Origin of the sequence: Nocardia sp. NPDC050175, assembly GCF_044459885.1 — a bacterium.
Lineage (GTDB): Bacteria > Actinomycetota > Actinomycetes > Mycobacteriales > Mycobacteriaceae > Nocardia.
The window spans coordinates 112,487-207,812 of the sequence record NZ_JBITJI010000017.1 but is presented as its reverse complement, the minus strand read 5'-3'; the positions used below and the strand labels follow the sequence as shown (position 1 = coordinate 207,812).

The 95,326-nt window shown below is 67.6% G+C and carries 93 protein-coding genes and 2 riboswitches (1 of these 95 only partly in view); of the genes, 46 read left to right on the top strand and 47 right to left on the bottom strand.

Translation table 11 applies throughout. From position 1 onward, the window contains the following. Positions 1-468: 468 nt before the first annotated feature. The 3 genes from ACIBK2_RS40695 to ACIBK2_RS40685 all read left to right on the top strand — a co-directional run bounded on the left by ACIBK2_RS40695 (position 469) and on the right by ACIBK2_RS40685 (position 2,796). On the top strand, positions 469-915 hold the full coding sequence (locus ACIBK2_RS40695) for a hypothetical protein (RefSeq protein WP_379284227.1): 447 nt from the start codon (positions 469-471) through the stop codon (positions 913-915). 63 nt (positions 916-978) lie between these two features. Continuing rightward, positions 979-1,095, top strand: a riboswitch (SAM riboswitch). A 14-nt stretch (positions 1,096-1,109) separates the two neighbouring features. Beyond that, a complete protein-coding gene (locus ACIBK2_RS40690) occupies positions 1,110-1,526 on the top strand; it encodes a rhodanese-like domain-containing protein (protein WP_396975677.1) in 417 nt (138 codons plus the stop codon). Positions 1,527-1,581: 55 nt separating this feature from the next. After that, positions 1,582-2,796, top strand: a complete 1,215-nt coding sequence (locus ACIBK2_RS40685) for an O-succinylhomoserine sulfhydrylase (protein ID WP_396975675.1) — start codon at positions 1,582-1,584, stop codon at positions 2,794-2,796. A gap of 24 nt (positions 2,797-2,820) precedes the next feature. On the opposite strand, the gene ACIBK2_RS40680 is transcribed toward ACIBK2_RS40685, so the two are convergent. Together ACIBK2_RS40680 and fgd are read right to left on the bottom strand one after the other, a co-directional pair. Beyond that, positions 2,821-3,792 carry a hypothetical protein gene (locus ACIBK2_RS40680; protein ID WP_396975674.1) on the bottom strand — a complete coding sequence of 324 codons (972 nt, stop codon included), beginning with the start codon at positions 3,790-3,792 and terminating at the stop codon, positions 2,821-2,823. Between the two features lie 149 nt (positions 3,793-3,941). Continuing rightward, on the bottom strand, positions 3,942-4,952 hold the full coding sequence (gene fgd / locus ACIBK2_RS40675) for a glucose-6-phosphate dehydrogenase (coenzyme-F420) (RefSeq protein WP_396975672.1): 1,011 nt from the start codon (positions 4,950-4,952) through the stop codon (positions 3,942-3,944). A 311-nt stretch (positions 4,953-5,263) separates the two neighbouring features. On the opposite strand from fgd, the gene ACIBK2_RS40670 reads away from it, so the two are divergent. Continuing rightward, on the top strand, positions 5,264-6,022 hold the full coding sequence (locus ACIBK2_RS40670; protein ID WP_396975700.1) for an HAD-IIA family hydrolase: 759 nt from the start codon (positions 5,264-5,266) through the stop codon (positions 6,020-6,022). 31 nt (positions 6,023-6,053) lie between these two features. Here the strand turns inward: ACIBK2_RS40670 and ACIBK2_RS40665 are convergent, their stop codons facing one another. Both ACIBK2_RS40665 and ACIBK2_RS40660 read right to left on the bottom strand, forming a co-directional pair. After that, positions 6,054-6,503 (bottom strand): MarR family winged helix-turn-helix transcriptional regulator, encoded by a 450-nt coding sequence (locus tag ACIBK2_RS40665; protein WP_396975670.1) that lies wholly within the window; start codon positions 6,501-6,503, stop codon positions 6,054-6,056. A 55-nt stretch (positions 6,504-6,558) separates the two neighbouring features. Next, a complete protein-coding gene (locus ACIBK2_RS40660; protein ID WP_396975668.1) occupies positions 6,559-7,200 on the bottom strand; it encodes a type 1 glutamine amidotransferase family protein in 642 nt (213 codons plus the stop codon). 67 nt (positions 7,201-7,267) lie between these two features. Here ACIBK2_RS40660 and ACIBK2_RS40655 point away from each other — a divergent pair, with 67 nt between their 5' ends. After that, a complete protein-coding gene (locus tag ACIBK2_RS40655) occupies positions 7,268-7,717 on the top strand; it encodes an RpiB/LacA/LacB family sugar-phosphate isomerase (RefSeq protein ID WP_396975666.1) in 450 nt (149 codons plus the stop codon). A 1-nt stretch (position 7,718) separates the two neighbouring features. Here ACIBK2_RS40655 and ACIBK2_RS40650 read toward each other — a convergent pair whose 3' ends face one another. Next, positions 7,719-8,225 carry a nitroreductase family deazaflavin-dependent oxidoreductase gene (locus ACIBK2_RS40650; protein WP_396975664.1) on the bottom strand — a complete coding sequence of 169 codons (507 nt, stop codon included), beginning with the start codon at positions 8,223-8,225 and terminating at the stop codon, positions 7,719-7,721. 187 nt (positions 8,226-8,412) lie between these two features. Between ACIBK2_RS40650 and pta the strand changes: the two genes are divergently transcribed. Both pta and ACIBK2_RS40640 read left to right on the top strand, forming a co-directional pair. Further along, positions 8,413-10,485 carry a phosphate acetyltransferase gene (gene pta / locus ACIBK2_RS40645; RefSeq protein WP_396975662.1) on the top strand — a complete coding sequence of 691 codons (2,073 nt, stop codon included), beginning with the start codon at positions 8,413-8,415 and terminating at the stop codon, positions 10,483-10,485. A gap of 101 nt (positions 10,486-10,586) precedes the next feature. Further along, the gene (locus ACIBK2_RS40640) at positions 10,587-11,795 is read left to right on the top strand and encodes an acetate kinase (RefSeq protein WP_396975660.1); all 1,209 of its coding nucleotides are present in this window, start codon (positions 10,587-10,589) and stop codon (positions 11,793-11,795) included. Between the two features lie 258 nt (positions 11,796-12,053). Here ACIBK2_RS40640 and ACIBK2_RS40635 read toward each other — a convergent pair whose 3' ends face one another. Genes ACIBK2_RS40635 through ACIBK2_RS40625 form a run of 3 tightly spaced genes read right to left on the bottom strand, consistent with a single transcriptional unit; the run spans position 12,054 to position 16,755 of the window. Beyond that, the gene (locus tag ACIBK2_RS40635) at positions 12,054-14,384 is read right to left on the bottom strand and encodes a serine/threonine-protein kinase PknG (RefSeq protein WP_396975659.1); all 2,331 of its coding nucleotides are present in this window, start codon (positions 14,382-14,384) and stop codon (positions 12,054-12,056) included. A 5-nt stretch (positions 14,385-14,389) separates the two neighbouring features. After that, positions 14,390-15,370: a glutamate ABC transporter substrate-binding protein gene (locus ACIBK2_RS40630; RefSeq protein WP_396975657.1), complete on the bottom strand. Its 981-nt coding sequence runs from the start codon at positions 15,368-15,370 to the stop codon at positions 14,390-14,392. Continuing rightward, positions 15,367-16,755, bottom strand: a complete 1,389-nt coding sequence (locus tag ACIBK2_RS40625) for a hypothetical protein (RefSeq protein WP_396975655.1) — start codon at positions 16,753-16,755, stop codon at positions 15,367-15,369. Before ACIBK2_RS40625 ends, ACIBK2_RS40630 begins: the two co-directional genes overlap by 4 nt. Positions 16,756-16,935: 180 nt before the next feature. Here ACIBK2_RS40625 and ACIBK2_RS40620 point away from each other — a divergent pair, with 180 nt between their 5' ends. Beyond that, positions 16,936-17,643, top strand: a complete 708-nt coding sequence (locus tag ACIBK2_RS40620; protein ID WP_396975653.1) for an NUDIX hydrolase — start codon at positions 16,936-16,938, stop codon at positions 17,641-17,643. 48 nt (positions 17,644-17,691) lie between these two features. Here the strand turns inward: ACIBK2_RS40620 and thiE are convergent, their stop codons facing one another. Then, positions 17,692-18,390, bottom strand: a complete 699-nt coding sequence (gene thiE / locus ACIBK2_RS40615) for a thiamine phosphate synthase (protein ID WP_396975651.1) — start codon at positions 18,388-18,390, stop codon at positions 17,692-17,694. A gap of 204 nt (positions 18,391-18,594) precedes the next feature. On the opposite strand from thiE, the gene thiO reads away from it, so the two are divergent. The 6 genes from thiO (at position 18,595) to ACIBK2_RS40585 (ending at position 23,951) form a co-directional block, all read left to right on the top strand. Then, positions 18,595-19,692: a glycine oxidase ThiO gene (thiO, locus tag ACIBK2_RS40610; protein ID WP_396975649.1), complete on the top strand. Its 1,098-nt coding sequence runs from the start codon at positions 18,595-18,597 to the stop codon at positions 19,690-19,692. Next, positions 19,689-19,907, top strand: a complete 219-nt coding sequence (gene thiS / locus ACIBK2_RS40605; RefSeq protein WP_357385011.1) for a sulfur carrier protein ThiS — start codon at positions 19,689-19,691, stop codon at positions 19,905-19,907. The genes thiO and thiS overlap by 4 nt, the downstream gene beginning before the upstream one ends. Beyond that, the gene (locus tag ACIBK2_RS40600) at positions 19,900-20,664 is read left to right on the top strand and encodes a thiazole synthase (protein ID WP_396975647.1); all 765 of its coding nucleotides are present in this window, start codon (positions 19,900-19,902) and stop codon (positions 20,662-20,664) included. The genes thiS and ACIBK2_RS40600 overlap by 8 nt, the downstream gene beginning before the upstream one ends. Before the next feature lie 245 nt (positions 20,665-20,909). Beyond that, positions 20,910-21,848, top strand: a complete 939-nt coding sequence (locus ACIBK2_RS40595) for an ABC transporter ATP-binding protein (protein ID WP_396975645.1) — start codon at positions 20,910-20,912, stop codon at positions 21,846-21,848. After that, the gene (locus tag ACIBK2_RS40590) at positions 21,848-22,609 is read left to right on the top strand and encodes an ABC transporter permease (protein ID WP_396975643.1); all 762 of its coding nucleotides are present in this window, start codon (positions 21,848-21,850) and stop codon (positions 22,607-22,609) included. The genes ACIBK2_RS40595 and ACIBK2_RS40590 overlap by 1 nt, the downstream gene beginning before the upstream one ends. 418 nt (positions 22,610-23,027) lie before the next feature. Next, on the top strand, positions 23,028-23,951 hold the full coding sequence (locus tag ACIBK2_RS40585; RefSeq protein WP_396975641.1) for an adenylate/guanylate cyclase domain-containing protein: 924 nt from the start codon (positions 23,028-23,030) through the stop codon (positions 23,949-23,951). A 2-nt stretch (positions 23,952-23,953) separates the two neighbouring features. Here ACIBK2_RS40585 and ACIBK2_RS40580 read toward each other — a convergent pair whose 3' ends face one another. After that, positions 23,954-24,115, bottom strand: a complete 162-nt coding sequence (locus ACIBK2_RS40580; protein ID WP_396975639.1) for a hypothetical protein — start codon at positions 24,113-24,115, stop codon at positions 23,954-23,956. Between the two features lie 198 nt (positions 24,116-24,313). On the opposite strand from ACIBK2_RS40580, the gene ACIBK2_RS40575 reads away from it, so the two are divergent. The 9 genes from ACIBK2_RS40575 (at position 24,314) to ACIBK2_RS40535 (ending at position 35,375) form a co-directional block, all read left to right on the top strand. Beyond that, positions 24,314-26,026 (top strand): acyclic terpene utilization AtuA family protein, encoded by a 1,713-nt coding sequence (locus ACIBK2_RS40575; RefSeq protein WP_396975637.1) that lies wholly within the window; start codon positions 24,314-24,316, stop codon positions 26,024-26,026. After that, positions 26,023-27,231, top strand: coding sequence for an acyl-CoA dehydrogenase family protein (locus ACIBK2_RS40570; protein WP_396975635.1), 1,209 nt, complete (start codon positions 26,023-26,025; stop codon positions 27,229-27,231). The genes ACIBK2_RS40575 and ACIBK2_RS40570 overlap by 4 nt, the downstream gene beginning before the upstream one ends. Continuing rightward, positions 27,228-28,826, top strand: coding sequence for an acyl-CoA carboxylase subunit beta (locus tag ACIBK2_RS40565; protein WP_396975633.1), 1,599 nt, complete (start codon positions 27,228-27,230; stop codon positions 28,824-28,826). The genes ACIBK2_RS40570 and ACIBK2_RS40565 overlap by 4 nt, the downstream gene beginning before the upstream one ends. A gap of 8 nt (positions 28,827-28,834) precedes the next feature. After that, entirely contained in the window at positions 28,835-30,841 is a 2,007-nt protein-coding gene (locus ACIBK2_RS40560; protein WP_396975631.1) for an acetyl/propionyl/methylcrotonyl-CoA carboxylase subunit alpha, read from the top strand. Next, positions 30,838-31,998, top strand: a complete 1,161-nt coding sequence (locus tag ACIBK2_RS40555; RefSeq protein WP_396975629.1) for an acyl-CoA dehydrogenase family protein — start codon at positions 30,838-30,840, stop codon at positions 31,996-31,998. Before ACIBK2_RS40560 ends, ACIBK2_RS40555 begins: the two co-directional genes overlap by 4 nt. Positions 31,999-32,009: 11 nt before the next feature. Then, positions 32,010-32,792, top strand: a complete 783-nt coding sequence (locus ACIBK2_RS40550; RefSeq protein WP_396975627.1) for an enoyl-CoA hydratase family protein — start codon at positions 32,010-32,012, stop codon at positions 32,790-32,792. Positions 32,793-32,796: 4 nt separating this feature from the next. Further along, positions 32,797-33,411, top strand: coding sequence for a TetR/AcrR family transcriptional regulator (locus tag ACIBK2_RS40545; protein WP_357385041.1), 615 nt, complete (start codon positions 32,797-32,799; stop codon positions 33,409-33,411). 198 nt (positions 33,412-33,609) lie between these two features. Then, complete coding sequence (locus ACIBK2_RS40540; RefSeq protein ID WP_396975625.1) at positions 33,610-34,488, top strand: phosphotransferase family protein; 879 nt, start codon at positions 33,610-33,612, stop codon at positions 34,486-34,488. Between the two features lie 104 nt (positions 34,489-34,592). Continuing rightward, entirely contained in the window at positions 34,593-35,375 is a 783-nt protein-coding gene (locus ACIBK2_RS40535) for an SDR family oxidoreductase (RefSeq protein ID WP_396975623.1), read from the top strand. A 60-nt stretch (positions 35,376-35,435) separates the two neighbouring features. On the opposite strand, the gene ACIBK2_RS40530 is transcribed toward ACIBK2_RS40535, so the two are convergent. Next, entirely contained in the window at positions 35,436-37,499 is a 2,064-nt protein-coding gene (locus ACIBK2_RS40530; RefSeq protein ID WP_396975621.1) for a glycosyltransferase family 39 protein, read from the bottom strand. Then, positions 37,496-38,806, bottom strand: a complete 1,311-nt coding sequence (locus ACIBK2_RS40525; RefSeq protein ID WP_396975619.1) for a glycosyltransferase — start codon at positions 38,804-38,806, stop codon at positions 37,496-37,498. The genes ACIBK2_RS40530 and ACIBK2_RS40525 overlap by 4 nt, the downstream gene beginning before the upstream one ends. Before the next feature lie 159 nt (positions 38,807-38,965). Between ACIBK2_RS40525 and ACIBK2_RS40520 the strand changes: the two genes are divergently transcribed. After that, a complete protein-coding gene (locus ACIBK2_RS40520) occupies positions 38,966-39,091 on the top strand; it encodes a hypothetical protein (RefSeq protein WP_396975617.1) in 126 nt (41 codons plus the stop codon). Positions 39,092-39,188: 97 nt separating this feature from the next. Here ACIBK2_RS40520 and ACIBK2_RS40515 read toward each other — a convergent pair whose 3' ends face one another. Beyond that, entirely contained in the window at positions 39,189-40,706 is a 1,518-nt protein-coding gene (locus ACIBK2_RS40515) for an MFS transporter (protein WP_396975615.1), read from the bottom strand. A 106-nt stretch (positions 40,707-40,812) separates the two neighbouring features. Here ACIBK2_RS40515 and ACIBK2_RS40510 point away from each other — a divergent pair, with 106 nt between their 5' ends. Continuing rightward, on the top strand, positions 40,813-41,844 hold the full coding sequence (locus ACIBK2_RS40510) for an Lrp/AsnC family transcriptional regulator (RefSeq protein WP_396975613.1): 1,032 nt from the start codon (positions 40,813-40,815) through the stop codon (positions 41,842-41,844). A 6-nt stretch (positions 41,845-41,850) separates the two neighbouring features. On the opposite strand, the gene ACIBK2_RS40505 is transcribed toward ACIBK2_RS40510, so the two are convergent. Then, positions 41,851-42,699: an SDR family NAD(P)-dependent oxidoreductase gene (locus ACIBK2_RS40505; RefSeq protein ID WP_396975611.1), complete on the bottom strand. Its 849-nt coding sequence runs from the start codon at positions 42,697-42,699 to the stop codon at positions 41,851-41,853. Further along, a complete protein-coding gene (locus ACIBK2_RS40500; RefSeq protein ID WP_396975610.1) occupies positions 42,696-44,285 on the bottom strand; it encodes a flavin-containing monooxygenase in 1,590 nt (529 codons plus the stop codon). The genes ACIBK2_RS40505 and ACIBK2_RS40500 overlap by 4 nt, the downstream gene beginning before the upstream one ends. Positions 44,286-44,426: 141 nt before the next feature. On the opposite strand from ACIBK2_RS40500, the gene ACIBK2_RS40495 reads away from it, so the two are divergent. Continuing rightward, positions 44,427-45,149: a TetR/AcrR family transcriptional regulator gene (locus ACIBK2_RS40495; RefSeq protein ID WP_357385863.1), complete on the top strand. Its 723-nt coding sequence runs from the start codon at positions 44,427-44,429 to the stop codon at positions 45,147-45,149. A 200-nt stretch (positions 45,150-45,349) separates the two neighbouring features. Here the strand turns inward: ACIBK2_RS40495 and thiD are convergent, their stop codons facing one another. Beyond that, entirely contained in the window at positions 45,350-46,195 is an 846-nt protein-coding gene (gene thiD / locus ACIBK2_RS40490; protein WP_396975608.1) for a bifunctional hydroxymethylpyrimidine kinase/phosphomethylpyrimidine kinase, read from the bottom strand. A gap of 91 nt (positions 46,196-46,286) precedes the next feature. Between thiD and ACIBK2_RS40485 the strand changes: the two genes are divergently transcribed. Then, positions 46,287-47,435 (top strand): GTP-binding protein, encoded by a 1,149-nt coding sequence (locus ACIBK2_RS40485; protein ID WP_396975606.1) that lies wholly within the window; start codon positions 46,287-46,289, stop codon positions 47,433-47,435. Positions 47,436-47,505: 70 nt separating this feature from the next. Here the strand turns inward: ACIBK2_RS40485 and ACIBK2_RS40480 are convergent, their stop codons facing one another. Together ACIBK2_RS40480 and ACIBK2_RS40475 are read right to left on the bottom strand one after the other, a co-directional pair. Further along, positions 47,506-48,129, bottom strand: coding sequence for an NAD(P)-dependent oxidoreductase (locus ACIBK2_RS40480; protein WP_396975604.1), 624 nt, complete (start codon positions 48,127-48,129; stop codon positions 47,506-47,508). Between the two features lie 175 nt (positions 48,130-48,304). Then, positions 48,305-49,441, bottom strand: a complete 1,137-nt coding sequence (locus ACIBK2_RS40475; protein ID WP_396975603.1) for an epoxide hydrolase family protein — start codon at positions 49,439-49,441, stop codon at positions 48,305-48,307. Positions 49,442-49,528: 87 nt separating this feature from the next. Here ACIBK2_RS40475 and ACIBK2_RS40470 point away from each other — a divergent pair, with 87 nt between their 5' ends. Further along, positions 49,529-50,176: a TetR/AcrR family transcriptional regulator gene (locus ACIBK2_RS40470; protein WP_396975601.1), complete on the top strand. Its 648-nt coding sequence runs from the start codon at positions 49,529-49,531 to the stop codon at positions 50,174-50,176. 82 nt (positions 50,177-50,258) lie between these two features. Beyond that, on the top strand, positions 50,259-50,666 hold the full coding sequence (locus tag ACIBK2_RS40465; protein ID WP_396975599.1) for a VOC family protein: 408 nt from the start codon (positions 50,259-50,261) through the stop codon (positions 50,664-50,666). Positions 50,667-50,669: 3 nt separating this feature from the next. On the opposite strand, the gene ACIBK2_RS40460 is transcribed toward ACIBK2_RS40465, so the two are convergent. Further along, a complete protein-coding gene (locus ACIBK2_RS40460; RefSeq protein ID WP_396975598.1) occupies positions 50,670-51,467 on the bottom strand; it encodes a thioesterase family protein in 798 nt (265 codons plus the stop codon). A gap of 108 nt (positions 51,468-51,575) precedes the next feature. After that, complete coding sequence (locus ACIBK2_RS40455) at positions 51,576-52,820, bottom strand: KasA/KasB family beta-ketoacyl-ACP synthase (RefSeq protein WP_396975596.1); 1,245 nt, start codon at positions 52,818-52,820, stop codon at positions 51,576-51,578. 39 nt (positions 52,821-52,859) lie between these two features. Between ACIBK2_RS40455 and ACIBK2_RS40450 the strand changes: the two genes are divergently transcribed. Next, positions 52,860-53,417 carry a TetR/AcrR family transcriptional regulator gene (locus tag ACIBK2_RS40450; protein ID WP_396975594.1) on the top strand — a complete coding sequence of 186 codons (558 nt, stop codon included), beginning with the start codon at positions 52,860-52,862 and terminating at the stop codon, positions 53,415-53,417. A gap of 85 nt (positions 53,418-53,502) precedes the next feature. Beyond that, on the top strand, positions 53,503-55,041 hold the full coding sequence (locus ACIBK2_RS40445; RefSeq protein WP_396975592.1) for an MFS transporter: 1,539 nt from the start codon (positions 53,503-53,505) through the stop codon (positions 55,039-55,041). Here ACIBK2_RS40445 and ACIBK2_RS40440 read toward each other — a convergent pair. Next, on the bottom strand, positions 55,038-55,493 hold the full coding sequence (locus ACIBK2_RS40440) for a MarR family winged helix-turn-helix transcriptional regulator (RefSeq protein WP_396975590.1): 456 nt from the start codon (positions 55,491-55,493) through the stop codon (positions 55,038-55,040). The genes ACIBK2_RS40445 and ACIBK2_RS40440 overlap by 4 nt on opposite strands. A gap of 57 nt (positions 55,494-55,550) precedes the next feature. Here ACIBK2_RS40440 and ACIBK2_RS40435 point away from each other — a divergent pair, with 57 nt between their 5' ends. Further along, positions 55,551-55,958 (top strand): VOC family protein, encoded by a 408-nt coding sequence (locus tag ACIBK2_RS40435; protein WP_396975588.1) that lies wholly within the window; start codon positions 55,551-55,553, stop codon positions 55,956-55,958. Between the two features lie 19 nt (positions 55,959-55,977). Here ACIBK2_RS40435 and ACIBK2_RS40430 read toward each other — a convergent pair whose 3' ends face one another. Continuing rightward, positions 55,978-56,208, bottom strand: a complete 231-nt coding sequence (locus ACIBK2_RS40430) for a DUF2510 domain-containing protein (protein WP_396975586.1) — start codon at positions 56,206-56,208, stop codon at positions 55,978-55,980. Between the two features lie 99 nt (positions 56,209-56,307). Between ACIBK2_RS40430 and ACIBK2_RS40425 the strand changes: the two genes are divergently transcribed. Then, on the top strand, positions 56,308-56,799 hold the full coding sequence (locus ACIBK2_RS40425) for a tetratricopeptide repeat protein (RefSeq protein WP_396975584.1): 492 nt from the start codon (positions 56,308-56,310) through the stop codon (positions 56,797-56,799). 9 nt (positions 56,800-56,808) lie between these two features. Here ACIBK2_RS40425 and ACIBK2_RS40420 read toward each other — a convergent pair whose 3' ends face one another. After that, positions 56,809-57,243, bottom strand: a complete 435-nt coding sequence (locus ACIBK2_RS40420) for a MarR family winged helix-turn-helix transcriptional regulator (protein WP_396975582.1) — start codon at positions 57,241-57,243, stop codon at positions 56,809-56,811. An 81-nt stretch (positions 57,244-57,324) separates the two neighbouring features. Here ACIBK2_RS40420 and ACIBK2_RS40415 point away from each other — a divergent pair, with 81 nt between their 5' ends. Further along, positions 57,325-58,749 (top strand): DHA2 family efflux MFS transporter permease subunit, encoded by a 1,425-nt coding sequence (locus ACIBK2_RS40415; protein ID WP_396975580.1) that lies wholly within the window; start codon positions 57,325-57,327, stop codon positions 58,747-58,749. A gap of 82 nt (positions 58,750-58,831) precedes the next feature. Here the strand turns inward: ACIBK2_RS40415 and ACIBK2_RS40410 are convergent, their stop codons facing one another. Next, positions 58,832-59,233, bottom strand: coding sequence for a hypothetical protein (locus ACIBK2_RS40410; RefSeq protein WP_396975578.1), 402 nt, complete (start codon positions 59,231-59,233; stop codon positions 58,832-58,834). A gap of 216 nt (positions 59,234-59,449) precedes the next feature. On the opposite strand from ACIBK2_RS40410, the gene ACIBK2_RS40405 reads away from it, so the two are divergent. Beyond that, entirely contained in the window at positions 59,450-60,247 is a 798-nt protein-coding gene (locus ACIBK2_RS40405; RefSeq protein ID WP_396975576.1) for an LLM class flavin-dependent oxidoreductase, read from the top strand. Between the two features lie 27 nt (positions 60,248-60,274). On the opposite strand, the gene ACIBK2_RS40400 is transcribed toward ACIBK2_RS40405, so the two are convergent. Next, a complete protein-coding gene (locus ACIBK2_RS40400; RefSeq protein ID WP_396975574.1) occupies positions 60,275-60,844 on the bottom strand; it encodes a hypothetical protein in 570 nt (189 codons plus the stop codon). Positions 60,845-60,994: 150 nt separating this feature from the next. Here ACIBK2_RS40400 and ACIBK2_RS40395 point away from each other — a divergent pair, with 150 nt between their 5' ends. Continuing rightward, positions 60,995-62,266: a lipase family protein gene (locus ACIBK2_RS40395; protein ID WP_396975572.1), complete on the top strand. Its 1,272-nt coding sequence runs from the start codon at positions 60,995-60,997 to the stop codon at positions 62,264-62,266. Positions 62,267-62,350: 84 nt separating this feature from the next. Here the strand turns inward: ACIBK2_RS40395 and thiC are convergent, their stop codons facing one another. Then, complete coding sequence (thiC, locus tag ACIBK2_RS40390; protein ID WP_396975570.1) at positions 62,351-64,000, bottom strand: phosphomethylpyrimidine synthase ThiC; 1,650 nt, start codon at positions 63,998-64,000, stop codon at positions 62,351-62,353. Next, positions 63,992-64,101, bottom strand: a riboswitch (TPP riboswitch). It overlaps the preceding gene by 9 nt. A 131-nt stretch (positions 64,102-64,232) precedes the next feature. Beyond that, positions 64,233-65,636, bottom strand: a complete 1,404-nt coding sequence (locus ACIBK2_RS40385) for a lipase family protein (protein WP_396975568.1) — start codon at positions 65,634-65,636, stop codon at positions 64,233-64,235. 97 nt (positions 65,637-65,733) lie between these two features. Between ACIBK2_RS40385 and ACIBK2_RS40380 the strand changes: the two genes are divergently transcribed. Next, positions 65,734-66,423: a TetR/AcrR family transcriptional regulator gene (locus tag ACIBK2_RS40380; protein ID WP_396975566.1), complete on the top strand. Its 690-nt coding sequence runs from the start codon at positions 65,734-65,736 to the stop codon at positions 66,421-66,423. Between the two features lie 67 nt (positions 66,424-66,490). Here the strand turns inward: ACIBK2_RS40380 and fahA are convergent, their stop codons facing one another. From fahA to ACIBK2_RS40365, 3 genes are all read right to left on the bottom strand, one after another. Then, positions 66,491-67,672, bottom strand: a complete 1,182-nt coding sequence (gene fahA / locus ACIBK2_RS40375; protein ID WP_396975564.1) for a fumarylacetoacetase — start codon at positions 67,670-67,672, stop codon at positions 66,491-66,493. Continuing rightward, positions 67,669-68,865 (bottom strand): homogentisate 1,2-dioxygenase, encoded by a 1,197-nt coding sequence (locus tag ACIBK2_RS40370; protein ID WP_396975562.1) that lies wholly within the window; start codon positions 68,863-68,865, stop codon positions 67,669-67,671. Before ACIBK2_RS40370 ends, fahA begins: the two co-directional genes overlap by 4 nt. A gap of 301 nt (positions 68,866-69,166) precedes the next feature. Beyond that, a complete protein-coding gene (locus ACIBK2_RS40365; RefSeq protein WP_396975560.1) occupies positions 69,167-69,793 on the bottom strand; it encodes a TetR/AcrR family transcriptional regulator in 627 nt (208 codons plus the stop codon). A 183-nt stretch (positions 69,794-69,976) separates the two neighbouring features. On the opposite strand from ACIBK2_RS40365, the gene ACIBK2_RS40360 reads away from it, so the two are divergent. Together ACIBK2_RS40360 and ACIBK2_RS40355 are read left to right on the top strand one after the other, a co-directional pair. Next, positions 69,977-71,899 carry an acyl-CoA dehydrogenase family protein gene (locus ACIBK2_RS40360; RefSeq protein ID WP_396975558.1) on the top strand — a complete coding sequence of 641 codons (1,923 nt, stop codon included), beginning with the start codon at positions 69,977-69,979 and terminating at the stop codon, positions 71,897-71,899. Between the two features lie 172 nt (positions 71,900-72,071). Further along, positions 72,072-72,251, top strand: coding sequence for a hypothetical protein (locus ACIBK2_RS40355; RefSeq protein ID WP_396975556.1), 180 nt, complete (start codon positions 72,072-72,074; stop codon positions 72,249-72,251). Here the strand turns inward: ACIBK2_RS40355 and ACIBK2_RS40350 are convergent. The 3 genes from ACIBK2_RS40350 to ACIBK2_RS40340 are packed head-to-tail and all read right to left on the bottom strand — an operon-like array spanning position 72,241 to position 74,674. Beyond that, positions 72,241-73,056: an exodeoxyribonuclease III gene (locus tag ACIBK2_RS40350; RefSeq protein WP_396975555.1), complete on the bottom strand. Its 816-nt coding sequence runs from the start codon at positions 73,054-73,056 to the stop codon at positions 72,241-72,243. The genes ACIBK2_RS40355 and ACIBK2_RS40350 overlap by 11 nt on opposite strands. Positions 73,057-73,089: 33 nt before the next feature. Beyond that, a complete protein-coding gene (locus ACIBK2_RS40345; protein ID WP_396975553.1) occupies positions 73,090-74,094 on the bottom strand; it encodes a GNAT family N-acetyltransferase in 1,005 nt (334 codons plus the stop codon). Continuing rightward, complete coding sequence (locus ACIBK2_RS40340) at positions 74,084-74,674, bottom strand: peptide deformylase (protein ID WP_396975551.1); 591 nt, start codon at positions 74,672-74,674, stop codon at positions 74,084-74,086. Before ACIBK2_RS40340 ends, ACIBK2_RS40345 begins: the two co-directional genes overlap by 11 nt. A gap of 188 nt (positions 74,675-74,862) precedes the next feature. Between ACIBK2_RS40340 and ACIBK2_RS40335 the strand changes: the two genes are divergently transcribed. From ACIBK2_RS40335 to ACIBK2_RS40315, 5 genes are all read left to right on the top strand, one after another. Further along, a complete protein-coding gene (locus ACIBK2_RS40335) occupies positions 74,863-75,207 on the top strand; it encodes a DUF3263 domain-containing protein (protein WP_357385121.1) in 345 nt (114 codons plus the stop codon). A 19-nt stretch (positions 75,208-75,226) separates the two neighbouring features. Then, the gene (locus tag ACIBK2_RS40330; RefSeq protein WP_396975548.1) at positions 75,227-75,808 is read left to right on the top strand and encodes a LytR C-terminal domain-containing protein; all 582 of its coding nucleotides are present in this window, start codon (positions 75,227-75,229) and stop codon (positions 75,806-75,808) included. A gap of 159 nt (positions 75,809-75,967) precedes the next feature. Beyond that, on the top strand, positions 75,968-76,654 hold the full coding sequence (gene sodC / locus ACIBK2_RS40325) for a superoxide dismutase[Cu-Zn] (RefSeq protein WP_396975546.1): 687 nt from the start codon (positions 75,968-75,970) through the stop codon (positions 76,652-76,654). A 13-nt stretch (positions 76,655-76,667) separates the two neighbouring features. After that, positions 76,668-77,813, top strand: coding sequence for a glutamate--cysteine ligase (locus tag ACIBK2_RS40320; RefSeq protein ID WP_379284310.1), 1,146 nt, complete (start codon positions 76,668-76,670; stop codon positions 77,811-77,813). A gap of 130 nt (positions 77,814-77,943) precedes the next feature. After that, entirely contained in the window at positions 77,944-79,248 is a 1,305-nt protein-coding gene (locus ACIBK2_RS40315; RefSeq protein ID WP_396975697.1) for a DUF5933 domain-containing protein, read from the top strand. A 146-nt stretch (positions 79,249-79,394) separates the two neighbouring features. Here the strand turns inward: ACIBK2_RS40315 and ACIBK2_RS40310 are convergent, their stop codons facing one another. The 14 genes from ACIBK2_RS40310 to ACIBK2_RS40245 form a co-directional block, all read right to left on the bottom strand. After that, positions 79,395-79,523, bottom strand: a complete 129-nt coding sequence (locus tag ACIBK2_RS40310) for a type II toxin-antitoxin system Phd/YefM family antitoxin (RefSeq protein WP_396975544.1) — start codon at positions 79,521-79,523, stop codon at positions 79,395-79,397. A 101-nt stretch (positions 79,524-79,624) separates the two neighbouring features. Next, positions 79,625-79,957 (bottom strand): monovalent cation/H(+) antiporter subunit G, encoded by a 333-nt coding sequence (gene mnhG, locus ACIBK2_RS40305; protein WP_357385131.1) that lies wholly within the window; start codon positions 79,955-79,957, stop codon positions 79,625-79,627. A gap of 46 nt (positions 79,958-80,003) precedes the next feature. Then, entirely contained in the window at positions 80,004-80,264 is a 261-nt protein-coding gene (locus ACIBK2_RS40300) for a monovalent cation/H+ antiporter complex subunit F (protein ID WP_379284312.1), read from the bottom strand. Next, a complete protein-coding gene (locus tag ACIBK2_RS40295) occupies positions 80,261-80,806 on the bottom strand; it encodes a Na+/H+ antiporter subunit E (RefSeq protein WP_396975695.1) in 546 nt (181 codons plus the stop codon). The genes ACIBK2_RS40300 and ACIBK2_RS40295 overlap by 4 nt, the downstream gene beginning before the upstream one ends. A 73-nt stretch (positions 80,807-80,879) precedes the next feature. Beyond that, positions 80,880-82,460 carry a Na+/H+ antiporter subunit D gene (locus ACIBK2_RS40290; protein ID WP_396975693.1) on the bottom strand — a complete coding sequence of 527 codons (1,581 nt, stop codon included), beginning with the start codon at positions 82,458-82,460 and terminating at the stop codon, positions 80,880-80,882. 29 nt (positions 82,461-82,489) lie between these two features. Continuing rightward, positions 82,490-82,873: a Na(+)/H(+) antiporter subunit C gene (locus tag ACIBK2_RS40285; protein ID WP_396975541.1), complete on the bottom strand. Its 384-nt coding sequence runs from the start codon at positions 82,871-82,873 to the stop codon at positions 82,490-82,492. Further along, positions 82,870-85,800: a Na+/H+ antiporter subunit A gene (locus ACIBK2_RS40280; RefSeq protein WP_396975539.1), complete on the bottom strand. Its 2,931-nt coding sequence runs from the start codon at positions 85,798-85,800 to the stop codon at positions 82,870-82,872. Before ACIBK2_RS40280 ends, ACIBK2_RS40285 begins: the two co-directional genes overlap by 4 nt. A 112-nt stretch (positions 85,801-85,912) precedes the next feature. Further along, positions 85,913-87,208, bottom strand: coding sequence for a hypothetical protein (locus tag ACIBK2_RS40275; protein WP_396975537.1), 1,296 nt, complete (start codon positions 87,206-87,208; stop codon positions 85,913-85,915). A 135-nt stretch (positions 87,209-87,343) separates the two neighbouring features. Further along, on the bottom strand, positions 87,344-89,644 hold the full coding sequence (locus ACIBK2_RS40270; protein WP_396975536.1) for an AAA family ATPase: 2,301 nt from the start codon (positions 89,642-89,644) through the stop codon (positions 87,344-87,346). A gap of 50 nt (positions 89,645-89,694) precedes the next feature. Then, the gene (locus ACIBK2_RS40265) at positions 89,695-90,138 is read right to left on the bottom strand and encodes a hypothetical protein (RefSeq protein WP_396975534.1); all 444 of its coding nucleotides are present in this window, start codon (positions 90,136-90,138) and stop codon (positions 89,695-89,697) included. Positions 90,139-90,223: 85 nt separating this feature from the next. Beyond that, positions 90,224-90,577: a UBP-type zinc finger domain-containing protein gene (locus ACIBK2_RS40260; RefSeq protein ID WP_396975532.1), complete on the bottom strand. Its 354-nt coding sequence runs from the start codon at positions 90,575-90,577 to the stop codon at positions 90,224-90,226. 470 nt (positions 90,578-91,047) lie between these two features. Beyond that, positions 91,048-92,559, bottom strand: coding sequence for an ATP-binding protein (locus ACIBK2_RS40255; RefSeq protein ID WP_396975530.1), 1,512 nt, complete (start codon positions 92,557-92,559; stop codon positions 91,048-91,050). A gap of 15 nt (positions 92,560-92,574) precedes the next feature. Beyond that, a complete protein-coding gene (locus ACIBK2_RS40250; protein ID WP_396975528.1) occupies positions 92,575-94,242 on the bottom strand; it encodes an FAD-dependent oxidoreductase in 1,668 nt (555 codons plus the stop codon). A 66-nt stretch (positions 94,243-94,308) separates the two neighbouring features. Continuing rightward, the gene (locus ACIBK2_RS40245; protein WP_396975526.1) at positions 94,309-94,473 is read right to left on the bottom strand and encodes a hypothetical protein; all 165 of its coding nucleotides are present in this window, start codon (positions 94,471-94,473) and stop codon (positions 94,309-94,311) included. Between the two features lie 207 nt (positions 94,474-94,680). On the opposite strand from ACIBK2_RS40245, the gene ACIBK2_RS40240 reads away from it, so the two are divergent. Further along, on the top strand, positions 94,681-95,136 hold the full coding sequence (locus tag ACIBK2_RS40240; RefSeq protein WP_396975524.1) for an SRPBCC family protein: 456 nt from the start codon (positions 94,681-94,683) through the stop codon (positions 95,134-95,136). 51 nt (positions 95,137-95,187) lie between these two features. Next, positions 95,188-95,326, top strand: partial view of an SIMPL domain-containing protein gene (locus ACIBK2_RS40235; RefSeq protein ID WP_396975522.1) — the 5' portion only. 569 nt of this gene lie beyond the right edge of the window; the window shows 139 of its 708 coding nt (coding positions 1-139); its start codon is at positions 95,188-95,190; the stop codon falls past the right edge of the window.

The window sequence follows — 95,326 nt, the reverse complement described above, 5'->3', positions numbered from 1 at the left end:
AGGTCGATGCTGACCTCGGCATCGGACTTCATCAGCGCGTCGGCGGCATAAATCCCGGCCGGTCCTGCACCCACGATGGCGATGCGGAGCGGGCGGTTAGCTGCACTCTGTTCGGTCATCTTTTACGCGCACCCTTTTGGTCGAGAACTAATTAACGGCGTCTTCCTTAGCCTAGGCTAAGTTACGCGCTGGCTGGTTGCACCTGGCGGCGCGGACACTGGAGTTGTCGGCTCGTGGCCACTCCAGCCGCGGCTATGACAGCAGGCCGCAGTCTCGCGATTCTATCGGTGGTTGGTGGGGCGGCCCTCGGCGGTGCGTGAACTGAATGGATGCCATCGACGCGTTCTATTCGAGTTACCCGATCTCGCGACGTTGATTCCCCGCGCGGCGCAACGGCCTTCGTCATCGGCGGCCACCCGGGTCGGGGGCGCGCAGTGGATATCCCTGCCGACCAGGGATCATCGTGGCATGAGCGATCAGCAGTCACCCGCGGAGGACGAAGTCATCACGGTCGATCAGACCGACAAGCGTTCCGTGGCACCGTTCGTCGCCGCGGCCGTCCTCGCGGTCATCGTGCTCGGCGCGATCATCATCGGCGGTGTCGTGTCGCCCGCTGAGAAAAATGTCACAGAATCGGACCGGATCGCCGCCGCGGTGCGCAACTTCGTCGAGGGCTCGAACACCACCGATCTGGTGCCCCCACCAGGCACGGGCTGCCAGGGCTTCGACCCGAAACGGTCCCCACTCGCCGGGCGTTCCGGCGGCGGAAAGACCGTGGAAATCACCAAACTCGACGATCCGAAGATGGACGGCGATCGGGCGAAGGCGACGGTCACCACCAAGGTCGACGGCACCGAGGCGACCGCGACCTGGAATCTGACCAGATCCGGCGACAAATGGTTGGTCTGTAATTGAGCATTCTCATACCGTGAGCAGCCATTTGACAGGGCGACCCTAGTCCAGGCAATCTCAGCAGAAGGTCATGAGAACCAGTGCTAAGCCCCGGCAATACTGGTCGGCAACCCTCCTCCGCGGTGGGGTGCTCCGGGTGACGACCTGGCCGCGCGTCAAACCCGAGCGCGGCAAGTGCGGATTCTAGGAGGGTCCAGATGAGTTATGCCGGTGACATCACCCCGCAGCAGGCTTGGGATCTGTTGCGAGACAACCCCGAAGCCGTCTTGGTCGATGTGCGCACCGAGGCCGAGTGGAAGTTCGTCGGCGTGCCCGACACCAGTTCGATCGAGCGCCCGACGGTGCTGATCGAGTGGGTCGACTCGACCGGCACGCGCAACGGCGAGTTCACCGAGCAGCTGGTCACGGCGCTCGACGGGCACAACCCGGAAGCACCGGTGATCTTCCTGTGCCGTTCGGGGCAGCGCTCCATCGGCGCGGCGATCGCCTCGACGCAGGCCGGGTTCGGCACCTCGTACAACGTGCTCGAGGGCTTCGAAGGGCCGGTCGGCGCGGACGGACATCGTGGCGGCGCCGGCTGGCGTGCCCTCGGCTTGCCCTGGCGGCAGTCATGAGCAGCTGCTGTTCGGTTGACGTGTTGTCGCGGAGCTCTGTCGAGGGGAGGCAGTCGTGATCACAGGTGGTGCGTTCGATAAGCCGCTGCCCGAGGGCGTCGGTCCCGCGACTCTCGGTGTGCGAGGAGGGTTGCGGCGCTCCGGTTTCGAGGAAACCTCCGAGGCGCTGTACCTGACCTCCGGTTTCGTCTACGAGAGCGCGGAGGCCGCCGAGGCCGCGTTCACCGGTGACGTGGAGCATTTCGTCTACTCCCGTTATGGCAACCCGACGGTGGCCATGTTCGAGGAGCGGATGCGGCTGCTCGACGGTGCCGAGGCGTGCTTCGCGACCGCGAGCGGAATGTCCGCGGTCTTCACCGCGTTGGGTGCGCTGCTCGGTGCCGGTGATCGACTTGTCGCCGCGCGCAGCCTGTTCGGGTCCTGCTTCGTGGTGTGCAACGAGATCCTGCCGCGCTGGGGCATCGAGACCGTCTTCGTCGACGGCGAGGATCTGGACCAGTGGGAGCAGGCGCTGTCGGTGCCCACCCAGGCCGTTTTCTTCGAGACTCCCGCCAATCCCATGCAGACCCTCGTCGACGTGCGCCGAGTCACCGAACTCGCGCACGCCGCGGGCGCGAAGGTGGTGCTGGACAACGTCTTCGCCACCCCGCTGCTGCAGCGCGGTTTCGAACTCGGTGCCGACGTGGTCGTCTACTCCGGCACCAAGCACATCGACGGCCAGGGCCGAGTACTCGGCGGCGCCATCCTGGGCGCGAAGGACTACATCGACGGTCCGGTGAAAACCCTGATGCGCCATACCGGTCCGGCACTGAGCCCGTTCAACGCGTGGACCCTGCTCAAGGGTTTGGAGACAATGCCACTGCGCGTTCGGCATTCGACCGAATCCGCCTTGCGCATCGCCCGCTTCCTGGAGACCAACAAGTCGGTCAGCTGGGTGAAATACCCCTTCCTGGAATCCCATCCGCAACACGACCTGGCCACCAGCCAGATGAGCGCGGGCGGCACCGTGGTCACCTTCGAACTGAACGCCCCGGCGCACGAGGCGAAGAAGCGCGCCTTCGAAGTCCTCAACCGCCTGCGCATCGTCGACATCTCCAACAACCTCGGCGACGCCAAATCTCTGATCACCCACCCCGCCACCACAACCCACCGCGCGATGGGCCCCGAAGGCCGAGCTACCATCGGCCTCACCGACGGCGTAGTCCGCATCTCGGTAGGCCTAGAGGACGTCGAAGACCTCCTCACCGATCTGGATCACGCCCTCAGCTAGCAACCCACAGGGCGTCCATATGTCTCACAAAGGGTGAATGCCCTGTGAAACGTGTGGGCGGTCTGTGGGTTCCGAGTGCCAGTAACCGGTGCGACGGGCGGACCGGGCGATTCGGGCTGCTTGGGTGAGGCGGGTCAGCCAGGTGGAGGTGCCGAGTTCGCGCCAGGTCCAGCGGACGACGAGCCAGCCGAGGGCGCGCAAGGCATCCTCGCGTGCCTTCTCGGCGATGACGATGTCTTCCGGTGCCTGGGAACCACGTAAATGGCTTCGGTACTTCAGAAGTCCATCGAATTCGCCGACTACGCCGACTTCGGGAAACAGAAAATCGACCCTGGCGACGAAGCGCTGATCAGGAGTGACGATCCGTGCCTGGAGTTCCGGCCTCGGGAAATGTGCCGCGTGCAATGCGACACGGCTGCGCGATTCACCGGGGCTCTCGGAGCGGCCGTCCACGAAGTCGACTACTCGGCGCGCTGCCGGAGTGCCCGGCCCCGGGTAGCGGGCGAGCTGTGCGATGAGCTCGGCACGGGTCGTCTTTCCGAGTCGGAGGGCACTGTCACCGACGACGACTGCTTGCTCGAAGGGCAACGTGCGGGCCAGGTCGAGGACGGTGCGCGCCACGCCGGTGACTTGTCGGCCACGAATCCGCACGACCTCGTCGGGTCCTATGCGCATCGAATGCAGCATCAGTTGCCGAGTGGTGCGCCCACCGGTCGAACGGTTGCGTAGCAGATGAACTCGCGTCAGTGGTGCGGCCCATACGTCGAGTCCGTGCGCTACCGCCGCCGATATGTGGCTGATGATCGCGTCCGGGCTGGAAGCTTGTGCGACAGCGTCCGCACGCGCCAGATGTTGTTGGGCGACAGTCAGATCCGCAGCACCTTCGGCATCGAGGTAGTAGCCACGGCGAACCCGTTGCCATGCGGCCCGCAGCTCACGATCGGTGTACCCATCCTGCAGCGCGCTCGCGCGGCTCATCACGTGGGGAACGTCCATACGGCGATCCTCGGTGGCCGAACTGCCGTCCACCAGACCCCACTGGTCGGATGTGGACAACTCCAGGGTTGGGGATAACCAAACCCACAGAGCATGCACACGTCTCACATGGAGTTCATCCCCTGTGAGACGTGTGCAGGGTCTGTGAGTCAGGCCAGGGCGCGCAGGCGGGGGGCGAGGTCGCGCTGGAAGAGGTCGAGGAAGCGGCGCTGGTCGTGGCCGGGGGCGTGGAAGACCAGGTGGTTGAGGCCGGCGTCGAGGTAGGGCTTGATGAGTTCGACGGTTTGGTCGGGGTCGCTGGCGACGATCCAGCGCTTGGCGATCTGTTCGATCGGGAGGGCGTCGGCGGCGGCTTCCATTTCGATCGGGTCGGTGATGCTGTGCTTCTGTTCGGGGGTGAGGCTCAGGGGGGCCCAGAAGCGGGTGTTCTCCAGTGCCAGTTCGGGATCGGTGTCGTAGGAGATCTTGATCTCGATCATTCGGTCGATGTCGTCGATGGTGCGGCCTGCCTTGGCGGCGCCCTCGGTGACGGCGGGCATCAGCTTCTCGGTGTAGAGGTCCATGCCCTTGCCGGAGGTGCAGATGAAGCCGTCACCGGCGCGGCCCGCGTAGCGCGCGACCAGCGGTCCGCCCGCGGCGATGTAGACCGGGATGCCGCCCTTGGGCACGTCGTAGATGGACGCGCCGACGGTGTTGTAGTACTCGCCCGCGAAGTCGACGCGGTCGCCGGTCCACAGTGCGCGCATCAGGTCGACCGACTCGCGCAGTCGCGCGAAACGCTCCTTGAACTCCGGCCATTCGCCCTTGTATCCGGTGGCGATCTCGTTGAGCGCCTCGCCGGAGCCGACGCCGAGCATGATCCGGTCGGGGTACAGGCAACCCATGGTGGCGAAGGCCTGTGCGATCACGGCCGGGTTGTATCGGAAGGTGGGCGTGAGCACCGAGGTGCCGAGCTGGATCCGCTTCGTGCGCTCGCCGACCGCCGCCATCCAGGCCAGCGAGAACGGCGCGTGCCCGCCCTTGTGCCGCCACGGCTGGAAGTGGTCGCTCACCGTGGCGCTGTCGAGGCCGTGTTCCTCGGCCAGCACCGCGATCTCCACCAGTTCCCGCGGCCCGAACTGTTCCGCCGACGCCTTGTATCCGAGCTTGAGCTCACCCATGTGCGCCACTCCTGTCGCTTCGCTGCACACCTGTGCGGGCATTCCCGCACACCGTTTGTCGGCCGCAGACACGCTGCGGTCATGCTTCGCTTCAACCGGTGCGGGGTCGTGAACGTTCCCGCACCTCGGTGATCATTCGAGCACTGTCCGGTGCTTTTCGCACATACGTCATACGGCCGTCTTCGACCATAGTCAGCGGCACCCGAAGGTGTGCGAAGGGTCGCATCGCGTCGGACTTCCCCCCAGAGACCTGTCCGGTAGCGGACAATTGTCTGGTGACTGATGAACCGATCCTGTCCTATCTGACCGACATGGACGGTGTGCTGGTGCACGAGGACCAACTGGTGCCCGGCGCCGACGAGTTCCTCGCCGAGCTGCGCGCCAACGAGACCCCGTTCCTGGTGCTGACCAACAACTCCATCCGCACCCCGCGCGACCTGCAGGCCAGGTTGCGGCACACCGGACTCGACATCCCGGAGGCGGCGATCTGGACCTCCGCGCTGGCCACCGCCACCTTCCTGGACGAGCAGCGGCCCAACGGAACCGCCTATGTGGTCGGCGAATCCGGCCTCACCACGGCATTGCACGAGATCGGCTATGTGCTCACCGACAGCAACCCGGACTACGTCGTGCTCGGCGAAACCCGCAACTACTCCTTCGAGGCGATCACCACCGCGATCCGCCTGATCGAGAAGGGCGCGAGCTTCATCGCGACCAATCCCGACCCGACCGGCCCGTCCCGGGACGGCTCACTGCCCGCGACCGGCTCGGTGGCCGCGCTGATCACCCGCGCTACCGGGCGCGATCCGTATTACATCGGCAAGCCCAATCCGCTGATGATGCGTTCGGCACTGCGCCGGATCGGTGCGCACTCGCAGTCCACGGTGATGATCGGCGATCGGATGGATACCGACGTCATCTCCGGGTTGGAGGCGGGTATGCGCACCATCCTGGTCACCACGGGCATCTCTACCCGGTCGTCGGTCGAGGCGTATCCGTACCGGCCGACGCTGGTGCTCGACTCCGTCGCCGATCTGGTCGGGCGAACCAAGGAGCCGTTCGCGAGCTGATCGCACTGCCGGGCGCTGCTTCAGCCCGTGCTCATGCGGGGTCGGTGATGGCGTCCAGTGCCGTCGAAAGTTCGGTAAGAGCGTCGACGGTTGCCGCGAGCTTGTCGTAGCCGAGCTCGTCCACCAGACGCTGGGCGATGACCGCGTGCTGCGGATTGATCCGCCGCACCGCCGCTATCCCCGCGTCGGTGGCCGCGACGAGTTTCGCGCGCCGATGCGCCGGGTTCGGCCGGTACTCGGCAAGTCCCTTGTCCACCAACAGGTCCGCGATGCGCTGCACGCTCTGCCTGGTGATGCCCATTTCCCTGGCAATGCCCGCGACCGGTAGCGGCTCGGTCGTCACCGCGCCGAGCACCTGCCACCATGCCGCGGTGAGACCTGCCGGTCTGGCCAGTTCCTCGGCGATGGCGAGAAACTGGCCGTTCAACCGGAATGACGTGATCGCGGCCGCGGCGAGCAGCTGCTGCTCGTTCGTCGTCACCTGCACCTCCTGGCGATCCGGTCGTTCGACCGGATCGCCGTGCGATTCTTCCGCATCAGACGTGCGCGCCCGACTGCTCCGCTTCGTACTCGGCGAGCACCGCCCAGCCCGCCGGATCGGAGTGTCCGTACAGCCGGTACCAGCCGTCGAGGACGTGCGGCTCATACACGCCGAGCCGTCCCAGCGCTTCGCGCGCGAATTCGAACGGTGAGGTGCCGCCTGCCGTGATCAGATCGCCGTCGGTCACCGCGGCCTCCTCTACGTAGTTATCGGCACCCGCATATCCGCTGTACAGCAAGAACTCCCGCACATTGCTCGTGTGCTTGCGCGTATCGAGCAGCCCCGCCCTGGCCAGCCCGAGCGTCGCGCCGCAGATCGCCGCGACCGGAACACCCGCGTCGAGGAACTCGCGCGCCTTGCCCGCGAACGGCATGAGTTCTTCGCCGTCCCAGGTGTCGGCACCCGCCAGGATCAGCATCGAACTCTCCGCAGGCGTGAGATCGGCCAGCGCCAGCTCCGGCACGATGCGCATCCCGCCGAGCGTGGTGATCGGATCCGTGCTCAGCCCAACCGTTTTCGTCTGCCAAGTCCCCGGCTCCCGCTGCCAGGTCGTCCGGTTGATGTGCGCGGTAAGCGCCCCGATCTCCCAGTCGGCGAAGGTGTCGTAGAGGGCAACGTGAACTGTTTTCGTGATCATGACAGCATCCTGTCATGTTTGACAGCATGCTGTCAATAGTTCGGATATGCGACATTAAGCTGGGGGTATGCGGATCTCAGTGGCTGCGGACGAGCCCGTCGGCGTGGCACAGGACCTGATCGAGGAACTCGCCCAGCGCGGGCACGAGACGATCTTGCACGGCGCACTCGAAGAGTCCGAACGAGACGACTGGGCCTGGGCAAGTGAGGCGGCCGCCCGCGACGTCACGCAGGGCCGCGCCGACCAGGCCATCGTCTGCTGCTGGACCGGCACCGGCGCCTCGATCGCCGCCAACAAGGTCGCAGGCATCCGCGCCGCCCTCTGCGGCGACGCCACGACAGCCAAGGGTGCGCGTCAATGGAACAACGCGAATGTCCTTGCCCTGAGCCTACGTTCGACCTCCACCGCCGAACTCCAGGAAATCCTCGACGCCTGGTTCACTACCGAACCGAGCACCGAACCCGACGACCAGGCGAACATCGCCCACCTGTCCGCGATCGAGCGCGCGGAGCAGTGAGTTACGCCCGGTGCAGGGCGAAGATGCGGAGGTCGCGGGTGGTGCGGTCCTTGTAGGCGGCGTAGGCGCCGGTGATCTCGACGAAGCGGGCGAAGATCGCGTCCTTGGCGTCGGCCTCGACCAGGGTCGCCTGGACCGGGAGGCGGTGGCCTGCGATGGCGACCGTCGCGGCGGGGGTGGCCAGCAGATTGCCGGTCCACGCGGGGTGGCGTTCCTGGCCGAAGTTGCTGCCGATCACGTACAGCACGTCGCCGTCGTGCACATAGAGCAGCGGCTGGGTGCGCGGCTGGCCGGACTTGCGCCCGATGGTGGTCAGCAGAATCACCGGGGCGCCGATCGGGCCGAGCACCGTGTACTTGGCGTCGGTGCGCTCGAGCAGGGCGCGGTCCAGCGGGGTGATCTTGCGGATCAGCCAGGAGCCGGGCTTGGTCGCCGCGAACTTGTTTGCTAGTCGGGAGAATGCGTTGGTGCGCGAACCCCACTGCCGGTTCGGAAACTGCTCAGCCATGGCAGGACTATAGCGGCGAATCCTGGTTCACCGGGACTCGAACGTCGGCCGGTCAGCAGGCCGTAGGCCGCCCGCCGCCGGTGAATTGTGCGTCGGCGGTGGTCGATCCTGGACTCTTTCCGAACACCCGGTGACGCCTGTCTCGCCTAAGGGCGTTGATAGCGGCTCGTTCACTAAGCTTTCGACCATGGCCGATCACGCTCCGTCCACTGTCTACATCGCCTCGCCCGAAGGCGACACCGGGAAGTCGACGGTTGCCCTCGGGGTGTTGCAGATGCTGTGCGCGACCACCGCGCGGGTCGGTGTGTTCCGCCCGATCACCCGGTCGACCACCGAACCGGACTACATCCTCGAGCTGCTGCTCGAACACAGCACCGCCGATATCGACTACGCGCAGGCCACCGGCGTCACCTACGAGCAGGTGCACGCCGACCCGGATGCCGCGATCAGCGAGATCGTGATGCGGTTCCACGAGGTCGCGAAGGTCTGCGACGCGGTGGTGGTGGTCGGCAGCGATTACACCGACGTCGCCAGCCCCAGCGAACTCCGCTTCAACGCCAGGATCGCGGTGAACCTCGGCGCCCCCGTGCTGCTGGTGGTGCGCGGCTCGGGCCGCACCCCCGCCGAGGTGAAGCACCTGGCCGAGCTGTGTCAGAGTGAGCTGGTCCTCGAACACGCCCAGCTGGTCGCGATCATCGCCAACCGCTGCGACCCGGACCATATCGACGACGTCGCCGCCACGCTGCGCACCTCCGCCGTGCCGACCTGGACGCTGCCCGAGGTGCCGCTGCTGATCTCGCCGACCATGGCCGAGCTGTGCAGCGCCATCGACGGCGAAATGTACAGCGGCGACCAGGAATTGCTGCAGCGCGAGGCGCTGAAGATCATGGTCGGCGGCATGACGGCCGAACACATTCTGGAGCGACTGGTCGACGGCGTCGTGGTGATCGCGCCGGGCGACCGCTCCGACGTGCTGCTCAGCGTGGTGAACGCGCATGAGGCGGAAGGCTTTCCGTCGCTGTCCGGCATCATCATGAACGGCGGCATGCTGCCCCATCCCGCGGTGGCGCGGCTGATGTCGGGCCTGAAGCCCAAGCTGCCGATCCTCACCACCGAGCTCGGCACCTATGACACCGCCAGCGCCGCCTACCGCACCCGCGGCCGGATGTCGGCAGGCAGCCCGCGCAAGGTCGACACCGCGCTGGCGCTGATGGAGGAGCACGTCGACGCGGCGGAGTTGTTGCGGCGCATCGAAGTTCCGCTCACCAACGTCGTGACGCCACAGATGTTCGAGTACCAGCTCATCGAGCGCGCGCGGGGCGACCGCAAGCGCATCGTGCTGCCCGAAGGCGACGACGACCGCATCCTGCGCGCGGCGGGCCGGGTGCTGCAGCGCAAGATCGCCGACCTGGTGATCCTCGGCGACGAGCCGTCGGTCCGGGCCCGCGCCGCCGAACTGGGCGTCGACATCTCCGCCGCGGAGGTGCTCGATCCGCGAAACTCCGGCTATCTGGACGATTTCGCCAAGGAATACACCGAGATGCGCAAGCACAAGGGGATGACCCTCGAGCGTGCGCGCGAAACCATGTCGGACATCTCGTATTTCGGCACCATGATGGTCTACAAGGGGATCGCCGACGGCATGGTCTCCGGTGCCGCGCACACCACGGCGCACACCATCCGGCCGTCGTTCGAGATCATCAAGACGGTGCCCGGCGTAGCGACCGTCTCCAGCGTGTTCCTCATGTGCCTGGCCGACCGGGTGCTCGCCTACGGCGACTGCGCGGTGGTCCCCGATCCGACCTCGGAGCAGCTGGCCGATATCGCGATCTCCTCGGCGGCCACGGCGGCCCGGTTCGGCATCGAGCCGCGCATCGCCATGCTGTCCTACTCGACCGGCGAATCCGGCAGCGGCGCGGACGTGGACAAGGTGCGGGTGGCGACCAAGCTGGTCCGTGAGCGAGCGCCGCAGCTGCCGGTGGAGGGCCCGATCCAGTACGACGCGGCGATCGAGCCGACCGTCGCGACCACCAAGCTGCCGGATTCCGAAGTGGCTGGCAAGGCAACGGTTTTCGTGTTTCCCGATCTCAATACCGGCAACAACACCTACAAGGCGGTGCAGCGCAGCGCAGGCGCGATCGCCATCGGCCCGGTGCTGCAGGGCCTGCGCAAACCGGTCAACGACCTCTCGCGCGGTGCGCTGGTCGCCGACATCGTCAATACCGTGGCGATCACCGCGATTCAGGCGCAGGGTGAGTGAGGGTGTCTTTCGCGACACAAGTGGTTCGCGATACGGAACAGGTGGTCCGTGCGCGTGGTTGCTGAGGACGTGCGGGAATGCCGCCGAACACGGGAGGCGTGATGACTGAGGCAGCGGATGACCTGGTGCTGGTGATCAATTCCGGCTCGTCGTCCATCAAGTACCAACTCCTGAACCCGGAGTCGGGCGCGGTCACCGCCTCCGGCATGGTCGATCGGATCGGCGAGGGCAACGCCGGGATCGAGCATCAGTCCGACGGTGAGACCACCGAGCGCCGCGGCGCTATCGCCGATCACACGGCCGGGTTGCGGCTGATCTTCGACATGTTCGCCGAGACCGGACACGACCTGGCCAACGCCGGGGTCCGCGCGGTCGGCCATCGGGTGGTGCACGGCGGTGAGGTCTTCTACCAGCCGACACTGATCGATGACGCCGTGGTCGCAGCCATCGCCGACCTGTCTTCGCTTGCCCCACTGCATAATCCGGCGAATGTCGCGGGCATCGAAAGCGCTCGCAAGCTGCTGCCCGAGGTGCCGCAGGTGGCCGTGTTCGACACCGCGTTCTTCCACGGCCTGCCCGACGCCGCCAAAACCTACGCCATCGATGCGAAAGTCGCCGCCGCGCACGGCATTCGGAAGTACGGCTTCCACGGCACCTCGCACGAGTACGTATCGGGTCAGGCCGCGAAGCTACTCGGCCGCGACCCGGCGGAGCTGAATCAGATCGTCTTCCACCTGGGTAACGGCGCCTCGGCCTCGGCGATCCGCGGCGGCCACCCGATCGACACCACCATGGGCCTGACCCCGCTGGAGGGCTTGGTGATGGGCACCAGGTCCGGCGACATCGACCCCGGCATCATCGCGCACCTGATGCGCTCGGCCCACCTCGACATCGACCAGATCGACACGCTGTTGAACCGGGACTCCGGCCTCAAGGGCCTGTCCGGCGTCAACGACTTCCGCGAACTGCAGCGCCTCATCGAAAACGGCGACACCGCAGCAAAACTCGCCTACGACGTCTACATCCACCGCCTGCGCCGCTACCTCGGCGCCTACCTGATCGACCTCGGCGGCGTCGACGCCATCACCTTCACCGCGGGCGTAGGCGAGAACAGCCCCCAGGTCAGGGCCGACGCCCTCGCCGACCTGTCCCGCTTCGGCATCGAGATCGACCCGGCCGCCAACACCGCGAAATCCCGCACCGCCCGGCACATTTCCCCACCGAACGCCGAGGTAGCCATCTTGGTCGTACCCACGAACGAAGAGCTGGCAATCGCCCGCGCCGCCCACCGCGTCGCCGAAACGGCCTGAGCAGATCGGGAAGAGCCCGGCCGGGAGGGAAGGCCGACCGGGTGGATCTTCCGCTGGATTAGCAGGCGCACCAAGATGATCCCGCTCGCCGCATGTTGCCGGGCCGTCCCCGGAGGGCAGTCCGGGTGACGGTCCCCGGGACTGGCGAGGGCACTGTCCCGGTGGCATGCGGTGGTCTGGTGCGGGCCTCGGTGTGCCGCGCGAACCTGATCCGAAGCCGATTCTGCCGAGCCCATCGTGAGGATTTCGTGAGTGGCGTTATACCCAGGTCTTGGCGCGGATCGAGTTGGCGAGGTCGACCAAGGCGTAGCGGTGGTTGCGGCCCGGGGCGCTACGGGCTAGAGCGCGCAGTCCCGCTTCAGTGCCCTCGCGCAGGCAGCGTTCGGTGAACGGTGCCCCGAACAACATGGCGTCCGACCGTTTCGGCTCATTCCCCGCCTGCAGCCAGGCCAGCGCGGCACCGAGCACGAGAACGCGCATCTGCACCGCTCGACCCTCACCGGTCGGCAGGCTCAGCACCCGGGACGCGGAGATATGCAGGGTCGATTCGTCGAGCTCGGCCACCGGAGCGGCGGTGAGCAACAGCAGCACCGCGGTCATTCGCGCGGTAGTGAAATGCCTTGACGCGGCGGGCACTTCGTCGAGCGCGTGCACCGCGTCCACCACCCGATCGACCGCGGCCAACTGCCTGGCCAGGCCGAACGCGGCGCTCACCACCGCGCGGTCGGTGCGCCACACGATGTCGTAGAACTTCTCGGCATAGGCCCGCCACTGTTCCGGATCGGGCGAATCCCAATGCTGCAGTACGAGTTCCGCGGTCGCTGCCAGCGCGAGCTTGGGCCCGATTTCACCGGGCAGCACCTGCAGCACGTCGTCGAAGCTGGCGAAGGCCTTCTCGTACTCCACGTCGAGCAGCAGCGCCAACCCGCGATACCAGCTGACGCGCCAATCGTTTTCGGGTAGCCGGGTGAGCAGATGCAGCACCGCGGCCGATTCGCCGAGGTCGAGCCGCACCCGCGCCTCGGCCAGCCGGAGCTCCAGATCCAAGGTCTCCGGCGCATTGCCGGGATCGTTCTCGGCCCGCTCCTTGGCGGCCCGCAGCGCCTCCAACGATTCCGCGGGCTCGGCGTGCACCGTGGTGGCCAGCAGCGGTGCCGACGGGTCCGCCGAGTCGAGCAACGGAATGGGCAGTGCCGCAACCACATCGCGCGCGTCGAGCTGTTTGCTGCGCGCCTGGCCGTCGGCGTACGCGTCGGTCTGCCTGATCAGCTCCTCGGTGCCGAAGCTGGTCCGCTGCGGGCTGAACACCGTCGACAGCTGCGGATGTTCGGTACCGGTCTCCAGCGCGAGAATCTCCCGCAGCACCCCGGACAGCTGCGCGGACATGGCTCGGGCCGAAGGGAATCGGCGTTCCGGGTCCGCGTCGGTCGCACAGAGCAGCAGTCGGTAGAAGAACTCGTAGCGCGCCAGCACCGGATGATCCGCGGGATCGGGGATGCCATCGAGATAGCGCCCCTGCTCCATCGGCATCTCGAGGGTGAGCACCGCCAACGTGCGCCCGACGGTGTAGATGTCCGACGCGACGGTCGGCCCGGTCTTCGCGATCTCGGGCGCCTGAAATCCCCTGGTGCCGTACAGGTTTCCGTACGATTCGATGGTGGCGACAGCACCGAGATCGATCAGTTTCACCTGATCCTCGGTGACCATGATGTTGTCCGGCTTGAGATCGTTGTAGGTCAGCCCGATCGAGTGCAGGTACTCCAGCGCGGGCAGGATCTCCAGCAGGTAGGCGATCGCCTCGGCGACCGGCATCCGGTACGGGCGCTCGTAGGAGTTGAGGATCTCGCGCAACGATCGGCCACCGACGTATTCCATGACGATGTAGCCGATCGGCGCACCGTCCTGATCGGTGTGCTCGACGAAGTTGTGGATCTTGACGATGCTGGCGTGCGCCACCTCGGCCAGGAATTGGCGCTCGGCCACGGCCACCGCCTGCGCCTCGGCATCACCGGTGTGCAGCAGGCCTTTCAGCACCACCCAGCGATCGCTGACATTGCGGTCGATCGCCAGATAGATCCAGCCGAGCCCGCCGTGCGCGATACAGCCCTGCACCTCGTACTGGCCGGACACGAGATCGCCCTCGTGCAGCGACGGCCGGAAATCGTAAGGGGCACCGCAGGTATCGCAGGTGCCCGTGGTCACCGCGGGCCGGATGGCGCTCGCCCGCCCGACCGGATTGCCGCACCGCCAGCAGAAGCGTTTGCCTTCGGAGACAACGGGATCGGTCAGCACGGCGGCCCGCGGATCGGCGGGCTCGACCGTCTGGATCGGCACCAGTCCGCCGCCGAGCCTGCGCACCGTCGGCCGGGACCGGGCCGTGCGCACGCTGCGGCCCGAGGTCCGCATGGTCGCCGCCGAGTCGGGTTCGGAGTCGGTTCGCCAAGCGCCGATGATGGTTTCGGCCGAGGCCGCCTCGCTCGGGGTCGGCCGCGAACCCCGAGCCAGCTCGGTATGTACCGGCTCATCGCCTGCCGCGGGGGCGGCGGTGGCTTCGTCCGCGTCGGGGGTGGCGTCGTCCGCTGTGTTCATCGCCGTCAATCCGCGTAGTTCGGTGCGGGCGGACCGGGGGACGGGCCGAGCAAGGACAGCCACTGGCGATAGATGCGATCCCAGGTGCCGTCGTGGCGAATGCGCTCCAGCGTGCCGTTCACGAAGCGCACCAGATCGTCGTCGCCCTTGGGGATGCCGATGCCGTAGGGCTCGACGCTGATGCTGTCGCCGACCACGGCAGTGTAGGGATCCTGCGCGGCCAGCCCGGCCAGGATGGAGTCGTCGGTGCTCGCCGCGTCGACCTGACGTTGCTGCAGCACGACCAGGCAGTCGGCCCAGGTGGGCACGGTGAGAATGGTGGCGGCGGGCTGATCGTGGCGCATGTGGTCCAGCGAGGTGGTGCCGCGCACGATGCACACTCGTTTGCCCGCGAGATCGGCGATGCCGTTGATCCCGGAGTTCTTCATCGCGAGTACCCGCTGGTTGGAGCGGTAGTACACGGTGGAGAAGGTGACCCGTTGGCGCCGTTCACAATTGATCGTCATGGTCTTCGCGACGATGTCGACGTCGCGGTTCTGCAGCGCGCGTTCCCGGTCGGCCGAGCCGAGGGTGCGGTATTCGATCAGGTCCGGGCTGCCGAGCAGGTCGCGCGCGATCTCCCTGGCGATATCGGCGTCGAAGCCGACGATGGCGCCGGAGGTCGGATCGCGGAAGCTGAACAGGTTGCTGCCCGCGTCGAGCCCGACCACCAGCCGCCCGCGGGCCCGGATCGCGTCGATGGTCGGCCCGCCGGCCGCGCCGCCGAGGCCGGTCGGGCGCAGGCTCGCCGTCGGGTCGCCGCACTGCGGCGCGGCCGCCGTCGGAGTCGGCGAATCCGTCAGCACCGGAATGACTTTCGCGGGCAACGGCGGTTCGGTGTACTTCGCCGTGCTGGTCGGCAGCGACATCGGCGAGCCGCCGGCACAGCCACCGACCAGGGCGACGGCGACCAGCGCGACGGCGACGAGGCCGGGCCCGGCCCTCACCGGTACTCCCGCAGCCGGGGCCACAGCCCGAGTCCGACGCAGGCCGCCGCGACGATGCCGAGCACCAGCGCGCCGGGGCCCATCAGGTCGAGCACCCGTGCGGCTTGGGAAATGTTGTCGCGCAATGTATTCCGCGTCTTGTCGATGCCTTGCTCCAGTGCCTTGTCCAGCGCGTCCACCTGGGCCGCGACATCCGCGGCGCCCGGTCCGGTCGCCACCGTGGCCGCGCCGTTGAAGTCGCCGCGGGCCAGCGTGTCGTTCATCCGCTGATGCGCCACCCGCCAACGGCCCAGTGCCGGAATGGCATTGCGCACGTCGTCGGCGGCCGGCGCGGAACTCGGATAGCCGCCGAGCAGGTCGGCGAGGCGGGCGATGTTCGCGTCGTAGGTCCGGTCGTAGTCGCCGGTCGCGTCCCGGCTCACCAGCTTCAGCGTTTCCGCCGACCGCGCCTGCTGCGCCAGGATCCGGCTCTCGGTGAGCCGCGAGGCAGGCACCGCGCCGTCGTCGCGGCCGCGGATCATCGAGGTGGCCGACACCGCGCCCGCGATCACCGTCCAGGTCAACAGGATCAGCACCGCCCCCGAGGCGAGCAGCAGCCCGGGATTGAGCACCCGGCGCCACCGCTTGGCCAGGTCGACTTGCGCCCACATCAGCGCGACCAGCGCGAGAATCACCAGCACGATGGCGGTCCACGGCGGCCGGACGTGATTGCGCTGCGCCTCGGTCACCGCCGCCTGGCGCCGGTTCTGCAGTTCCTCGGCCATCGGCAGCACGGCCGTCTGCATCTGGTTGGACGCTTCGCTCAAATAGGCGGCGCCCACCGGATATCCGCTGCGGTTGTTCGCCCGCGCCGTCTCCACTACACCGGTGTACACCGGCAGGCTGGTGGCGATCCCGGTGCGCAACTGGGTATCGGTGTTGTCGGTCCGGCTCGGCTCGGTGCCCGAGGCCCGTCCCGTTTCCGCAACCAATTCCGCGGCGGCCTCGCCGACCGCCTGGCTGTACCGATCGCGCACCGCCTGCGGCTCCAACCCGCCGGAGATGAACGCGGTGCTCGCCGCGGCGTCCGCGATGGACAGCGACGTGTACAGCCGATGCGCGGAGTAGGCGTCCGGCTCGGTGTCGTCGAGCAGTACCTTCAGCGTCTGCTGCCGGTCGCCAACGGTCGCGCCGGTCACCCAGCCCGCGGCCACGCACACCGTGATCAACAGCAGTCCGATCGCGATCAGCCGACCCGGTGAGGAACTGGCGAACAAGCGCAGCCGGGCCGGGTCGAACTGCTCGCGCACGAACGCGACCCGCAGCGCGCCTGGACTGTCCCGCGCGGCGAGCTCGGGGGTGGACGACGGCCGAAGGACCGCCGTCGCCTGCTCTATCCGAGCCATATCCACCTCCCCAGTCTGGGCCGCATTCGCGGATTTCTCGACGGACCGACCGGATAAACGGTCACCCCGTGTCTGCTGTTGCGGAGTTTATTGTGGTCGTAGCGGTGCCGTTGCGTGTGAAATACCCCTGCTTGGCAGCAGCGCGGTGCACTGCGAGGGCGGATTGAGGATGGGTGCGAGATGCGTGGTGACGGTGACGGGTGGTCGCGCGACCCCGATGGCATGCGGCGTTGGGGCCGCTTCGGCGCCGCCGGACTGCTGCTGCGCGCCCCGCTCGCCGACGGCGGCTCGGCGGTGCTGATGCAGCATCGCGCGCCGTGGAGTCACCAGGGCGGCACCTGGGCGCTGCCCGGCGGCGCCCGCGACAGCCACGAGACGCCGGTGCACGCCGCGGTGCGCGAGGCCTGGGAGGAGGCGGGCATCGATCCCGCCGACGTCCGGGTGCGCAGTGAGCGGGTGACCGCGGCCGCGCCGAGCGGCTGGACCTACACCACCGTGATCGCCGACGCCGTGACGACGCTGCCGACCAGCCGGAACCGGGAGAGCTCCGAGCTCGCCTGGATTCCGGAGGCCGAGGTCGACGCCCGGCTGCTGCATCCCGGCTTCGCTGCCTCCTGGCCCGCTTTGCGCGCCGAGCCTGCCCGCGTCTGCCTCGATGAACTCGCCGACGACCGCGCCGTCGCCGCCGCACTGCCGCGCACTGTCGATCTCGCCGATCAAGGCTTCTTCTGGCTCCATTCCGATCCCGACGGCCCCGGTGGCTGCGCGCGGATCGTCGATCCGGCGAGCGGAGCTGTGGCCGACACCGTGCCTGCTGACCCGATACCGGACAACGGCGCGCCTGCCGACCCGGTGCTCTCGCTCACCCGCGGCCAAGTGCTCTCCTGAGCTCTTTACCCGCGCGGCACGGCGGTGAATCAGCTGCCCTGTCACGGGCTAGGAGTTGGCGAGCAGCGCCGTCTTGAGTTGCCGCGCTGCGGCTTCCGGGTCGCGCGCCTCGGTGATCGCCCGCACCACGACGATGCGGCCGGCACCCGCGGCGAGCACGTCCGGCAGATTGTCCGCGTCGATCCCGCCGATCGCGAACCAGGCCCTGGTCGGGTGCGCGTCGGAGGTAGAGCGCACCAGTTCGATGCCCGCCGCCTGCCGCCCCGGCTTGGTCGGGGTCGCGTAGACCGGCCCGGTGCAGAAGTAATCGATGTGTTCGTCGATCGCGGCGAGCCCGGCCTGCGCGCGATTGTGGGTGGATCGCCCGATCACCACGTCCTGGCCGAGGATGCGCCGCGCGTACCACGGCGGCAGGTCGCCCTGCCCGAGGTGCAGCACGTCGGCGCCCGCGGCCAGCGCGATATCGGCGCGATCGTTCACCGCGACCAGCCCGCCGTGCCTGCGGGCCGCCGCCTTCAGCTCGGCGAGGGCGCCGAGTTCGGCGCGCGCCTCGAGCGGGCCGAACTTCGCCTCACCGGGCGAACCCTTGTCCCTGAGCTGGATGATGTCGACCCCACCCGCGAAGGCCGCTTCGGCGAACTTGGCCAGATCGCCCTTGTCCCGTCTGGCGTCGGTACAGAGATAGAGCCGAGCGGTTGCCAAGCGCTCCCTGGGCGATGCGGGTCGGGCGGGGTGGGAGGGTTGCACGCCCTCGACCGTAGCCGCGCTACCGTGGGGAAGCGAACGGCGGCACGAGCGCCGGGCCCATGCGGCGGTCGCGGCGGGTCCCTGCGAGGGGACCGCCGAACGCCGCAAATCGATCACAGCGGTGTGCGCGACGGGCCCGATGACGGGTTAACCAGGAAGGCGCCCGCGACGCCGCCCATCGGAGACAGAGGCAGGTGGAAACGGATGCGGACGCTGGCCGTCGTGGGTGGCGGCGTCATCGGGCTCGGCGTGGCCTGGCGGGCGGCCGAGGCGGGCTGGTCGGTCACCCTGTACGACCCCGCCGTCGGCTCCGGCGCCTCGTGGGTGGCGGGCGGCATGCTCGCTCCGTTGTCCGAGGGCTGGCCGGGCGAGGACCAGGTGCTCGAATTCGGTGCCGCCTCGTTGGCCCGCTGGCCCGACTTCGCGGCCCGCATCGACGCCGCCACCGGCGTATCGGTCTTCGTGGCCGATGCGACCCTGACGGTCGCGCTGGACTCCGCCGACGCGGCCGACCTGCGCACGGTCGCCGAATGGGTGGGTGGTCGCGGCCACGAACTGCAGGTCCTCGATCGCGCGGGTGTTCGTGCGCTGGAACCGAACCTCGCGCGCACGGTCCGCGCCGGGCTGCACGCGCCCGCCGAGCCCGCGATCGACAATCGCCGCCTGCTCGCGGCCCTGCGCAAGGCCGCGACGGCCGCGGGCGTGCAGATCCGCGCCGAATCCGTCGACGCACTGGACGCACTCCCGCACGACCAGATCGTCCTCGCCGCGGGCGCCGCCTCGGCCCGGCTGTGGCCCGGGTTGCCGGTGCGTCCGATCAAGGGCGAGATCCTGCGCCTGCGCCACCGCCCCGGCGTCACCCCCGCGCCGGGCCGCGTGGTCCGGGCCAGGGTGCACGGCCGGGCGATGTACCTGGTCCCGCGCGCCGACGGAATCGTGGTCGGCGCAACACAATACGAGGCGGGTTTCGACACCGCAGTGACCGTCGCCGGTGTCCGTGACCTGATCGCCGACGCCGAGGCGATCTTCCCCGGCATCGGCGAATACGAGCTGGCCGAGGCGAGCGCGGGCTCGCGGCCGGGCACCCCGGACAACCTGCCGCTGCTCGGCAGGCTGAGCGACCGGGTCGTCGCGGCCACCGGCAACGGCCGCAACGGCATGCTGACCATGCCGCTCACCGTCGACGCGGTGCTCGCCCAGCTGGCCGGAACACCGTTGTCCGAGGCAGCATCCGCTGACCCACAACGCTTTTCGACGGCGCACCCGCCGTCCCCTTTGTCATCCGCAGGAGGAGTTCGATGACTTCGACATCCGTACCCATCGGCGTCACCGTGAACGGCACAGATCACGAGTTCGCCGAAACCCTCACCGTCCGAGAGCTGCTCGGCCGCCTCGAGTTGCCCACGCAGGGCATCGCGCTCGCGGTGGACGGCGCCGTGTTCCCCAAGTCCCGCTGGGGCGAGCCGGTCGGCCGCGGCTGGCAGATCGAGGTACTGACGGCGGTGCAAGGTGGCTGACAGCTACGCGCCGCTGCGAATCGCGGACCGCGAGTTCGGTTCTCGCCTCATCATGGGCACCGGCGGCGCGGACAACCTCGCCGTGCTCGAGGAGGCGCTCATCGCCTCGGGCACCGAACTCACCACCGTCGCCATGCGCCGGGTGGACGCCGCGGGCGGCACCGGCGTGCTGGATCTGTTGAAGCGCTTGAACATCGCGCCGCTGCCCAACACCGCGGGCTGTCGCACCGCCACCGAGGCGGTCCTCACCGCGCAACTGGCCCGCGAGGCCCTCGACACCAACTGGGTCAAGCTCGAGGTGGTCGCCGACGACCGCACCCTGCTGCCCGACCCGATCGAATTGGTCACCGCCGCAGAACAACTCGTCGACGACGGTTTCGTGGTGCTGCCCTACACCACCGACGACCCGATCCTCGCGCGCCGGCTGGAGGACGCTGGCTGCGTCGCGGTGATGCCGCTCGGCTCCCCGATCGGCACCGGTCTCGGCATCGGCAACCCGCACAACATCGAGATGATCGTCGCCGAGGCGAAGGTCCCGGTCATCCTCGACGCGGGCATCGGCACCGCGAGTGACGCGGCGCTGGCCATGGAACTCGGCTGCTCGGCCGTCCTGCTGGCCACCGCGGTGACGCGGGCGCGTCAACCGGAGTTGATGGCCGAGGCGATGGCCGCCGCGGTCCGCGCCGGCTACCTGGCCCGCCAGGCAGGCCGTATCCCCAAACGCTTCTGGGCCCAGGCCTCCTCACCTGCCCGCTGACCCCGACCGAAGGCCTCCTTCGCCCCGTCTGCCCAGCTGAAGGGCCCCTTCGGTCGGCCGGTTCGCTTCGGCTGAAGGCGACCTCCGGTTGGTCGTACGGGCTGAAGGGCGCCTTCGGTCGGGCGTTGGGGGGAGGTCAGGGTGGCTGTCGGGGGAGGGTCGGGGGTGTGGTCATCCTCGAGGATGATCGAACACGACACTTAGTAGTGACGCGGATCGCGGGGTTATCGGGCAGGCTGGTGTCCATGATCGAGCTGAGAGGGCTGACCAAGCACTACGGGCAGACCGTCGCCGTTCAGGATCTATCCTTCACCGTTCGACCCGGACAGGTGACGGGGTTCCTGGGCCCGAACGGAGCCGGTAAGTCGACGACGATGCGAATGATCCTGGGGCTGGACAAGCCAACCGCAGGCACCGCACTCATCCAGGGTAAGCCATACCGCGAATTGGACCATCCGCTGCGCACGGTCGGTGCGCTGCTCGACGCCAAGTGGGTGCATCCGAATCGTTCGGCGCGCGCCCACCTCGAGTGGATGGCCGCCTCCAACGACATCGCCAAGTCCCGGGTGGAGGAGGTGCTGCGGCTGGTCGGCCTGTCCGAGGTGGCGGGCAAGACCGCGGGCGGCTTCTCCCTCGGCATGTCCCAGCGGCTCGGCCTGGCCGGTGCGCTGCTCGGCGACCCGCAGGTGCTGCTGTTCGACGAGCCGGTCAACGGCCTCGACCCGGAGGGCATCCTCTGGATCCGCCGGTTCATGCAGCGACTGGCCGCCGAGGGACGCACCGTGCTGGTCTCCAGCCATCTCCTCTCCGAGATGGCGCAGACCGCCGAGCGCCTCGTGGTGATCGGCCGCGGCCAGCTCATTTCCGATACCACCACACAGGAATTCATCGAGCGCGCCTCCGAACAGTCGGTGCGCGTGCGCAGCCCGCAGCTCGACCAGTTGCGCAGCGTGCTCACCTCGAACGGCATGACGGTCCGTGAGGACGGCACCGACGGCCCCGCGCTCGTGGTGGCCGGCGTGCCGAGTGACGCGGTCGGCAAGCTGGCCGGTGCGAACGAGATCACGCTGTTCGAGCTTGCGCCACAACGTGCTTCGCTGGAAGAGGCGTTCATGCGGATGACCGGCGGCGCCGTGCAGTACCACGGCGAAGGCCTCGATCAGGCGATGGGAGGTGCGCTCTGATGGGCGTGCTGGCAGCAGAACGAATCAAGCTCACCTCGACCAGGTCGCCTTGGTGGTGCTCGGCCATCGTGGTCGTGCTCGCCCTCGGGCTCGCCGCGCTGTTCGCGCTGGTCACCAAGTCGGCCGGGGACAACCCCGCCGAGGGGACGCCGACGCTCGACGTGAGCACCGCGACGGCAGGCGTCGTCGGCTTCGGCGTGATGGTCTTGATGATCATGGCGGCGTTGACGGTGACCAGCGAATACCGCTTCGGCGTCATCCGGACGACGTTCCAGGCGGTGCCCAATCGCTCCAAGGTGCTGATCACCAAGACGCTGCTCGTCGGTGTCTTCAGCGCCGTGCTCACCACGATCCTGGCCTTCCTCGCCATCGGGGTGGCCAAGGCGATCGGCGGGTCCGCCCCTGCGGCGAACCTGACCTTGGATGGACAGTGGCGGGCCGTCTACGGCATCCCGATCTACGCGTTCCTGATGATCGCGGTGGCCATCGGTGTCGGTGTGCTCGTCCGGCAGTCCGCGGCCGCGATCTCGCTGATCGTGTTGTGGTCCTTGCTGATCGAGCCGCTGCTCGGCGCGTTCGGCAGCTTCGGCCGCAACGTGGCGCCGTTCCTGCCCTTCCAGAACGCGAGCCACTTCCTCGCCGTCTCGGAGTCCGGCGCCAACTGGCACTGGGGTCCGTGGGGCAGCCTGCTCTACTTCCTCGCCTTTACCGCGATCGTCTACGGCGGCGCGCTGATCATGATCAACCAGCGCGACGCGTAGCGACACAAGCAAACCCGAGTTGCCTTCCCTCGCCACTCGGGTTTGGGGCGCCGACCTTGTCGGGAGGTTTCGCGCGCCCCGTCACCGCCCCGCCACTGCCCGGCGGACGGTGTGACCATCGGCCCGGCGTGATCCCCTTCACGCCGGGCCGATGGCGTTATCGGACCTGGCCTGCCGAGCTTGCGAGCACAGCTGCGCGACGCGGCATTATTGCTGGTCAATGACCCATGTGAACATCACGGAAACTGTGAATCACGTCGCTTCACCGGCCCTGAATCCACGGGTACAGTTCGACTCAGCAACCAGCTCGTTATCCATCGGCGGCCCCAATGTTGTGCCCGCTTCATCCGTCGGGAGGTAGCAGGTGGCGATAATCAGTGATCCGCCGACGACAGGTCGGCTGAGATACCCTCTGGGCGTGAGCGAAACACCTTCCGGCGGTGCTGCGCCCGGGTCGGAGCCGGAGGACGAGAACGGCCTCGAACCCGAGGTCGTGATCCCGCTGGTACCCGCGGACGAGGGCGGTCCCATCCGCCGTCCCGGGGCCGGGCTGCGCAAGGGCCAGCTGTCCGCGTTGATGAACGCGGCGAACAACCGGACGGACTTCATCGGCGTGCTCCGCAAGGCGCGTGAGCAGCTGCCAGGTGACCCCTCCTTCGGCGACCCGCTCTCGGTGACCGGCCCCGGCGGTGCGCGCGCCGTCGCGCGCGCCGCGGACAAACTGGTCGGCGACACTCCCAGCGCGGCCAGGGAGATCGGTTTCGGCGCGCTCCAGGTCTGGCAGGCGATGCTGGAACGGGTCGGCCGCGGCAAAGGTAACGCGGAAGTAACTGTGATGTTCACCGACCTGGTGGCCTTCTCCAGCTGGTCGCTGTCCGCCGGCGACGAGGCGACGCTGGAACTGCTGCGCCGGGTCGCCAAGGCCATCGAACCGCCGATCGCCGAGCGCGGCGGTCAGGTGGTCAAGCGGATGGGCGACGGCGTGATGGCCGTGTTCCCGTCGGCCGACCGGGCCGTGCGCGCCGCGATCAATGCCAAGCGCAACCTGGCCGAGGTGAAGGTGCGCGACTACCGCCCGCAGATGCGGATCGGCCTGCACACCGGTTCGCCGCGCGAGATCGGCGGCGACTGGCTCGGCGTCGATGTCACGATCGCGGCCAGGGTGATGGAGGCGGGCGGCAACGGCAACACCATGCTGTCCGAGGCGACGCTGCAGTCGCTGAAGCCCGAGACCCTCGCGGAGCTGGGCCACGCGGTGAAGCCGTACCGCCGCAGCTTCTTCGCCGCGCCGCTGAGCGGGGTCCCCGAGGACCTGCGCATCTTCAAGCTCTCCGAGCTCTGAGATCAGGCGCCGACCCACCATGCCACGGCGCCCGCGATCGCGAGCACGGCAAGGACTGCCAGCACGATCGCGGCTTTGCGCGCGGTTTTCCACGTCGAATAGACGCCGCCGAGCAGAAAGCCGGCCAGCGCGAGCAGGATGATCACAGTGACGTCGGTGGACATTGTGCCCATTCTGCTCTGCCGGTTTCGCACCGTTCGACCAGCGCTGCCCGCAGTGATCTGACCCACTCGTGATTAACAAGCACGCATGCTTGCTTTTTTCTGGCGACGGTGTGATGCTGGTCCTCGGAACGCGGACTTCACGGGTGCGGCACGCGGCTGTGCCATGACGGTTCGCCGTTACAGGAGGCATTCCCGCTGATGAGTGTGCTGGCCGCCAACCCGGACGTGCTCCGGATCGGCAACTGTTCCGGTTTCTACGGTGATCGACTGAGCGCCATGCGCGAGATGCTCGAAGGCGGGCAGCTCGACGTGCTCACCGGCGACTATCTCGCCGAGCTAACCATGCTGATCCTCGGCCGCGACCGGATGAAAGATCCGAGCCTCGGCTACGCCAAGACCTTCGTGAAGCAGATCGAGGACTGCCTCGGGCTCGCGCTGGAACGCAACGTGCAGATCGTCACGAACGCGGGCGGTCTCAACCCCGCCGGTTTGGCCGAACGCCTGCGCAAGGTGGCCGCCGATCTCGGCCTCGACGCGAAGATCGCGCACGTCGAAGGCGACGACTTGGTCGCGCGCGCAGGCGAACTCGGCCTCGGCGCGCCGCTCACTGCGAACGCCTACCTCGGCGCCTGGGGCATCGTCGAATGCCTGAACGCGGGCGCGGACATCGTGGTCACCGGCCGGGTCACCGACGCGTCGGTGATCGTCGGCCCGGCGGCGGCCCACTTCGGTTGGGGCAGAACCGATTACGACGCGCTCGCGGGCGCGGTCGTGGCGGGGCACGTCATCGAATGCAGCACCCAGGCCACCGGCGGCAACTACGCGTTCTTCACCGAGCTGGCCGATCTCGGCAGGCCCGGCTTCCCGATCGCCGAAATCCGCAGGGACGGCAGCAGTGTCATCACCAAGCACGCGGGCACCGGCGGCGCGGTCACGGTGGACACCATCGAAGCGCAGCTCATGTACGAGATTCAGGGCACGCGGTACGCCGGACCCGACGTGACCTCGCGGCTCGACTCCATCGCGCTCAGCTCGGACGGCCCCGATCGGGTGCTGATCAGCGGTGTCGTCGGCGAGGCGCCGCCCGCGCAGCTGAAGGTGTCGCTGAACACGCTCGGCGGCTTCCGCAACGAGATGGAGTTCATCCTCACCGGACTCGACATCGAGGCGAAAGCCGCACTGGCACAACGGCAGTTGGAGTCGTGGCTGTCGGTGAAACCGGCCGAGCTGGACTGGACGCTCGCGCGGCTGGACCGGCCGGACGCCGACACCGAGGAGCAGGCCAGCGCGCTGCTGCGCTGCGTGGTGCGCGACCCGGACCCGAACAAGGTCGGCCGCTCGTTCTCCAGCGTGGCCGTCGAACTGGCGCTGGCCAGCTACCCGGGCTGCAGCTTTACGACGATGCCCGGCAACGGTTCTCCCTATGGGGTGTACTCGCCGGGGTTCGTCGATGCCACCGAGGTGCCGCACGTCGCGGTGCTGCCGGACGGCTCCCGCGTCGATATCGCGCCGTCCGCGGACACACTGGCGCTGGCCGACGTCGCCGAGCCCGCGCTGCCGGAGCCGTTGCCCGCCGGGGAAACTCGCCGCGTCCCCCTCGGCACCATCGCCTTGGCGCGCAGCGGTGACAAGGGCGGCAACGCCAATATCGGTGTCTGGGTGCGTACCGACGAGCAATGGCGCTGGCTCGCCAACACACTCACCGTCGAACGCGTCAAAGAGCTACTGCCCGAGACCGCTTCGCTTACGGTCACCAGGCATGTACTGCCCAACCTGCGGGCGGTGAACTTCATCATCGAAGGTTTACTCGGTCAGGGTGTCGCCTATCAGGCTCGATTCGACCCCCAGGCCAAGGGACTCGGCGAATGGCTGCGGTCCCGTCATCTCGACGTCCCATTGGAGCTGTTATGAATTCAGTATCGCGAAGCGATTCGACCGGGGGTGGCGGTCGGGTGACGGGTGGGCGGGTAAGTCCTTGGAATTCCCGTGAGCGCCGCGAATTGCGCGCCACAGTACGGGGTTTCGCAGAGCGGGATGTCCTGCCCTACATGGACGAGTGGGAGCGCGACGGCGAGATCCCGCGCGAGCTACACAAGAAGGCCGGGGCGCTCGGGCTGCTGGGCATCCAATTCCCTGAATCCGTAGGTGGTTCCGGTGGCGACGGCATCGACGCGATGATCGTCTGCGAGGAACTGCATCAGGCAGGCGCCTCCGGTGGCCTGTTCGCGTCGCTGTTCACCTGCGGCATCGCGGTGCCGCACATGATCGCCTCCGGCGACGCTGATCACATCGAGCGTTGGGTACGACCGACCCTGGCGGGCGAGAAGATCGGCTCGCTCGCCATCACCGAACCCGGCGGCGGCTCCGATGTCGGCCACCTCACCACCACCGCCCGCCGCGACGGCGACCACTACATCGTCAACGGCGCCAAGACCTTCATCACCTCCGCCTGCCGCGCCGACTACGTGGTCACCGCGGTGCGCACGGGCGGCCCTGGCTCCGGCGGGATTTCGCTGCTCGTGGTGGAAAAGGGCACGCCTGGCTTCACCGTCAGCCGCAAGCTGGACAAGATGGGCTGGCGTGCCTCCGACACCGCCGAACTGTCCTACGTGGATGTCCGGGTGCCCGCGGCCAACCTGGTCGGCCCGGAGAACTCCGGCTTCTTCCAGATCGCGGGCGCGTTCGTCAGCGAGCGCGTCGGCCTTGCGGTGCAGGCGTATTCGAGCGCGCAACGCTGCCTCGACCTCACCCTGGACTGGGTGCGCAGCCGGGAAACCTTCGGCCGCCCGTTGATCAGCAGGCAGGCCGTGCAGAACACGGTCACCGAGATGGCCAGGCGCATCGACGTCGCCCGCGTCTACACCCGAGATGTGGCCCAGCGCAGCGCGAACGGCGAGACCGACCTGATCGCCGAGGTGTGCTTCGCCAAGAACACCGCCGTCGAAGCCGGCGAATGGGTGGCCAATCAAGCCGTCCAGCTGTTCGGCGGCCTCGGCTACATGCGCGAATCCGAAGTGGAACGCCAATACCGCGACATGCGCATCCTCGGCATCGGCGGCGGCACCACCGAAATCCTCACCGGCCTCGCCGCGAAACGATTGGGGTACCAGTCTTGACGACACTACGCAGCACCCTCGACACCGCCTCGCCGGAGTACGCCGCGGCGGCGGAAGCCATGACGGCCAAGCTCACCGAGGTCGAGGGCGAGTTCGCCAAGGCGATCGACGGCGGCGGACCGGACAAGCTGGCCCGGCATCGCAAGCGCGGCAAGATGACCGCACGCGAGCGGGTCGAGCTGCTCATCGATGAGGACTCGCCGTTCCTGGAGCTGTGCCCGCTGGCGGGCTGGGGCAGCGAATTCCACGTCGGCGCAAGCACTATCGCGGGCATCGGCGTCGTCGAGGGCGTCGAATGCATGATCGTCGCGCCCGATCCGACCGTGCGCGGCGGTACCTCGAACCCGTGGACGTTGCGAAAGACGCTGCGCATCAACGACATCGTCCGGGAGAACCGGCTGCCGGTGATCTCGCTGGTCGAGTCCGGTGGCGCGGATCTGCCGACGCAGAAGGAAGTCTTCGTCCCCGGCGGCCGGATGTTCCGCGACCTCACCCAGGCCTCGGCGGCGGGCATCCCGACCATCGCGCTCGTCTTCGGCAACTCGACCGCGGGCGGCGCCTACATCCCGGGCATGTCCGACCACGTGGTGATGATCAAGGAGCGCTCCAAGGTGTTCCTCGGCGGCCCGCCGCTGGTCAAGATGGCCACCGGCGAGGAGTCCGACGACGAATCGCTCGGCGGCGCCGACATGCACGCCCGCGTCTCCGGCCTGGCCGACTACTACGCGCTCGACGAACAGGACGCGATCCGCATCGGCCGCTCCATCGTCCGGCGGCTCAACTGGCGCAAGCAGGGCCCCGCCCCGCGCGCCGAGGTGATCGAGCCGCTCTACGACCCCGAGGACCTGCTCGGCATCGTCCCCAACGACCTGAAGATCCCGTTCGATCCGCGCGAGGTGATCGCGCGCATCGTCGACGGCTCCGACTTCGACGAGTTCAAGCCGCTCTACGGCGGCAGCCTGGTCACCGGATGGGCTGAGCTGCACGGGTATCCGATCGGCATCCTGGCCAACGCGCGCGGCGTGCTGTTCTCCGAGGAATCACAGAAGGCCACCCAGTTCATCCAGCTGGCCAACAAGACCAACACTCCATTGCTGTTCCTGCACAACACCACCGGCTACATGGTCGGCAAGGAGTACGAGCAGCGCGGCATCATCAAGCACGGCGCGATGATGATCAACGCGGTCTCCAACTCGAAGGTGCCACACATGTCGGTGCTGATGGGCGCCTCGTACGGTGCCGGGCATTACGGCATGTGTGGCCGCGCCTTCGACCCGCGCTTCGTCTACGCCTGGCCCAGCGCGAAATCCGCAGTGATGGGCGGCGCACAGCTGGCCGGTGTCATCTCGATCGTCGGTCGCGCGGCAGCCGAGGCCAAGGGCATGCCGTTCAACGAAGAGGCCGACGCCGGGATGCGCGCCATGATCGAGGCGCAGATCGAGGCCGAGTCGCTGGCCATGTTCATGTCCGGGCGCCTGTTCGACGACGGCGTCATCGATCCGCGCGATACCCGCACCGTATTGGGAATGTCCTTGTCGGCCATTCACAATGCCCCGATCAAGGGCGCCGATGGCTTCGGCGTCTTCCGAATGTGAGGCCGGGGATGAGTATTACGAATGTCTTAGTCGCCAACCGTGGCGAGATAGCTCGCCGGGTATTCGCCACGTGTCGGCGGATGGGTATCGGCACTGTCGCGGTTTACTCCGACGCGGATGCCGCAGCTCCGCATGTCGCCGAAGCCGATGCGGCAGTGCTGCTTCCGGGCAATACGCCCGCGGAGACCTACCTGCGCGGCGAGCTGATCATCGAGGCCGCGCTGGCCGCCGGTGCGGACGCGATCCACCCCGGCTACGGATTCCTGTCCGAGAACGCCGATTTCGCCAAGGCGGTGCTCGCCGCCGGACTGGTGTGGATCGGCCCGCCGGTCGAGGCCATCGAGCAGATGGGCTCCAAGGTCGCCTCGAAGAAGATGATGGACGCCGCCGGTGTCCCCGTCCTCGCCGAGCTCGATCCGGCCGAGGTCACCGAGGCGCACCTACCGGTGCTGATCAAGGCGTCCGCCGGTGGTGGCGGCCGCGGCATGCGCGTGGTGCGCGCCCTGGACGAGCTCGAACCGCAGATCGAGGCGGCACGCCGCGAGGCCGAATCCGCGTTCGGTGATCCGACAGTGTTCTGCGAGCGGTACCTGGAGACCGGCAGGCACATCGAAGTCCAGGTCATGGCCGACACGCACGGCACCATCTGGGCCGTCGGCGAGCGCGAGTGTTCCATCCAGCGCAGGCACCAGAAGGTCATCGAGGAGGCGCCGTCGCCACTCGTCGAACGCACCGACGGGATGCGCGAGCGACTCTTCGAGGCGGCCAGGCTCGCCTCGGGTGCGATCGGCTACACCGGCGCGGGCACGGTGGAGTTCCTCGCCGACGAACGCGGCGATTTCTTTTTCCTGGAGATGAACACCCGTCTCCAGGTGGAACATCCGGTCACCGAATGCACCACCGGCCTGGATCTCGTTCGCTTGCAACTCGAGGTGGCCTCAGGTGCCGCGCTGCCCGCCGAGCCGCCAGCGCTGCACGGACATTCGATCGAGGTCCGGCTCTACGCCGAAGACCCGGCGCATGACTGGCAGCCGCAGAGCGGCACCGTCCACCGCATCGACATCCCTTCGGTGGTCACGGAATTCGATCTGCTCGACCGGCCCGGCGTCCGGCTGGACACCGGCGTGGTGGACGGTTCGGTCGTCGGCGTGCACTACGACCCGATGCTGGCCAAGGTCATCTCCTACGCCGAAACCCGCGACGAGGCAGCACGTTTGCTCGCCAACGCGCTGCACCGGGCCAGGATCCACGGCCTGGTGACCAACCGCGACCTGCTCGTCCGAGTGCTGCGGCACCCCGCGTTCCTGGCGGGCGACACCGACACCGCGTTCTTCACCACCCACGGATTGGACACGCTGGCAGCGCCTTTGGTGTCCGAGGCCGATGAAGCGCTGTCTATCGTGGCCGCCGCACTGGCCGACGCGGCCGCCAACCGTGGCGCCGCCCGAGTCGGCGGCGGGCTGCCCAGCGGCTGGCGAAACCTGCCGTCCCAGTCGACGCACAAGCTGTTCGATAGCCGCACCAGCGGGACGCACGACGTCGGCTACCGCTACACCCGCGGTGTCGTCTCGGTGGACGGCCACGACGGACTCGAACTCGTCGAAGCGACCCCGGATCGCGTCGTCCTCGCTGTTCCCGGCGAAAGGGGTTCGGTCCGCAGGCATTTCGCCGTCGCCCGCTACGCCGATCTGGTGTGCGTCGACTCGCCGCTCGGGCCGGTCAGCGTGCGCAAACTGCCCCGCTTCACCGATCCCGCCGATCAGGTCGCCACCGGCTCGCTGCTCGCGCCCATGCCGGGCAGCGTGATCCGGCTCGGCGCCGAGGTCGGTAGCCATGTCGAACAGGGCCAACCGATTCTGTGGTTGGAGGCGATGAAGATGGAGCACACCATCGCCGCACCCGCCGCCGGTGTGCTCAGTGCCGTCAATGTCACCGTCGGCCAGCAGGTCGAAGTCGGTGCCGTCCTCGCCGTCGTCGATCCCGCCGAAGGCACCGAAACGCAGGAGAACAAATGAGTTTCATCGAAACCGAAGAGCAGACCGCGCTACGGTCCGCCGTCGCCGCGCTGGCCGCGAAGTACAACTACCGCGACTACGTGCTGCCGAAGGCGCGCGCCAACGAGCCGCTCACCGAATTGTGGGACGAGGCAGGCAAACTCGGCTTCCTCGGGGTGAACCTGCCGGAGGAGTACGGCGGCGGCGGGGCGGGCCTGTACGAGCTGGCGCTGGTGATGGAGGAACTGTCCGCCCAGGGCGCGGGCCTGCTACTCATGGTCGTTTCCCCGGCCATCTGCGGCACCATCATCACCAAGTACGGCACCGACGAGCAGAAGGCGCAGTGGCTGCCCAAGCTCGGCGACGGCTCGGCCAAGATGGTCTTCGGCATCACCGAGCCGGACGCGGGCTCCAACTCGCACCAGATCACCACCACCGCGCGCCGCGACGGCGACGACTGGATCCTCAACGGGCGCAAGATCTTCATCTCCGGCGTGGACCAGGCCGAGGCCGTGCTGATCGTGTCGCGCACCGAGGACCACAAGACCGGCAAGCTCAAGCCCGCCTTGTTCATCGTGCCGACCGACGCCGAGGGCTTCCACAAGACGCCCCAGGAAATGGACATCATCGAGCCGGACCACCAGTTCACGCTGTTCCTCGACGACGTACGCCTGCCCGCGAACGCGTTGGTCGGCAAGGAGGACGCCGCGCTGATGCAGCTGTTCGCCGGCCTCAACCCGGAGCGGGTGATGGGTGCCGCGATGGCCATCGGCCTCGGCCGCTACGCCATCGACCGCGCGGTCGAGTACGCCAAGGAACGCACCGTGTGGAAGACGCCGATCGGTGCGCACCAAGGCATTTCGCATCCGCTGGCCCAGGTGAAGATCGAGCTGGAGCTGGCCAAGCTGATGATGCGCAAGGCCGCAACGCTCTACGACAACGGCGACGAGATGGGTGCCGCCGAGGCCGCCAACATGGCGAAATACGCTGCGGCGGAGGCGAGTATCAAGGCGCTCGACCAGGCCATCCAGACGCACGGTGGCGCGGGCCTCACCAAGGAGTACGGCCTTGCCGCCATGCTGGCTGCCTCGCGTATCGGCCGCATCGCCCCGGTCAGCCGCGAGATGGTGCTGAACTTCGTCGCCCAGTACTCACTGGGCCTTCCTAAGTCTTACTAGAGAGGCCGTTCATGACCGACACGGTGACGGGTCCGTTCGTCCGCTACGACGTCGCGGACGGTTTCGCGACGCTCACGCTCGACTCACCGCACAACCGGAACGCGTTGTCGTCCAAGCTCGTTGCCGAACTCCTCCAGGGACTCGACGACGCGGCCGCCGACGACGCGGTGCGGGGAATCGTGCTCGCACACACCGGCAACACCTTCTGCGCGGGTGCCGACCTCAGCGAGGCGAGCAACGCCGATCCCGCGGTGGCCGCCGACGACCGCACCCGCACCATGATCGGCGTGCTGCGCCGCCTGCTCGCCACCCCGAAGCCGGTGATCGCGCAGATCGACGGCAACGTGCGGGCGGGCGGCATGGGCATCGTCGCGGCCTGCGATATCGCGGTGGCGGGCCCGACGAGCAGCTTCGCGCTCACCGAGGTGCGAATCGGGTTGGCCCCGTTCATGATTTCGCTCACCCTGCTGCCGCGCCTCACCTCGCGCGCGGCAGGCCGGTACTTCATGACGGGCGAGAAGTTCGATGCCGGCATCGCCGAGCAGATCGGGCTGATCAGCACCAGCGCCGCCGACCCGGTGGCCGAGGTGGCCCGGCTGCGCGCCGAGCTGCGCAAAGGCTCGCCGCAGGGGCTGGCCGAGAGCAAGCGACTGGTCAACGCGGCCATGCTCGCCGAGTTCGACGTCTCGGCCGAAGCACTGGCCGAGCGCTCGGCGAGCTTCTTCGGCACCGCCGAGGTGCACGAGGGCATGGCGGCCTTCCTGCAGCGTCGCGCGCCGAGCTGGGCAGAATAACCCCATGGCCACACCCCACGAACCCAAGCAGGACCGCAGCCGAGCCACCCGGCAGCGCCTGCTGGAGGCGACCATCGACTGTCTGGCCGAAACCGGCTGGGCGGCAGCGACGGTCGCGGTCGTCGCCGAACGGGCCGGGGTGTCCAGGGGCGCGGCGCAGCATCACTTCCCGACCAGGGAAGAGCTGATCACCGCCGCGCTCGAGTACATGTTCGACAGCCGGACCCAGCAGTCCAAGGACGAGGCGATCGCGGTCGCCACCTTGGCCGACGGGCTCGGCCGCACCGAGGCCGTGGTGGCGGGCCTGGTCGAGTCCTACACCAGTCCGCTGTTCAAGGCGGCGCTGCAGGTGTGGACGCACGCCGCCGCGGATCCGGCGCTGCGGGAACGAATTGTCCCGCTAGAGGCCAAGTTCGGCCGGATCTCGCATCGGCGCGCGGTGGAGGCGCTCGGCGTCGACGACGCCGACCCGGTCACCCATCACCTCGTGCAGGCCACCCTCGACATGGCGCGCGGTCTCGGCCTGGCCGACGTGCTCACCGACGACTCGGCCCGCCGCAAGCAGATCGTCCAGCAGTGGGCGGCCACGCTGCACGCGGCGCTGAACGCGCCACGCTGAGTGGTTTCCGGCGTGTGGTCTTCCGGTCCGGATCAGTGATCTTTCTCCGCATGAGCAGGAGTTGCTGCCGTCTCGATGCCCCGATCGGGCCGCCGACCGGGGCGAATGATCGCGCCCGCGACCGGCCCCTCGATCCCCGGTCCGCGCAGCAACACGGATCGGCGCGCAACAGTCCGTACGTGCCTTAGGGTCTGCCGTATGGACCATGCGGAGTACGGCGGGCTCGAGCAGACCCTCGGCCAGCCGATTGCCGGTAGCGCGCCCGCCGAATGGGGTTTCCAGAACCGCACCGACCTGCTCACGCTCGCCGACGGCGACCGGATGGTGCTGCAGCGCTATCGCAATCCCGACGACGCCGAGCGCCGCCTGCGGATCATGCACACCCTGCTGGAACCGGCCGCCAAGCGCGGCATCGCCATTCCGCGCATCCGCCGCTTCGACCTCGACGCCGACCCGGCCTGGATCGTCTTCGACGCGCTGCCCGGCGTCCCGATCCCGGCCAGCGCCGAAATCGGCTTCGCCAGCCCGCGATTCCCGACCATCGCCCGCGAGATGGGCACCCTGCTCGCCGCTTTCCGCCGCCTGCCTACCGCGGGCCTGCAACTCGACGACCTGTGGGCCAGCCCCACCCGCCTGGTGGAGAGTGCGACCGCCTGGGCAAGTCAGCTCGACCTCGCCGCCGCGCAGCGCGCCACCCTGGACCGAACCCTGAAATCCCTGCCCACCCTCTTCGCCGACCGCCCAACGGTTCTCGCGCACGGTGACTTCGCACCGGTCAACATCCTCACCGACGGCGAAACCATCACCGGCCTGCTCGATTTCGAGTCCGTCCGCCTCGCCGACCCGCTCTTCGATCCCGCCTGGTGGGCCTGGTCGGTCAGCTTCGCCGATCCGGACACCCCCGCCTGGCCCGACTTCCTCGAGGGTGCGGGTTTCGACCCGGCCGATCCCGACCTCGCGCAGCGCGTAGAAGCCCTGCAGATCCTGCGCATGCTCGAGCTGCTCGCCGAAAAGCCCGATCTCAGCTCCGTTGTTCGCGGCGTCGTGCACGAGCGCCTGCTGACCACGCTCAGCTGAAAACCGCCACTACCTGGGCGTTCGCGGTGATGTCACACTCGCTGCGGCTATGTCGTCCTCTCTGTGAACGCGGAACAACGCACAGACACAGAGGAGCAGGGACCATGACGACGACCAAGAAGATCGCGGTGGCCGGGGCGACCGGACGGCTCGGCAAGCACGTGGTGGATGTGCTGACCGAGCAGGGCCACGAGGTGGTGGCGTTCTCCAGGAAGAACGGTGTTGACCTCGAGACCGGCGCGGGTCTTGTCGAGGCCCTGGACGGTGTGCAGGTCGTCATCGACGCCTCAAGCACACCCTCCGCCGACAAGGACATCGCGACCGAATTCTTCACCGCCTCCGCCCGCAACCTGCACGAGGCGGGCCAGAAGGCCGGTGTCGAGCGACTGGTCGTCGTCTCCATCATCGGTATCGACAACACCACCGCCGGCTACAACGCCGCCAAGCTCGCACACGAGCAACAGGTCCTCGAAGGCCCGCTGCCCGTGCAGATTCTGCGCGCCGCCCAGTTCCACGAACTGGTCGAGGTAATGACTCAGTGGGGCACCCAGGGCGACGTCGCCTACGTCGCCGAGATGCGCACCCAGCTCGTTGCCGCTCGCACCGTTGCCGAGGCCCTGGTCGACCTGGCCGTCAACCCGGCCCCTGAATCCACCGACGCCCCGTTCTCCGAAATCGCGGGCCCCCAACCGGAAACGATGGCCGGCGCCGCCACCCTCTTCATCGCCCGCGCGGGCGGCCCCACCCAGATCATCGAATCCAGCGACCCCGACAACGCAGACCGCGAAGCCTTCGAGGACGGCACGCTCCTTCCCAGCCCGCACGCCACCCTCGCGGGCCCCACCTACGCCGAGTGGCTCGACGCCACCTACCCGGCCGCGAAATAGTCTCTGACGCACAAAGATCCGCACCGCCAGCGAACTTCGAGGCGGTGCGGATCTTTCGCGTCAGTGGGTGGTGAGGTCGTAGAGGGTGATTCCGTCTACTTCGGTGGCGGTGTAATTCGCCTGCACCCATTGGGCAATCTGGGAGCTGGTGGAGGGGTCCGCCGAGTCGCGGCCCCTGCCGCCGCCTTCACGGCCGCTGCCGATGTAGTAGTGGATCTTTCCTTGGGCCACATAGTCTTTGAATTGGTCGAGAGTGGGGGAGGGGTCGCTGCCGTTGAAGCCACCGACGGGCATCACCGGGAGTTCGGTGGCCAGTTGGAAGCCTGCGGCGCTGTTCGAGCCGGTGGCGGCGGCGACCCAGGTGTAGTCGGCGCCGTTCTGCTCGAGCAACGAAACCACCTTGTCGCTCGGCTTACTGGCGCCGAGCAGGCCACCCATGCCACCCATCGCGTCGGCTCCGGCGCCGGGCATACCGCCTTGCGGGCCCATGCCGGGTGGCTGGCCTGGCTGCCCGTTTCCGGGGCGTCCACCGTTGGGTGCGCGGCCGCCTGGACGTCCGTCGGCTTGGGGTCCACCGGGTCCACCGGGACCACCCGGCATGCCGTTCATGCCCTCGGCCCACGGTGGCCGCTGACCGAACATCCCGAACCGTCCGACATTCGGTCCCGCCGAAGGGATTGCGCCCGCGTGCGAGGTCGCGATGGTGTCCACGGCGTACGCGGTCGGCCCGGCCAATCCGGTGAATGCGATGGCCAGCGCAGAGACGATAGCCAACTTCTTCGGCGCTGGAACAAGCGCGGCGATCGTCGCGAGTATGCCGACAACCAGCACGGTCCACCGCAGCCATGGCTGCCAATGAGCACTGCGGGACAACAACATCCACGCAGTCGCCGTGGTGAGCCCGACGGCGAGCGCCAGCATCAGCCGAACCCACAGCCGCTGCCGCTCCCGCCACAGCTGCACCGCACCGATCCCGACGAGCGCGGCGACCGCCGGGGCCAGCGCGATCGTGTAGTACTGGTGGAAGATCCCGGCCATGAAGCTGAAGGTCAATCCGGTCACCAACAGCCAACCGCCCCACATGATCAGCGCGGCTCGCCGCCGATCGGTGCGGGCAGCCTTGCCGCGCAACAGGATTCCGGCCACCAATGCGACGAGCGCGGCCGGGATCAGCCAGGCGATCTGACCGCCCTGCGCGGGCTCGAACATGCGGGTGATGCCGGTACTGCCCCACATCCCGTTGCCGCCGGCGGGCAGATCACCACCGCCGGGTCCGACGCTGCCGCTCTCGTCACCGGTGAGGCGGCCGAGTCCGTTGTAGCCGAGGGTGAGCTCGAGGATCGAATTGTTCTGCGACCCACCGATCCACGGCCGCGACGAGGCGGGCCACAGTTCCACGGCAAGCAGCCACCAGCCCGCGGCCACCACCATGGCGGCCCCGGCGGCGAGCAGCTGCAGGACACGTTTACCGAGCTTGGGCGGCCCCGCGATCAAGTAGGTCAGGGCCAGCGGCGGAACCACCAGCAGCACCTGCAATTGCTTGGTGAGGAAGCCGAATCCGACGAACGCACCGGTGAGCACCAGCCACCGCCAGCGACCATCCTCGACGGCGCGCGTCATCGCCCACGTCGCGGCGATCATCAGGAACACCAGCAGCGCATCCGGATTATTGAACCGAAACATCAGCACCGCAACGGGAGTCACCGCGAGCACCAGCCCCGCGAGCAGTCCGGCGGCGGGCCCGAACGGCCTGCGCACCGTCGCCCACAGCAGTGCCACGCTGGCGACGCCGAGCAGCACCTCCGGCACCAGGATGCTCCAGCTGTTCAGCCCGAACGCCCGCACCGACAGCTCCATCAACCACAGCGAGGCGGGCGGCTTGTCCACGGTGATCGAGTTCGCCGCGTCCGAGGAGCCGAAGAAGAACGCCTTCCACGACACCGAACCCGCCTGTACCGCAGCGGAATAGAACGAGTTGGCCCAACCGCTGGAGCTCAGATTGCACAGGTAGGCGGTTCCGGTGCCGAGCAGCAGCACCGCCAAAGCCGGGTATTCCCAACGGGTCTTGCGTTCGGGTGCCGGAGCCGCCGGTGCCGCGGTGGGCGGCGCCAGTGTCGCGGTCATCGAGTGCCGCCTTCGCCGCCGAGCGCCACCGCGGGGTCGGACTCGGGCGCGTCCGCCTCGGGTTGCACGGAGAGCACCGTCCGTCGCGCCGGATTCGGGGTATTCCGGAAAACCCACCGCAACCCGACAAATCGCAGAATGGTGGCCAGCAGATTGGCCAGCACCAGCACGAACAACTCCAGATGCACCGGTGCGTCCGGCGCCCAGTGGTGCAGCGTGAACAGCGACCCACTGGTCAACGCCAGCCCGATGCCGAAGATCACCAGCCCTTGGAACTGATGCGACACCGCGCCGGTCGCTCCGCGCACGCCGAACGTGAAGGCCCGGTTGGCCGCCGTATTGGCGACCGCGGTGACGAGCAGCGCCAGGAAATTGGCCACCTGCGCGTCGGTAAACGATTGCAGCACAACGTAAAGCAGCAGATAAGCGAGGGTGCTCAGCACGCCGACAATCGCGAACCGAACCAGCTGCCCGACCATCCCGAGCGGTACGCCCGGCACCAGCGGCTCGCGCCCGACCGCGCGGCGCAGCTCCTCCAGCGGCAGGGCGCCGGTGGCCAGCGCCCGCGTCAGCCGTCCGATGCCCTGCAGGTCCTTGCGTGCGGTGTCGACGATGTCGACGCGGCTGTCCGGATCGTCGATCCAGTCCACCGGCACCTCGTGGATGCGCAACCCGGCCCGCTCGGCGAGCACGAGCAGCTCGGTGTCGAAGAACCACTCCCCGTCGCGCACCAGCGGCAGCAACTTGCGTGCCACGTCGCTGCGCATCGCCTTGAACCCACACTGCGCATCCGAAAAGCGCGCCTGCAGTGAGGCTTTCAGTAACAGGTTGTAGCAGCGCGAGATGATCTCGCGCTTCGGCCCGCGCACGACTCGTGACGACGCGCTGAGCCTGGTGCCGATCGCCAGGTCCGAATGCCCGGTGATCAGCGGCGCCACCAGCGGCAGCAGTGCGTTGAGGTCGGTCGACAGATCAACGTCCATGTAGGCGACCACCTGGGCATCGGAGGCCTCCCAAGCGGCGCGCAGCGCCCGCCCTCGGCCCTTGGCGTCCAGGTGCACCACTCGCACGCCGTCCAGTTCCGCCGCGAGCAGCTCGGCCACCTGGAGGGTAGCGTCGGTGCTGGCGTTGTCGGCTACCGTGATCCGCGCCGGAAACGGGAACCCCTGGCGCAGATATGCGTGCAACCTGCGCACACACACGCCGAGGTCGGTCTCTTCGTTGTAGACGGGTATCACCACGTCCAGCACGGGCGAACCCGGTGTCTCGGCTAATTCCGCCGCCGCGACGGTCACAGTCTCGGTCATGACAACTACCCTCGACGGTCCGGTTGTCACGGAGCTGGGCCTCAGCTGTGAGGTTCCTGGGGGCACGTCGACCAGCGCGGATCGGTCCCGGCGTACGCGGGCGTAGCGTACCGTCACGAGTAGCGGGACCGTTCAGGTCCTCCGAGCAAAGGACCACGCTTGTCCGACAAGTCTCCGCGTAGCTCGATGTCGAAGAAGTCCGGGAAGTCTCTCAAGGAGAAGCGCACGGACAAGAAGCTGAAGTCCGCCCCCGAGCAGGGCATCATCGATCCGAAAAAGCGCTGACCACCGCTGAGCGAGGCGTATGGTCCCCTCGCTCAGCGGATAGTTCCGCGGCGGGCTGACCGGGCAAATCAGGCAGCCGACTCGGAATTCCGGCAAATCAGGCGAGCGCCTCCTCCGCTTCGACCACGTGCACCACCGGGTTGCCCCGCCGCCGCATGAGCAGCAATACGAGCGCGCTGCCGAGCAGCGCGACGCCCCCGCTGACCGCGAGCGTGCCCTGCACACCCGCCGCGGCCGCCGCACGCACCGCCTCCTCGAGCACAGACCGCGTTTCCGCCGGAACCTGCTGCAACAACATCCCGGACTGACCGCCGCCGATCGCCCGTGCCGTGGCTTCCGCATCTGGCACCCCACGATCGCCGAGCACATCGGCGGCCCGTGCGGTGAATACACTGCCCAGCGTGGCGATGCCGAGCGCGAAGCTCAGCTGCTGCGCGGTATTCACTGCCCCCGTTGCCATTCCGGCTCGCTGCCATGGAACCGCCGCCATCGCAGCCGAACTCAGCGTCGCGGTGGCCAGTCCGACACCCAGGCCGATGGCCAAGAAGCCGGGAACCAGTGCCACCCAACCGGCTTGGCCGTGCACCAGCAGCGCGCCGAGCACGCCGCCGACACCGGTCGCGAAAAGCCCGCCCGCGATGATCCGACCGCGGTGCTCGCCGTGCAGGAACCGCCCGATGCCGCCGGAGACCAGAAAGGCCATGACCGACAACGGAAGTCCCACCGCCCCGGCCTGGATCGCCGTCAGCCCGAGCACTGACTGCAACCAGATCTGGGTGTACATCAGCGCACCGAACGCCGCGAAGAACAACGCACCGGCCGCGACGAGCACCCCGACAAATGACCGGTCCCGCAGCAGCGCCAGATCGAGCATCGGTTGCGCCGAGGCCCTTTCGACCATGAGGAACACGACCAGCGACACCGCGGCGAGCAACAGCAGCCACCAGGTGAGCGCATTCGACCAACCATGTTCGTTCGCCCGGATCAGCGCGTAGGTCGCCGCCGCGGCGCTGACGGTGAACGACGCCATGCCCGCCACATCGACCCGGCCGCGGTGCGGCCGATCGGCATCGGCGAGTACCCATACGCACAAGGCAATGGCCACCGCGCTGACCGGCAGGTTGACGAAGAAAATCCAGCGCCACGACGCGAGATCGGTGAGCAGGCCGCCGATGATCGGCCCGATCGCACTGGACGCGCCCGCGACGGCACCCCATACGCCGTACGCCGTGCCCTGGTCCCGGCCGGTGTACGAGTTGTTCAACAGGGCGAAGGTGGTGCACGCCATGGTGGTCGCGCCGACACCCTGCACCACCCTCGCCACGATGAGCACGGTCGGATTCGGCGCGATACCGCAGATCAGGGAGGAGACCGCGAACAGGACCAAACCGGCGAGGTAGGTCCGGCGATGTCCGGCCAGGTCCGCGATCGAGCCCGCACCGAGCATGAGCGCGGCCATGGCGAGGGCGTATCCGTCGACCACCCATTGCAATGAACTGAACGACGCGTTCAGGTCGTTGCGCATGTCAGGTAGTGCGACGTTCACGATGGTGACGTCGAGCAGCAGCATGAAGGTGCCGAGACACACCGTCAGCAGCGGCAGCCATTTACGCAAAACCGTTGTCCTCTCTGGAGATTCGTGGGCGTGAGACCGCGTCGAGTATCCGGAGGAGCGATGGGTATGGTCGCCCTGATTCAGGCCAGGCGTAGATTTCCTCCTTATGAGCGCCGCCGGAACAGGCAAAAACTCCATCTTGGATGGCGTCGATACGCAGATCGTGCAAGCCCTGCAGCAAGACCCGCGCGTCTCGTTCAACCGAGTCGCCGTCGACCTCGGCATCGCGGAGCAGACCGTCGCCCGCCGCTACCGGCGGTTACGCCGCGACGGCGTGGTCAGGGTGATCGGCGCGGTCGACTCCCGCGCGCTCGGCGAGAACGACTGGATCATCCGGGTGCACTGCCGTCCGGACGGCGCCCGGCAGGTGGCCGAGGCGCTGGCCCGCCGCGACGACGCCGCCTGGGTCAGCATCGCGGCCGCCGGTGCTGAGGTGAACTTCTCGCTGCACCCGCGCACACCGCAGGATCGCGACGACCTACTGGTGCAGCGGCTGCAGCGCACCGCGCCGGTACACGACATCGCGGCGGCGATGATCCTGCACCGCTTCGTCGGACCACGTGCCGTCGATTGGCGCAGCAGACAAGTCGCCCAGACCGAGAAAGGCACGGCAGCAACGGATTACGCCGAAGCGGATCTGCAGCTGCGCGACGAAGACGCCACACTGCTCGAGCTACTGGCCCGCGACGGACGCGCCAGCTTCTCGGTCTTGGCTCGCGCCACCGGCGTGAGCATCGGCCGGATAGCGCGCCGCATCGCGGCCCTGCAGGCGGCGGGCATCCTCTACTTCGATCTCGACATCGCCCCTGTCGCACTGGGATCCAGCCTCTGGGCCTTCCTCTGGCTGCGCGTCGCCCCGGCGCAGCTGGACGCGGTGGGCCGAGCCATCGCCGAGCACGACGAAACAGCCTATGCCGCAGCGGTTACCGGCCCGTTCAACATCTTCGCCGTGCTCACCGCGGACACCGCCGACGACCTGTACCACTACGTGACCACCAAGATGGCGACCCTGGACGGCGTGCACAGCTTCGAGCTCACACCGGTGCTCGAGCGGCTCAAGCAGGCGGGTTCGCGCACCACGGCGGGCCTGCTGATCCCACCGCCACCGGTGCCACCCCGCGCGGCACGTCGCCGCTAAGGCCTCCTACAGCGCGATGCCGAACCGCGCCGCCGTCCGCTTGCCCGCCCGGTACAGCGGGACGCCGAGGTCCTCGTAGGCCGGGCCGAGCAGGCGCGGGATCAGATCGATGGCCCTGGCGTCGGCCCCGATCAACACCCTGGCCTTGTTCTTCTCCACACCGCGCAGGATGGTCTTCGCCGCGGCGTCCGGACTGGTCAGGGTGATGGCGTCCCAGCCGCGGCGCAGCGTCTCGAGGTCCACATCGTCGCCGAGGCCGCGCGCGTTCACCGCGATATTCGTCGTCACTCCGCCGGGGTGCACGCAGGTGACACCGACCGGATGCCTGGCGATCCGCATCTCCTGCCGCAGCGCCTCGGTGAACCCGCGCACCGCGAATTTGGCGGCATTGTAGGCACTTTGGGAGGGCACGCCGACGAGGCCGAACACCGAGGACACGTTCACGATGTGCCCGTCGCCGGAGGCGATGAGGTCGGGCAGGAAAGCCTTGGTGCCGTGCGCGACGCCCCAGAAGTTGATGTTCATCAACCAGTCGAAGTCGTCCCACTCCATGTCCTCGACGTCGGCCCCGAGGGCAACGCCCGCATTGTTGAATACCAGGTTCACCCGCCCGAATTCGCCGCGCACGTCCGCGGCGTGCGCGTACACCGCCGCCCGGTGCGCGACGTCCAGCTCATACGGAATGGCTGTGGCGCCGAGCTTTTCGCAGCGACCGGCGGTATCGGCGACCGACTCGGTGTTGATGTCGGACAGCGCGAGCTTGGCGCCGCGCCGGGCGAGTTCCAGCGCGAGGCCACGGCCGATGCCGGAGCCCGCGCCGGTGATCACGGCGACTTTGTCGGTGAAGTTCTTCATTGAACGTCCTTGGGGTTACTGGCAGGAATCGGCCGGCCATTGGTCAGAGCTGTGGGAAACGTTTGTGCCGGACGGTCTTCCAGTACCAAGGTGGGACGCGTCGGTGAACTCGGTGCGGGACTGAAGAATTCGTATTCCGCGGGATCCAGCCGCCTGGTCTGCAGCCAGTACCGCCAGGTGAACCCGGACCACAGCGTGCGGTTGTTCCCGTGCTCGTCCAGATACCAGCTCTGGCAGCCGCCGGTGTTCCACACCGAGCGCGCCAGTCCGTCTTGCAGCCGGGCGTTGAATCGATCCTGCGCCGCCCGCCGCGGCGCCAGCGCGACCGCGCCCTGCTCGCGCACCTGCCGAATCGCCTGCAGCACATAGTGGATCTGCGCCTCGATCATGAAGATCATCGAGTTGTGGCCGAGGCCGGTGTTCGGGCCGACCAGGAAGAAGGCGTTGGGCATGTCCGCGACCGTGATCCCGCGATGCGCCTGCACCCCTTCCCGTGACCAGCGCTCGCCCAGGTCGACGCCGTGTAGACCGACCATCGGCAGATTCTTGAACGAATCGATGACATGAAAGCCGGTGCCGTAGATGATCACATCGACCTTGCGCTCGACGCCGTCGGCGGTGACGATGCCGTCCGAGGTGAAATGGTCGATGCGCTCGGTGACCAGCTCGGTCTTGGGGTCGGCGAGCGCCGGGTAATAAGTGTCGGAGCCGAGCAATCGCTTACAGCCCGCCCGATAGTTGGGCGTAACCTGTTCTCGCAGAACAGGGTCGGCGATCTGCCGTTCGATATGCCGCCTACCGACCCGCTCCAGCACCTTCAGCAGTGTGGGTCGCCAGTTCATCGCATACCCGCCGACCTCGGCACCCCAGTAGATCCCATTGCGCAGCGCGAGGCGCAAGCCGGGCACCCGCGCGAGCGCCCGCCGAAACCGCGCGGAGAACTCCACATCGGCGCGCGGCATCACCCACGGCGGGGTGCGCTGGAACACCGTCAGTTCCGCCACGTCGCCGACGATCTCCGGCACGAATTGGATTGCGCTGGCACCTGTTCCGATCACCGCGACCCGTTTGCCCGCGAGCTCGACCGCATGGTCCCACTGCGCCGAGTGAAACGCCGGACCGGTGAAGTCCGCGCTGCCCCGAAACTCCGGAACGCTCGGAATATGTAGCGCCCCAACCGCCGACACTAGGAACTGCGCGACGTACTCCTGACCGTCGGCGCTGAACGCATGCCAGCGCCGCTCGGCCTCGTCCCAGTAGGTGTGCGCCATCTCCTGATGGAAGCGGATCCGCGGCCGCAGCCGATACTTGCCGGCGACTTCCTTCAGATACTCGAAGATCTCCGCCTGCCCAGAGAATAGTCGTCGCCAATTCGTGCGTGGCTCAAAGGAATACGAATACAGGTGGGTCGGCACATCGCAGGCGCAGCCGGGATAGGTGTTGTCCCGCCAGGTGCCGCCGATCTCATCGGCCTTCTCCACGATGAGGTAGTCATCGATGCCGGCCTGATCGAGCGCGATGCCCATGCCGAGGCCGGAGAAGCCGCTGCCGACGATCAGGACGCGGGTGTGGATCGCGGACGCCATCGTCCCCACCGGCTCTCTGTGCTAAGTATCCAATACCACCGGTTCCGTGTACTTTTCCGAGTGTGTCCCACGCCTCATCCGATGTCAACGCCTCGACCCGGTCATCGGTACCGCTGGTAGCAGGTAGCATCCGGAATTGTGATGCGCAGCGGCCGGAAAACAGACGAGGTGCCACGCAAGCGCGTCGACGCACGCACGGAACGCTGGCGTGAGCATCGGCTGAAGGTGCGCGAGGAGTTCGTCGACGCGGCGTTCCGCGCGCTGGACAAGTTCGGGCCCGAGGTCAGCATGGGCGATATCGCCAAGGAGGCCGGCGCGGCAAAACCCAAGCTGTACCGGCATTTCGAGGACAAGACCGACCTCTACAACGCCATCGTCGATCGGGTCCGCGACATGCTGTGGGAGCAGCTGATCACCGGCGTCGACCTGACCAACGACTCGGCCCACGAACTGGTCCGCCGCGGTGCGGCGGAGTACGCGCTCGTGGTGTCGGAGCACCCCAACGTCTTCCGCTTCATGCTGCACAGCCACTTCGCGCAGCAGTCCGACGATTCCGAACGCGCGCTGCAGTCCGCTCGGCAGTCGGCGAAGCGGGCCGCCGACCTGTTCGCCGAGCTGGCGGCCGACACCCCGGTGGACGTGGACAGTGTCGAACTGGTCATCTATTCGATCTTCGGTGCGGTGGGCTCGGCCACCGACTGGTGGCTCGGCGCGAACCGGTTGAAGACGCAGCCGATGCCGATCGAGAAGTTCGTCGCCTATCTCGCCGAAACCATCGCCGCGCTCACGGCGGCCAATGCCCGGCTCAACGGGATCGTCATCGACACTGATCTGCCACTGCACCTTGCCTTTTCCGGCGAGTAACGCCCTGTCCCGCCGACCGCGCGGGCCGACGCTGAAGCTGTCGTCGCAGCCACCCGAACGACGCTGTTCTGATCGGACCGCTTCGTCGAGGCCAACCGCGTTTGCGACACGTCTATTGTCTCAGCACCCACCGACAAGAATCGGCCCCCTAAGGGGCATTTGAAGTGGGGAATTACGAGATTCAGGGGGTGCCCCGACGGTCAGTCGTTGTGCAGACGCCAGAGCGGGGACACCGGGCCGTGGCCCGCGCCCAGATCGTACGAGGCGGCAAGGCAGCGGTAGGTCCAGTCCTTGGCGAATTCCACCGCTTCGGGCACCGAGTAGCCGTTGGCCAGCGCGCACGCGGTCGCCGCGGCCAGGGTGTCCCCGCCGCCGTGGTCGTTGGTGGTGCTGATCCGTGGCGCGGTGAATTCCAGGAACGTCTCGCCGTCGAAAAGCAGGTCGGTGCTGTACTCCGAGGATCGGAGATGCCCGCCCTTCACGATCGCCCACTGCGGGCCGAGCTTGTGCAGGGCCCGCGCGGCCTGCCGGGCCGACGCGTCGTCGGTGACGTCGATGCCGGTGATCAGCCTGACCTCGTCGAGGTTCGGCGTCACCACCGTCGCCAGCGGGAACAGCGTGTGCCGCACCGCGTCCAGGGCCTCCTCGTGCAGCAGCGGGTCGCCGTGCATGGACGCGGCGACCGGATCGACGATCAGCGGAATCCGCCCGTTGCGGCCGATGCCGACCTCCTGGCAGACGTCGACGACGGCCTCGATAATGGCGGTCGAGGCCAGCATGCCGGTCTTGACCGCGCCGACGCCGATATCGGTCACCACGGCGCGCACCTGACCGGCCACGATGTGCGGCGGAATCTCGTGGAAGTCGCTGACTCCCTTCGAGTTCTGCACGGTCACCGCCGCGACGGCCACGCAGGCGTGCACCCCGCACAGGGCCATGGTGCGCGAATCGGCCTGGATCCCGGCGCCTCCACCGGAATCGGTCCCGGCAATGGTGAGCACCCGGACGGGAGTCTGCCCGTCGGGGGTCAATGGCAGCAGCTTCACGAGACAAACCCTACGACCGTTCGCCCGCGCCGCCACGGGCAACCGGCAACCCCGAGTACTAACAGTAAATGAAAACCATTATCATTAAGGGATGAACCCTGCACCGACCTCCGACCTGCTCCCCGTCACCGTGCTGTCCGGTTTCCTCGGTGCGGGCAAGACGACGCTGCTCAACCACATCCTCGCCAACCGGGAGGGCCGCCGGGTCGCGGTCATCGTCAACGACATGAGCGAGGTCAATATCGATGCCGCGGTCGTCGCGGGGCAGGGGCAGCTCGACCGGACCGAGGAGAGGCTGGTCGAGCTGACCAACGGCTGCATCTGCTGCACGCTGCGCGAGGACCTGATCGAGGCGGTGGGCAGGCTGGCGCGCGAGGGCCGGTTCGATCAGCTCGTTATCGAGTCGACCGGCATCTCCGAGCCGATGCCGGTGGCCGCGACCTTCGACTGGGAGTTCGAGGACGGGTTCAAGCTCGGCGATATCGCGCGACTGGACACCATGGTGACGGTGGTCGACGCGTCCACGTTCCTGGCCGAGGTGGCCAAGGGGCAGGCGCTGGCCGAGCGGAATCTGCAAGCGGGCGAAGGGGATACGCGCACCATCGCCGACTTGCTGGTGGACCAGGTGGAATTCGCCGATGTGCTGCTGGTGAACAAGACCGATCTGGTCGGTGCGGCGGCCGCTGGTGCGGTGGAAGCTACTGTGCGCAAGCTCAATCCGCGTGCTCACGTACTGCGCACGACCAACGGTGTTGTCGAATTGGCCGACGTGCTCGACACCGGTCGATACAACCCGGTGGTCGCCGCCGAGGCCGAGGGCTGGGAGGAGGAGTTGGCGGGCGGGCACACGCCGGAGACCGAGGAGTACGGCATCCGCAGCCTCACCTACACCGCCGACCGGCCATTTCATCCACAGCGTCTGTCCGACGCGCTCGGTGAACTGCGAGGGTTGTTGCGCAGCAAGGGTTTCTGCTGGATCGCCAGCCGCGCCACCTTGGCGGCCATCTGGTCCCAGGCCGGGCCCAATCTCGTCTTCGAGCCCGCCGCGTGGTGGTCGGCGCTGGAAGTGCCTGCCGGACAAGAGATCGTCTTCATCGGCATCAAGCTCGATCGGGACAAGGTTCGTGTCCTGCTCGACAATGCGCTGCTCACCGATGCGGAGTTCGCCGAGGGGCCTGCCGAATGGGCCGGCTATCCGGACCCGTTTCCGGCCTGGGGCGAATTGCACGAGCACGTGTGATGGCAGAGGGCGACCCACGCTCGGCTAGGCCGGAGCGTGGGTCGCGGTAGGGCGGCACGGTGTCCCGCCCTCAGTTCGAGATACCCGGAGCCTGGTGCAGATAGGTCGTGTCGTTCAGCTGCTCGAGCATGAAGTCGGCGATATCGGCGCGGGAGATCTTCAGCGCCAGCCCGCGCTCGTCGGCGGGGAAACCGCGGCGGAAGGCCCGGGTGCGCGGGCCGTCGGTGAACGCGCTCGGCCGCACGATGGTCCAGTCCAGGTCGCTGGCGCGCACATACGCCTCCTGCTGCACATGGTCGGCGTAGGCCTGGCGCAGCAGCATCCCGAACATCAGGTACTTCCACACGAAGTTCAGGTTGCCCCTGCTCTCGCCCGCGCCGAGCGTGGTCTGCACGATCACCCGCTTCACCCCGGTCCGGCCCATCGCCTCCAGCACCGCGAGGGTGCCCTCGGCCCGGACCACGCCTTTGCGTCCCGCGCCGAGCGAGATCAGCACGGCGTCCTGGCCGACGATCGCCCGGCCGACCGAATTGGTATCCAGCACATCGCCTTCCACGATGTGCAGCCGCTCGTGCCGCTGCGCGAGGCCCGCCGCGTTACGGGTGAAGGCGGTCACCTCGTGCCCCTCCTCGATGGCCTGCGCGACCACCAGGCGACCTACCGTGCTGGTGGCTCCGAAGACTGCGAGTTTCATGGTGTTTCTCTCCTTTGTCGAAAGCTGTTGAACTGTTGGTGAATTCAGTACAACAGCGCGAAGTGAGACGAACCATGGCCTCGAGTCTCGAAGACATAAGAGACTGTCTCGCGCGGCCCGGACGGGCGATGGCCCACACCCGTCGCGCGGGTGCGAGCCATCGAGCGGTCGGACTTCAGCCGATCTTGGCGAAGAACTGCCGGATGTCGCCCACAAGCAGCTCGGGCGCCTCGTGCGCGGCGAAGTGGCCTGCGGCGTCGTTCGGACCGCCGGTCCGCGAGCCCGCGTCGTAGGAGTTCCAGCTGACGATGTTGCGGTGGTCCCGCTCGGCGAACCGGCGGATCGACTGGAAATCGCCCTTGAACATGGCGAGTGCCGTCGGGGTCGTGGTCGGACCGGTCGGGCGATCGGTGCTGTGCGCCTCCTCGTAGTAGAACCGGACCGACGACGCCGCGGTGCCGGTCAGCCAGTAGAGGGCGACGTTGCCGATGACGAACTCGGCGTCCAGGCTCTCGCCGAAAAGCTGGGCGTTCCAACCCAACAGGCCGATCGGCGAATCGGTGAGCGCGTAGGCCAGCGTTTGCGGTTGCTGGCTGCACAGGATGTTGAAGGCCATCTTGTTGTCCTGGAACCACTTCAGATGCTCGAGCGCCGCCAGATCCGCCGGCGAGAGGTCGACGAACTCGGCCGGATCGCCGGACGGGAACGAAAACAGCTGCGTCACATGGACACCCACCACCTGGTCCGGCGCCAGGCGGCCCATCTCGGGGGAGACCATCGAACCGCCGTCGTTGCCGATCGCACCGAAGCGCTGGTAGCCGAGCCGATCCATCAGCTCGATCCAGGCCTTGGCGACGCGGCGCATGGTCCACCCGGTGCTGTGCGTCGGGCCGGAGAAACCCATGCCGGGCAGGGCCGGAATCACCAGGTGGAAGGCGGGATCCTCGGCCGACTCCGGTGCGGTCAGCGGCTCGATGAGATCGAGGAATTCGAGCACCGAACCGGGCCAGCCGTGGGTGAGGACCACCGGCAGCGCGTCCGCGCGGGCCGACCGGATGTGCAAGAAGTAGATGTCCTCGCCGTCGATCTCGGTGGTGAACTGCGGGTAGGAGTTCAGCTTCGCCTCGAGCGCCCGCCAGTCGAAGGTCTCCAGCCAGTACTGCGCGAGAGTGCGCACCCGATCCACGGGCACGCCGTACGAGTCGCCGACACCCGGCAGCTCGCTCGGCCACAGGGCCCGGCGCAGGCGGTCGGACAGATCGTCGAGCTGGGCCTGGGGGACGTTGATCTGGAAGGGCTTGATGGTGCTCATTGCGATCTCCTTGTAAAACGGAATGCTTCGTTCTGTTTGAAACCGTAGCAGAACGGATCATTCCGTTTCAAGTGTTATGCTGAAGTCATGCCGAAACCGCCCGATGCTCCAGCTCAGAAGGCCTTGCCCGGCCGGAAGGCGCAGGCGGCCCGCAACGACGGGCTGATCCTGGACGCCGCGCGCGCCGTGTTCCTGGCCGACGCCAATGCCCCGATCGCCGCCGTCGCCGAGCGGGCCGGGGTGGGGATCAGTGCGCTGTATCGCCGCTACCCGAGCAAGGAAGTCCTGCTGCGCACGCTCTGTTACGACGGGCTGCGCCGCTACAACGTGGAAGCCGATGCGGCGCTGGAGGATTCGGACGGCTGGCAGGGACTGGTCGGCTTCCTGGAACGGGTCGTCGACGCCGACGTGCACTCGCTGACGGTGCACCTCGCAGGCACCTTCACGCCGGACGAGTCGATCCTGCCCGCCGTGACGCATTCGGCCGAGGCGAACGACGAGATCGTGCGCCGCGCGCGGGCCACCGGGCGGCTGCGCCCAGGGGTCACCTCGGAGGATCTCGGCCTCATCCTGGAATCGTGTGCGGCCATCTCGATGCCCGATCCGGATCGCACCGCGCAGCTGCGCCGCCGGGTGCTGGCCATGCTGGTGGCCGGCCTGTCCGTGGACGGTGAACTGCCCGGCCCCCCGCCCAAGGCGGGCGAGTTCGCCTGGCGTTGGGAGCGGCGGCAATGAGCCGTCGCGCACTGTCGACGAATTCGCCCGCCGCGCGCCGTCCGCGCTGGTAGGAATACTGCAGACGCGAAAGGACCCCGCTATGAACTGGACGCTCGAGGTGGTGATCGTCCCGGTGTCGGACATCGACCGGGCGAAGGATTTCTACTCGCGGAAACTGGGCTTCGTCATCGACCACGACGTGGTGCCCGGCGAGGGGATGCGCATCGTGCAGCTCACCCCGCCCGGCTCCGGCTGTTCCATCGTGATCGGCGAGGGCGCCGTCCCGAAGATGGTGCCCGGGTCACTGCAGGGCCTGCAACTGGTCGTGCCCGATATCCGAAAGGCGCACGCCGAGTTGGTATCTCGCGGAGTGGAGGTGAGCGAAGTGCAGATCCTCGGCGCGAACCCGCCCGGCGTGGCCGACCCGCTCGACAACATCGGCTTCGTCTTCTTCGCCGATCCCGACGGCAACGGCTGGACCGTCCAGCAGATCTCCACCCGCCCCTGACGGCTACTGCCGGGTGGTGAGGAACAGGGTCTGGGTGCTGCGGCCCAGCGGACCCTTCTCGTCGAAGAGTGCGGATTCGGCCAGGCCGATGCCGTGCGGTTGCGGGTAGGTGACCGCGTCCAGGCAAACCCATTCACCGGCCGGTTGCCGGTGCAGGGTGACCGTGAGGTCGGTATTGATGAAAAGGTAACTGGACCAGTCGAGCACGGAACTGACGCCGTTGCCGGAATCGGCGGCGGCTAGGGTGCGTTCCAGCGGGCTAGGGTCGGTGCCCGCGACGATCGGGTACTTCAGCCTGATCCAGCAGATCGCCGGTCCCGCTTCGATGAAAGAGCCGGTGACGAAGCGGTATTCGATGCCGGTGTGGAAGCCGACGGCCTGGTCCGACGGGAACGATGTCGCGCCGGGTACGTGCTCGGGGCCGGGGCGAGCACCGGTCGGCAGGATGTGTTGGGGAAGTTGGAGTTCCGGGTCGGCTCGCTTGAATCGCCATGCATTGGCCTGCATTACCGGCCCGCGATCGGTCGACAAGGTTGCCTCGATCAACTCCACGCTGCGGCCGGCACGCGCGACGCGGGTCTGAACGGTAAGCGGCTCCAACGGAATCGGGCCCAGGATCTCCACGGCGACGCGTCCCACCTGAAAACCCTCGCGCGGCTCGCAGCGCTCGATCGCGTGGCCGAGCAGCGCCGAGGGCGGACCGGCATGCTGCGCATCCGGCGACCACGGGCCCCGCGTCAGTTCGGTCGAAACGAACCGATTCGGGTCTGCGTCGTCAGGTAGGTAGAAAGCGTCGCTCACATCGTTGTCCGTCCGTCGGACCGGCAGCGCTGCCGGTCTGCGAGTTGTTCGGTCTACGAATTCTGCAACGACGGGTTCGGGTGCGAGATTCCGGCCGGTAGTGCGGGACTAGACCCGGCCGAAGGCCAGCGCCACGTTGTGGCCGCCGAAGCCGAACGAGTTGTTCACTGCGTAGTCGATGCGCTGCTTGCGTGGCGCGCCGCTGACTATATCCAGGTCGATCGCCGGATCGCGGTTGTCGAGATTCAAGGTGGGCGGGACGATCTGGTCGCGCAGCGTCAACATCGTGACGAGCGATTCGAGGGCGCCGACCGCGCCGATGGAGTGTCCCAGTGCGGATTTCGGGGCGTAGATCGACGCGTTCGGTGCCACGGCGGCGATCGCATTGGCCTCCGACGCATCGCCGATCGAGGTCGAGGTCGCGTGCGCATTGATGTGCTGAATATCCGAAACCTGTAGTCCAGCAGTCTGTATCGCTTTGCGCATGGCCCGCGCCGCGCCCACACCGGCCGGCTCCGAGGCAACGATGTGATAGGCGTCGGAGGTGATTCCCGCGCCGAGCACCCGGCCGTGGATCTCGGCGCCGCGGGCCCGCGCGTGCCGCTCGGATTCGAGCACCAGCAGCGCGCCCGCCTCGCCGAAAACGAATCCGTCCCGATCCCGATCGAACGGCCGCGACGCCCGCTCCGGTTCCTCGTTGCGGGTGCTCATCGCCCGCATCATGGCGAAACTCGCGATGGGCACCGCGTGGATGTGCCCCTCGACGCCGCCGGTCACCACCACATCGGCCTCGCCGGTGCTGATCAGCCGCCAGGCCTGCGCGATCGCCTCCGAGCCGGACGAGCAGGCCGACACCGGCGCGAAAACGCCTGCCTTGGCGCCGATTTCGAGGCCGACGGTGGCGGCAGGCCCGTTCGGCATCACCATCGGCACCGACATCGGCGATACCTTCCGATAGCCGCCGGCCCGCATCGCGTCGACCGCGTCGATCAGTGCGTCGCCGCCGCCGAGTCCCGTGCCGATGGCGACTGCGAGCCGCTCGCCATCCATTTCCGGAGCGCCTGCCTTATTCCAGACGGCACGGCCGAGCACCAGGGCCAGCTGTTCGACATAGGACAGTCGCCGCTGCTCGACCCTGGTCAATTGCTCGCCCGGATGCGACTTCAGCTTGCCGCCGATGCGCACCGGCAGGTCGTACTCGGCGACGAAGTCCTCGGCGAGCACGCCGATGCCGCTGTGCCCGAGCAGCAGCTCGGACCAGGTCGTATCCATGTCCTCGGCCAGCGACGTGGTGGCCGCGTAGCCGGTGACGACGACGGCAGGCCGAGTTTCTGAAGCGATTGTTACAGTCACGATGTCATGGATACCTGTACCAGTCGCTACAGTCAACTCATGGCTCGTCCCCTCGACCACGCGAAACGCGCGGAGTTGCTCGCCGCCGTCGTGCACTACATCGCCGACCATGGCCTGGCAGAGCTGTCCCTGCGTCCGCTCGCCGCGGCGCTCGGCACCAGCTCACGCATGTTGATCTATTACTTCACCACCAAGGAGGAGCTGCTGGTCCAGGCGCTGGCCACCCAGCGCCCCGACCTCGCGACACTGTTCTCGGAGGTCGCCGATGTCACCGAGTTGCGCGCGCAGCTGTGGGAGTTCTGGCAGGCCAACACCTCCGGCGACGGCCGCACCAGCGTTCGGGTGATGCTGCAGGTCCTGGGCACGTCCTGCGCCTCGCACAGCCCGTACGCCGATTACGCCAAGACTGCCATCGCGACCTTCATCGACTCGCTCGCCGACGGCCTGCGTGGACTGCCTGCCATCGATGATCCAGAACTCGTAGCGACACTGCTTGTTTCGGGCCTGCGCGGCATTCTCCAGGATCGCCTGATCACCGGCGACGTCGACCGTACCGACCGCGCCGCCCGTCTGCTGATCGACCAAGCCCTGCGCTAGTTGTTTGTCGGATGACCGGCGGCGCGGTTACTTGGTGTTTGCTAGAGCGCAGTGGATGCTGAGTTGGGGCGAGCGAGGAGGCGGGATGGCTGCGAGCGTGCCTGGGCCGGAGGCTGACAAGTCGACGGTGGGTGGCGTGCGGTGGGTGATGCTCGCCGTGCTCTGCGCCAGCCTGTTGTTGGTGGCGATGGATGCCACCATCCTGAATGTCGCGCTGCCGTCGCTGATCGCCGATCTGCGGGTGGGGCAGCTCGAACAGCTGTGGATCATCGACGTCTACGGGCTGGTGCTCGGCGGGCTGCTGATCACCACGGGCGCGGTCGGTGACCGGGTCGGCCGAAAGCTGCTGTTCCTGATGGGTTTCGTGCTCTTCGGCGTGGCCTCGGTGGTGGCGGCGACGTCGCAGAGTTCGTGGCAGTTGATCGCCGGGCGGGTGCTGCTCGCCATCGGCGGCGCGATGGTGATGCCGTCCACGTTGTCGCTGATCAGGAACATCTTCACCGATGTGCGCGAGCGCACCCTGGCCATCGGCATCTGGGCCGCGGTGGCGGGCGCGGGCGCGACCATCGGCCCGATCGTCGGCGGGGTGGTGGTCGAACAGTTCGGCTGGGCCTCGGCGTTCTGGTTGAACGTGCCGGTCGTCGTGCTCACCGTGCTGGTCGGCGCCTGGCTGCTGCCGGAATATCGTGCGCCACAATCGGGTTCGCTCGATTGGCTGGCCGCCGTGCTGTCCATCGTCGGGATCGTCGGATTGGCCTGGGGCATCAAGCATGTCGCCAAAGGCACACCCGCACTGGTGGACTGGGTCATCTTGGTGCTCGGTGTGCTGCTGCTCGTCTGGTTCGCCCGCCGCCAGCTCGCCGCCGCCGACCCGCTGCTCGACGTGCGATTGTTCCGCAACGGCGCCTTCTCGGCCGCCGCGCTCGCCACGCTGCTCGCCATGCTCGCGATCGGCGCCGCACTGTTCCTGATCTCGCTGTGGCTGCAGTACGTGCACGGCTACTCGCCGTCCGAGGCGGGCCTACGCACCCTGCCGTCGGCGTTGACCCTGCTGGTCGCGTCGCTGGCGACCCCGTGGTTGATGCAGCACATCGGCGTTCGCGCCGTGCTCGCCATCGGGCTCGGCGCGCTGGCCATCGGGTTCCTCGGGCTGGCGCTGAGTCCCGAGCCGACCACGTATCCCGTTGTCGCACTGGTGCTCGCGTCCTTCGGTCTCGGCGACGGTCTGGCGATCACCGCGGCCGCCGCCGTCCTGGTCTCCGCGGTGCCGCCGGAACGCGCCGGGCAGGCCGGTGCGGTCTCGGAGACCAACTACGAACTCGGCATCGGCCTCGGTGTCGCCTTGCTCGGCAGTATCCACGGTCGTGTTTTCACCGAGAACATGGTGGGGCTCCCGCTGCATGGTGAAAATCTGGACGAGGCAAGGGAATCCATCGGTGGTGCCGTGGAAGTAGCAGGCCGCCTGGACAATGCGACCCGCGAGCAAGTCCTGGACACCGCCCGTCACGCCTTCGACACCGCCCTCACCACCACCGCCTACGTCTCGGCGGCCATCGTCACCACCGTTGCTGTGGTCGCAGTCTGGTTGGTTCCCAAGGGATTCCGAGTAACCGGCTCCCATTAGCTCTCGGGCGGGTAGGCGTGCTCGAAGAGGCGGCGCATCAGGTCGGACAGTTGGTCGCGCTCCTTCGGGCTCAGCGGCGCGAGCAGGTCGTCGCCGACCTGGTGTGCCTCCTTGCCGAGAGCGGTCAGTGCGGTGCGACCGGTGCGGGTGATCCGCACGGTCATCCGTCGTCGATCGTTATCGTCCCGCGTGCGCTCGACCTGCCCGGTCGCGGCAAGCTCGTCGACGATCTTGGCCACATCGCTGGGGTGAATGGTGAGCCGCTCGGCCAGATCTCGCTGCGCGTGCGGCCCGAAGTCGGCCAGGGCGGCGAGTATCGCCATGTGCCACAGGCGAAGTCCACGCGCCGCCAACCGATCCGCGAACCGCCCGCGCGCGGCCTTGCCCACCCGCGACAGCAGGTAGATATCCAACCCGAGCAAGCTCGGCGGCAAGGCGCGTCCAGCGTTCATCGCCCTATTGTAGGGCCGAACCTATAATAGGTCAGCACCTACTAAATGGAGAACGCCATGGACGCCCTGCATCCGAGACTGCTCGTCACCCGCTTCGCCGACTGCTTCACCTTCTACGCCGCCGTCCTCCCGGAGCTGATCGGCGCCGAACTGATCAAGGGCACCGCCGCAGGCCCCTACGCCAACTGGGACGTCGACGACCAAGCCGTCCTGGTCCTTTTCGACCGCGCCGCCATGGCCGACATAGCGGGAACCGCCACCCTGCCAACACGATCCGCCCCCGCCCAAGACGCAGTCATGTTCGTCTGTCGCGTCAAAGACGTAGACGCCGGCCTGGACCTCTGCCTCCGCCACGGCGCAACCGTGGTCGCCGCCCCCACCGACCGCGAACAGTGGGGCCCCAACCTCCGCACCGCCCACCTCCGCGACCCCGACGGCACCCTGATCGAACTGCAGTCCTATTGACTCGACCGGATGTCGAGGTTCACTGGCGCGGCTGAGTCTGCGCGGTCCACTGATGTCCATCGAACCAGCGCAGCATTGCCGGGTTGGCGTTGTCGGGGTACCAGCCCGGCGCGATCGTGCCGGGCGGTTGAAGTCGCGGTTGTCGGGTCGAGCTGGACTTCACCACCAGGTACGTGACGCCGCCGATCCCCGCCATGATCGCAAAAAGGACAAGCAGGATGAGAATGTGCCAGACGCTGATTGCTCCCATCCGATCAGTATTCACCGGGTTGGGCTGCTGGTGGCCGGTGTCATGATGTCGTCACCATTGCGACGATCGGGCCAGGCGATCTGTGCGAAAGTTGGCAGCGTGAACCGAGATTGGGAAGAGCGGGTAGCCGCGGCCTGGGCCACCTTCGATGACTACGACGAAGCCGACGCGGGCGAGTTCCGTGCGGTGATCGACGCGCTGGTCGCCGAGTTGCCCAGCGACCACCCGCTCGGACCCTTCGAGCAGGCGGGCGCCTGGGATTCAACGGGCCACTCCGACAAGGCGATTCCGCTGTACCGGGAGGCGTTGGCGCGCGGGCTCGACGGTAGTCCGCGGCGTCAGGCCACCATCCAACTGTCGAGCTCGCTACGGAACATCGGTCAGGCGGAGGAGGGCGTCACGCTCTTGACCGAGGAACTCGCCGCCCGCACCGACGAATTGGACGACGCCGTGCGCGCGTTCCTGGCCCTGTGCCTGTCCACCCTCGGCCGCGACCGCGAGGCACTCTCGCTGGCGCTTGGTGCCCTCGCCCCGCACCTGCCTCGATACCAGCGCTCCACCGCGAACTACGCCCGAGAATTGGTCGAGTAGGGCTTTCGCTCAGCCCGCCGCGTCGGGTTCCTCTCCGATCGCCTTGAGCGCGAGCCGATGCAGCGTGCGCCGCTCCTGCTCGTCGAGACGGCCGAGCACTCGTTCGGTGGCGCGTTCTACTTCCGCATCGGTCTGTGCGCACTGCGCCCTGCCCGCCTGCGTCACGGTCAACCGGTACTTGCGTCGGTCGTCGGTATCCCGGGTGCGGACCACCAGCCCCGCCTGCTCCAGGCCGTCGATCAACCGGACCATCTCGCTGCGGTCGATGCCGAGCGACGCGGAAACCTGCTGCTGGGACAGCTCGCCGAACTCCTCGAGGCAGGTCAGTACCCAGTGGTCGCGCAGCGACGAGCCCAGTTCGGCGTGCACCGCCTTGTGCAGCTTGCCGAGGGCGTAGCTCGGGAAGCGCAGCAGGCCGCGGGGATGCAGGTGGTCATCGGACATTCCGACATCTTATCCATTGTTGAGTCGCAAGATTGTTGATAGTCTCCACAATCTCAGAGCTCTACTGATTTCGGAGGGTCCATGTCGGATACTCGAACGGCGGTGCCGGCCGCCGAACCCGCACTCGAAGCCATCCCCGCGGCGGTCTGGCGGGTCGCGGGCGTCGTCGTCTTCGGCGCGGTGATGAGCATGCTGGACACCTCGCTGGTGAACGTCGGGCTCAACACCATCGCCACCGATCTCGGGGCGACACTCGACAGCGCGCAGTGGATCGCCAGCGGCTACCTGCTCGCGCTCGCGGTCACCTTGCCGCTGGTCGGTTGGCTGGGTAGGCGGTTCGGTTTGGATCGGGTGTGGATCGGAGCGCTCATCGGGTTTACCATCACCTCGGGGCTGTGCGCATTGGCGCCGAATGTCGGATGGCTCATCGCATTACGCATCGCGCAGGGGTTGACCGCAGGGCTGCTGGTGCCCGCGGGACAGGCCATGATCGGTCAGGTGGCCGGGCCGCAGCGGCTGGGGCGGGTGATGAGCGTGGTCGGCATCGCGGTAGTCGCCGCCCCCGCCGTCGGACCGACCGTCGGCGGCGTGATGCTGGCCCAACTACCTTGGGAATGGCTGTTTTTGATCAATATCCCGTTGGGCCTCGTCGCGTTGGTGCTGGCGCTGCGGGTGCTGCCGCGCATCGAGAAATCGGACTCGGGCACCTTCGATTTCGTCGGGTTCGCCCTGATCGGGGCCGGGTTGTCGCTGCTGGTTTACGGGCTCGGCGAATTCGGCAGCCGGGGTGAGTTCTTCGCCCCGACGGTGGGTGTGCCGGTGGTGCTCGGTGCGCTTGCCCTGATCGGGTACGTGCTGCGGTCGGTGCGCGGACGCGGACCGAAGCTGTTGGACGTCAGCATGTTTCGCAGCCCGGTGTTCAGTACAGCCAACGCCGCCAACTTCTTCAACGGAGCCTCGCTGTTCGGCTCGATGCTGTTGCTGCCGTTGTACTTTCAGCTGCTACACGGACAGAGCCTGATCGTCACCGGATTGTCCTTGGCGACCTTCGGTCTCGGCGGCATCATCGCGCTGCCGATCGCGGGCCGGTTGACCGATCGGTACGGCGGCGGGGTCGTCGCCATGGTCGGCAACACGTTGGCGGTGCTGGTAACCGTGCCCTTCGCCTTCGGTGACGCGTCGATGAACCTCGTGCTGATCCAGATCCTGCTGCTGATCCGCGGCATCGGCACCGGGCTGACCGGCATCCCGGTCGTCGCGGCCGCCTACGCCGCGGTCCGCCGCGACCAACTGTCCGACGCGGCGTCGACGGTGAATATCCTGCAGCGCGTCGGTGGTTCGATCGGTGCGGCCCTGCTCGCGGTGGTGCTCTACCGGTCGGCCGCCGCCGGCCTCCCGATCGACGCCGCTTTCCGCCAGGCCTTCTGGTGGCTCACCGCCGCGACCGCCATCTCGCTGGTCGCGTCGATCTGGTTGTGGCGCACGGAGGTTCGCCTGCGCCGCTAACGGCACGTAGGTTCCGTGGTACCACGTCGCGGGGTCCAGAGCGGACCCCGCGACCAGATGTGCTGCGCCGAGCGGGCATTCGTCAGGCGTCGAGGGCTGCGGTGACCTTGCGGGCCATCGCCGCCACGGCAGGGCTCGGGTCGCCCTTGCGGGACTGAGCGGCGGCTTCGACGGCGACGAGGACGGTGTCGCGGAAGTTGTCGGCCTCGCCCGGATACTGCTTGCCGAGCAGGTGCATGGCCGCGGTCAGGCTCGGCAGCACGTGGTCGGCCAGGTCGGCGACCGACTTGCCTTGCAGGTGAATATCTTTGGACTTGGCGGAGAGCACGTGCCCGACCAGCCCGGTCGCCGAGGTCAGGGCGATGGAGCCGTGCGAGATGCCCTTGTGCGGCGCACCAGCGGCAGCCATGAGCGCGACAGTGCCGTAGGCGGCGGTCCGCAGGGTGCTCTTGTCCTGGTCGCTGAGGGTGATGGTGTTGGACATGTCGTGTACTCCTCGAAATCGGTGGTGGCACTGACTCTGTCGGTGCCGGTCGTTTTGCTCGATGTACACACTCTGGCTGGGCTCGCTGACACCGACCTGACACCCGCCTGACGCCTACTGACACAAGTCCCGGTGGGGCAGCTGGACTGTGTCGATGAATTTCGGGCGGGTCGGCCGTCAATATGTCTGGATAGACCGACAGAGAGGAATTCGGACATGACGCGACCGTTTCGATTCGGGGTTGTCGCCCCGCTCATGACTGACCTGCCGACGTGGCGAGATCGCGTTCGTCGCATCGCCGACAGCGGCTACTCGACGCTGCTGGTGCCCGACTTCCCGCTCACGCAACCGGCGCCCGGTCCCCTGCTTGCCACTGCCGCAGCCCTTACCGACCTGCGCGTTGGCACCTGGGTGTATGCCTCGCCGTTCCGCCCGCCGTGGATGACGGCGTGGGAAGCGCACTCGCTGTCGCTGCTGACCGACGGTCGTTTCGAGATGGGCATCGGCACCGGCAGGCCAGGAATCGAGGACGAGCTCCGCGACAAGGGGCTGCCCGTGCTCTCGCCGAGTGAGCGGCTGGCTCAGATCGGTGAAACCGTCAGGGCGCTACGCGATCTCGATGGCCCCGACCTGCACACGCCGGTGGCGATGGCCGTACTCGGTCCGAAGGCCAGGGCGCTGGCGGCCGAGGTCGCGGACACGGTCACCTTCGCGCTGGGGGATCAGTCGCGGACCGAAGTCGCGCGGCTGGCCCAGGACTTCCGCGCGGTTCCGGACATCGAGCTCGCGCTCGCCGTGCCGGTCATCGGCGACGAGGTCGCGCCGCACATGGGGCCTCCCGAAACCGACCCGGCAGCGCTTCGCGCGGCGGACGCACTGACCGTACTTCCGGACGACCCGGCCGCCGCCATCGAGGAAATTCAACGGCGACGAGAAGAAATCGGCTTCTCCTACTTCATCTTCGGCGCCGACTTCGCCGAAAGGTTCGCACCTGTCGTCGCACAGCTCGGGTGACGACAGGTCGTCAGTGATCGGCGCCGGTCAGAACGCTTGACTGAACCGATACCAGGGTCCATTGATATGCCAGTACCCGTACTGCCCGTCTCGGATCGGTCCACCTTCGGCCACGGCGTCCGCCGGGACACCGTTCGGGAGATGGGCAATACCCACCGAATCCATGAAGCCACCGTCGGTATAGAAGTGGCACCCGGCGGCGCGCCGACTGGCATGGGTGACCAAGTAGACGCCGATGAGGCCGGTATCAGTGCACCGGACTTCGGCTCGTTCGAGGCTGCCTTCCGACAGCGCCCAGCCGACGCTGCGCGGAATGTCGGTATGGAGCAGCGCGAAGGTGATCGCCACTATCGCCGGGGCGATCAGACCGAGCATGAAGGTGCGGTAGTAGAGCATGGCGACCAGGGCTGGGACGAGCCAGCCGATAGCGGCGAGCCCCAACACGAATATGGCGGCCATGAACCCGAGGAAGGAACCATTGGACATGCCGAACCACAGCAGCGCGATACAGCACAGCGCGGCGAGAAAGGTAGTCGCTATCAGCGGCGCGGCCCAACCGTCCGGGAGCTGACGGACGGGATCGGCGGTCACACTCATGCGCTGATCCTGCTGCATGCACTGCCTGTGGGGCGACTGAAAAGAACGCACGTCGAGGGTCCCACCTATCAATCCCGTGGTTATTAATATTGACCCGACAATTTGCTATATGTGTGCTGCGTCCGGTGTATCCGAGCAATGGAGGTCGGGATGTCCAGTAAGGCGCAGCGACGCGTCTGCGGGTTAGGCGTTGCCGCAGTGGCCGTCATGGTGACGTTGGCCGGGCCGGCGATTGTGTCATCGAATCCGGCGGGTGCGGCGCCACCCCTGCCGCAGGTGGATGAGTTCTACCAGCCACCAGCCGGTTTCGAGGCCGCGGCGCCGGGCGCGATTCTGCGATCCCGGCCGATCGAGTTGGTGGTGCAGTTGCCTGCGCAGGCTTGGCAACTGCTCTATCGCACCACCAATGTGTTCGAGCAGCCGGATGTCACCGTCACCACGGTGTTCCTGCCCGACAATGTCCGACCGGACCGGCCGTTGGTGTCGCAGCAAATGTTCGAGGACGCGTCCGGTCCGCAATGTGTCCCGTCCTACGGGCTGCAGGCGGGTGCCCAGTCCTCTACGGAGACCACGGGGCAGATAAAGGATTTGCAAACCATGCTGGCGAACGGCTGGGTGGTGTCGGTGCCCGACTTCGGCGGGCGATTCGGCCACTTCCCGGTTGCCCAGGAGCCCGGTTTCATGGCGCTGGATGGCATTCGCGCGGCCACGCGGTTCGCGCCGCTCGGTCTCGGCTCCGAGACCCGCGTCGGTCTGTTCGGGTATTCGGGCGGCGGGTTCGCGACGGGGTGGACGGCTGAGCTGCAACCCAGTTACGCACCCGAGCTCAACATTACCGGCGCCGCGTACGGCGGCCCCGGAGCGGATATCAATGCGGCATTGTTCACCACGAACGGCGGGCCCTTTTCGGCCATAGTCGGTAGCGGCCTGTCGTCCTACTACGCGACCTATCCCGAGGTCAAAGCGGCGATGCGACCGCACCTGACACCCGAGGGGGCGGCCGTGATGGATCAGATCCAGACGCAATGCCTGACGACGACGCTGGCCCAGCAGTTCTTCGGCGACTGGAAACGGTACTTCGACATCCCGTTGGACCAGGTCCTGGCGTTGCCGCCGCTCGCCGACGTTATCAACCAGGCCAGGTTGGGTACCCACGCGCCGTCGGCGCCGCTTTATGTCTTTCAAGCTGTGCAGGACGAGGTGATTCCGGTGGGCTCGACCGACCGGATGGTCGAAGATCTCTGTGCCCGTGGGGCTCGGGTCACCTATATCCGTGAGCAGCTGGCCGAGCATTTGAGCATGATTTTCTCGGCCTCCCCTGCCGCGTTCTCTTGGCTGGGGGAACGCCTCAGCACCGATGCTCCGGCACCGGCCGGATGTAGCAGCACTACCGTGCTGTCCCAATTCATCGCCGCGAAGTAACCGGTCGGGCAGTGCGCCGGTAAAGAAGCGTCCGGCTCCCGCAGGTGCGGAAGCCGGACGTGTTGCTGGACAGGCGAACTCGACCTACGTGACGATCGGCAGGTACACCGCGTTCCCACTGTCGACGAACTCGGCGGACTTCTCCGCCATCCCGGCCTCGATCGCCTCCACGTCGGTGAGCTGGTTGCGCTCGGCGTACTCGCGCACGTCCGCGGAGATGCGCATCGAGCAGAACTTCGGCCCGCACATGGAGCAGAAGTGCGCGGTCTTGGCGGGCTCGGCGGGCAGGGTTTCGTCGTGGTATTCCCTGGCCGTGTCCGGATCCAGCGACAGCGCGAACTGGTCGCGCCAGCGGAATTCGAAACGCGCCTTGGACAATTCGTTGTCCCGGTCCTGCGCGTGCGGGTGCCCCTTGGCCAGGTCGGCGGCGTGCGCGGCGATCTTGTAGGTGATCACGCCGACCTTGACGTCGTCCCGATTGGGCAGCCCGAGATGTTCCTTCGGGGTGACGTAGCAGAGCATGGCCGTGCCGGCCTGCGCGATGATCGCGGCGCCGATCGCCGAGGTGATGTGGTCGTACGCGGGCGCGATATCGGTGGCGAGCGGGCCGAGGGTGTAGAACGGCGCCTCCTCGCACAGCTCCTCCTCGAGCCGCACGTTCTCCACGATCTTGTGCATCGGCACGTGTCCCGGGCCCTCGATCATCACCTGCACGCCAAAGGATTTCGCGATCTTCGTCAGCTCGCCGAGGGTGCGCAGCTCGGCGAACTGCGCCGCGTCGTTGGCGTCGGCGATGGAGCCGGGCCGCAGACCGTCGCCGAGGGAGAACGTCACGTCGTACTTCGCCAGGATCTCGCACAGCTCGGCGAAGTTGGTGTACAGGAACGATTCCTGGTGATGCGCCAAACACCAAGCGGCCATGATGGATCCGCCGCGCGAGACGATGCCGGTGACCCGCTTGGCGGTCAGCGGCACATAGCGCAGCAGCACGCCCGCGTGCACGGTCATGTAGTCGACGCCCTGCTCGCACTGCTCGATCACGGTGTCGCGGTAGATCTCCCAGGTGAGCTGGGTCGGATCGCCGTTCACCTTCTCCAGCGCCTGATAGATCGGCACGGTGCCGACCGGGACGGGGGAGTTGCGCAGGATCCACTCGCGGGTCTCGTGGATGTTCTTGCCGGTGGACAGGTCCATGATGGTGTCCGCGCCCCAGCGGGTCGCCCACACCATCTTCTCCACCTCCTCGGCGATCGAGGACGAGACGGCCGAGTTGCCGATGTTCGCATTGATTTTCACCAGGAACTTCTTGCCGATAATGGTCGGCTCCAGCTCTGGATGCTTGTGGTTGGCGGGAATTACCGCGCGACCGAGCGCGACCTCGTCGCGCACCAACTCAGGTGTCACCCCCTCTCGGGCGGCGATGAAGCGCATCTCGGGCGTGATGATGCCCTGCCGCGCCCAGGCCAGCTGGGTCGGCGGCCCTTCGACCTCGGGCTTGGTCCAGGTGTCACGCAATTTCGGTAGGCCCGACTCCAGATCGATCTGGGCTGTGTCGTCGGTGTACGGGCCGGAGGTGTCGTAGACGTCGAAATGCTCACCGTTCGTCAGATTGACCCGACGGACCGGAATGCGCAGCCCGTCAACCTCGGTGTAGTGCTTGACACTGCCTTCGATGGGTCCGGTGGTGACGGTGTCGATGATCTCGGAGCCGTCTTTGGACGTAGCAGTTGCCATGATCGTTCCTCCCTACGCCGGCATTACCCGGTCAGGTTCATACGGTCGACGGCCCTAGCCGTCCTCTCAGCCCGCTGGTGCGAGCCCCCGTTGGCGGTGTGAAATTTTCCAGGCCGAGACTACAGCCACATCCTGTGGGTCGCCCCATGATCGGACGAGCTCCGCCTCCAGACCCGAAAAGCCTGGCCCCCAACCGGACATTCCGGTCGAGGGTCAGGCAACGGGCGGGCGATCAGCGCTCGCGGGGGCCGATCGGGAAACCCAAGGCACCGAAGGTGGCGTTCAGGTTGATCTCGATCTGCGTGAGCAGGGCGTTGAAGTCGGCCAGCATGGACACCACGTTGTCGGTGCGGCAGCCGAACTGGTCCGGTGCGTTCGGCGCGAGCCGCGACTTCAGCCAGTTGAGCGTGTCGGCCATGCCGAGCGACGGCAGGGTCAGATGCTCGCTGAGGTGATCGCGCTTGTAGATGACCGACGCGCCGCCCGCACACCACTGCTGGTCCAGCCGGTCATTCGTCCACACCGGCACCGCCTCGTCGAAGACGCCCTGGTACAGGAAGATCGGCGCGGTCGGAATGTTGCGGCCGAGTACCGTCTGCTCGAAGGTCTCCTTGATCTCGGGAACCTGCAGGAAGTCCGGAATCGGAATGGTCAGCAGCCGCCCGTAGTCGACGAACATCTGGGTGACCGCGTTGCGCGGCAGGCAGGTGCGCTCGGTCCGGTCCATCAGCGCCTGCCCCTCGGGCGTCAGGTACCGATCGGCCGCCTCCTTGAACTTCGGATAGGCCTTGCGCAGCGAGGAGATGCCGATGCCGATCAGCGACGAGAACATCGACCCGTTGACGTGCAGCAGCGACACCACATCCGAGGTCGGCGCGCCGAGGGCGATGCCCTTGACGTTCAGTTCGGGTGCGTAGGTCGGCTGCATCTCGGCGGCCCAGCCGGAGCCCATGCCGCCGCCGGAGTAGCCCCACAGGGCGACCGGGGTGTTCGTGCCGTCCAGGCCGAGCGGCTGGAAACCTTCGGCGGCGCGGATGCCGTCGAGGGTCATGTACCCGGGTTCCTTCGGGACCGTGAGGTGACCGTCGAGGCCCTCGTAGTCCGGCACCGAGATCGCCCAGCCCTGGCTGATCAGCCCGGCGATCGCGATCAGTTCGCTCTGCGAGTGGATGCCCTCCAGCCCGGCCAGGCCCGAACCCTGTTGCAGCACATACGACGGTGAGCAGTCGTTGCTTGCGCTGTCGTAGTAGAACTGCAGCGAAACCAGCGGACGGGAGCGGTTCGGATCCGCGCCCGCGGGCAGGATGATCGTGGTGACGGCGACGGTGGGCTGTTCGTTGAGATCGGTGGTGCGGTAGAGCAGCTGCCAGGAACGCACATTGAGCGGCAGCGCGGTCAGGACCGCGAGGTGCACCTCGCGCGATCGGAGAATCGCGCCGGGTGCTTGACCTTCGAATCCTTCGGGGGGTTGGTAGAACGAGTCCTCGTGCGGGAGTGGCACTGCGGCGGCGGGCGCGGGCTGGACCGCGCCGTTCAGCAGCACGGTGGCCATGGCGATCGCCATCGTCACCAACACGGCCACCGTACGTTTTCCGGTCCGCGGGCGGCCGGTCGGATCACCATTGATCACTGACACGTATGCGTCCTTCCTCATCAACGTGACAGCGATTACAGCACGAGAACCTGTTACTAACAAGAACTCTTTTTAAACGCCATCGAGCTATGGTCGAGGTATGACCCGCAGCAAATCCGCCGCGCGGCCTGCCGAGGGGCCGGCGCGCCGCCGGATCCGTGGACTCGACGCCGAACAGCGCAGCGCCCAGCGGCGCAATCAGCTGCTCGACGCGGCCACCGAACTGTTTGCCGAGCACAGCTATTCGGGAACATCGATCGAGCAGATCTGCCAGCGCGCCTATGTCGGAACCAAAGGGTTCTACGACCATTTCGACAGCAAGGAAGCGTGCTACATCGCGCTGCTCGAACAACTCACCGCGCAGATCCAGCAACGGGTGATCACCGGCGCCGTCGCGGCCGCCGAGCTGGCCTGGCCACAGCGGGCCGCGCCGGTGATCGAGGCCTTCGTGCACGCCATCGCCGACGATCCGCGCTTGGCCAAGGTGACTTTCGGTGAGGCGGGCGGTATTTCGCCGACGGTGGAGCGGATTCGGCGCAGCAACCGACGGTGGTCGGCCGCCTTCCTGGACCGGGAGTGGTCCGGCGAACCCGCGAGCGATCCCGGTGTGCAGCGGGCGCGGCTCGCGCTGGCGCTGGCCGCCATCGGCGGCATGTTCGAACTCGTCGCGGATTGGCTGCACCATCACGACGACGGCGGCACGCCGGACGGCAAGGACCTGCTCATCGAGGACCTGACCGGGTTCATCGCGGTGGTCTACGCGGGCCGGGGAGCGGTTGCGGGACAATAGATCATAGAAAAACGACGCGAGTCGGGCCGAGTTTTTCGGCCCGACTCGCGTCGTTGTGCTGTCCTGCTTATCCGCGCGGGCGCGCGGGCGCGATACGGCCCCTGACCTCGCCGAGACCGATGCGCCGCACATCGGCGCCCGGCGCGGACGCGGTGATGACCACCTCGTCGCCGTCCTCCAGGAAGGTGCGCTTCTGGCCGTTCACCAGCACGGGTTCGCTACCGCCCCAGGACAGTTCGATGAACGAGCCGCGCTGATCCGGCTCCGGGCCGGAGATGGTGCCGGAGGCGTACAGGTCGCCGGTGCGGGTAATGGCGCCGTTCGCGGTGAGGTGGGCCAGCATCTGCGCGGGTGACCAGTACATCCGGGAGAACGGCGGGTGCGACACCGCCTCCCCGTTCCAGGACACCGTCAGGTCGATGTCGAGACCCCACGGTTCCTTTTCCCGCAGGTAGGGCAGGGGTTCGGGGGACTGCTCCTGGGTCGGCACCCGGGCGGGTTCCAGCGCGGCCAGCGGCGTGACCCACGGTGCGATCGATGTCGCGAAGGACTTACCGAGGAACGGGCCGAGCGGCTGGTACTCCCAGGCCTGGATGTCGCGGGCGGACCAGTCGTTGACCAGCACGACGCCGAAGACGCGCTCGGCGAACTCGCCGGTCTCGACGGGATCGCCGAGCTCGGAACCGACACCGACCAGGAAGCCGAGTTCGGCCTCGATATCCAGTCGCCGGGAGGGGCCGAAATCCGGTGTGCCCGAATCGGTTCGGCGCTGACCGTTGGGGCGGATCACTTCTGTGCCGGACACCACCACGGTGCCCGCGCGACCGTGGTAGCCGACCGGCAGGTGCCGCCAATTCGGCAGCAGCGGTTCGCTGTCCGGCCGGAACAGGCGGCCGAGGTTGGTCGCGTGGTCGAGGCTGGCGTAGAAGTCGACGTAGTCGCCGATCGGCACCGGCAGGCCGAGGCGCACCTCGTGCAGCGGATGTATTGCGGTGCTGTCGATTTCATTGTCGACCAGCTCGCGCACGCGTTCGCGCACCTCGCGCCAGCGGCGCGGGCCCTGCGTCATGAGGGCGGCCAGGCTCGGTTCGGCGAATTCCGGATCGCCGAGTGCGGTAGCGAGATCGATGACCGAATCGCCCAATCGCGTTCCGACACGGTAGTTCTGGCCGTCCGGCGCGAACACGCCGTAGGGCAGGTTGTCGGTGCCGAACAGCGAATCGGCGGGTACCTCGACGCGAGTTTTCACGCGGGCCCCCGACCCGACCAGGTCCAGGCGTAGGCCGGGTCCTCGCAGGCGAGGGCGCCCTCGCCGAGTTCCAGCGGCCGGAAGGTGTCGACCATGACCGCGAGTTCGTCGAAGTAGTCGAGCCCGATGCTGCGCTCGTAGGCGCCGGGCTGCGGGCCGTGCGCGTAGCCGCCCGCGTGCACCGACACCGAGCCCTGTCCGATCCCGGATCCCTTGCGCGCCTCGTAGTTTCCGCCGCAGTAGAACATGATCTCGTCGGAGTCCACGTTGGAGTGGTAATACGGCACCGGGACCGACAGCGGGTGATAGTCGACCTTGCGCGGCACGAAATTGCACACCACGAAGTTGTTCCCCTCGAAGGCTTGATGGGCGGGCGGCGGCTGGTGGACACGGCCGGTGATCGGTTCGAAGTCGCTGATATTGAACGTGATCGGATACAGGCAACCGTCCCAGCCGACCACGTCGAACGGGTGGGTGGCGTAGCGCAGCCTGGTGCCGACGACCTGGCTGCCTGGCCGGTGCTTGACCAGCACCTCCACGTCGGTGCCGGTGGCGGTCAGCGTCTCGGTCGGGCCGTGCAGGTCGCGCTCGCAGTAGGGCGCGTGCTCGAGCAGCTGGCCGAACTTCGACAGATACCGCTTCGGCGGGGTGATGTGGCTGGAGGCCTCGATCACGTACGCGCGCAAGGGTTCCGGACCGGTCGGCAGCCAACGATGGGTGGTCGCGCGCGGGATGAGTACCTGATCGCCCTGCCGCGCGGGCACCGCGCCGAAGACCGTTTCGAGCACGGCGGCACCGGATTCCAGGTAGACCAGCTCGTCGCCGATCGCGTTGCGGTACAGCGGCGAAGCCCCCTTGGCGACCACATAGGAGATGCGCACGTCAGCGTTGCCGAGCAGCAGGCGCCGTCCGGTCACCGCGTCGGTCCTGGCGGGTGTGTCGCCGGGGAACAACTCGTGCAGCCGCAGATGTCGGTGCCGCAGTGGATGATTCGGGGTGGTGGACTGATCGGGCAGCTCCCACACCGTCGAGTCGACGATCGCGGGCGGCTGCCCACGGTGGTACAGCAGTGACGAGTCGCCGGAGAAGCCCTCCTCGCCCATCAGCTCCTCGTAATAGAGCTGGCCCTGTTCATCCCGATGTTGGGTATGCCGTTTCGGCGGCACCGCTCCTACCTGTCGGTAGAACGCCATGACCGCACCTCCTTGCCTGGCTTGTGGCCTGGTTCAACTAAGTCACCATCGTAGTGATGGCGGGCCGGGCGCAGTGGCGGAATCCACCCCCGACAGGGCGAATTCTGCCGGAACATCGGAGCATCGGGAGGCATTTCGACTAGCTGTTCGGTTAGTAGCCGACGATTTGTCAAACACGGTGGTTGACGCACAGGCCGACTGATGTCGAGAGCACATGGGTAACTCGTCGGGCATGGACTGGCCCAGCTCTGCTACCCCGCCGGTCGTCAACGCGACCTGAGTATTCGGAGGGCGGCGGAGCTCAGGCGTGACGGAGTGCGCGGTACACGGCGGCACCGACGAAGGCGCCGAGATCCTGTGGTGTCCAAGCGCCTTCGTCCGAGAGCAGGTTGCGCACCGCACCTTCACCTGCCGATACCCAAAGCTCCACCAGCACCGGCAGTTTGCGCTCGGCGTCCGCAGTGCCCCAAGCGCGCAGCGTCGGCCGCAGCAGGGCACTGCAGCGCTCGATGGCGAGTGCGCGGCCGCGGCCGAACGAATCCGCAACGGCCGGATCGGGATTGCCGTAGAGCAGGCGCCAGGCGTCTGGCCGGGCGGCGGCCTTCTCCAGCAGCGCCCGGAAGCCTTCGATGAACACGGTCTCGCCCGCGTCGACGTCGCGGCGCCGCATCACCCCGAGCAGGTCGTCGACCAGGTAGCTTTCCTCGCGCTGGATGAGCGCCTCGATCAGTTCGACGCGATCGGCGAAGCAGGCGTAGACGACCGGACGGGTCACGTTCATCCGCTCGGCGATGGCGGCCATGGTGATCGCCGCGATGCCGTGCTCGACGGCGATGGCCAGCGCGGTGTCGAGCACCTGCGGCCGGCGGCGTTCTGGGCCGAGGTGCGGCGCTCGCTGCCGCGGCCGCACGGCCGAATCGCTACCCATGGGCACCAACATAGCAGCGGAGGTTGCCGAGTTCTCGCTGGTCCCGCGCCTGTAGATCAACTTCCTACATTCGCGAATGTTAATGCTACAGTCGTGCATGAAGTCGGCTGGATGGTGCCGACCGACCTTGTCGAGCGACCTGCACGCAGGCGCGAGCGCGATGCCACGGCCGAGGAGTCAGCGATGACCGAAACCCTGTTCAACCCGAAGACCTGCGAGTTCGCCGAGTTCGACGCGGAAACCCGGCGGCTGCTGCGCGCGACCGTCGATTGGTTCGAGGGCCGCGGCAAGGCGGTGCTCAAGCAGGAGGATCGGGACCGGGTCTGGTATGCCGAATTCCTCGATTTCGTGAAGCGCGAGGGGCTCTTCGCGACCTTCCTCACACCGGCCGCCGAGGCCAACGGCGATCCGAACAAGCGCTGGGACACCGCGCGGATCGCGATGACCAGCAAGATCCTCGGCTTCTACTCCATGCAGTACTGGTACGTCTGGCAGGTCACCATCCTCGGCCTCGGCCCGATCTGGCAGAGCGACAACGCTGCGGCCAAGCAGCGCGCCGCCGCGCTGCTGGACTCCGGCGAGATCTTCGCCTTCGGCCTGTCCGAGAAGGAGCACGGCGCCGACGTCTACTCGACCGATATGACGGTCGAGCCGCAGCCGGGCGGCGGCTATCGGGCCACCGGCGGCAAGCACTACATCGGCAACGGCAATCAGGCCGCGCTGGTGTCGGTGTTCGGCCGCCGCTCGGACAAGCCGATCATCGACAGCTCCAAGGCGCTGGAAAGCAAACCGACGCAAGAGGATTACGAGGGCTACCTGTTCTTCGTCGCGGACAGCAAGCACGAGAACTACCACCTGCGCGGCAATGTCGTCGACGGTCAGATGTACGTGGCCGCCTTCGATCTCGACGGGTATCCCGTTGCCGAGGAAGACATCCTGCACCGCGGTGAGGCCGCCTTCCACGCGGCGATGAACACCGTCAACGTCGGCAAGTTCAACCTCGGCTTCGGTGCCGTCGGTGCCTGCGAACATGCCTACTACGAGGCCATTACGCACGCGGAGAACCGAATCCTGTTCGGGCACCGGGTAACCGAGTTCCCGCAGGTGCAGTCGCTGATGACCGACTCGTACGCGCGGTTGATCGCGATGAAGCTCTACAGCGAGCGGGCCATCGACTACATGCGTTCCGCCTCGCCCGACGACCGGCGTTACCTGCTGTTCAACGCGATCGAGAAGATGACCGTCACCCGGCAGGGGCAGCGGATCATCGAGGACCTCGCCGACGTGATCGCCGCCCGCGGTTTCGAGAAGGACATGTACTTCCCGATGGCGATGCTCGGCCTGTTCGGCCTGCCCCGGCTCGAGGGCACCGTGCACGTGAACATGGCCCTGGCACTGAAGTTCATGGCCAACTACATGTTCCATCCGGCTGACGCCGGCCTCGCCGCCCTGCAATTCCTGCCCGGTGCCGGTTCCGCGCCCAAGGGCACGGTGCGCGCGGTCTCCGGTGCACTGAGCTGGTCGAGTCGCCGCCTCGCGCCCCGCGCCGGTGCCGCAGTGCCGAAGCTGCGCGCCGAATTCGCCGGTGCCGCATACGCTCCCGTGCCGACCCGCCGCGACACCGCCGACGACGAATTCCTCTTCCGCCAGGGCCCGAGCAGCGGCCTCGGCCGCATCCGCTTCAGCGACTGGCGCCAAGTCTTCGAAAAGTTCACCCACATCCCGAACGTCGCCGTCTTCCTCGAGCAGGCCCTAGCCTTCCAAACCCTCCTCGCCGCCGCGGCCCCCACCGCCGCCCAGCAACGCGACGTCGACTTCCTCTTCGCCCTGGGCGAACTCTTCACCGCCCTCCCCTACGCCCAACTCATCCTCGAACAAGCCGAAATCGAAGGCACCAGCCCAGCAGTCCTCGACCAAATCTTCGACAACTTCGTCCGAGAATTCGCCAAAAACGCCCTAACCCTGCACACTAAACCGGCCGCCACCAAAGCCCAGCAAACCCGGTCCCTCGACCTCATCCGCCGCCCAATAGCCGACCGAGCCCGCTTCGACCAGGTCTTCACCGAGGCCAGGTCCCTGTCAGGCACCTACGAAATGAACTCGTAGAAACGGGAACATCCGGCCAGCCGCCATCGCGATCGAAGCGCCCGAGCACCGTTGGCGCGTCGATCAGCCGAATCGCCGACGATCACGGAAATGGGTGATGACCTCGACAGATTGGCGGTCGCGCCAGGTAAAATCCCTTGTAGTTGTCGGTGTGGTCCAATATCTTTCTGCTATGACTGCTGTCGAGGAGTCTCTTATGGCCGCTGAGTCTCTAATGACTGCCGAGGAGTTCGAAGAACTCGCTCGGGCGGCTGATCATATTGCGGAGGGTGTGCGGCTCGAGTTCATCGACGGACAACTGGGGGCAAAGGCAATGCCGGATGGGTCCGACCGGCTGATAGTCAGTCGGTGAAGTCGGCTATTACGGGGGCGTGGTCGCTGGCGCCCTTGCCTTTTCGTTCTTCGCGGTCGACTACGGCGTCGGTTGCGTGGGTGGCCAGGGCGGGGGAGGCGAGGATGAAATCTATGCGCATGCCCTCTTTGCGGGGGAAGCGGAGTTGGGTGTAGTCCCAGTAGGTGTAGACGCCGGGGCCGGGGGCGAAGGGGCGCATGACGTCGGCGAAGCCGGTGTCCAGGAAGGACTGGAAGGCGTCGCGTTCGAGTTGCGAAGTGTGGGTTTTGTTTTCGAAGAACTCGGGGGACCAGACGTCATCGTCGGTGGGGGCGATGTTCCAGTCGCCGACGAGGGCGATCTTGGCCTGCGGGTCCTCGGCGAGCCAGCGGGCGCCGTTGTCGCGCAGGGCGGCAAGCCATTCCAGCTTGTAGGTGTAGTGCGGGTCGTCGAGCGCGCGGCCGTTGGGGACGTACAGGCTCCAGACCCGGACACCGCCGCAGGTGGCACCGAGCGCGCGCGATTCGACGACCGGCGCGCTGATCAGCGATTCACCGGCCTCCTTGTCGAAGCCGGGCTGGTTCGGGAAGGCGAACTCCACATCCTTCAGGCCGACCCTGGAGACGATGGCGACGCCGTTCCACTGGTTGATGCCGAGATGGGCGACCTCGTAACCGAGTTCGTCGAACCGCTCGAACGGGAACTGGTCGTCGCGGCACTTCGTCTCTTGGATCGCCAGTACGTCGATGTCCTGGCGGTCCAGAAACTCCGCCACCCGGTCGAGCCGGGAGCGGATCGAATTGACGTTCCAGGTGGCGAGGCGCACAGCGGCCTTCCTTCGTAGGGATGTAACTCCGTTTTACCGGAGGCCGGCGGACCGGTGGGGATGGTTCGTCGGGGATGCGTACCGATACATGTGGTGTTCGACGAAACCCAGCTCGCGATACAGCGCTAGGGCGCCACTGTTTCCGGCCTCGACCTGAAGGTACGCGTGCGTCGCACCACGACTGTGACCCCACCGGATCAGCTCGGCGCATACCAGCGAACCGAGCCCCTTCCTGCGATGCTCCGCGCCCACCGCGACACAGGTGAGACCGATCCACCGCCGCCCGTCCGGCGCCGTGGTTACCGCTCCGCGACCGATCGCGATCGGCGTCGGCACGCCGAGCGAGGCGAACCCGAGCTCGCCGTCGCGCACGGCGGTCAACACCTCGACATCCAGCTCCCGCGCCGAAAGTCGTTGTGGTGTCGGCGCTTCGCCTTCGTAGCGGTTCAACTCCAGCCAGGCGTCGTCCGGTGTGGTGGCGACGCGCACCATCGACGGTCCCTGCGGGAGCACGAAATTCTCGATGTCGATGGCCAACATGATGGTCTCGCGCCAGCTGTCCCAACCGGGCGGGATAGGAGCTAGTCGATCCGGCAGCGCGAGCAGCAGCGGCAACCCGTGCTCGGTGTACCACTCGCCGATGCGATGGATCGCCTCCGGCGTCACCACTGCGGGCCCGTCGGAACCACCCAGCGGCACAGCGGAATTCGCGCGACCGGTGTACCCGTGCCCGGCACGCACCAGCCACCCGTCGATCCAAGTGTGCTCGATGCCGGGCCAGGAATCCGCCGCCGCGGCTTCCAGCGACCTGATCTCGCGAGTGCGAATCGGCCTTGGCCCCAGCGCTTTCAACGCGACCACCCGATCCGGCGTCACCGAAACGACCTGCCCGTCGGCCCCTCGCACGGTCGGCGGATCCAGCGACACCAGTTCGCCGATCACATCGGTGAGTGGCTGCGGATAACCGGCTGGCAGCCGATAACGCAGGACCACGCGACGGCCGAGCGGGATGTCTGGAAAATCCGGGTCAGTCGTCATGGCCGAACGGATCCGCGACAGTCCCGGGAATCCAGCTGAGTCCCGGTGTGCCCCAACCGTTGCGCTTGATCGCCTTCTTCGCCGCGCGGGCATTGCGCCCGATCAGCACGTCCACGTAGAGGAAGCCGTCCAGGTGCCCGACCTCGTGCTGCAGCATGCGGGCGAAGAAATCCTTGCCCTCGATCTCGACCGCGTTGCCGTGCTCATCGGTGCCGGTGACCTTGGCCCATTCGGCACGACCGGTCGGGTACTGCTCGCCGGGCACCGACAGGCAGCCCTCTTCGTCGTCGTCCGGGTCCGGCATGGTCTCCGGGATCGCCGAGGTCTCTAACACCGGGTTGATCACGGCGCCGCGGCGTCTGGTCGCGGTGCCGTCCGGCTGGACGTCGGGGCAGTCGTAGACGAACAGCCGCAGCGGCACGCCCACCTGGTTGGCGGCCAAGCCGACACCGTGCGCGGCGTCGAGCGTGTCGTACATATCCGCGATGAGCTCGGCCAATTCCTCCGGTGAATGGGTGACCCGCTCGGTCGGGTTGTGCAGAACCGGGTCGCCGACGATCACGATCGGGAGGATAGCCATGGGACCAATTATTGCCGCGCCGCCCGGTCGCCGACCGTGCGGGGGCGGCAACCTTCCCGCGACACGCCTACCGGCAGGTAGGGAACACGCCGCGCCGTACCCCCGGCGATCCCACGCTCTCGTGGTTGAATGATCCGCGACGTACAAGCACCATTTTTCGTCTGGTGGTAACTCGGCGAGGGAGCAAGATGGACGGCGCAGCGGCACGGAACTTTTCCGCGATCCAGGGCGACCCTTCCGCGAGCGACGATGTCACGGCAGCGGAAACGACCGGCGACGGCGACGGCCTGAGCCGTCGCGAACACGACATCCTGGCCTTCGAGCGCCAGTGGTGGAAGTACGCGGGGGCCAAGGAAGAAGCCATCCGGGAGCTGTTCGGCATGTCGCCCACCCGGTACTACCAGGTGCTCAACGCCGTGGTGGACCGGCAGGAGGCGCTCGCCGCCGACCCCATGCTGGTCAAGCGGCTGCGCAGGCTGCGGGCGAGCAGGCAAAAGGCCAGGGCCGCGCGACGGCTCGGATTCCAGGTATGACCGGGCTAGGCTCGACTAGGTGAGCTACCCGAATCCCACCTCCGGTGGGCCGCCATTGCGAGCGTTGGCGATGGTGTTGATCGCACTGGCCATCGTGTTCGGTGGCCTTGGGGCGATGTCGCTGTCGAAGTCCGATGCCGACAGCTCAGGATCCGGACCCTCGGAGTCGGCCACCTCGACCAGCGCCAAGCCGGTACCGCAGGTGCCCGCGGCCACGACGGCCCCGAAGACCCCCGATGCCGCGTCGTCCACGAGTGTCGCACCGACGTCCGCGGTGACCACCACGCCGACGACCACGACCCCGGCGACCACCACGGCCGCCGCCAAGGCGGTTCCGGTGACCGTGCTCAACAACAGCATGATCGTCGGGCTGGCAGGCAAGACCGCGGGCCAGCTCACCGCCGAAGGCTGGAATGTCGTCGAGACCGGCAACTACCCCGGCGCGAATATCCCGAAAACCACGGTGTACTACGGCAATTCGCCGGGCGACAAAGAGGCGGGCCAAGCCATCGCACAACAGCTCGGCATCACCGCGGAACCGAAGTCGAGCGGATTGGGCGAGTCCTCGCCCGGGGTAACCGTCATCGTGACGGGTAACTGACAACTGGCGACCTGGCCGCGTCAACTGGCGACGTGCCGCTGAACGGGCCTGTCACGGCGCGACACGGCGGACGTGGCATCATCTTGTCCGGTAACGAACGTGTCCACCCAGCTTTACTCGTAAACTTCGTAAACTCGGTACTCATAAAGGAGTTCCCCGATGGCCCCGTCCACAACTCGTCGCCCGTCCTGGCGGACTGTGACCCCGGTGCTCGCGATCGCGGTCCTCGGCCTCGCAGGCTGCACCAACAGCCAGGAGTCGAGTGATGTGCAGGGGACGACCCCGCCGGTGTGGAGCGGTGCCGCCGCCCCGCCCGCGAGCGAATCCGGCAAGGAAACCGGCAGTGCCGACGCGAACACGGGTGTGAAGGTCGACCTGAAGGACGCCGCGGGCGCCTCGGTCGCCACCGCGAACATCGTCAAGGACGGCAACCACCTGCAGTTCACCGTCGAGGCGCACGGCCTGCGCCCCGGCTTCCACGGCCTGCACGTGCACTCGATCGGCAAGTGCGAGGCCAACTCGGTCGCGCCGACCGGTGGCCCGGCCGGCGACTTCCTTTCCGCCGGTGGCCATCTGCAGGTCGGCAGCGCGAACACGCACCCGGCCAGCGGCGACCTCACCTCGCTCGAGGTCCGCTCGGACGGCACCGCCAAGCTGGTCACCACCACCGACGCGCTGACGCTCGACGACCTGAAGAACAAGGCGTTGATGATCCACGCCGACGCCGACAACTTCGGCAACATCCCGAACCGATACCTCCGGGCCGACGGCGTTGCCGGCCCGGATGATACGACGCTAGCGACAGGCGACGCGGGCGGCCGCGTTGCCTGCGGTGTGATCCAGTAGCGCAGGAGCCGATATGGCCGGGGCAGGCAGAGAACACGTTCCCTTCCATGGATCGCCCCGGCCCACCATAGGCATCGAGTGGGAGATCGCACTCGTCGACAAGGTGAGCCGCGATCTATCGAATACCGCTGCGGCGGTGTTCGATTCGCTGGGCGATCTGCATGCGCACGATGGCACTCCACAGGTGACCAAGGAGTTGTTGCGCAACACGGTCGAGCTCGTCACGGGGGTGCACGAGACCGTCGGCGAGGCGGTCGATGATCTGCGCGGCACCATGGACGCGGTCCGGCGCGCCGCCGACCCACTGGGGGTCGACCTGTTCTGCGCGGGCACCCATCCGTTCGCCCAGTGGTCGGCCCAACAGCTGACCCGCTCGGAGCATTACGACGAGCTGATCGAGCGCACCCAGTGGTGGGGCAGGCAGATGATGATCTGGGGCGTGCACGTGCACGTCGGAGTTTCGCACCGGGACAAGGTCTTTCCCATCCTGAACGCGCTGCTGATCCACTATCCGCATCTGCTGTCGCTATCCGCGTCCTCGCCGATGTGGGCGGGCGCCGACACCGGTTACGCCAGCAACCGGACGTTGATGTTCCAGCAGCTACCCACGGCCGGTCTGCCGTTCCAATTCGAAAACTGGCAGGGGTTCGAGCATTTCGTGCACGACCAGTTCAAGACGGGGGTGTTCGAGCAGCTCGGCGGGATGCACTGGGACATCCGGCCGGCGCCGAAGTGGGGGACGATCGAAGTCCGGGTGTGCGATGGGGTGTCGACGCGCGCCGAGCTGGCGGCGATGGCCGCGCTGATCCACTGCCTGATCGTCGACTTGGACCGCAGGCTCGAGGAGGGCGAGACGCTGCCGTCGCTGCCGCCGTGGCACGCGCAGGAGAACAAGTGGCGTGCCGCCCGCTACGGCTTGGACGCGATCGTCATCGTGGACGACAAGAGCAACGAGCGGTTGGTCACCGACGACGTGACCGACCTGCTGAACCGGTTGGAGCCGACCGCGAAACGGCTCGGCTGCGCGGACGAATTGGCGTTCGTCGCGGAGATCCCGGAGCGAGGTGCGTCATACCAGCGGCAGCGAAAAGTCGCCGCCGCTGCTCAAGGCGACTTGGTCGCAGTGGTAGACGCGCTGGTCAAGGAGCTCGAGCAGTAGTCGGCCCAGTGGGTTCGGTTGCCCACTGTTCAGTCGGCCAGTGGGATGGCGTTCACCCCCCGTTTACTATGGTCGAGTGCTTGTCGAAGACCCGGGACCCAGAGTAGGAAGTGCCGCTCCTCGGTTGCGTGTGCCGCCGACCCGGGTATGGGTCGCGGCGGGCGTCGCCGCGGTGCCGGTACTGCTGATCGTGCTGCAAATCGTGGCGATGCGCGAAGGGTTCCAGGGCCCGCTCGGCAGCCTATGGCAGGACTATGTCGGCACGCCCAAGTCGATGTCGGTGCCGTGGGCGGGCTTGGTCCTTGCGCTGGTTGGCATTTCGACGCGCCGCCGGATCATCGCGCTGAGTGCGGCGGTGGCCATCGACCTGGTGTGGTTGGGTGTCCGGCTGCTGGCCGGTGCGTCGTTCGCGATCGGCAACGGTCCGGTGATCGTGCTCACCGGGCTCGCGGTGTTCGCCTGGCTGCGCTGGGACGGCACCGAACGGCGCAACGCGTTGCACGCGGCCGCGCTCGGTGCGCTGCTCATCCTCGCCACCAAGGTCGGCGACGTGTGGTTGCACGTGACGGTCATGAGCAGGCCGACGGTGCTCGACGAATACGTGCTGCTGGCCGATCACGCGCTGGGCGATCCGTCCTGGGTGATGGGTCGGGTGCTCGACGTGCTCGGCCCGGTCGTCTACGGGGTGCTGCACTGGGTCTACATCGAGCTGCCGGTCGCGGCGATCGTGGTGGCGGTGTGGCAGCTGCGCCGGGTGGTGTCCAGCGGCCGCTGGCCGACCCACTATCTGGTGCGCACGTTCCTGGTGCTCGGGCTGGTCGGCCCGATCGTCTACGTGATCTTCCCGGTGGTCGGGCCGATGTTCGCCTTCGGCGCGGACGGGCACGGACTGCAGCTCGGCAACTATTGGCCGAGCGTGGTGCCACCACTAGACCGCAACCCGATGCCGATGCCCTTCGACTCGGCGACGCCGCGCAACTGCATGCCGTCCATGCACACGGCCTGGGCACTGTCGGTGTTCCTGCACACCCGCCGCGACACCGACGGCGGTCGCGCACCGAGCCTGGTGCGCTGGGGCGGCGCGTTCTGGCTGCTGGCCACGGTCACCGCGACCCTAGGCTTCGGTTACCACTACGGCGTCGACCTCGTCGCCGGCGCGGTCCTGTGCCTGACCGTCGAGTCGGCGCTGCGCGATCCCGAACGCGGCTGGGGCTGGTTCCGCATCCGCCTCGTCGCAGGCGGCACCGCAGTCCTCGCCATCCTCCTGCTGTCCTACCGCTACCTACCGGTCTCAATGGCCGAATACCCAGTCCTCGCAGGCACCATCGTCCTAGCCCTACTCGCAGGCCTGGCCGCCGCCTTCCACGCCACCTGGTTCGCGGGCCAACGCCAGACCACAGCGTCACAGCGCGAAGTGGAGACCGCCGCGCGCTGAGGTTCGCAGTGCGGCGGTGTCATTCGTCTACGCCGTTGTGGTTACCGAGGGTCGCGCGCTGTCTCGAGGGATGCGATGGATCGCGCCAGGTGTAGCGCATTGGCCGGGTTGCCGAGCAGGTAAAGGGTTCCTTCAAGGACTCATACTCACGAAGAGATCACGACGGCTGGTTCGTGTCCTGTCAGAGTAATGACCACTTCCTCGAGGTCTTCGGTCGCAGAGTCGAGAACTGCGGTCAAGTCGGCGCATGCCTCGGTTATGGGTACGACTCGCATGGCTGATCCCTTCCTCACTCCCGGAGTGTCAGGCTCCCAGTGCATAGTCCGCTACGACCGAGATAGATCTTCGGGTTTCGGTAGAAATCGAATGGCTGAGCTCAGTCGATGCTGTCGCCGAGTTCGTTGACGGTCAGTAGGCCGTCGCGGTGGCTTTGTTCGCGGTAGGCGGTGCGGCTGATCAGATGGGCCACCACCGGGGCGGTGAGCAGGGTGAAGAGGCCCACCAGGACCAGGGCCCAGACGTTGCCGTGGCCGAATAGCTCGATGCCGGCGCCTGCCAGGACCAGGATCAGGCCGATCACTTGGGGTTTGGTGGCGGCGTGCATGCGGGTGAGGGTGTCGGGGAAGCGCACGATCGCGATCGATGCGGTCAGGGCCAGGGTTGCGCCGAAGAGGATGAGTGCGCCGGAGATCCACTGCCACACGGTCATCGGTTGCCTCCGGCCCGAAATGCCATTCGTCTCAGCAGCATTGGGTTCACTGTTCGTCCTTCACTCGGAAGCGGGTGACGGCGGCCGAGCCGAGGAAGCCGACCAGGGCCAGCGCGATGATCGCCGGGATGATCGTGGTGTCCTCGCTGTAGGCGGCCCAGACGGCCAGCCCGGAGGCGGCGATCGCCATCAGCGAGTCGATGCCGACGATTCGGTCCAGGGTGCTGGGCCCGGCCAGAATGCGATAGCTGGTGATCACGGCGGCGGCCGTCAGCAGCACGCCCGCGATAATGGCGACAACAGTCACGGCGCCACCTCCGGCGGCCTGGTCGGGGTCGAGCGCCATTCGGAGTGGCGCTCGAACGACGAGATGAGCAGCTTCTCCAGGCGCCGGGTGGTCCGGTAGAACTTGTCCACCGCCGCGTCGCTGCTCACGTCGAGCACGTGCACGTAGACGACGCAGCGCCGCCGATCGATCTCCAGCACCATGGTGCCCGGGATCAGGTTGAGCAGGTCGGTGCACAGCACGAGCACCAGATCGGATTTGGTGCTCAAGTAGACGCGCAGCACCCCGGAGACCGGCGGCGGCGCGGGCCGGATCGCGAACCACGCCACCTGCAGGCTGGACTCGATCGCGTAATACGAGGCCACCACGATCAATTCGACCAGCGACAGCGGATGCAGCCGCCCGTTGACCGGCACCCGTGGCAGCGGCAGCGCCACCATGATCAGCGCGCCCACCGCGAGCCCGGCCAGCACATTAGCGATGCTGAGATCGCCCCACAGCGCGATCCAGACAACGGTCAGCCAACTCAGCACGCCGACCCGCACGACGGTCTCGCGACTCACCCCGCTCATGCCTGCACCTCGCTAGCGCTCGGCTCCGGCATGCGCGATGCGCGCTGGCACATGATTCGCTCGCTCATTTGCCCGCCCCCGGCTCCGGCGGCGAATTACCAAGTACCGCAGTGATGTACACGCCGGGATCGCGCAGATCCTCGGCCGCCCGGTCGGCGATGCGCAGGATCGGACCCGCGAGCACCGTCAGGCTGAGCCCGACCGCGACCAACGCCGCCGTCGAACCGACCATCAACAGCGGCATCCGGCCGGGGTGCGTGCGCTCGTCGTAGAGCACGTCCGTCGAATCCTCGATCAGCGATGGAGTTTTCGCGGCGGTGAGGTGTCCCTCGGGTGCTTCCACCCGCGGCCGCCAGAAGGCCTTGCTCCACACCCGCGCGATGGCGTACAGCGTGAGCAGGCTGGTGAGCACCGACCCCGCCACCAGCGTCCAGGCCAGTACGCTGCCGTCCTCCGCACCCGCCTGCAGCAGCGCGACCTTGCCGATGAACCCCGAGAACGGCGGAATACCACCGAGATTCAGCGCGGGAATCAGGAACAGCACGGCCAGCAGCGGACTCGCCGTCGCCAGGCCGCCGAGCCTGCGCAGCGAGGTCGAGCCCGCCTGCCGCTCGATCAGGCCGACCACCAGGAATAGTGCCGTCTGCACCAGAATGTGGTGCGCCACATAGAAAACCGCGCCGGACAGCCCGGCCGTGCTGGCCAGCCCGACCCCGAAAATCATGTACCCGATGTGGCTGACCAGGGTGAACGACAGCAGTCGCCGGATATCGCTCTGCGCGATCGCGCCGAAGATGCCGACCAGCATGGTGAGCAACCCGCACACCAGCAGGATCGAGTCGAACTCACCGCCGGGGAACAGCAGCGAGTGCGTCCGGATGATCGCGTACACACCGACTTTGGTGAGCAGGCCGGCGAACACCGCGGTCACCGGCGCGGGCGCGGTGGGGTAGGAGTCGGGCAGCCAGTTCGACAGCGGGAACACCGCCGCCTTGATGCCGAACGCCACCAGCAGCACCGCGTAGATGGCCGTGCGGGTGCCCTCCGGCACCGCACCGAACCGCTGGGCCAGCTGCGCCAGATTCAAGGTGCCGGTGGCCGCGTAGGTCATGCCGATGCCGGTCAGGAAGATCAGTGACGCCAGCATCGAGACCATCACATAGGACACCCCCGCGCGGATCCGTTCCTCGGTGCCGCCGACGGTGAGCAGCACGAACGACGCGGCGAGCAGGATCTCGAAGCCGACGAACAGGTTGAACAGGTCACCGGCCAGGAACGCGGCCGAGACACCGCCGGTCAGCACCAGATAGGTGGGCCGGTAGATCGAGGTCGGCTGCCGTTCGTCGCCGTCGCGGATGTTCTGTCCCGAACCATAAATCGCGACGGCGAGCAGCACGATCGAGGAGACCAGCAGCATCCCCGCGGACAACCGATCCACCACCAGCGTGATGCCGATCGGTGTCTCCCAGTTGCCGACCTGCAGCGCGGTGGTGCCGTCGCGGTCGGCCAGATACAACAGCAGCCCGCAGATGACGACGACGGCGGTGAGCGCACCGAGCATGAACGTGCGCTGGGTCCGTGGCCTGCGCCCGAAGACCAGGGTGCCTGCCGCCGCGAGCAGCGGCACCAGCACGGGTAGCGGCATGAGGATCGGCAGCAGGCCGGGGGAGAGGTTCAATCTTCCGGGTCCTCTCGCTCGCGCCTGCGGGCGATATCGACGTCTTCCTGGTCGTTCTCGACATCGTCGGTGGTGGTGATGGTGTAGGAGCGGTAGGCCAGCGCGAGCACGAACGCCGCGAGGCCCATGGTGATCACGATCGCGGTGAGCACCATCGCCTGCGCGAGCGGGTCGGCCGTGTCCCGGTGCGTGGTGTCGGTCTGGCCTTGGATCGGCGCGCGGCCGTCCCGGCCCGCGAGGGTGATGATCAGCAGGTTCACCGCGTTGCCGAACAGGATCATGCCGAGCAGCATCTTCGACACCGCGCGCTCCAGGATCAGATACACCCCGCAGGCGACCAGGACCCCGATCACGATCAGCAGCGTCAGGTTGGCGGTCATTTGACGGAACCTCCAGCGGTCGGGGAGGTTTCGCTGACCGCGAGCTCGCTGTCGAGTCGCGCGCCGAGACTGCGCAGCACGTCGAGCACCAGGCCGACGACGATCAGATAGACGCCGAGATCGAAGAACAGTGCGGTCACCAGCTTGACGTGGCCGAGCAGCGGCAGCGTCACCTCGAAGATCGCCGAGGACAGCGGGGGCACGCCGAAAAACAGTGAGCCGACCGCGGTTCCGGCGGCCAAGGCCAGTCCGGCCCCGAGCAGATGACCCGCGTCGACCGGCAGCGCCTCGCCGAGTTCGTATCGGCCACCGGCGAGATAGCGCAGCGTCAGCGCGAGCCCGGCGGTGAGCCCGCCCGCGAAACCGCCGCCCGGCGCGTTGTGGCCGGAGAAGAAGAAGTACACCGACAGCACCATGATGGTCGGGAACACCAGCCGGGTGGTGATCTGCATGACCATCGAGCGGTCCGCGCGATCGACCAGCCGTCCGGCGGGCAGCCAGCTCACCAGATCCGGGTCGTAGTTCGGCGAATCGGCGGCCCGCGGGGCGCTGCCGAAGCGGCGGCTGCGGAACACCAGCGAGGCGACACCGGTCGCGGCGACCACCAGCACCGAGATCTCGCCGAGCGTGTCCCAGGCGCGGACGTCGACGAGCAGTACGTTGACGGCGTTCTTGCCGCCGCCGAATTGGTAAGCGGCGTCGGGGATTCGGTGCCAGATCGGTTCGGCGGTGCGGGCGGCGACGGCGAAGGCGCCGAGCACCGTGACGGCCGTGCCGACCAGCGCGGCCAGCACCGCCCGGCGCGCCTTGAACGGCGTGGCCCGGCCCGCCTCGATCTCCGCCGGGAACGCGCGCAGCACCAGCACGAAGATGACCAAAGTCAGTGTCTCGACCAGGAATTGGGTCAGCGCGAGATCGGGCGCGCCGTGCAGCGCGAAGATCACGCCGCAGCCGTAACCGGTGACCCCGACCACGAGCACGCTGGCCAACCGGTTGCGCAGCACCGTCGCGCCGAGCGCCATCGCGATCAGGATCCCGCCGATCACCGCCTGCAACGGCGAATCCCACAGGCGCAGTTGCACTCCGGTGCGGGTGCCGATGGCGAGCAGTACGGTCGGCAGGATGATCAGCGTGCCGAGGATCGTCGCCTGACTCAGCGGCAGCGACCCGCGCTGCACCGCGCCGGTCATCCGCAGCGACAGCTGATCCATGCCGCGCAAGGCCGCGTCGTAGGCCCGGTCCGCGTTGCCGAGCCGTGGCCGGGCGGGATCGCGGAGGCGATCACGCAGCCGGAACAGCGCGACGCCGCCCGCGATGATCGCGACCGTCAGCGCCAACGGGACGGTAAAGCCGTGCCACAGCGACAGATAGGACAGCAGATCCTCGGAAAACGTTTCCGCGTAAGGACTCAACAGGCGATCCGTGCCCGGTGCCGCCAGACCCGCGGCCAGGCTCGCCACCGCGAGCACCGCGGGCGCGGCCAGGAACAACGCACTCGGCGCGTGCCAGCCGCCGTCTTCGACGCTGTGCGCGCTATCGCCGGAATCCGCTGTCGGCCCGGCGCTTTCGGTGGCGTAGTCGGACACTCTGCGCACCCGGTGCGCGCCGTGTGCCGTCGGCCGCGCGACCCCCGGCTTGTCCGCGAAGGCACCCCAGACGAAGCGAATGCTGTAGCCGACGGTCAGCATCGACCCGAGCACCACACCGACCGCAAGCACCACCCGCGCGGGCCCGGCGAGGGTATCGGCGTCCAGGATCGCGCCCAGCGCGCTCTCCTTGCCGACGAACCCGACCAGCGGCGGAATCCCGGCCATGCTCAACGCGGCGAGTATCGCGATGCCGCACAGCACCGGGGCGCGGCGGCCGAGCCCCGAGAGCCGACGCAGATCCCGGGTGCCCGCCCCGTGATCGATGATCCCGACGACCATGAACAGGCACGCCTTGAACATCGCGTGCGCCACGATCATCGCCACCCCGGCCAGCGCCGCGTCCGGCGTGCCGATGCCGACCAGCACGATCAGGAAGCCGAGCTGGCTCACCGTGCCGAAGGCAAGCACCAGCTTCAGATCGACCACCTCGAGCGACCGCAACCCGGCGAGCAGCATCGACGCCACGCCCAGGGTGAGCACCAGCGGATGCCAGACCGGGTTCTCCGCGAACACCGGCGCCAGCCGCGCCACCAGGTACACACCGGCCTTCACCATGGCCGCGGCGTGCAGATACGCGCTGACCGGCGTGGGCGCTGCCATCGCGCCGGGCAGCCAGAAGTGCAGCGGCACCACGGCGGACTTGCTGAGCGCGCCGATCAGGATCAATACCACCGCGACGTTCACCGCGAGCCCGTGCGGCGGATGCGCCTGCGCCAGCAGGTCGGAGAGCAGGTAGCTGTGGTTGGTCTCGCCGAGGATGATCAGCCCGACCAGCATCGCCAGCCCGCCCGCGGCGGTGACCAGCAGCGCCTGGATGGCCGCGCGCCGACTGTTCGCCTGCTCGGCATTGTGGCCGACGAGCAGGAAGGACAGCACCGTCGTCACTTCCCAGAAAACGAAGAGCAACAGCATGTTGTCACTGGTCACCAGGCCGAACATGGCTCCGGCGAAGCCGACCATCTCGGCCGCGAACACCCCGAGGCGCGGCTCGTCGTCCTCGAAGTAGCTGGCGCAGTAGCAAAGGACGAGCGCACCGATGCCGAGGACCAGCGCCGACATGATCGCGGCGAGCGAGTCGAACCGCAGATCGATGTTCATCTCGATGCTCGGCGCCCACTCCAGCCGAACCCGCTGTGTACTACCCCAATTCGCGACGACCCAGACCAGGCCGCCGAGCGGGACCAGGGCAAGCACGTAGAAAGCGTTGCGTCCCAGTGCCCTTACCCACAGCGGTGCGACGAGCGCGGCTGCGGCGAGGGCGAGCAGGATTGCGAGCAAACTGCACTCCGTCGGGTAGGGGCGGCGGGGTGGTGCGGGACAATCTTACGTGGAGCCTGGGTATTTCCGCGTCCTCGTCGAGTATGGCGTCGGGTACACGGCGCCGCCGGGGCTATATGTCCGCTAACGCTTCGTCGCTGGTGGGGTCGGTCGATTGCGGTCGGCCGCGCGGCCGGAAGTGGTGCAGCACGGCGAGGCCGACCGCGCTGCCGAGCACGATCGCCAATGCGGCGCGGCCGGGTGTGGTGTCGTGCGCCGCGCCGTCGGGCACGTGCCAGCTCTTGGTGTCGTCCGGCAGCACGGAAATGACCGTCGGCAGGTAGAGGGCGGCGAGCGCGAGCACGCCGCTCGGGGCGAACTGCGGCCGGGCGGTGGCGCAGCAGTAGCCCGCGGTGACCGCGAGCACCGCGCTGCCGAGGGAGAAGAGGATCCAGTTCGCCTCCGGCGGCGTGCTGATCGAGAAGACGGCGATGCCTGCAAGCAGGGCGACGGCCAGCGGCACCGAGGGGCGCCTGGCACCGGCGAACAGGCCGACAGCGGTGAGCGCGAGCAACGCCCAGACGCTCCAGCCGGGCCGGGCGGCGTAGCCGAAGGCGTCGGCGGCCGCGGTCAAACTGACCGCGAGATAGACGCCGTACCCGTCGCGGCCGGGCAGCAGCATGGCCGCCGCGGTGGCGGCGAATACGGTGGCGGCGGCGGTGAGCCCGATATCGACCGCGTGATTGATCGCGGGTGCGTTGGTGTACTGCCGTTGCAGCCATTCGGTGACGGCGAGGATCACCAGGGCCAGCACCATGGCCGCGAGGATCGGCGCCACCGGAAGTTCGATGGACAACCGCGCGGGCTCGGGCTCGCCCGCCTTGGTCCGATTCCGCAGGGTGCTGAGGACCAGCAGCACCATCGCCAGCCCGATCAGCCAGCTCGGTGGCGTCTCCAGCACGTCGAACGGGTCGTCTTCGATGTCGAGGAAGTCCGCGAGGTCGCTGAACACGAAGAACCCGGCACAGCCGAGCGCGTAGCCGCCGGCCAGTACCGGCTTGCGCAGCGCTGCGACACCGAGCCCGCCGAGCAGGATCCCGGCGCACGCCGCGTCCACGTAGTTCTGTGTGGTGAGCATGTCGGCGGACGAAACATGGCGGCCGGCAACGTGATTGGCCAGCTGCGCGATGGTGCCGAGCAGGGCGACCGCCCACGCGGTGGCCGGGCGGAAGGCGGTGCCGACCAGCACCGCGACCGCGACGGCGACGATCACGCCGATGGCCGCGCCGCGCGGCACGCTGTCCCACAGGTTGGTGATCTGATACGGCGTGCTCTCCCGGATCGAGGAGAAGGTGACCGGCAGGAACAGCGTCACACCCGCGACCGCGGCTCCGAAGAAGGCCGTGACCGCGTCGAACGCATCACCCATCCGCCGCACGTGCCGAACATACCTGCGCGCGACCTGCGATTCTGTGATTGCCATCACTTCGCGGGCGCATGTCGAAATGGGCGAAATGCCAGAAAGCTGGGGTTTACAGTGCGTTTGCCGTCCGGTCGGCAAACGTTAGAGGTACCGGCCTTCGTTGCCCGTCGGCTGGCCCCGCGTCTCCGCGTACCGGCGCAGCGACTCGACCTGCAGCGCGTCCAGCGAGGGCCGGACCGCCGCGCGGGCCGCCGCCACATCGGCCGCGGTGACGTCGGCGGCGTCGAGGTCGCGGCGCATCGCCGTCAGCGCGGCCTCACGCAGCAGCGCGGCACAGTCGGCGGCGGAGTAGCCGTCGAGCTTGCGGGCCAGCGCGGCGAGGTCGACATCGCGGGCCAGCGGCACCGAGCGCCCGGCCGTCCGCAGGATCTCCAGCCGCGCCGCGCCGTCCGGCGGCGGCACGAAGACCAGCCGCTCCAATCGTCCCGGCCGCAACAGCGCCGGGTCGATCAGCTCCGGCCGGTTGGTCGCGCCGAGCACCACCACATCGCGCAGCGGTTCCACCCCGTCGAGCTCGGTGAGCAGCGCGGCGACCACCCGGTCGCCGACGCCGGAGTCGCCGCTCTGGCCGCGACGAGGTGCCAGCGCGTCCACCTCGTCGAGGAAGATCAGCGACGGCGCGGAATCGCGTGCGCGCTGGAACAATTCGCGTACCGCGCGTTCGGAGGAGCCGACCCACTTGTCCATCAGTTCGGCGCCCTTCACCGTGTGCACGCTGAGCTGACCGGTACTCGCCAGCGCCCGCACCAGGAAGGTCTTGCCGCAACCGGGCGGACCGTAGAGCAGCACGCCGCGCGGCGGGTCGATGCCGAGGCGGGCGAACGAATCCGGGTGGCGCAGTGGCCATAACACCGTTTCGGTCAGCGCCTGCTTGGTCTCCACCATGTCGCCGACCTCGTCCAGCGTGAGGCTGCCGATGGCCAGCTCGTCCATGCCCGAACGTGACAGTGGCCGAATCACTTTCAGCGCGTCGACCAGATCCGGTTGGGTCAGTTGCGGATCGGTGTGGCCCTTGCTGGCCCGCGACGCCGCCCGCAGCGCCGCCTCCCGGCACAGCGCGGCCAGGTCGGACACCACGAATCCCGGTGTGCGCGCGGCGATCTCGTCGAGCTTCAGCTCGGCCGTCGGGACTTTGCGCAGCAGCTGTTCCAACAGCGATTTGCGCACCGCGGCGGTGGGCAGCGCGAGCGCGAGTTCGCGGTCGCATAGATCGGGCGCGCGCAGCCTGGGGTCGATCCCGGCGGGGTGCGCCGTGGTGGCGAGGAAGGCGACGCACGGCTCGGCGACCGCGGCCCGCAGCTGATCGAGGATGAGCGTTGCGACCGGCTCGGCCTGCGCGGGCAGCAGCGCGTCGATGTCGGTGATCAGCAGGATGCCGCCCTGGCCGGAACAGACGTCGGCCACCGCCTCCGCCACCGCGCGCAGCCTGGTGCCGCTCTCGGCGGCCCCGATCGTCGGGCCGTCCAGCTCGACCATGCGGCGCGGCGCGGTGACCGCGCGGGCCAGGGTGGCCTTGCCGACACCGGCCGGGCCGGTGATCAAGACGCCGAGACGCGGTGTGGCGCCGAGGGTTTTGAGCAATTCGGGCTCGTCGAGGGCGAGGCTGAGCCACTCCGCGAGCTTCGTCGCCTGGCTGTGCGCACCCGCGAGATCCTTGACGGTGATCTGCGGATCGGTATCCCGGACGGCCGCGCTCCGGCCGTCCGGTGCGCCGTTCGCGGCGGCCGCGCCGTCGAACGCGGCCGCCTCGGTCGCGGCGCGGGAGGCCTCGCCCGCCGGGATCGGGCTGCCCGCCAGCGCCCGGTCGGCGGCGTCCCTGGCCGCGACCACCCCGGCACCCCAGACGACCGCGGTGTTCGGCTGCACGCTGACCGGACCGCGCAGATCGGTCGCGGTGACGGTGAGCAACTCGGTGGTCCACGCGATGCCGAAGGTGCGCGAAAGTGCTTGGGAGGCAGCGGCGGAGCTGATCTCCGGGCCGAGATCGCGGGGCAGCAGCGAGACCGTGTCACCGACGGTCACCACCTTGCCGAGCAGCGCCTGGCGCAGCGTCGCCGCCGGGATGGTGCGGGTGGCGTGCACCGAGCCGCTCACCGAGATCTGTTTGGCGCCGTACACGGTCACCGGCGCGACGACCACCGTCGCGTCCTCGCGCAGGCCCGCGTTGGACAGCGTCACATCGTCGAGCAGCGCGACCCCGGCCGGGGTGTCCGCCGGGGCCACCCCGACCACCGCCGCGGTGCGCCGCGCACCGACCAGCGCGATGCCGTCCCACTCACGCAGCCCGAGCGCGGTCAGCGCCTCCGGGTGCAGCCGCACCACGCCACGGCGGGCGTCGGCAGCGGAGGGATTGAGCCGAGCGGTGAGCGCGAGTTCTGCCACCGTGCCATTCTGCCGCGCCGACGCAAGGTGGTGGCCGGGGATGGCGGGAGCTACTTGTTCTTCGGCACGATCCCGGCGGCCTGGGCGACCGTCGTCTCGGCCACGCTGCCGGACAGGCAGACCAGCTTCGCCGTGCCGAGCGCGACATTCGGGCTGCCCGTGAACTTGCTGTCCGGGTTGGCCGCCAGGATCTGCTCGATCACGGCCTTCTCCGCCTCGGAGTCCAGCTTCTTGAACTCACCGCAGGTGGTCTTGGCCGGGTCGGTGGACGCGGGAGCGCTCGGCTGCTCTGCCGTCGGCGCGCTGTCCGGCGTACCCGTGCTCGACGCGGCAGCCGGTGTCGACGGCTTCGCCGCCGCCGAGGTCGCGCTCGTGGTCGAGTCGCCCTTGCGCAGTCCGTTCGCGTCGGCGGCGTCGTTCGAGGACTGGCCGCAGCCTGCCAGCAGCAAAGCCACCGTCCCGGTGACCAGGACGATGGCGGAAGTTCGCTTCATACCGTGCTTTCCCCGGTGGAATCTGTGTCTGATTAGCGCCGGAGCACCCGGCACGTCGGGTGCAGCGTACCGGGTGCGCGGGGTTTCAGTGGATGTGTGCCTGCCAGTCCGCGGGCACCCGGCCGCGCGGGCCCGGCGCGCCCTGGTCGGCCGGGTGGCTGGTCGGCGGCGTGAGTTCCGGTCCGTCGCCGTACATTTCCTCGGTCGTGAAGTTGTAGTACCAATCCTCGCCCGGCTCGAAGCTCTGAATGAACGGGTGGCCGGTCTCTTTCGCGTGCAGGCTGGCGTGCTGGGCGGGCGAGGTATCGCAACAGCCGATGTGGCCGCACTGCGCGCAGCGGCGCAGATGCACCCACCAGCCTTGGGCGGCTTCACATTCCACACAGCCGGTACCGCTCGGCGGCACCGCGACGTTTATACCCTCGAGCTCCTGCGTCATCTGATGTTAGCGCGGATACCCCCTCGTTTACGAAGGGGTGGATGCGCTGTCCTCCATTCGGTGTCGGTGGTGCGGGCTAGGTTGTAGCGCGGTCGGCAGTCGCGCGGGTATCAGCAGGCCGCGCGGGTGGCGGCGAGACTGTATAAGAAGGGGGCTCGGCAGACCCGCCATGATTCGCGGGTGTGGGCGAAAAGTGTTGTCGAGCATCATGAGTTGATCGCGGTGGAGGACTTCAAGCCGAAGTTTCTGGCCAAGTCCACCGTGGCCCGCAAAGAGCGAACCTTCCGGTGCCACAGTTGCGGGTTCACCGACTGTCGGGATCGGAACGCGGCCAGGGTGATTCTGGCTGTGGCAGAGCGCGGCCACACACGTGTTGAGGATGTCAGACAGTCGGATCACCTCCTTCGGGTGGTTGGTTCGGTTGCGGTCTGAGCGTGAAATCTCCTGCCTTCAGTCAGGCAGGGGAAGCGCTAACGTTGACCTCCTGAAGCGGTTTCCGGTTCGGGCTGATTCTGCTCCTCCGGGTCGTCGGGGACGCGATTCAGCGGCAGCCACACCGTGAATCGCGTGTTGCCCGGCTCGGAATCGACCTGGATGTCGCCGTCGTGCTTGTTCACCACGATCCGGAACGAGATGTCCAGGCCGAGCCCGGTGCCCTCGCCCATCGGCTTGGTGGTGAAGAAGGGTTCGAAGATGCGGTTGCGCACGTCCTCCGGAATGCCGGGGCCGGTATCACCGATTTCGATGACGGCGCAATCGTTTTCGTGCCTGGTGCGGATGGACAACGTGCCCTGGCCGCCCATCGCGTACACCGCGTTGTCGATCAGGTTGGTCCACACCTGGTTCAATTCCGCTGCGTAGCAAGGCACCTGGGGCAGCGAGCGGTCGTACTCCTTGACCACCACGACCCCGTCACCGATCTTGCGGCTGAGCATCACCAGCGTGCTGTCGAGCAGATCGTGGATGTCGACCACCTGGAACGGTGCCCGGTCCATCTGCGAATACTGTTTGGCCGCATTGACCAGTGACGAGATGCGCGTGGTCGAGTCGGCGATCTCGTTCATCATCAGCTCGGTCTCGATGGTGTAGTTCAACCAGCGGATCGCGCCCTCGAACACCTTGTCCGTGCAGCCCTCGAGGGTGGCCGACACTCGCTCCAGCCAGTCGACGTCGAACCCGGCCTGCACGAAGTTGGGCGCGAGGCTCCAACCGTCGGCGATATTGTGTTCTTCCAGCCACTCGCCGAGCACGTCCTCGCGATCGGCCGCCTCCATCGGCGTCAACTCCGGCGCCTTGGCCACCTGCGCGGCCGCCTCCTCCTGCAGCCGCACCAGGGCGCCGAGGGATGCGGTGTCGAACTTGCCGTCGGCCATCATGGCCAGCTTGTGCCGCATGCCCGCGACCCGCTCGCGCAGGCCGGAGGTGGCCCGCACCGCGGCGGCGGCCGGGTTGTTCAGCTCGTGCGTGAGACCCGCCGACAGCGAGCCGAGGGCGAGCAGCCGCTCGCGCTGGCCGACCCGCGCGTTGGCGTTGCGGTTGCCGAAGAACACGCCCTCCAGCAGGTGCACCGCCATCGGGAACCAATCGTTCATCATCTCGGCGAAGATCGAGGCGTCGAGCACGAAGAACCGGGACGGCACCGTCACCTTGAGCGATCCGTTGTAGGTCTGATCGACCTTGTCGCCGATATAGGCCATCCACGCGCCCGAGTAGGAACCGCGGTGCTGGGTGCGGACCAGCTCGATCTCGGTGCCGCCGGACAGCTTGGTCAGCACGACCTCGCCGTCGATCAGCACGTAGAAGCAGGTGGCCGGTTCGCCCTCGCGGAAGACCAGGCCGGGCTCGATGGTCTCGATGCGCCCGTCCCGGCACAGCCAGTCCAGCTGTTCGTCATTGAGCTTCTCGAACAGGAACAGGGTGCGCAATTCCGCTGGGTCGCACACCATTCGGCTGCTGCGGTCCGCGTTTTCCGTTGAATTCATTTGCCAGCCTCCTGTTTAGGCTAGGTACCGGTGCACGAGCATGACCGCCATCGCACCCTCACCAACGGCCGATGCGACGCGCTTGGCCGAATCGGCGTGCACGTCGCCCGCCACGAAAACGCCGGGCACGTTTGTTTCCAAATGGTGTGGCGGACGGGGCAATTCCCAGCCCGCCGGCCGCGCGCCGTCGATCATCAGATCGGGCCCGGCCAGCACATAACCGGCCTGGTCGCGCTTGACCATGCCGTCGAGCCAGTCGGTTTGCGGTGCGGCGCCGATGAACAGGAACAGGCGCTCGGCCTCTGCCTTTTCCTCGTTGCCGGTGTCGTTGTTGCGCAACACGATCTGCTGCAGGTGCTCGTCGCCGTCGGCGGCGATCACCTCGGTATTGGTGTGCACCTTGATATTCGGCAGCTGCGCGATCTGCTGGATCAGGTAGTGCGACATCGAGTTGTCCAGCGAGCCGGACCGTACGACCAGATGGACCGTCTTCGCGTTGCGTGACAAGAACACCGCCGCCTGGCCCGCCGAATTCGCGCCGCCGACGATATAGACGTCGCGATCGGCGCATTCGGAGGCTTCCGTCATCGCCGAGCCGTAATACACACCGCGCCCGGTGAAGTCGTCGACGCCGCGGGCGGGGTGCCTGCGATAGTCGACGCCGGTCGCGATGATCACCGTGTGCGCGCAGAGCTTGCCGCCGTCGGCGAAGCGCACCGTGCGTGCGGAACCGTTCACCTCCAGCGCGACCACCTCGCGGGTGGTGATCACCTCGGCGCCGAACTTCGCGGCCTGCCGCCGCGCCCGGTCGGCCAGCTGGCCGCCGGACACCCCGTCGGGGAAGCCGAGGTAGTTCTCGATGCGCGAGCTCTGCCCGGCCTGGCCGCCGGTGGCGGTGCGCTCGACCAGCACGGTGCGCAGGCCCTCGGAGGCGCCGTATACCGCGGCGCCGAGGCCGGCCGGTCCGCCGCCGACCACGATCAGGTCGTAGAAGTCGCCGGTCGCGTTGACGGTGAGTCCGACGTTCTGTGCGAGCTCGTTGTCCGACGGCTGCACCAGGGTGTCGCCCGCCGCGGTGATCACCACCGGACAGCGCTCCGGGTCGGCGCCCGCGGCCTCCAGCAGCCGCGCGCCCTCCGGCTCGTCGGCCAGATACCAGCGGTAGGGCAGTTGATTACGGGCCAGGAACTCGCGCACCTCCGAGGAGCGCGGTGACCAGCGATTGCCGACCACCTTGGTCTCGGTGACCGGCCGATGCTCGCTGCCGCGCCAGGCGTCGAGCAGGCCGTCCAGCACCGGATACAGCTTCTCCTCCGGCGGGTCCCACGGCTTGAGCAGGTAGTGGTCCAGGTCGACCACGTTGATCGCGTTGATCGCGGCGCTGGTGTCGGCGTACGCGGTGAGCAGCACGCGGCGCGCGAATGGGTGCAGGTCCATCGCCTGCTCCAGGAATTCGATGCCGTCCATGCCCGGCATCCGGTAGTCGGCGATCAAGACGGCGACCGGCTGGCCGCGCAGTTTCATCTCACGCAGTGCGTCGAGCGCCTGGGCGCCCGATTCCGCGCGCAGAATCCGGTATTCGGCGCCGTAGCGGCGCCGCAGGTCGCGCACGACCGCGCGGGAGACACCCGGATCGTCGTCGACGCTCAGGATGGCCGGTTTCGTGGCAGCGGGTGAAGTCACCTAACGAGTATGAATCCTCGGTGCAAACCGTGTCGTCGGTGTTTCACTCGTGGCGGACAAGTCCGGTCACAGCATGTCGTGCCGGATCAGGTCGAGTTCGTTGGGGGTGAGCAGCCGCTCGAGTTTCTCGGCGGCGGGGCCGCGGGCGAGCGGGCCACCGTCGGAGTCGTCGGCGGGCAGCAGCGGCACATGGTCGGCATGCCGCCGGTGTAAGAGGGAGCGCAGGTTCACGGCCGATCACCTCACGTTGGACGGAAGATATCTGGAGGCAGTGTCTTTGCTTCTTCTATCCGGCATTGTGCGCTGGCCATTACCAAGATCGATGGACAACATGCGGAATGTGACCCAACTGTCTTCCCGATTAAAATGCGCATTACCCATCAAACGCGCTCGGCCGGACAACCTGTCGGTTCGCTCGCATGGATCCCGGAGGCAGCGTTGCCGAAGAATCTCGAAGCCACCATCGATATCGCCGCCCCGCCGGACCGCGTGTGGGCGGTGGTCTCGAACCTGAAGCGGATGCCCGAGTTCAGCCCGCAATGTGTCCGGATGCTGCCGCTCGGTAGCCCGAAGGCTGGTACCTGGGTGCTCAACCTGAACACCGACGGCAAGAAGTACTGGCCGACCACCGCGCGCATCGTCCGGTACGAGCAGAACCAGGCGTTCGCCTTCAAGATCAACGAGAACCGCACGATCTGGAGTTACACGCTGGAGCCGACCGAGCACGGCACCCGGCTGATCGAGCGGCGCGACGTGCCCAACGGCGTCAGCTGGTTTTCCCGCAAGTCGATCAATGCCGCGCTCGGTGGTGAGCTGCCGTTCGAGGAGGAATTGGTCCGCGGCATGAACGAAACGCTCGGCAAGATCAAGACCGTGGTCGAGGCACACAACTAGTTCGGCGTGTTCGCGCTCGGCGTGCCCGGTCGGGTGCGTAAGTTGCCGAGTATGCGACGAATGACGCGCTGGCCCACGGTGGTTGCCGCACTCGCGACGGCCACCGTGGTTGTGACCGGTTGTGGCAGCTCCGATTCGGGACCCGAGCGCGAAGTCACCGTGGTCGGCAGCGGTCAGGTGCGCGGCGCTC

What these genes read in the sequence shown, in the direction of transcription:
- ACIBK2_RS40695 (WP_379284227.1), top strand. Translation starts at nt 469, where the DNA reads ATGAGCGATCAGCAGTCACCCGCGGAGGACGAAGTCATCACGGTCGAT.
- ACIBK2_RS40690 (WP_396975677.1), top strand. Translation starts at nt 1,110, where the DNA reads ATGAGTTATGCCGGTGACATCACCCCGCAGCAGGCTTGGGATCTGTTG.
- ACIBK2_RS40680 (WP_396975674.1), bottom strand. Translation starts at nt 3,792, where the DNA reads ATGGACGTTCCCCACGTGATGAGCCGCGCGAGCGCGCTGCAGGATGGG.
- fgd (WP_396975672.1), bottom strand. Translation starts at nt 4,952, where the DNA reads ATGGGTGAGCTCAAGCTCGGATACAAGGCGTCGGCGGAACAGTTCGGG.
- ACIBK2_RS40670 (WP_396975700.1), top strand. Translation starts at nt 5,264, where the DNA reads ATGGACGGTGTGCTGGTGCACGAGGACCAACTGGTGCCCGGCGCCGAC.
- ACIBK2_RS40660 (WP_396975668.1), bottom strand. Translation starts at nt 7,200, where the DNA reads ATGATCACGAAAACAGTTCACGTTGCCCTCTACGACACCTTCGCCGAC.
- ACIBK2_RS40655 (WP_396975666.1), top strand. Translation starts at nt 7,268, where the DNA reads ATGCGGATCTCAGTGGCTGCGGACGAGCCCGTCGGCGTGGCACAGGAC.
- ACIBK2_RS40650 (WP_396975664.1), bottom strand. Translation starts at nt 8,225, where the DNA reads ATGGCTGAGCAGTTTCCGAACCGGCAGTGGGGTTCGCGCACCAACGCA.
- pta (WP_396975662.1), top strand. Translation starts at nt 8,413, where the DNA reads ATGGCCGATCACGCTCCGTCCACTGTCTACATCGCCTCGCCCGAAGGC.
- ACIBK2_RS40640 (WP_396975660.1), top strand. Translation starts at nt 10,587, where the DNA reads ATGACTGAGGCAGCGGATGACCTGGTGCTGGTGATCAATTCCGGCTCG.
- ACIBK2_RS40635 (WP_396975659.1), bottom strand. Translation starts at nt 14,384, where the DNA reads ATGAACACAGCGGACGACGCCACCCCCGACGCGGACGAAGCCACCGCC.
- ACIBK2_RS40625 (WP_396975655.1), bottom strand. Translation starts at nt 16,755, where the DNA reads ATGGCTCGGATAGAGCAGGCGACGGCGGTCCTTCGGCCGTCGTCCACC.
- ACIBK2_RS40620 (WP_396975653.1), top strand. Translation starts at nt 16,936, where the DNA reads ATGCGTGGTGACGGTGACGGGTGGTCGCGCGACCCCGATGGCATGCGG.
- thiO (WP_396975649.1), top strand. Translation starts at nt 18,595, where the DNA reads ATGCGGACGCTGGCCGTCGTGGGTGGCGGCGTCATCGGGCTCGGCGTG.
- thiS (WP_357385011.1), top strand. Translation starts at nt 19,689, where the DNA reads ATGACTTCGACATCCGTACCCATCGGCGTCACCGTGAACGGCACAGAT.
- ACIBK2_RS40595 (WP_396975645.1), top strand. Translation starts at nt 20,910, where the DNA reads ATGATCGAGCTGAGAGGGCTGACCAAGCACTACGGGCAGACCGTCGCC.
- ACIBK2_RS40590 (WP_396975643.1), top strand. Translation starts at nt 21,848, where the DNA reads ATGGGCGTGCTGGCAGCAGAACGAATCAAGCTCACCTCGACCAGGTCG.
- ACIBK2_RS40580 (WP_396975639.1), bottom strand. Translation starts at nt 24,115, where the DNA reads ATGTCCACCGACGTCACTGTGATCATCCTGCTCGCGCTGGCCGGCTTT.
- ACIBK2_RS40575 (WP_396975637.1), top strand. Translation starts at nt 24,314, where the DNA reads ATGAGTGTGCTGGCCGCCAACCCGGACGTGCTCCGGATCGGCAACTGT.
- ACIBK2_RS40570 (WP_396975635.1), top strand. Translation starts at nt 26,023, where the DNA reads ATGAATTCAGTATCGCGAAGCGATTCGACCGGGGGTGGCGGTCGGGTG.
- ACIBK2_RS40560 (WP_396975631.1), top strand. Translation starts at nt 28,835, where the DNA reads ATGAGTATTACGAATGTCTTAGTCGCCAACCGTGGCGAGATAGCTCGC.
- ACIBK2_RS40555 (WP_396975629.1), top strand. Translation starts at nt 30,838, where the DNA reads ATGAGTTTCATCGAAACCGAAGAGCAGACCGCGCTACGGTCCGCCGTC.
- ACIBK2_RS40550 (WP_396975627.1), top strand. Translation starts at nt 32,010, where the DNA reads ATGACCGACACGGTGACGGGTCCGTTCGTCCGCTACGACGTCGCGGAC.
- ACIBK2_RS40545 (WP_357385041.1), top strand. Translation starts at nt 32,797, where the DNA reads ATGGCCACACCCCACGAACCCAAGCAGGACCGCAGCCGAGCCACCCGG.
- ACIBK2_RS40540 (WP_396975625.1), top strand. Translation starts at nt 33,610, where the DNA reads ATGGACCATGCGGAGTACGGCGGGCTCGAGCAGACCCTCGGCCAGCCG.
- ACIBK2_RS40535 (WP_396975623.1), top strand. Translation starts at nt 34,593, where the DNA reads ATGACGACGACCAAGAAGATCGCGGTGGCCGGGGCGACCGGACGGCTC.
- ACIBK2_RS40530 (WP_396975621.1), bottom strand. Translation starts at nt 37,499, where the DNA reads ATGACCGCGACACTGGCGCCGCCCACCGCGGCACCGGCGGCTCCGGCA.
- ACIBK2_RS40525 (WP_396975619.1), bottom strand. Translation starts at nt 38,806, where the DNA reads ATGACCGAGACTGTGACCGTCGCGGCGGCGGAATTAGCCGAGACACCG.
- ACIBK2_RS40510 (WP_396975613.1), top strand. Translation starts at nt 40,813, where the DNA reads ATGAGCGCCGCCGGAACAGGCAAAAACTCCATCTTGGATGGCGTCGAT.
- ACIBK2_RS40505 (WP_396975611.1), bottom strand. Translation starts at nt 42,699, where the DNA reads ATGAAGAACTTCACCGACAAAGTCGCCGTGATCACCGGCGCGGGCTCC.
- ACIBK2_RS40500 (WP_396975610.1), bottom strand. Translation starts at nt 44,285, where the DNA reads ATGGCGTCCGCGATCCACACCCGCGTCCTGATCGTCGGCAGCGGCTTC.
- ACIBK2_RS40495 (WP_357385863.1), top strand. Translation starts at nt 44,427, where the DNA reads ATGCGCAGCGGCCGGAAAACAGACGAGGTGCCACGCAAGCGCGTCGAC.
- ACIBK2_RS40485 (WP_396975606.1), top strand. Translation starts at nt 46,287, where the DNA reads ATGAACCCTGCACCGACCTCCGACCTGCTCCCCGTCACCGTGCTGTCC.
- ACIBK2_RS40480 (WP_396975604.1), bottom strand. Translation starts at nt 48,129, where the DNA reads ATGAAACTCGCAGTCTTCGGAGCCACCAGCACGGTAGGTCGCCTGGTG.
- ACIBK2_RS40475 (WP_396975603.1), bottom strand. Translation starts at nt 49,441, where the DNA reads ATGAGCACCATCAAGCCCTTCCAGATCAACGTCCCCCAGGCCCAGCTC.
- ACIBK2_RS40470 (WP_396975601.1), top strand. Translation starts at nt 49,529, where the DNA reads ATGCCGAAACCGCCCGATGCTCCAGCTCAGAAGGCCTTGCCCGGCCGG.
- ACIBK2_RS40465 (WP_396975599.1), top strand. Translation starts at nt 50,259, where the DNA reads ATGAACTGGACGCTCGAGGTGGTGATCGTCCCGGTGTCGGACATCGAC.
- ACIBK2_RS40450 (WP_396975594.1), top strand. Translation starts at nt 52,860, where the DNA reads ATGGCTCGTCCCCTCGACCACGCGAAACGCGCGGAGTTGCTCGCCGCC.
- ACIBK2_RS40445 (WP_396975592.1), top strand. Translation starts at nt 53,503, where the DNA reads ATGGCTGCGAGCGTGCCTGGGCCGGAGGCTGACAAGTCGACGGTGGGT.
- ACIBK2_RS40440 (WP_396975590.1), bottom strand. Translation starts at nt 55,493, where the DNA reads ATGAACGCTGGACGCGCCTTGCCGCCGAGCTTGCTCGGGTTGGATATC.
- ACIBK2_RS40435 (WP_396975588.1), top strand. Translation starts at nt 55,551, where the DNA reads ATGGACGCCCTGCATCCGAGACTGCTCGTCACCCGCTTCGCCGACTGC.
- ACIBK2_RS40430 (WP_396975586.1), bottom strand. Translation starts at nt 56,208, where the DNA reads ATGGGAGCAATCAGCGTCTGGCACATTCTCATCCTGCTTGTCCTTTTT.
- ACIBK2_RS40420 (WP_396975582.1), bottom strand. Translation starts at nt 57,243, where the DNA reads ATGTCCGATGACCACCTGCATCCCCGCGGCCTGCTGCGCTTCCCGAGC.
- ACIBK2_RS40415 (WP_396975580.1), top strand. Translation starts at nt 57,325, where the DNA reads ATGTCGGATACTCGAACGGCGGTGCCGGCCGCCGAACCCGCACTCGAA.
- ACIBK2_RS40410 (WP_396975578.1), bottom strand. Translation starts at nt 59,233, where the DNA reads ATGTCCAACACCATCACCCTCAGCGACCAGGACAAGAGCACCCTGCGG.
- ACIBK2_RS40405 (WP_396975576.1), top strand. Translation starts at nt 59,450, where the DNA reads ATGACGCGACCGTTTCGATTCGGGGTTGTCGCCCCGCTCATGACTGAC.
- ACIBK2_RS40400 (WP_396975574.1), bottom strand. Translation starts at nt 60,844, where the DNA reads ATGAGTGTGACCGCCGATCCCGTCCGTCAGCTCCCGGACGGTTGGGCC.
- ACIBK2_RS40395 (WP_396975572.1), top strand. Translation starts at nt 60,995, where the DNA reads ATGTCCAGTAAGGCGCAGCGACGCGTCTGCGGGTTAGGCGTTGCCGCA.
- thiC (WP_396975570.1), bottom strand. Translation starts at nt 64,000, where the DNA reads ATGGCAACTGCTACGTCCAAAGACGGCTCCGAGATCATCGACACCGTC.
- ACIBK2_RS40380 (WP_396975566.1), top strand. Translation starts at nt 65,734, where the DNA reads ATGACCCGCAGCAAATCCGCCGCGCGGCCTGCCGAGGGGCCGGCGCGC.
- ACIBK2_RS40370 (WP_396975562.1), bottom strand. Translation starts at nt 68,865, where the DNA reads ATGGCGTTCTACCGACAGGTAGGAGCGGTGCCGCCGAAACGGCATACC.
- ACIBK2_RS40365 (WP_396975560.1), bottom strand. Translation starts at nt 69,793, where the DNA reads ATGGGTAGCGATTCGGCCGTGCGGCCGCGGCAGCGAGCGCCGCACCTC.
- ACIBK2_RS40360 (WP_396975558.1), top strand. Translation starts at nt 69,977, where the DNA reads ATGACCGAAACCCTGTTCAACCCGAAGACCTGCGAGTTCGCCGAGTTC.
- ACIBK2_RS40355 (WP_396975556.1), top strand. Translation starts at nt 72,072, where the DNA reads ATGACTGCTGTCGAGGAGTCTCTTATGGCCGCTGAGTCTCTAATGACT.
- ACIBK2_RS40345 (WP_396975553.1), bottom strand. Translation starts at nt 74,094, where the DNA reads ATGACGACTGACCCGGATTTTCCAGACATCCCGCTCGGCCGTCGCGTG.
- ACIBK2_RS40340 (WP_396975551.1), bottom strand. Translation starts at nt 74,674, where the DNA reads ATGGCTATCCTCCCGATCGTGATCGTCGGCGACCCGGTTCTGCACAAC.
- ACIBK2_RS40335 (WP_357385121.1), top strand. Translation starts at nt 74,863, where the DNA reads ATGGACGGCGCAGCGGCACGGAACTTTTCCGCGATCCAGGGCGACCCT.
- sodC (WP_396975546.1), top strand. Translation starts at nt 75,968, where the DNA reads ATGGCCCCGTCCACAACTCGTCGCCCGTCCTGGCGGACTGTGACCCCG.
- ACIBK2_RS40320 (WP_379284310.1), top strand. Translation starts at nt 76,668, where the DNA reads ATGGCCGGGGCAGGCAGAGAACACGTTCCCTTCCATGGATCGCCCCGG.
- ACIBK2_RS40310 (WP_396975544.1), bottom strand. Translation starts at nt 79,523, where the DNA reads ATGCGAGTCGTACCCATAACCGAGGCATGCGCCGACTTGACCGCAGTT.
- mnhG (WP_357385131.1), bottom strand. Translation starts at nt 79,957, where the DNA reads ATGACCGTGTGGCAGTGGATCTCCGGCGCACTCATCCTCTTCGGCGCA.
- ACIBK2_RS40290 (WP_396975693.1), bottom strand. Translation starts at nt 82,460, where the DNA reads ATGCCGCTACCCGTGCTGGTGCCGCTGCTCGCGGCGGCAGGCACCCTG.
- ACIBK2_RS40285 (WP_396975541.1), bottom strand. Translation starts at nt 82,873, where the DNA reads ATGACCGCCAACCTGACGCTGCTGATCGTGATCGGGGTCCTGGTCGCC.
- ACIBK2_RS40275 (WP_396975537.1), bottom strand. Translation starts at nt 87,208, where the DNA reads ATGGGTGATGCGTTCGACGCGGTCACGGCCTTCTTCGGAGCCGCGGTC.
- ACIBK2_RS40265 (WP_396975534.1), bottom strand. Translation starts at nt 90,138, where the DNA reads ATGAAGCGAACTTCCGCCATCGTCCTGGTCACCGGGACGGTGGCTTTG.
- ACIBK2_RS40260 (WP_396975532.1), bottom strand. Translation starts at nt 90,577, where the DNA reads ATGACGCAGGAGCTCGAGGGTATAAACGTCGCGGTGCCGCCGAGCGGT.
- ACIBK2_RS40255 (WP_396975530.1), bottom strand. Translation starts at nt 92,559, where the DNA reads ATGAATTCAACGGAAAACGCGGACCGCAGCAGCCGAATGGTGTGCGAC.